This window comes from Sporosarcina sp. P3, from assembly GCF_002743415.1.
GTDB lineage: Bacteria > Bacillota > Bacilli > Bacillales_A > Planococcaceae > Sporosarcina > Sporosarcina ureae_A.
In genome coordinates this window covers 114079-202272 of the sequence record NZ_PDZE01000007.1, presented here as the reverse complement: position 1 = coordinate 202272, position 88194 = coordinate 114079, and the positions used below count along the sequence as shown (strand labels likewise).

Here is an 88194-nt window from a genome sequence, read left to right as displayed (position 1 = left end):
GCTTTACTCAAAGAGTCTAGTAACGATGGCGAAGAGGTCACACCCGTTCCCATACCGAACACGGAAGTTAAGCTCTTCAGCGCCGATGGTAGTTGGGGGTTTCCCCCTGTGAGAGTAGGACGTTGCTAGGCACGCGAAGCCATTCCCTATGGGGAGTGGCTTTTTTGTGTTTTGTATTTGCATTTAATAATAGAAGGAATTGATTGGAACATGATGTGTTCATACTTTACTCGCTCATAGAGTTGGGTTATTCGCTCTATTGTGCTACTTAACCGCTCAATATTTCAGGGGGAGTGCTCTTCGTCATTCCACAAAATCGCTCAATGAATCACGGCAAGCGCTCAATCGCACGGCTTAACCGCTCAATGAATTACAGTAACCGTTCAATCCCCTCGTATATCCGCTCAAAGTGTCACAGTAGCCGCTCAATAAGTCATGGCAATCGCTCTATGCCCCTACGTATCCGCTCAAAAAGTCATAACAACCCGTACTACGGCCCACTACTCTACCTAAAAAGAACACTAAACTTTTATATAAAAGTTTATTTACCCTAATAGTCTATAGTTTGTTGGGGTATATTGGTAGTATGACACGTACGATAGCAGAGGAGGGGATTCTATGATCATGATGATAATTAAACGCTTCTTTAAAGAACGCTTTTTTGACCAAGCAGCGCAGAATGCTTATTACTTGTTACTTTCCATATTGCCTTTTTTACTAGTAGTATTGTCGATTGTGCAATTTCTTCCTTTGGAAGAGGCTAGTATTTTAGCGTTACTGCGGCCATTCGTGCCGGATGAATCTTTTCAGCTAATTGAGCAAAGTGTTCAGTCCGTACTCTATAAAAGTCACGGCAAGTTGCTTGCGCTCAGTGTGCTAGCTGCATTGTGGACGACATCCGTTGCGGTACAATCATTTGCACGGTCATTGGACATGGCAAATCGAAAGCTTCACCAGCAAGCTCTATGGATTAGTATAATCCGTAATCTTGGTGTAACCATTCTTTTCATGCTGATCGTTCCGATGTCATTATTTTTACCGTTGATTGAAAAGCTTATACATACTGTCATTGCATATTATGATGTGCTAGATGCATGGGAAGGCTGGTTGTATATATGGCCTAATATAAAGTGGGGTCTTGGCACGTTCTTTCTATTTTTGTTCTTTCTGTTATTTTATCAACTTATGCCAACAGGAAAGATGAAGTGGAAAGAAGCGTTACCGGGTGCCTTGCTTTCAGCATTTGGTTGGCAGTTCGTTTCATTACTATTCGGAGAGTATGTATCACGGGTGGATTATTCTAGGCTATATGGACAATTGGCAGGGATTATCATGCTTGTGTTATGGTTTTATCTAACGGCAGTGATTATTATTCTTTCGGGGTTATTGAATGCAGAGTGGAAAAAGAGGAGGCGGTCTAAATGAAAATCTTAGTAGTGGATGATGATATACATATTTTAGAGTTGGTTAGTATTCATTTGCGACAGGCGGGGTATACCGTTGTGAAAGCGATGAATGGATTAGAGGCGCTTGAGGTAGTCGAAAAAGAATGGCCAGACTTAGCGGTCGTGGATGTGATGATGCCAGGCATGGACGGTTATATGCTGACGAAAAAGCTTCGGGAAGATACGGAAATTCCGGTGTTGTTGTTGACGGCTAAAGGTGAGATGGAAGATAAGGAGCGCGGTTTTTTGGCTGGATCGGATGATTATTTGGTGAAGCCGTTTGAACCGAAAGAGTTATTGTTCCGGATACATGCAATTTTGCGGCGTTATGATAAAGCGGTGGACCGGATGATTCAAGTCGGTCCGATAGTGATTAATAGACAGAGTTATGAAGTATTGTTTGGTAAGAAGTCATTACTGCTGCCATTAAAGGAGTTTGAATTGTTGTCAGTGTTAGCTTCTCGTCATAATCAAGTGTTTACGCGAGAAGTGTTAGTGGAGCGTGTATGGGGTTTTGATTATGAAGGGGATGAACAGACGTTGAGTGTACATATCAAACGTTTACGCGACAAACTTGGAAAGCTTACGAATCAAGTGAAAATTGTAACGATACGTGGTGTTGGTTACAAGCTTGAGGTTTTGGAATGAAGTCGCTGTACGGAAAGTTTCTCGTCTTAACAGTTGGAATTATGCTAGCGAGTGCGATAGTAGCGTTTCTTTCCGTCAATACATATTATCATCGATACTTGAAAGAAGAGAACGATGCAAAGAATGTTCAAGTTGCTGAGCAAATAGCGTTGTTCATTGAAGCGAATAAGGGGATGGATTTGCCTGCATATTTCGACATGCTTGCTAGTACGGGGTATAAGTTACTCGTCAAATCACCTTCAGGGGCTTCAGCTATTTATGGGGAAGCATTTCGCGAAGATAACCTCGAGGACGAAGCAGTTCAGAAGGTCTATAGTGGGAAGGTTTATCACGGTATGCGAGATCTAAAGGCAGAGACGTTCGTGACGGGTTATTTCTCTAATGAGTCAGCTAATACTGTAGGCGTACCGTTTATGTATGGTGGTCAGACATATGCGCTGTTTTTGCGACCAGATATTAAAATGCTATTCACGGAAATTCATTATTTGCTTGGTGGCATGGTAATTGTCATGGCGATTATCAGTATTTTTGCGATGCTCGTCGTTGCGCACAAACTGATTGCACCGATTGTTGTGTTGACAAGAGCGACAAAGAAGGTAGGCGAAGAGCAGTTTACGAGTGAGTTGTCGATTGATCGACGTGATGAGATTGGGCAACTTGCAAAGAGCTTTCAACAGATGGTTGATCGGTTGAGTGAGAACGACCAGATTCGAAAGGCATTTGTCAGTGATGTGTCGCATGATTTCCAGTCACCTTTATTGAATATTAAAGGTTATGCAGACTTATTATCAGATGAAGAGCTACCCGCTAATGAACGGATACGTTATGCAGGAATCATTCAATCGGAAACAGAACGACTTTCGACATTGACGCAGCAATTGTTATTGCTGACGTCACTCGATCAATTAATCTCTCCATTGCAGAAGAAAATATTCCGTATTGACCAGCAAGTAAAGGAAACAGTACGGAAATTTCAATGGTTATTGCAAGAAAAGGAGATGTCCGTTATGCTCGAAATTGATGACGTCACGTATGAAGGGGATCCTGCTTTTCTGGAGAAAGTATGGGAGAATTTATTATCAAATGCATTAAAGTATTCACCAGATGGAGAAACGATAGATATTCGGTTGACCGAGTACGAAAATGAAATCTGTTTCTCAATTGAAGATACAGGAATCGGTCTTTCACCTGATACTAAGAATCGAATATTTGACCGTTTTTATCGTGCAGATCACTCAAGAACACGTGAAGTAGAAGGGACAGGTCTTGGATTATCTATTGTTGAGCAAGTTGTACGGCTTCATGATGGTCGTATAGATGTAATCAGTGAGTTAGGTAGGGGTACGACATTCACCGTGTATTTACCTAAATTGTAACAGGCAGTTCATCTTCCGTTCATCTTGGGGTGTTATGATTAATGTAATAGAAAGTCGACAGGAGGAAATATCATATGCAAGAAAAATGGAGTTTACGATTGATTCGCGTTGCGGCAATTTTTGGTCTAATTGGGACAGTACTTGGTTCCCACATGGCCGGTGCAGGTTCCTATGCGTTCCGTCCAATTCATGCGCATATCTTACTAGTAGGTTGGTTGTCAGTATTTTCATGGGGTGTGTTCTACAAGATTTATCGAGTTCGTGCTAGAAAGCTATTAACATTGCAAGGCTGGACAGGGATTATCGGTGCGATAGGTTTAACGGCGGGTATGTGGTTACAGTTCATGCAACCCTTCAATGTCAACGAAGTATTCGCACTTATATTTTATATCGTAGGTGGTACGGTGCTATTAGTAAGTTTTGCTTTATTCGTAGTCGTAACATTTATGATTGAAAAAACACCTACTGCACGTCAATAAATAGTTGTCCAAGAATCCGGATCATACCAGGTTCTTGGGCTTTTTATTGTCGAATTATAGAGGAAAGTTTTTACTGATAATCAGTAGTTTCAACAAATATTTCACAACCCATATGGCATACTAGAGCAACCTAACAGATGAAGGAGCGAATGACTATGACTGCTCGCAATCGGTTTCACCTCATTATGATTTGTTTTACTGTCTTGATTGCTGGGACGTTGTTGATTAAACAAACGGCGAGTTCGGAACAACAAAAGATTGAAACGATAGGAATAGATTACGCCCAGATGAATCAATCCGTGGAAAAAGTGCTGAAAGATATGCCTGAAATTAAAGAAGAGCTGAAATCTATCCAAACGGGAATACATAGTAATCAGCTAGATCAATCATTTTCCATAAATAAGACAGAATTTCGTTTGCGTGTGAAAAATAATTTGACAGAGGAAGAGCACTCATCCCCATTCCTTAGAGGAATAGCGGAGAAGCAAACCGATCATTATCAGGATGCTTTAGACATTGCAGAGGAAGCTTATGGGATTACGGTAACGGAAGATGAAATAGATGCATATATTAAAGAGAACGTCTCGACGATTTGGGATGCAGAAAAACGAAAATATGCGAAATCGCTACAATTAACGCTAAATGAATTGGACTATCAATTTGATCGAGATATTTATGTGATGAATGTTCTGTGGGAAAGAGTACTGCCAATTGTAATGCAAGAGTTTCCGAGGCAGCGCGGTGAAAGTGGACAAGCGTATGGAAAGCGATTGAAAGAAGAATTTTTCAATAGTACAGAGGATTCTGCATAGAAGATTAGTAGTTACATCGGTTATAGGAGTAATTTGAGATGGATTTTTGGTATCTGTCCATCTCTATTTCGAATGAAGATGGTTAGGTATTGCTATATTATTTCTCGGGAAATATGTACGTTATTCAAATACTGTATCTCTCTACCCTTAGCGTTATGTGTGAAAAGGACGAATAAATCTTACTTTTACCGGTCTCCATTTTATAAAGTATTATTGCGTTATACGCTGAGTTGTCGCCTGAATGAAATTCATAGATATAACAGCGAAAATTCGTGCTATATGCTATATTAGAGACTACTTTCTAATGAAATGGAGCGGGGAAAATGATAGAACTTCAAGAGATGTTGCTTGGTATGAAATTCGGTAATATCCTTGCACTGCTCTTATCTATCGTCACAATCCTTAATATTCTACTATTAGCATGGGTTTTATTTATCGAAAGAAGGGATGTAGGAAATACGTGGGCATGGATTATGGTCCTAGTATTCCTTCCTATTTTCGGCTTCTTTATTTACCTGTTCTTTGGACGAAGTTTAAAACAAAAAAATTTCTATAACCTTTCCGTTGCAGAAAGAAAAGCTGAAAAAACGGAAGTGGACAAACAACTGCGACCAGAAAACTTGGCCAGACTAGAAAGCAATCCGTTATTAAAAGAACATACCGAATTAATCCACATGAATCTGAAATCTTCTCATGCACTGCTCTCCAAGGATAATCATATTGAAATCTTTGATGACGGACATAAAAAGTTTGCTACATTGTTTGAAGATATTAGCTCTGCAACGAAAGAGATCAATATTCAGTATTACATTATTCAGTCCGATTCCCTCGGCATTAGATTGCGTGATCTGTTGATTCAAAAAGCGAAAGAGGGAGTAAAAGTACGGCTCTTGTATGATGAGGTAGGCTCGAAGAAAACACCGCCCAGGTTCTATAATGAATTACGTGCAGTGGGTGGAGGAGTGGAAGTATTTTTTCCATCCATGTTCCGACTAATAAATTTCCGTGTAAATAATCGAAATCACCGAAAGCTGTGTATCATCGATGGTGAAATTGCGTATATTGGCGGTTTCAATGTCGGAGACGAGTATCTAGGGCTTGATAAGAAGTTTGGCTATTGGCGCGATACCCACCTCAGAATTAGGGGTGGTGCGGTCAATCATATTCAAGGGAAATTCATTCTAGATTGGCATCAAGCGAGTAAAAAAGAGCTGGGAGATTTGAGAGAATACTTGTTCCAGACTGAAAAACAGAACGGCACAAGCCCAGTGCAGATCGTTTCAAGTGGGCCGAATTCCGAGACGGAACACTTAAAGAATATGTACATCAAATTATTACTATCTGCTAAAAAAACTGTCTATATACAGACACCGTACTTTATTCCTGATACAAGTTTTATGGATGCCTGCAAGATTGCATTGTTATCAGGGATTGATGTGCAGATTATGATTCCATGTAAGCCAGATCATCCTTTTGTCTACTGGGCGACTTGGTCGTATGTCGGTGATTTGCTGGATTACGGTGCGAAAATATTGTTATATGAGAACGGCTTTTTGCACGCGAAGACGATTGTAGTGGATGAGGAAGTGTCGGTAGTAGGGACTATGAATATCGATTCACGGAGCTTCCGATTAAATTTTGAAGTGACTGCGATTGTCTATGATGAGAAGGTAGCAAAACAACTGACAGACTTATTTAGTCAAGACACGAAACTTAGTTCTGAGCTAACGAAAGAACGTTATGAAGAGCAATCATTACTGATTAAGTTTAAGCAATCAATTTCTCGGTTATTGTCACCAGTACTGTAAAGGGGTAAAGAATATACTATACTAGTTTACATAATAACAAGATTATATAAAAAAAGAAGCAGCCTTGTGCTGCTTCTTTTTGTATCAGTAATTCATTTACATAAAGACTAAGTTTAGTTTACCGTCTTTTAGCTCCAAAGAAGCATCAAACTTTTTCCCATCGGCTGAAGTGAAGCCTTTAATGACATTCGTTTGCCCTTTAGTACAGAGTAATTTTACTTGGGGCACCGTTAGTTTCTTTTTCAAGAAGAGCCCTGGGAACGTTTGCTTACAACCATTTTTATAGTTACTACAGCCATAGAATTTTGGATGTTCAATAATGTTTCCTTTACCGCATCGTGGACAGGGGGCTACTTCAGTTCGTGTATAGGAACCTTTGCCCGATGAGGGACGTGGAGGTAGCACGATATCGATCGTCTGTTTTTCGAGCTGAACAGGTACATCTTCAATCAGTTTTTGGATAAACTTCGATACGCTACCTAAAAAGTGCTGGCCTGTACCTTCACCATTTCCTATTTTCTTTAAATACGTTTCCCACTTCGCTGTCATAGAAGGACTGGCAAGAAGGCTACCTTCAATGGTCTGGCATAGTACACGTCCTTTATCGGTAATAGAAACAATGTTTTTGGATACAGAAATATAGCCGTGCTTTTTAATCGTCTCGATAATCCCACTTCGTGTAGCTTCGGTTCCAAGACCTTCTATTTCTTTTAAGATATTCGTCTCACTTTGATCTTCCACCAATTTCCCACATGTTTTCATCATCGCAATCAGCTGGCCTTCAGTGTAAGGTTTGGGTGGCTGAGTTGCACCTTCTTTTATGCTGATTTCACTTTGTACGGCCTCTTCGGGCTCAAGTGGAGGTAAGGCGGGTTCTTCGGAATCCTTTGTTCTCTTTGGTGCAACGAAAAGCTCTTTCCAACCTTTATCACGTTCAGTCTTACCTGTCGTAAAGAACGGCAATCCGTTGACGTCAGTAGTGACCTTTGTTTCGGTATACAAATAATCACGGTGGAACATAGCTAGCGTCGTTCGAATGACTTCTTCATACAGATTACGTTCGAGAGGTGACAACTTTGTCAGTGCTGCGGTTGTAGGTAGTTTTTTCGTTGGAATGATTGCGTAGTGCTCTTGAACTTTTGAGCTGTCTACATAGCGTTTTTTCGGTGTACGTGATGCCACCTCAAATGGCTGGTCAATCAACTTCTGATAGTCTTCTATTGCCGCTTCCAAATATGTGAATTCGCTCGGTGTAATATGCCTTGTATCTGTTCTTGGATACGAGACGAGCTTTTTTTCATATAGAGTTTGCATCGTTTTTAATACAGTCGCAGGACTCGCTTTCCACCGTCTATTGGCAGTCGCCTGTAAGGTAGAAAGGGAGTGCAATTGTGGCGGTGGTGTTCGTTTATCTGTGTTCGTTAACTCGGTAATGACGCCAGGAGTCCGCTTGGTGATATTACGACTGTTTAAGGCTTCTGCAATTAATTCACGCTTCGGTTCTTTTAATTTAGCTTTTCCTTTATATATTCCTTCTTCTGCAGTAAATATAGCTTCAGCTTCAAAAAATGGTTCTGACACGAATGTCTCAATCTCACGCTGGCGTTGATAGATTAAATAAACGGTGGGTGATTGAACACGACCGATAGGGAACACTTCCTGAACTCCTTTGGCTTTCAACAGCAATGTATAGAGCCTAGAACCATTCATGCCTACGAGCCAGTCGCTGATTTGCCGTGCTTTTGCTTCTTCATAGAGTTGTAGATCTTGTCGATTATCCCGTAGATTCTCAAAGCCTTTACGTACTTCATCCGATTCTAGCGAGTTAATCCATAGTCGCTCAATCTTCTGATTGCGAGCCCCGGTCATGTAGTAGATGGAGTAAAAGATATTGGATCCTTCACGATCCACGTCACATGCATTAATGACATGATCTGTTGCACGAATGAGCTTCTTAACGACCTGAAATTGCTTATACTTTCCCGGGGCAACTTGAAACTCGTATCGCTCCGGCAAAATAGGCAGGTTGCCAAGCGACCAGCGCTTCCATGCAGGGTTGTATGTATGTGGTTCTTTTAACTCTACTAGATGACCGACGCCCCACGTAATGAAGGCACCTTGTGGAAATGTTTGGCATGGTTGTATTTCTGTATAGCCGTCATGTTTGCGAGTAGTGAATGCATCCGCGTAGGCTTTGGCCTGGGATGGTTTTTCTGCTAGGATGACTGGTTTCATAATAACACCTCTTTCAATGATCAGATGGAAATGTTAGTTCTTATATTATCGCATAAGAAGTGAACAAAGACACTCAGATTTAATTGGAATTCTTAAACTGTAAAGGTTTAGTGTTCACCTTGAAAGTGCTGAAGAGAATGCTGTTTTCAATAGAAAACTTATGTGTAATGTATTGTTAATTAATGATTTAATTAAGAATAGAAATAAGTTTGAGGAAACTGTTGGGAGTAATAAAAAATGTCAGCGTTGAATATCCGGTAGTTTCTATGGAAGTATTAGAATACCGGTAATTAGAAGAGTTATATTAAAATAAAAATGAATTATAGTTGTAAAATTTGAAAAATAAAATATTGACATGGATGCAATCGTCAGTTACAATTTTCGTATTAGTAAGTGAATTCCGCAAATGAAAAAGATGAGGTGAATACATTGAATTCAAAAGCGTTGTCCTTAATTTTGTTAGTAGCAACTGGTTCGATAGGTGTCATATATTATCTTTCAACTAATAGTCTTAGAAGATTGACAGGTTCAAGCTCTAATGAAATAGGAGCAGATTACTTTCCAAGACTATTGGCAATAATTCTTGTTGCTTTAACAGTCTTAAGCATAATACAAACACTTTTAGAAAAAGAAAGTGAGAAGATAGATTTAGGAAACTGGAAAATGGTTGTAGCCACTTTAATTCTTACACCTATATACATTTCTTTATGGGTGTTTGTCGGTTACTTCTATATTATAACATTTGTATTTTTATTCGGTCTGATATATATATATCAAGCAGATAGAAAGTCAAAGAGAATGTTGATTATAAATACTATTACTACATCTTCTGTTCTTGTCATGATATATGTGTTTTTCGGTTTACTTTTAGACGTAACATTTTAGGGAGGGGGGGATATTTTGAGTTTTTTAGACTTTGATTTCACAACTTTGTTAACGCTTTCAAATTTAATAGCAATATTTGTTGGAACTATCGTAGGATTAATTATTGGAGCATTACCAGGGCTAGGTGCAACAATGGCAGTAATTTTTTTACTACCATTTACTTATACAATGGAACCAGTAGCTGCCGTTTTGTTATTGCTAGCAGCTTTCCAAGCAGCTGAATATGGTGGGTCTATATCTGCAATTACATTAGGTATACCGGGAACTCCGGCAGCAGTAGCAACTGCTCAAGATGGTATACCTTTAGCAAGAAATGAATCTCCAGGTAAAGCTTTGGGAATCTCACTAAATGCAAGTGTAATCGGAGGAATTGTAGGCGCGCTGTGTTTAATATTTTTTACAGAACCATTTGCAAATTTTGCGTTAAGACTATCAGATCCGGAATTTTTCTTGTTAGGCTTGATGGGATTGATTGCAGTAGCGTCAATCAGTACGAAAGGTGAAATGACAAAAAGTCTCATCTCGGTTGTTCTTGGATTAATGGTAGGCACAATCGGTATGGACATGTTTACCGGTCAACCTCGTTTTATTATGGGGCAATTGGAACTAATGGAAGGTTTAGGAATTGTCGCTTTGCTAATTGGAATATTTGCGATTCCTGAAATTTTGAGAGTGGTAAAGGACGATTTACACACTCAATTTGCATCTCAAGCGAGTAATCTCTCGACAAAGTTAACAGGGAAAGATATGAAGACGATTGCTAAACCAGCTGGAATAGGTTCAACAATCGGGACAATTTCAGGTTTATTACCGGGATTAGGAACTGTAGCGGCTGCATGGTTCTCATATATTGCCGCTAAAAAGTTATCCAAAAGTCCTGAAACGTTTGGAAAGGGAAACCCGGAAGGTATTGCTGCACCTGAATCGGCAAATAACGCGTCAGTTGGCGGAGCGCTTATCCCTTTATTTGCACTAGGGATTCCAGGTTCAGTAGGAATAGCAGTAGTTATGAGTGCATTTATCGTCCACGGTATCCAACCAGGTCCACGCATCTTTACAAAAGATCCTACATTAACATATGGCATACTATATGGTTTCTTACTAACAACACTTGCATTATACATAATTGGAAGACTTCTTACTCCTTTATTTGCAAGAGTGTTAGTAGTACCAAATTCATTTCTTATGCCGATTGTTTATGTAATTGCTATAATTGGTGGGTTTTCAGCGACTAGCAGATATTTTGATATATGGTTATCGCTAATTCTAGGGCTTATTTCACTTCTTTTTGTTCTATCCCGCTTCTCAATTGCTGCATTTGTTATGGCTTTTGTATTGAGTCCGGTCATTGAAGTTGGATTAAGGCGATCTTTATTAATTTCGGGAGGTAGCTACTCTATTTTCTTTACAAGACCTATTTCATTAATATTATTAATCATCATTATTTTAATGTTAATGACACCGGTGTTTCGAAAGCTTGGTGAACGACGAAAACGAAATAAATTAGACAGTAATTAAAAAGAGCATTAAAAGATTAGAAAACAAAACTACTAAATAATAAGGGGGATACATCATTGAAAAAACTCACAGGAATTATTTTGTCAGCAATATTGGTGTTAATAGTCGCGGGGTGCTCAGGTAAAGCTGAATCCAATTCAAAAGATGCAGGCTCAGGAGAGGGAAGTTTTCCGGAAAAATCAATAACAGTGCTAGTTCCTTATGCTCCAGGATCGTTTCCCGATAATAGTGCGCGTAAACTAACGCAACTAGCTGAAAGTAACTTGCCGAATGGTCAGTCCTTTAATATTGAAAACGTTGAAGGCGGAGGCGGAATTATCGCTATGACTCAATTAATGAATGCTAAGCCAGACGGTTATACGATAGCTTATGGTTCAGTATCTCATGTTAGTGTGCTACCACATATGGGAGATGCATCATTTACTCATGATAGTTTTCAACCGATCATGAAAGATTTCGCACCCATCCCTTTACTGATGGTACGGACTGATGCTCCATATGATAACTTCGATGAATGGAAAGAATATGTAGAAGCTAATCCCGGAAAATTCTCCTATGCAACGACTGGACCAGGTAGTATTTCCAACTTGAACATGGTTGCTGTAGCAAAAGAACTTAATCTTGATGTTAAAAACATCACATATGAAGGTGGTTCACAAGGGATTACAGCGTTATTAGGTAAGAATATCGATGGCGCAGTTGTTATGCCAAGCGATGCATTAGAACATATTGAGGCTGGAACGTTAAAACCTATATTTGAATTTGGCCCAGATACAGAATATGAAGATGCGAAATCGCTCGGAGACTTAGATCTGCCAGAAGGTGTACAGGCCTTCAGTATGTTGTTTGCGCCGAAGGAAATTCCAGAAACAGAGCTAGAAGTATTACATGATGCTTTTAAGAAAGCACACGAAAGTGATGAATACAAAGAATACACAGAAAATATAAATGCGAAACAGTTTTATTTAAATCCTGAAGACTCGCAAAAAAATGTTACAGAAACGCATGAGTTAGTTGGTAAACTCTTAAAGGAACTCGGGGTCATTGAATAAATAGACCGAAATATAGTTGTAACTATTTAAGTAGATGTTGGGAGGAATTTAATTCTTACCGGCATCTACTTAAATTTTATGTCGTTGTAACTTAAATGAAACGCATTATTGTACTCAATTTGGATCAGATAAGGAGGAGTCCAGTCATGGCGAAATATATGAAGTTCGAAGAAGACGCACGAAAACTTATGTTACAAGGAGTTGAAAAAGTAGCGAATGTAGTAAAAGTAACACTTGGCCCCAAAGGTAGAAATGTCGTTCTACAACAAGAAGTAGGCCCACCTTTAATCGTAAATGATGGAGCAACCATTACTAAGGAGCTGAAATTCGAAAATCCTTTTGAAAATATAGGTGCACAGTTACTGATCCAAGTGGCGTCACAAACGAATGTCGTCGCGGGTGATGGAACAACGACATCTACTGTATTGGCTGAGGCAATGATCAAAGAAGGATTGAAAAATATTATTGCAGGGGCCAATCCTGTATATGTCCGAAGGGGAATTGAAAAAGCATTGACTGTTGCGACTACAGAGTTACAAAAGCTATCAAAAGAAGTGGGGGGTAAGGACTCGATAGCCCAGATTGCCACGGTATCTTCGGGTGACAGTAAGATTGGCGATATTATTGCCAAAGCGATGGAACATGTGGGTAAGGACGGAGTTATTACTCTCGAAAAGTCAAGAGGATTTACTATTGATCTTAAAGTGACGGATGGAACACAGTTAAATCAAGGTTATAGTTCTGCACGTATGGTAACTGACGAGAGAAAAATGGAAGCAGTTTTAAAAGATCCATATATCCTAATTACTGACTACAGTATTAACAAGATACAAGACGTATTACCAGTGATTGAATTTACTATTGAAAAAAACAGGCCGCTTTTAATTATTGCTGAAAACATTTCAGAAGAAGCTATTGGAAGTATTATCTTTAATAGAATTAAAGGAATTTTCGACGTTACAACAATTAAAGCTCCAGGCTTTGGCCAGAGACAAAAAGCTATGTTAGAAGATTTAGCTATCTTAACTGGAGGTCAGGTTATTACGAAAGATTTAGGGCTAGATATACAATCAATGACTATGGAGGATCTAGGCTATGCAGAGAAAGTCGTAGTTTCAAAGAGTAATACAATAATTATTGGCAGTGGCGGCAAACAAAGTGACATTGAATCACATGTGAATTCTATTTATGAACTACACAATAACTCATCTATGAATCCTGAAGATCAAAAGTTCTTAAGAGAACGTTTAGGCAAATTGGCTAACGGCATTGCAACTATTCAAGTCGGGGCATATACAGACGCAGCACTACAGGATCAAATGCTTCGTATTCGTGATGCATTAAGTTCTACTCACGCTGCCGTAGAAGAAGGAATTGTACCTGGCGGTGGCGTCGCATATTTAAATATTTACAAAAAAGTAATTAAGCTCTTAGACACAACAACTGAAGATGAGCACGTCGGAGTGAAGCTTTTTTTACGAGCGCTAGAAGAACCAGTCCGCCAAATCGCTTTAAATGCAGGTTATCTAAATTCGTCAGTACTTGTAGAACGTTTGAAAACGGAAAGTGATGGGGTTGGATTTGATGCACTTAGTGGCGAATGGGTAGATATGTGGGAACAAGGAATTGTTGATCCTACTAAGGTGACACGTACTGCACTTCAAAATGCTGCATCTGTTGCAGCGATGTTTATTACAACGGAGGCTAGTATTGTAATTAAGCCGGGTGATGAGGATATGTACTCTGATGACATGAGTGATATGGTTCATCATCATCATTAAAATCTATATATTTCTTAAAGACTAATCGAAAATTAACTAATTTGCTATCTTATCAGACTATTTAGGTTTTTGTATTGACTAAACAATAGAATAAGTTTACAATTTAATTAACACAAAAGATATTTATTTCCGTATAGGGAATTGTTATGAAAGCGTAACCATTAAATGAAGAAGAATTTTGCAAACGGTTTATTATAATCAATTCCAATATAGAAAGGGAGATCAACATGATTAAAGTTGAAAATGAAGTCAAGTTAACAATTGCCGAGGATGAAACAAATCCATTTTTACTTGAACACTTCGAATCCGTTGGGAAAGAGTACACTGCGACAACTGAAAGCTTAGAAGTAATTGGAGAGATTCCGAAAGACTTAAATGGGATTTACGTTCGTAACGGACATAACCAAGTACATGCGCCGATGGGTATTTATCATCCCTTCGATGGAGATGGCATGATTCACGCAGTACATTTTGAAGATGGAAAAGCTACTTATCGTAACCGCTTCGTTCGTACCACTGGATTTTTAGCGGAGGAAGCTGCTCAGAAGTCACTTTGGTCTGGTATTTTAGAACCCCATTTAACTACACGTCAAGGTTGGGGAAGCATGGGGACAATGAAAGATAATGCGGGTACAGACGTTATTGCGCATGGCGGTAAATTATTAGCGTCGATGTCACAGTGTAGTGAAATCAATCGTATGGATCCAGTCACGTTAGAAATGCTTGAACCAGATGCATGGAATAACACGGTTGCACCACAAGGTATTTGTTCACACTTTAAAGTAGATAACGATACTGGAGAATTAATGTTCTTTAACTTCAGCGAAACATATCCCTATATGAATTATGGCGTTGTAGGACCTGATAGTGAATTGAAGCATTATGTTCCAATCGATTTACCAGGTATACGTTGGCCGCATGATCTTGGAGTCACAAAAAATTATTCGATTCTTCATGACTTACCATTTATATTTGATCCGAAGTTATTGGAAAAAGGAGAACGTAAAGTAACATTCTTCGATGATATGCCTGCTAGATTTGGTATTATCCCACGTCATGGAACAAACGAAGACATTAAATGGTTTGAAGCAAAATCTTGTTTCATTTTACATTTATCGAACTGTTACGAAGATGGCGATAACGTTATAATGGAAGGTTGCGTAACATTTAATCCAGGAAAACCTGAAGTAGGTAAACAGGGCAACAATGCAACGGATAAAATTAAACAAGCTATGAATAAGACAGCCACAGAATACAGAATGTATCGTTGGACATTCAATTTAAAGACAGGGAAAACGAAAGAAGAGTTCCTAGACGAGGAAGCAACGGAATTCCCTGTGGTTAGTAATGATTATGTCGGTAAAAAGTATCGTTATAGTTATAATTCAACGTTGAACTCAGATATAAATAAACCTTGGTATCTAACTGGGCTTATAAAATATGACTTACAAGAGGGTACAAGTCAAAAGTATGAATATGGTGAAGATCGTTTAGGAAGTGAACCACATATCGCACGACGTACAAATGCAGTGGAAGAAGACGATGGCTACTTAATCACACTAGTAACAGATTTGAAGAAAAATCAATCTGAATGTCTAATTCTTAATGCAAGCGATTTAACACAAGGACCAGTAGCGAGAATTATTTTACCGCACAGAATTCCAACTGGTGCACATGGAGCTTGGGTCGAAGAGGCGCGAATTAAAGGGGAATTAGTTATATAAAAACAGCAACCCTCACTTTTTTATAAAAGTGGGGGTCAACTATAAATTAGCATGATGAAATTAGTTTTAATAGAGAAGGGGTAAGAAGATGCCTGAATATGCGGAAAATCTAGTTTTAATTCCTGGTTTAAATAACACAAAACAAACGTGGGATGGGGTATTGGAGGCACTACCAAAGTCAATTAATGCTTTCCCGGTAGACGTCCCTGCCATCCCTAACATAGATGAAATAGCTAAAGAATTGTTGCAAGACTTACCAGAAAGATTTCACTTAATCGGTCATTCATTTGGCGGTTTTGTGGCTTTATCCATTCTTGCCAACGCTCCAGAAAGAGTATCAGCACTTTCGTTAGTGGGGACCAATGCACAAGCAGATAGTGAAGCGGGAAAAGAGCTTAGAAAAAAAGCGATTGCAAGAGTGGAAGCCGGTGAATATGAAGAAATGGTAAATGCTTCAGCCCATCGTACATTCCACCCCGATAATTTAGATAATACTAAACTACAAGAAATCCGTGAACAAATGCTAAAAGATTATGGTCCGGAGCGCTATATTGCACATGCAAAAGCAATAATGGAAAAACCAGATCGAAGTTCTTTGCTGGCTAATACAGATATTCCATACTTATTCATAGCAAGTAAGGATGATGTAGTCGTTCCGTTAGAAAGTACAAAAGCCATGTTGAAGGATGCTCCTAACGCGGAGTTTAAAACAATTGAAGGAACAGGACACTTAGCACCACTTGAACAACCAGAAGCCCTTGCAGAATTGCTGTTACCTTGGTTAGAGAAATAGACAGTGTATATTTTATAAAGAAATATGAGGATTAGCGCGTAATAATATGTCAGTAATTTAATTAGTTATATGATTTCATTGGAGACTAATTCCATGATTTGCTTATTGCAAACTATCCAACCCATATAAAAGAGATGAGTCATTCATTGTTAAAATACTAAATCATCATAGTAGGAAATGATGACTCTAACCAAGAAAGTTTTACATCGCTTGTTTGTACGTAGTAAGAAAGTAAATGAATATAATTATTTAGGAGTTGTCTATAATGGAAAAACTAATTATTACCGTTGCACCTACAGGAACTGGCACGACAAGAGAAGACACACCGTATCTTCCCCTTACACCAAAAGAAATCGCAGATGAGGTACATCTAGCTTATGAAGCAGGCGCGGCAATTGCGCACATGCATGTCCGTGATGAAGAAGGTAAACCCTCGATGGACAAGGAAATCTATCGCGACTTAGTAGAACGTGTGAAAGAAAAATGTGGTAATGAACTTATTATTAGTTTAACTTCTGCAGGTAAGCATGGAATTTCAGATGAAGAGCGTTTAGAGTTTTGTGATCTCTCACCTGATTTTGGTTCATTAGATGCAGGTTCACTTAACTTGAAGAATTTCGTGTTTATGAACTCTCCTCAATTTTTAGAAAAGCTTGCTAAAAAGATGCAAGAAAATAATGTGAAGCCAGAAATTGAAGTATTTCACCCTGGAATGATTCCTAATGCTCAAAAATTAATTGATGCAGGTTTAATTACGGGTTCATTACATTACTCAATCGTATTAGGCGCTGATGGTGGAATGCCTGCAACACCTAAAAGTTTACTTTACTTTTTAGATTCACTACCTGAAGGTGCAAGTTGGGGAGTGGTTGCTTTTAAAAATCAATTAGCTATGAATACGCTAGCAATAAGCCTTGGAGGGCATGTCCGTGTAGGTATGGAAGATTATGCTTATATTAGACCGGGCGTATTAGCGAAGACAAATGCTGAGTTTGTTGAACAAATCAAAAAAATTGCTCATGAATTTGGACGAGAAATTGCTACACCTGCAGAGGCAAGAGAAATGTTACTGGGAAGCAATAACTAAAGAGACATTCGAATAGAGTAAGAATTCATAATAGGAGTGACACAATGTATATAAATGGAAAATGGTTGAGAACAGAGTCTGAATTAGAAATAAAAAATCCTGCAACAGGTGAAGTGGTTGATACTGTTTACTTAGTAGGTGAAGAAGAAACTAAACAGGCTATTGACGCAGCCACAGATGCTTTTCCTTTATGGTCAGGACTGACGTCAGAAGATCGTAGCAAGCATATCCATAACGTTGTTGCAAAGTTGGAAGAAAAGAAAGAACATCTTGCTCAAGTAATTACGAAAGAAATGGGTAAATCCATTCACAATGCGAGATATGAAGTGGGCAGTACAATATCATTCTTCAAATGGTATGCAGAAGAAGCTCGTCGTGTCTACGGCGAAGTCATGCCTATATCTGCAAAAAATAAACGTGCTCATGTTATTAAACAACCGGTGGGTGTAGTTGCAGCCATTACTCCTTGGAACTTCCCTTTATCTATGGGTGCAAGAAAGCTGGGTCCAGCGCTAGCAGTTGGTTGTACAGTAGTATTAAAACCATCTTCCGAGGCACCGCTATCATCACTTGAGTTATTTAAAATATTTGATGAGGCAGGATTACCAAAAGGTGTCGTTAACTTAGTGATTGGAAAGTCGGAAGAAATTGCTAAAGTAATTATGGAAAGTAAAGATGTGCGGAAATTAACATTCACAGGATCAACTAATGTCGGAAAACAACTAATCCGTCAATCGGCTGATACTGTGAAACAAGTATCCATGGAATTAGGTGGCCATGCACCCTTCATAGTTTTTGACGATGCAGATCTTGACTTAGCCGTTCAAGGTGTCATGGGAAGTAAGTTTGCTTCTAGCGGTCAACAATGTGTATGTACAAACCGTGTATATGTTCAAGAGGGAGTATATGAAGAGTTCTCAGAGAAATTCAAAACCGCTGTCAGTAATATGAAAGTCGGCAACGGATTAGATGAGGCAAATCAAATGGGCTCACTTGTTAATGAAAAGGCAGTACATAGTGTACATAGTCAAGTAGTTGACGCAGTGGAAAAAGGAGCAAAAGTACTTGTTGGCGGTAAAAGACTCGAAGAAGATGAATATTCAAATGGATATTTTTATGCACCCACAGTTTTAGGAAATGTAACTGAGGATATGGATATTACTAAAATAGAAACATTTGGGCCTGTAGCTCCATTAATTTCATTTACTTCAGAAGCAGAAGCTATTCAAAAAGCAAATGATATTGAATATGGCTTAGCATCTTATTTTTATACAAATGACTTGTCACGTACACACCGTGTTTCCGAGAAACTAGAGTATGGCATGGTCGGAGTGAATGATCCAGCACCATTCTCCATGCAAGCGCCATTTGGTGGGATAAAGGAAAGTGGACTAGGACGCGAAAGTGGTAAGTATGGATTAGAAGATTATTTAACAACCAAAGCCGTATCTGTCATGTTTAATACAGAAGAGCAGTAATTACTTATTGGAAGGTTGGATTTATCAATGTTTGATGTTCATTCGCATTTTATTCCGGAAAAGGTCCTTCAATGGGTAGAGCTAAATCAAGACAAAGTGAATGCGCGTTGGGTTAGCAAGGGAGAAAATCAACCTGACTTGATGATTATTAATGATAAGTGGGCATTTACTTTATCAGAAGCCTTTATTAATGAAGATTTACATCGTTCTGAGCAAATAAAGGCTGGTATTCAACATACACTCGTGTCACCATTGCCACAACTGTTCTTATATGACTTTCCACCAGAAATCACAGCAGAACTATCATCTCTATATAACAGAGAAATTATGCATTTAGTAGAACGAAATAAAGATGTATATTCTGGATTGGCAACTATTCCACTTAATGATCCCGAACTTGCTGCAAAAGAATTAAAATGTGCAATGGAAGCGGGTTTAAAGGGAGCAATCATCGGTACAGGAGTATCGGAATTACTATTAACTGATAGCTCGTTTTTGCCGGTATGGGAAGAAGCGGATCGTTTAGGTGCTATTCTCTTTATTCATCCATTGCTCAGTGAAGATCGTCGTCTTGAAAAAAGAAGGATGTCTACGCTAAGTGGTGTACTTTGGGAAACGACAGTCTGTAGTACGGATATTTTACTAAGTGGTTACTTAGACAGATTTAGAAATGTGAAAATTATTTTAGCGCATGGCGGTGGCTTCTTGCCTTACCAGATAGGACGTTTGAACAGAGGGTATGAACAATGGGATGACGTTTCTCAGGTTTTGAAAGCACCACCAATTGATTATCTAAAACGATTTTGGTTTGATTCAGTTTTATGGAATAAGGAAGCACATGATTATCTACTATCTATCGTGGGTGTAGATCGGGTATTACCGGGATCTGACTTTCCTTTTGAAATTAGTGAGTTTCCGCCAAATCACTCAGATCAAACAGCATGGAAAAAACTGTTTTTGTAAGATTCTAAGTGAATGAATATTCTTGTTGTCATAAAAACCACAGAGTGCTAGACGAAAATGAGGATTTAATGTGTTATTACTATTAAATCCTCATTTTAATTACTTCTTATTTAATTCAATACAGCCTGTCTATCTTATAATCATGTTTATATATTGGTGTAAATAAGAAATAATTCAACATAATTAGTATTTTGTTAATCCTTCTTATACCTGTCATGGATAAAAATTGTTATTGAATAGTGGTTCAGAATAGTGAGGATATATGATACACTAACTACTAATAAAATATTAAAGTTGGAGGATACAAACTTGAAAATTTTGGAAAGCGAGAGCAAGCCAAGTCAAGTACCTGCGCTAGATTCTTCAATAAAGATACTTGAATTATTGGCAACACAGGGTTATCAGCACGCAAAGTTAACTGAGATATCAGAAGCGACTGGTATCAACGTCAGTACATGTTTAAGAATTTTGAGAACACTTGAAAAAAAGAGTTACGTTGTGTTTTCCAGTAATTCAAAAGAATATTCATTAGGTACACCGTTAATCGCATTAGGTAACCGCGCTCGAGAAGTTAATGATTATATAGAAGTAGCTAGTGGATATTTGAAAGAATTAGCTAAAACAGGCTCAACTTTTGTTTTAGTAAAAAGAGTTCGTAAATCACATCTTATGTATGTAGCAAAAGAAGAGCCTGATCTGAAAGTACGGCTAACCGTTTCAGCGGGTGATTCATTCCCGATTACGGCTGGTGCACTCGGTAAATGTTTTTACTCATATTTAGACGAAGAAGATGCTAAAAACGTTTTAAATGATGTCATGTTGAATGAGCACTTAAAGAAGTACACGGAGAAATCGGTTATTACAAAGCAAGAATTGAATGCGCAAAAATCAAAAATCCTCGAAGAAGGTATAGCTGAAAGCCATGAAGAGTATTCATTAGGTATATCAGCATATGCATGTCCAATATTTGATAGCAAAGGAAATATCATATTGGGATTGGGCACATATATTCCCACTTCATTAATTAATCAAATTGGGATAGATGATATTAAAGAAACAATGAAGTCATCTGCAGAAGAAATTACAAAAGCGATCAATACTCTAGTTTAATATAGAATCTATAAGTTATAGTATAAATGAGAACAGTAAAATACACCCTCGAGTTTAACATTAAGTTAGATTCGAGGGTGTATTTTGATGGAAATTTAATAGGTTAGTTCATTAGTATTTGACGTTTCGTCTATTGTGCTCAAATGTTCTTTAAACCACGTAATCGCTTCATTACTGTACACCTCAAATTTTTCCAAGTAAGGCGTAAAATGATGTCCGTCAATTATCTTTAGTCTTTTAGGCTCTTTTGCATCTTCAAAAGCGTTAACTGCTAAATCAGTCGGTGTAATCGTATCATCACCTGCAACTAGCAGCAAAAGTGGTGTAGGTGAAATCAAAGAAATAAAATTACCAGGATTATATGAACGCGACAGTTCGATCGAACGAATTGTCACTTCATTTTTCCAATTAGGTGAAAGTGCACCACTTGATAAATACCAATCAACAGAATCTTTGTCTGTATATATACCTTCATCTTCCTCAAATTCAGGGACGATCTTACGGTATGTCGGCTCTCCGCCTTGCATACGTGCTTTCCGATCCTCATAAAAACTATTTAATAATGCTGGTACATCATTAGGTAAGACTCTTCTTGCAGAAGATTGAGAACCACTTATAGTAGGTACCTGAGAGACAATACAACGCACTCGTTTATCCATAGCTCCTACCATTAATACGTGTCCGCCACTATAACTAGACCCCCATATACCGATTCTGGTACTATCGACTTCCTCTAATGAACTCATAAAAGTAATAGCGTGTTGGTAATCAAGGACTTGTTCATACGGGTTAATTTCTTGTCGCGGATATCCATCACTATCCCCAAAGTTCCGGTGATCATATAAAAGAACCGCAAATCCATTACTTGCAAACTTTTCAGCGAACTGATCTACGTACATTTCTTTTAATGATCCATAGCCGTGCGTCATTATAATACCCGGAAGACTTACGTCAATATTTTGTGGTGAGTAAAACCAGCCTCTTAATGTAATTCCTTCCGCATTAAACTCTACAAATTTTTTATTAAATGAATGAACGTGCTGACTCAAATTAATTCCCCCAATACCTAATAAAATAAAGTTATCGTTAATTATACTTATACACTATATTTCCGTGTCTGTAAACTGTTTTCATATATAAACCATAATAATCAAAAATATTATATCTCCATAAGACTATTCGAAGTGTATTAAATTTACTATAGAGATGGTGTAAGTAATCGTGTAGAAAAACAAAATACGCATTTAAGAAATCATGCTTATTGTAACCTTTCCTAATCCCATACAAATAACTATTTAGAACCTACAGTAAGGAGCGGATTTATTTATGAAATTGTATAATATTGTGCCATTTGTGATGTCGGTATTGCTTGTTGCTGGGGTGGCGGTACCTGAAGCGGTGGGTGCGAAAGAGGAAGTGACGTCAGATGAAAAAGCATTTATTAAAGTAGAAGGAACTATAGACGAGATGGAGAAAAGTGATGCGTTAACTCTCTATACAATTAAAGGGGGAGACGATTCTCCTGTTTTGGCTATTACCGAAGAAACAATAATTTTCGATAGTTCCGGTAAAAAGACAGAATTAAAAATAGGAGACACAGTGTTTGCCTATACCCATGCAGATAAACCGATGATTCTAATTTACCCACCTCAGTACACTCCAGATGTCGTTATTGTTGAAGAACATGAGACAACCACAGCAGTAGTTGGAATATTTAATGATGAACTGGTGGATCGGTATTTGAAACTGCAGTTGAAGGTGGATGACAGTACAGACATTTCCAGTGCGTCCGGTAATAAAGTGAAGGCTGGGGACTTAGAAGATAAAAACTTATTAGTGTTCTATAGAGAAACCACTCGAAGTATTCCGGCCCAGACAACGCCAGAGAAAATAGTGGTGCTAGACGTAAATACAGTAGATGAAGATGCCACTGTAGAACAGATTATAGAAGATGATCATTATATGGTTGATGGTGTGAAAATGGTACCGCTTCGTTTGCTTGCTGAGAAGCTTGGATATGTCGTCGATTCGACGGGCATTGGTGCGATTGTATCAAAAGGCGCTCCAACCTACACGATTACTCGAGGACAGAAGGAATATGGATACAATAAATCATTGATGAAGTTTGAAGTGACACCCGAGCTACTCGAACCGAGGAAGACCTATGTACCAGTAGAGCTAATTGAAGAAATGATGAAGTAATCGAATCATATAAAAATAAGGCAGGAGTCAGCGGACTTCTGCCTTTTCTGCTATTTACATCAAGGTTTCTTTTTCTTTTCCATCGGATAGAGGTTTGTAAAGTAATCATTCGTAATATCCCGTACTTGTCCGCTTAAGAAAAGTACCGCAATCACGTTAGGAATTACTACGATTGCGAGTAATAGATCAAGGAACTTCCAGACGAACTGCAATCCACCAAGTGCTCCAATTATAATAGCTACGATATATGCGACACGTATGACGATAGAGAAATTAGGTCCGAATAAGAACTCTGCTTGTTTCTCTCCGTAATAAATGATGACTACAATCGTTGTAATAACGAACAAGAATAATACAATGGATATAATAATCCCGCCAAGAGAAGCTCCAAATACCGTACTATACGCTTCTGTCACCATGTTTGCCGCATTGTCTGCGTCAATGACTTCCCACACGCCTGTTGTCAGTATGACGAGCGCAGTTATGGTACAAACAATCAATGTATCCACAACGACTTCAAAAACGCCCCAGAAACCTTGTTTGGCGGGGTGACTATTCACCGCGGCTGCGTGGGCAATCGGTGCGGTACCGATTCCAGCTTCGTTAGAATATAATCCACGGGCGAGTCCCCAACGAATGGCCGCAGCTACACCGGCACCTGCGAATCCGCCTGCTGCTGAAATTGGCTGGAATGCATGTGTGAAAATCAAACCAAATGCTGCAGGTACTGCATCGACATGAAAACCGATAATTAGGAGGGCAGTTAAAATATAGATGACGACCATTGACGGAATTAGACGTTCCGTTACGCGCCCGATTGCTTTAATTCCACCAAACGAAATGAGTCCAACGAATAAGGCAACGAATAGGCCCGTTATAATTGGAGATAAACCGAAAGAACCTTCAAGGGTTGTAGCGATCGAGTTAGATTGCACCATAGTGCTCGCCATAACTTCTAACATGAGGGCAAATGCAAAGATATACGCAATCTTTTTCCAGCCGAGTCCTTTTTTTATGTAATACATCGGACCGCCGACATAATCACCGGCAGCGTTTTTTTCACGATACTTGATGCCGAGCACGACTTCAGAATATTTCGTGCCAATTCCAATTAGTGCGACCACCCACATCCAGAAGATCGCGCCAGGTCCACCGAGTGCAATGGCTACAGGTACTCCAACAATATTTGCTGCTCCCATTGTGGAAGCAAGTGCTGAGGTTGTTGCTTGGAAAGGGGTTAGCGTACCATCCCCAGATCCTTTCGACATGATTTTTCCAAAGGTTTGACGAAAAATGTGAGGCATATAACGGAATTGGAAGAACTTCAAACGGATTGTCAGGAACAGTCCGCCTCCTATTAGTAAAATGATGATGGGGAATCCCCATAAAAAATCCGAGGAAGCTTCTACCCATTTCGTAAACACATTCATTAGCACCGACTCCTTTTGTAGTTTGAGATTACTCAACCAACTAGTTAATTTTGTTTCGGTTTACGAATTAGTTGTCTACTATACTAGTAAATGAATGGGAGGCGTGTCAAATAAAAATAGAAATGTATAGCTTTTTGGTACTTGAGTCATTGTTAATAAATATATATCGGATAACATATTTGGCAAAAAGATTTGTAAATATACTTTCTGCAATCAATGGATAGAATACATAGAATTATTTGAAATTGTTTGACAAGCTGCCCAACACAATGTAGTATTACGTTTAATAGTACATTGCAGACTAGGAATGGAACCAGTAAAAATGTTAAGCGTCTTTATAGAGAGCTGGTGGTTGGTGAAAATCAGCAAGCGCACATTTTGAACTCATCCATGAGTCACTCCCTGAAAGTCCTACAGTAAGGGATGTCGGTTTCCTCCGTTAACGGGATAGACAGTGATAGCTGTCGATAAGTGGATTGGCCAAGTATGGCGAATCAATTAGAGTGGTACCGCGAGTTGAACCTCGTCTCTATATTTCAATATAGAGACGAGGTTTTTTGTATTTATTTTTATAAAAAGGAGTGCAAAGAGATGAGCAGAAAAATTTGGGTTTTTGATACGACTTTACGTGACGGAGAACAGGTACCTGGTGCTAAATTGAATCTTTATGAAAAAGTAGAGATTGCACAGCAATTAAAGAAGCTTGGCGTCGATATAATCGAAGCTGGTTTTCCTGCTTCATCCCAAGGTGATTTTGAAGCGGTCAAGGCTGTCGCGCAGAGAGTAGGCAATACAAATGACATGATGATCACAGCTTTGGCACGCGCAGTGCAGGCAGATATTGACTCAGTATATAACGCAGTAAAGTACGCGGAAAATCCGATGATTCATATGGTGCTAGGTACTTCTGATATTCACGTAGAGAAAAAGTTCAATAAATCAAAGGACCAGATCCTTCAAATAGGTGTAGATGCCGTGAAATATGCAAAGACATTAATGCCTGAAGTACAGTATTCAACGGAAGATGCTTCACGCTCGGAGTTCGAATATTTATGGCATACAATCGAAGCCGTTATGAAGGCGGGTGCGACCATGATTAATGTGCCCGACACGGTAGGTTTTGCAGAGCCTGAGGAATTCGGCGCGATGATTTATAAATTAAATGACCGCATGAAGAACCTGAACCCAGACGTCTTATTAAGTGTTCACTGTCATAATGATTTAGGAATGGCGACTGCAAACACATTAGCAGCAGTCAAGAATGGTGCGGATAAAGTAGAATGTACAATTAATGGCATCGGGGAACGAGCAGGCAATGCAGCGCTTGAAGAAGTGGTCATGGCATTGAAAACAAGAAGCTCCATTTACAATGTGAATACACAAATCAATACAAAAGAAATTATGAATACATCTCGTCTTGTATCTAGCTTCATGGGATTGGATGTGCAAGTGAACAAGGCGATTACGGGAGATAATGCTTTTGCTCATTCGTCTGGTATACACCAAGACGGCTTATTGAAATCCCGTGATGCATATGAAATCGTTCATCCCGAAGACGTTGGACTGGATGATATGGAATTGATTTTGACAGCGCGGTCAGGTCGCCATGCGGTGAAAAACGCACTTGAAAAGCTTGGTTTTACGTATATGCAGCCTGAAGAATTTGAAGGGGTATTTGAAGGATTCTTAAAGCTGGCAGACCTTAAAAAAGAAGTATATGATCACGATTTGTATGTAATAGTTGAGAATTATTATGAAAAACATGATAAAGAAAATGTTACGAATTACAGTGATCATTTCTTTGAATTTGAAGATCTGCAAGTTGTCAGCAATTCTAATTTCCCATCCGCTAGCGTCAAGATTCGAAAAGGCGAAGAAATTTTCAAATCAAGTGCAGTTGGAACGGGGCCAATCGATGCGCTGTATTCAGCAATTGCTGAAATCACGAAGATTCAAGTGAAATTAATTGGCTATGATATTAGCAGTGTTTCTCGGGGCAAAGATGCGTTAGGAAAAGTGAAAATTACTATCGCGCATGAAGGGGAAAATTATATCGCGAAGGCCGCAGACACAGATATTTTAAAAGCAAGTGCACTGGCCTATATGAATGCGATTAATAGCGTAATCGTATCTGGTCTCAAAGATGCAACTGTGGAACACGCAGTTGCCAATGGGTAACGGATCTCAATGAGTGTAATACAGGACGATAATCAATATATACTTGTGATCTCTTCCAGCCGTGTAGAATGGCTGGGAGTTTTTTTGTTGCAGATCAGTTGCATAACTCGTTATTTTGCTCTGGGGTTAACTCACGATAAGTGCGGTAACGTATGCTTTACCAATGTATGTTCTAACCGGAGGGACTTCCCAAGCTATAAACAGTTTTCATTATGGGATCTATGTATAACAAATGTTTAAAAAAAGAAAAGGGATTTATAGAAAATACAGACCCCTTAATATAAAAACTACGTCTGAATTTCAGAAAGTATTTACAAGAAAGTTGGAAAACCAATTTCACAAGGAATTTGTGTGCTCTACTACATAGAAACCTTGCAAGTATACATCGGAAGAGCGATTGTTGAATTTATGGAGGATAAGTTATAAATGTTGGAGTCACCAAAAAATATGATGGACTACCATTTGAACAATATTATATCGTCACAAATGGTAGTGTTTTAATTATTATCAGAAACGTTTCTTGTTTCCGTTACTCCTCACTCAGACAATGTTCTCGGATTAGTCTGGATGCTTTGGATTGGCTGATTTGTAGATCAGCGGCCACCCCTCTTGAAGAGCGAAACTTCTGGTACGACCTTCTGACCATCGTTCCTGTCACATTATCCAAAGCGCTTTCCAAAGAATTTGAATAGAGCAATTCTGGAACTTCCTTCACTTTGTCCAAAATTACTTCGGGTAGATCTTCCAATCCAATGACCGCTTCACTCGTAATGACTAAACGTTCCATCAGATTTTCCAACTGACGTACATTGCCCGGCCATGAATAATGATAAAGAACCGTTAGGCAGTCTTCGGAGATTATTTTAGTGAAATTGTACTTATCATTAAACTTACTTAGGAAGCTGTAAACTAAAGGAATAATATCTTCTTTGCGTTCGGCTAATGTCGGTAAATGGATATCGATAACATTGAGTCGATAAAATAAATCCTCACGAAATGTTTTATTATCCACCATTTTTAGTAAGTCTTGGTTCGTGGCAGCGATAATACGGACGTTCACTGTCTTACTAACATTACTGCCGATCGGGATAAACTTCTTATCCTGAATGACTTGAAGTACTTTAGCTTGCAAAGGTAATGCCAACTCCCCGATTTCATCCAAGAATATAGTCCCATTATCCGCCGCTTCAAACATTCCAATTTTCCCTTCCTTTTTAGCACCTGTAAAAGAACCGGCGATATAACCAAAAAGTGCTGATTCTAACAAGTCTTCGGGGATAGCTGCACAATTAACATTTAGGAAAGGTTCATTTCTTCTCGCACTCAATTTGTGCAAATGATAGGCGATGACACCTTTACCAGTTCCGGATTGACCGTGCACCAACACAGTGGAGTCTGTTGGTGCAACCTTTTCACAGAAGCGTAAGATTTTACGCATCTTTTCATTATTCATAATCACCGTATCTGCGAAGTCTTTGTCTACTTCGTTGGATGAGGGTTGTTCTTCAGTTTTTGTTAGTCGTGTGAAATCTTTTATTTCAGTTGCCGTAATCACAATATATTCGATCTCATTATGGTTATTTAGTATAGGGAAAGCCCTAGTCAACAATTCAGCTCCGATATTTGTTTGCTGTCTCATCGACACCGGCATTTTCTTTTCTAATACACGTGGAACGACGGAGGGCGTCCAGTATCCTTCATTAAAAAAGTCATCATTATATCTTCCTACGACATCAGACTTTTTTACTCCGTAATGTTTTTCGCAATTACGATTGACATATACAATTTTGGTTTCTCCATCCAATACATAAATTTCATCTGATGAATAATCCAGTATTTTAAGTAGTGACTCCAAAGATAAATCCATTTTTTCTTGTTTGTTTTCATGAGTCATGCATGATCACCTTCCTACAATTGGTCTGAGTCAATTTTGGGAATATTTTAATATATTTGAATCAAACTTGACTCAATTCTAGCAGGTATTTTATAAAAATACGATAAGAATCTAACTTTCATGCAAGTTTCAAAGATTGGCACGATACTTGCAATAGTATTTACTAACGCGGCAATAGTGAGGGAGTGCCCTAATCGCCCCGTAACTATATTCGTATATATAAAATAACAACAAGGAGGCACAACATGATTAGAACAGCTGAAGTTAGCGACGTAACAATTATTGGGGGTGGACCAGTCGGCCTATTTACAGCATTTTACGCGGGGCTTCGACAAATGTCTGTAAAAGTTATTGAAAGTTTGCCACAACTGGGTGGCCAACTATCGGCACTGTATCCTGAAAAGTATATTTATGATATCGCTGGTTTTCCTAAAGTAAGAGCACAGGAGCTGGTAGATAATCTGATTGAACAAATGAATCAATTTCCGACTACTGTCTGCTTGGATGAAGCGGTAATGCAAGTTGAAAAAGAAGATGATGGCGTTTTCAAACTGACAACAAATAGTGGAGTACATTATTCAAGAACAATTATTGTCACTGCAGGTAACGGAGCTTTCCAAGCAAGGAAGATGGAGATCGAGAGCGAAGAGAAGTTCCAGGGACAGAATATTCATTATTTCGTTCAGAATATGAATCAGTTCCAGGATAAAAAAGTGGCTTTATTCGGCGGGGGAGATTCCGCAGTGGATTGGGCATTGATGCTGGAACCGATTGCTGATAAAGCATCCATCATTCACCGCAGAGATAAGTTCCGTGCACATGAACATAGCGTGGAATTATTAAAACAATCCAAAGTAGATCGATTGACACCTTATGTTCCGGTCGAATTGTTAGGTGATGAAAGAATTGAGAAAGTAATTCTAAAGCATTCTAAAACAGAAGAGTTTTTAGAGCTTGAAGTCGATGATGTACTAGTCAATTACGGTTTCGTTTCATCATTAGGGCCTATCAAGGACTGGAATCTTGAAATAGAGAAAAACTCCATCGTGGTCAATTCAAAAATGGAAACGAATATCGAAGGGCTCTACGCAGTAGGGGATATTTGCACATATGAAGGAAAAGTAAAGTTAATTGCATCTGGTTTTGGTGAAGCACCTGTCGCAGTGAGCAGCGCAAAAGTATATATCGATCCGACAGCAAAAACTCAGCCGCTGCATAGTACCAGCATCATGGGAGAATCGGAAGAAGCTCCAAAGAAATTGACTGCCGGAGTCAACTGAATATTTTAGATAGGAGGCTAGGAAATGGCACAATATACAATGGTGGAGCGAAGCACGTGCATCGCTTGCGGGGCGTGTAACCCGGTTGCCCCTGAATTGTTTGACTATACTGCCGACGGATTTGCTTTTGCATTATTGGATGACAATGAAGGCATTACCGAAGTGCCAGAAGATTTGATCGAGGATTTGGAAGACGCATTCGAAGGTTGCCCGACAAATTCCATCAAAATGGCAGACGTACCATTCTCTTGCCAGAGAATTGAAGCTAGTTAATTGATTAATGAACTATAAAATATAACTCTAAGGAGAATGAGAAATGGCTTATAATAAAGTACAGAACGCAACGGAAAGAACATTCGAAAAAACGATGCCTTACAATCTATTTACGGATCCAGAGGTATTGAAAAAAGAAAAAGAAATGATTTTCGCGAAGAGTTGGCAATTAGTCGGCCATGTAAGCCAAGTTGAAAAAAAAGGCGCGTTTTTTACTGCTGAGATTGGCGATGACCCACTTATTATTATCCGGGGAACAGATGAAGTTCTTCGCGCGTTTTATAATGTTTGTCCTCACAGAGCGACGAAATTGGAGAAAAGTGATTCGGGCAAAAAGAAAATTCTACAGTGCTCGTATCATGGCTGGACATTCAAAACGGATGGGGCTTTAAACAAAGCGCCGAACTTTCGGAGCGAAGAAGATGCTGCTTGCGTTCAGGATGCATGCTTGCGTTCCGTTAGAATGGAAGTAATCGAATCCTTAATTTTTGTTAACTTGGATGACAATGCAAAACCATTGGCTGAATCCTATGGTGATTTCTTCGATCGTCTAGGGAAATTTGAATTCTTGAAGAATCTGCAATTTACTCACAAGAAATCCCGTCATATTAAAGCAAATTGGAAAGCATTTATTGAAAACTATCTTGAATGTGATCATTGTCACGTAGCGCATCCAAGTTTTATTGACACATTAGACATGGATGATTATCAGATCATTACGTGTGAGAACTATTCAATACAAGGTTCTATGGTGAAGCCTGATAAGCAGTATGGAGAAGTAAATTTAGAAGAAGCAGAAATGCAAGGTGGGTCATTCTTCTGGCTATGGCCGAACTTGATGCTTACAATTTATCCGGGACCTGCGAATATGGCAACTATTCAGTTAGTCCCAATCGATGAAGAAAATACTGAAATCGTTTATACGTACTACTTTAGCGAAGACAGCTTGGAAAAACTGACCCAGGAAGAGAAAGACCTGATGACGTTTGCGGAGCAAGTTCGCTTTGAAGATATCGAATTGGTTGAATTAGAGCAACTCGGCTTCAAATCACGTGCATTCGAGAAAGGCCGTTACTCACAATCTGAACAAGCAATCGTACAATTCCATGAAATGGTTCTGGAGGCGCTCAATGAATAAACTACTTGATAGAACAACTAATAAACAATTAATGATCAACGGGGAATATGTAGAAACACCAAGCTATGCTCCACTATATTCTCCATACTCAAATGAAAAAATTGCTGAAATTGCTATGGCGGATCAAGCACTGACGGAACAAGCAATTGAAGCTGCACATAATGCAAGAAAAGTTATTGGAAACATGCCTGCATTTCAACGTGCCGAAATATTGGAAAACGTCGCGAGAATACTAGCTGAGAGAACGGAAGAAGCAGCGACGGTCATTTCAAGCGAATCTGCAAAGCCTATTATGTTTGCAAGAGCCGAGGTTTTAAGAACGATCGAGACATATAAATTCGCTGCAGAAGAAGCAAAACGCATCCATGGAGAAACGATTCCATTTGATGCTGCTTCTGGCGGTGTGGGACGAATAGGATATACACTGCGTGAACCGATCGGTGTAATCGCTGCCATTACGCCATTTAACTTCCCAATGAATTTAGTGGCGCATAAAGTTGGGCCCGCAATTGCTGCGGGAAACCCAATAGTCTTGAAACCGGCATCTCAAACGCCTCTATCTGCCTTATTCATCGCAGAAGTATTTAAAGATGCAGGTCTTCCGCCGGGTGTACTAAATGTTATAATGGGACCAGGGGGTGTCATCGGTGACGTTCTTGTCATGGATGAGCGAGTTAAAATGGTCACGTTTACCGGAAGTCCAAGTGTCGGAATCGGAATCAGCAATAAATCCGGATTGAAGAAGACCACATTGGAATTGGGATCTAACTCTGCGTTGATTATAGATAAGGGCATTGATGTTGACTCTATTATCGATCGCTGTATTATGGGTGCCTTCTCGAATCAAGGTCAAGTGTGTATTTCAACACAACGAATCTACGTCCATGAAGGACTTTACGAAGAATTCACGAGTAAATTTGCAGCTGCTGCTAAACAGTTAAAGTTAGGCGATCCTCTTGCGGAAGATACGTATATCTCATCATTGATTTCAAAGGTAGAATTGGAACGCACACTTAGCTGGATTGAAGAAGCAAAGAAGAGTGATGCAGAGATTCTTGCAGGTGGCATTGCACAAAACGGTGTCTTGGAACCTACAATCATTGCAAATGTAGATCATGCGCTAAAAGTATCTTGTCAGGAAGTGTTTGCACCAATTGTCGTGGTGAATAAAGTAGATTCCGTGCAAACGGCTGTTGAGTTAGTCAACGACTCTCGTTTCGGTTTACAAGCAGGAATCTATACAAATAATGTACAACATGCTCTATATGTTTCGAAAAATTTGGAAGTGGGCGGCGTAATCATTAATGACGTACCTACTTACCGTGTAGACCAAATGCCATACGGCGGCGTGAAAGAAAGCGGTACAGGACGTGAAGGCCTAAAATATGCAATTGAAGAAATGACAGAAATGAAGCTCGTTGTTTGGAATCAAGGATGAAAGTGGTGAATGCTGGAATGAAGACTTATAAGATTGCTGTAATTGCCGGAGACGGTATCGGTCCTGAAGTCATTGATGAAGGGATCAAAGTACTGAAAAAGGTTGCTGAGCTCGACGGTGGTTTCATATTTGATTTTACCTACTTCCCTTGGGGCTGTGAATATTACACCCATGAAGGGCGCATGATGGCTGAAGATGGAATTGAACAACTAAAGGGGTTCGACGCAATCTATTTAGGGGCTGTCGGCTTCCCGGGTGTTCCGGACCATATCTCATTATGGGATCTTCTGTTGATAATCCGTAAAAGTTTCGATCAATATGTCAATATCCGTCCAGTGACTTTGCTGGACGGTGCCCATTGTCCTCTGCAAAATGTCGATCGTAATGATATTGATATGCTGTTTATCCGTGAAAACACGGAAGGTGAATATTCAGGAGCCGGAGATTGGCTGTTTAAAGGCCAGGAGCATGAAGTAGTCCTGCAAAATGGTGTATTCTCCCGCAAAGGTACAGAAAGAATCATTCGCTATGCTTTCGAGACTGCTAAAAAACAAGGCCGCAGCCTGACAAGTATCAGTAAAGCAAATGCATTAAACTATTCAATGGTCTTCTGGGATCAAGTATTCGATGAAGTAAGTGCAGACTACCCGGAAGTAAAAACAGCTTCTTATTTAGTAGATGCCGCCGCCATGCTGATGATCACAGATCCAAAACGTTTTGAAGTAGTGGTTACTTCGAATTTATTCGGCGATATTTTAACTGATGTTGGCGCGTCAATCGCAGGTGGAATTGGTCTAGCTGCGGGAGCAAACATTAATCCGGAGGGTACATTCCCTTCAATGTTCGAACCTGTACATGGCTCGGCGCCCGATATTGCAGGAAAAGGAATTGGTAATCCTTTAGCCGCTATCTGGTCTGCGAGTCAGATGCTTGATCATTTCGGTTACGAAAAATACGGCAAAATGGTAGTGGATTCCATTGAGCGGTTATTGGTCGAGGATGAAGTGCTAACACCCGATATGCAAGGAAGCGCTTCTACTTTAGAAGTAGGAGACCGGATTGTAGACATCATAGGAAACTTGCAGTCAGTAAAAGCTTAATATCGATTTAATCGGTGTTATGCAAATAACACCGATTAAAATTTAACAAATGCCTGCTCGTTTGGCTGTGTTGGGGTTTTCGACACATCGACACAAGTAGGTCTTTGAAATGGGAGCGGTAATATGAGAGATAAAAAAACTGTGTTTTATTCTTCATTGGCTGTTAGCTTAGTTTTAATAAGTATCGGTATTTTTGCGCCGAAGCAGCTAGAGAACTTCTCCAATTCCTCACTTAGTTTTATCTATAATAATCTAGGTTGGTTCATTTTGGGAAGCGTTTTCATTTTCTTCGTTTTTTGTATTTATATCGGGATGTCCAAATTCGGTCATATTCGGTTGGGAGATGATGACGATCGGCCGGAATATAAGACGGCCACTTGGATTGGTATGCTATTTAGTGCTTCTATAGGAATCAGCCTTGTCTTCTGGGGAGTTGCAGAACCAGTTTCCTACTACATCGATCCTCCCTTTGGAACCGGTTATTCGGAAGAAGCTGCAAAAACAGCAATGCAATTCGTTTTCCTGCATTGGGGTGTTTCGGCATGGGCCTGTTATGCAGTGATCGGCGTATCATTAGCATTTTTCCAGTTCCGGAAAAAGCTGCCTGCCTCTTTAAGTTCCGTCTTTTACCCGTTGGTCGGCGATAAAATCCGAGGAACTTTCGGTAAAACCATCGACGTCATTGTCATTCTATCCATCGTCATTGGGATTGCGACTTCGCTCGGCTTCGGAACATTGCAAGTCAATAGCGGCATGAATTACCTCTGGGATGTGCCGATTGGCATTTCCACACAAGCGATCATCATCATAGCCGTTAGTATGATTTATGTGGTATCAACTGTTTCCGGTCTTCAAGGGGCGATGAAGCATCTATCAAACTTGAATATGTTACTGGCGTTCGTTTTATTGGGGTTGGTGCTTATCTTTGGTCCGACACAGATGATTATGAAAATATTCTTCCAAGGAATAGGTGATTATGCCCAGAACTTCATCAGCATGTCTTTCCGTACGGAGCCATATGGAGACGGTTCGTGGATTTCCAGTTGGACGTTGTTCTATTTTGGCTGGTGGATTGCATGGGCTCCGTTGGTCGGCAGCTTTGTAGCCAGGATTTCGAAAGGCAGAACGATAAAGGAATTCATGTTCGGTGCGATTTTCATCCCAGTATTGGGATCTTTCACTTGGTTTTCGGTCATGGGCGGCTCGGCGATTGCGTTCATCCAGAATGCGGGCGAGACTGCAATTGCAACTGCGGTGGAATCCGACATTACATCGGCACTGTTTATATTTTTTGAATACTTTCCGATGAGTGTATTTTTGAGTATTTTAGCCATGGTGCTAGTCATTGTTTTCTTTATCACTTCCGCAAACTCAGCGGTATTTGTACTTGGAATGATTAGTGAAAATGGCAATCCGAATCCATCACATCTGACAAAGATCGTATGGGGAGTGATCATCGCAGCTATCTCTGTCGTGTTGATCATGACAGGCGGCTTAGCTGGACTACAATCGGCTCTCGTTGCCACAGCAATTCCAATCGCAGTCTTGATGCTTTTCATGTGCTACTCAACATTTATCGGGTTAAAAGAAGAGGCTGCAATCATTTCTGGGGGAGAAGCGAAGGAGAAGGTGGAACTATCTAAAACGAAAAAGCCGGAAAGGCTGGAAAAGCTGGAAAAGCTGAAAAAGCCGGAAGAGATGAAGAAAGAACCGGTTATCTTAGCAGAAGTGGAAGAGACGCGGGAAGAGAAAACGTTAGTCACGAACAAGTGATTTCTCTAAAAAAGCCGTAGGTGAGTCATAGCAATTGTAAGCGTTAACACTCATTGGTAAAGTAAAAGATTAAATGAAAAGGGTTGTTCCGAGAGTTCATAATAAGGAACAGCCCTATTTCTGTCGCTTAGGAATTAGGGATAGTTATCGGACGCAACAGCCGTTATTACTGCATTGTGGCTTGCCTTCAACATTTTATCATTGATGGCTTGGTTTATGAAATGGATGTGTTGGGGTGTAAAAGATGGAATCTATGTTTACGAAGGGACACCTTATGACAAACTGGAAGAACTGAGGGTGGAGATTACAATTGAGCAGGGAGGGAGATCCCGTCAAAGTCGTTGGAAAAGAAAGTATAATTTAATTTTAGGAAATGAAAAGGCAGTATCCACTGGGGACGCTGCCTTTCCTCATGCGTAAATATGAAATACATATTCCTGACCGTTCTTTACTGGATCTTGCGCAAACTTGTAACCGTGAGCAATTGCTTCTTCTGGTACATTGCGGAAAGAGCCGGGACAATCGGTGATGACTTGTAGCATGTCACCTTTATTCATACCTTCAAGTGTTTCCAATGTGTAAATAACAGGATAAGGGCAGGACTCACCTCGAAGGTCAAGTGTGAAGTCCGCCTCTACTTTAGTTTGCATGTATATTCATTCCTCTCTTGATTGCTAATTTACAATGGTAACGTTTTTCTCCGTAAACCGTTAACGCATAAAGTCCACCAAGCATGAGGAGCGTGACAGAAATTGCACCAATCGGTCCAATAGTATCTAGTAAATTAATTTTTGAACCGCCCTTGACCAGTACATCATAGACACCAAGATGGTCCCATGCATAGGCAAGGAACGTAGCGCCGATAATATTACCTGCAAATACCGGTAAAAATAGCAATTGACCTTCCATCAATCGATACATCATACCCGTTTCGCAACCTGACGCCATCACGATACCGAGCCCAAATAACGTTCCACCGATAAATGTACTAAGCGTTGCAATTTGTGTGATGGGTGTTAAATCATAGATCCAAATGACAACGACCGTCAAAATAGAACTGACGGCCATCCCGGCAATGATTGCTTTTGCCATCACGCTGCGTCCAATGAGAAATAAATCACGGAATGCAGAAGTGAAACAGATTTGTCCACGCTCAATTAGAATACCGAACGCCAGACCGAACAGCGCACCTAAGCCAAGCAGTGTTTGTCCTGACGTAAAGAAGTATATAATGAGCCCGATGTAAAATATGGCGATCACTGTGCCAATGTACGGTTGGATTATACGTTTTTTTACTTGCGTCGGCTTCGCATTCCCTCGGATCAATGAAGGTTTGCCTTTCCACCAGCGGGTCTTTGTCAGTTTGGCACCAAAGAAGGTACCAATGCCTGTCGCCACAATAAAAATCCAAGAGTGAAAAGAAAATTGTGGAACACCTGTAAAAAATGCAGCCAAGTTACAGCCCAGCGCCAAACGCGCACCGAACCCTGCGATGACTCCGCCAATTAATCCCTGTACATAGCGCCGCTTTTGCTGCGGCAGACGGATTTTGAAGCTATTGCTAAGCAACACCATAATGAGTGCGCCTGCGAACATTCCCCAGACAATCCAGCCGTCTGGACGGTTCCACGTAGCTCCTTGTAGATGCACCATATCAAAGTACTGCCAGCCCGAGATATCGACTCCGAAGAGCATCAGCAGGTCGCCTCCGAGTCTTGTGAACTCACCAGTTACTGCCCAGACGGTAGAGGTTAGTCCGAAATACAAAGCACTGAGAATACCAGCTAGTAATAAGACAAGATAGGGGTTCCAATAGTGTTGAAAAACAGGTTGAATGATTCTTTTCATATGTAGTTGCCCCTTATAAAAGTTCTTTTTCTAGTGTATTCCTAATTGTACAGAAATCAAGTAAGCAAATGCGTAAATTAATATTTTTCATATTATAAATTTAATTGCCGAAGGGATATGTATCTATTGGTAGTATGAGATAATTAGGTGCGGATTAATGCGATTAGTAAATTGAAAAAATTAGTGTAACAGTATTATTTTAATTTATATATTTAGAGACTGGTCTATGAATTTTTTTATAATAAATACAATTATAAATTATTATATCGCTACGAAGTAAAATAATTAATATAACGTATTTTATACGGCGGTGAATTTAGTGTGATTAATAAAAATGTTAAGTTTATATAATTGAGATTATGTTTAAATATCCTTGTCCATTTATTATTTTTTCCACTAAGTTACAACTTTACATAGTTTATTTTAAAGGGAATATTCAGAAATTAGTATTGACTAAATGAAAATGATGCATTAATGTATTGTTAAGTATAACGAATATAAGAAATGCCGTTTCGGAAATGTTATATTCCTTTGAAATAATAATAGAGAAAAGGGAGGATTTATCTATGTACAATCCAGAAATTGAAAGCGCATCCATCTCACAGAAGCGGGAAATGCAACTTGAGGGATTAAAAAAGACAGTAAAGAATGTATACGAAAATGTCGAATTCTATAAACAAAAATTTGATGAACTACAAGTTAAGCCTGAAGATATTCAATCATTAGAGGATATTAAGAAGTTGCCTTTCACAAAGAAAAAGGATTTCCGTGATCAGTACCCGTACGGGCTATTCGCTATACCTGTTGATGATGTCGCAAGGATTCATGGCTCATCCGGAACAAGCGGAAAACCAACTATTGTCGGCTACTCAGAGCAAGATCTTAAAAACTGGGGGGTTCTAGTGGCACGTGCTATCGTCGCGGCTGGCGGAAAGAAATCCGATGTATTCCATAATGCTTACGGTTATGGCTTGTTTACAGGAGGGCTTGGTCTTCATCAAGGGGCAGATGAATTAGGTGTAGCTACTATACCGATTTCTGGAGGAAACACTGAACGTCAAATTACGGTCATCAATGACCTTAAGCCACGCGGAATTTGCGGCACCCCATCTTACGTCTTGAGTATTATTGAGAAAATGGAAGACTTAGGTATGGATCCTCGTGATACAAACTTGGATTATGGAATCTTTGGAGCTGAAGCTTGGTCTGAAGAAGTACGCCAAAAGTTAGAACGAAAACTAGGTATCAAAGCTGTAGATATTTATGGTTTAAGTGAAATTATGGGGCCAGGTGTTGCGTCTGAATGTCATGAAGCGCAAGATGGACTGCATATTGCAGACGATCATTTCTTCGTTGAAGTCATTAACCCCGATACCCTTGAACCCGTTGCTGAAGGTGAACTTGGTGAATTAGTATTTACTAGCTTACAAAAGGAAGCGCTTCCAGTTATCCGTTATCGCACTGGAGATATTGCATCAATTACTCATGAGAAATGTAAGTGTGGAAGAACAACGACGCGTATGTCTCGCGTTAAAGGCAGAACAGACGACATGATCATCGTACGTGGAGTAAATGTTTTCCCATCTGAGATTGAACGGGAACTACTTCAAGTAGAAGGATTGTCACCTGTTTATCAGATTCAATTAATTCGTAAAGGAGTTATGGATGCTATTGAATTACATATCGAGATCGAGGTTTCTCTATATGAAGAAGTTGGGTGTGACTTACTTCATGAATCCATCATGAATATGAAGCGGAAGATCCAGCACAAATTGAAGAATTCGTGTTTAATCTCAGTAGATGTTGTATGCAATGAACCAAAAGCGCTTCCAAGATCTGAAGGGAAGGCAACTCGTGTTATAGATAAGCGTGATTGTTCGCCTGTAAGTGTATGACAATAACAACTTGATAAGGGCGTGAAGTGAGTGCAAGATTTTTTACAGTTCACATTAACGGGAATTACGATTGGAAGTATTTATGCAATTGTCGCCCTTGGCTTCGTAACTATTTATAGTGTGACAAAAGTAATTAACTTAGCTCAAGGAGAATTCGTCATGCTTGGCGGATTGACTATGTTTTCACTTGTATCGGTGGGTGTACCATATTGGCTTTCCTTTATTGCTACGATTCTCTTTGTAACACTCATCGGTTGGCTAATGGAATTCCTCTTGATACGAAGAGCTAAAGGTGCTGATGCAATCAGCTTAATCATTTTAACGATTGGAACATCGATCTTTATCCGGGGAATCAGTAGCATGGTATGGGGGAAAGACCAGCATACAGTTGCACCTTTCACTGAGAATACTCCTGTAACTATTGGAGGCGCTTCCATTACACCTCAATCAATTTGGGTTGTCTTGATTATGCTGTTGGTTGTCGGTCTTATGTACATGTTTATCGATAAAACAATGCTTGGAAAAGCATTCCAAGCATCTTCTGTTAATCCGATGGCTGCAAGATTAATGGGAATAAGTCCAAAAAGAATGTCTTCTTTCTCCTTTGTGTTGAGTGCTGCGCTTGGAGCCATCGCAGGCCTTGCGATCGCGCCAATTATCTTCCCGGCATATGATATGGGCGCTATGTTGGGTATTAAAGGTTTCTCAGCAGCCATTCTAGGAGGACTAGGTAGTGCCCCTGGAGCTGTTATAGGTGGTTTGCTAATTGGACTATTCGAATCCATGGGAGCTGGCTATATTAGTTCAGGAATGAAAGAAGTTATTACTTTTTCAGTATTCTTACTTATACTGATCATAAGACCCAATGGTATTTTGGGTGAGAAAACTATCGGAAAGGGAGGTTTGTAATGAAATTACAAGGCGTTCAACAGACGAAGTGGTGGGGCGTAGTTGTATTCATTGCCGCCATCCTTATATTCCCATTGGTAGTCACTCAATCGTTTTTCATTACACAGGCCACTTTTGCAGGTATATACGCGATTATAGCTATTGGTTTAGGTCTATTAATGGGCTATGCGGGGCAAATATCCTTAGGGCAAGCGGCATTTTATGGAGTGGGAGCATATACTACATCTATTTTGACAGCTACGTGGGGATGGAGTCCTTGGGTTAGCTTGCCTATAGCTTTATTTGTTCCAGCTCTTCTAGCTTTCTTCATGGGATATACGATGTCTCGATTAAGTGGATATTACTTAGCTATGGCAACATTGGCTCTCGGTATTATCGTTCATGGTCTGCTGGTTGAAGGTAAGGGAATTACAATGGGAGCATCAGGGTTTTATGGTATCCCACAGCTGTCATTGTTCGGCATGACAATCAACCAAGGAGTTCCATATTACTTTCTCGTATGGTTTTTCGTTTTACTAGTTTTAATACTATCACTAAACATTGTTCATTCTCGGGTTGGACGTGCCCTGCGTTCTATACATGATAGTGAAATTGCTTCTAGCTCAATGGGAGTGAATACAGGCAGGTATAAAATGCAGGTATTTATCTTAAGTGCTGCATTTGCTGGACTTGCCGGTTGGTTGTTTGCCCATATGAGCTATAGTATATCTCCTTCAGCATTCACATTTGATGCATCCATTCTTTTCTTGGCAATGGTCGTCCTAGGCGGAAGTGGAAGTGTATGGGGTGCTTTGATAGGAGCTTTATTAATACGTATGATCGGCATTACTGTTCATACACTTGGTGAGCGATTCACTTTCATCACTAGTGATTCGGAACACGTGATTTATGGATTAATCTTGATATTAGTTGTTATCTTCATGCCAAAAGGTCTATTCCCAACAGTAGTAGACTTGTTAAAAAGTGCAGCTATCAAGAGAGGGGAAAAGAAATCGTCTGTATCCGTCGCACCGATAAAACCAAGTGTTTCAGAATGAGGAGATGAGGACATTGTTGCAAGTAGAGTCAATTACTAAAAGATTTGGTGGAGTTGTAGCAAATAGCGAAGTCAGCTTCTCTGTCGATGAAGGACAAATCGTTGGGTTGATAGGCCCCAATGGAGCAGGGAAAAGCACAATGTTCAACATGATATCTTCTATATTTCCACCGACTGAAGGTAGTATTGTATTTTGCGGGAAGAAGATTGATCTACTTCCTTCATATAAAGTTGCTCCTTTAGGTATTTCACGAACGTTTCAAAATTTACAAGTGTTTAAAAATATGACAGTGATCGAAAATGTCATGGTAGGCCAGCATATGAAAACGAAGCAAAACCTTTCAGGAGTTGCCTCTATGTTACTTGGCATAACTAGAAAAGAGCGCAAGGTGTATGAAGAAGCAATGGACATTTTACGTTTCTTCAATCTAGAAACACTTTACGATCAGAAAGCATCTAGTTTGTCATTAGGAAAATTGCGACTACTGGAATTTGCTCGTGCCTATGCTACAGAACCTAAACTTCTTCTATTGGATGAGATTGCAGCAGGATTAAATCACAGTGAGACATCTGAAATGAGCCAGTTAATTAAAAGAGTTAGAGAAACTGGAGTAACCATTCTAGTCGTTGAGCATGACATGGATCTAGTCATGAGCATTTGCGATAAACTTGTTGTTTTGGATCAAGGCATGAAGATTGCAGAGGGAACTCCAAAAGAAATTCAAGCGAATGAAGCTGTAATTTCGGCTTACTTAGGCGCAGAAATCGAGGAGGAAGTCGTATGAGTGAACAAAACCTACTGAATATACTCGACTGTTCTGTCAGCTACGGGCCGATTCAAGCATTAAATCGCGCATCATTGTCTGTTAATCAAGGTGAAATTGTTGCTTTGTTAGGAGCAAATGGAGCGGGTAAGACAACTCTTTTACAAACCGTTTCTGGATTGCTTCGACCGACAAGTGGGCAAATTATTTATCAAGGTACTGATATTACAGGAATGGAAGCTGAAAAAATTGTAGGAAAACATTTAATTCATGTACCTGAACATCGTCAAATTTTTTCTACAATGACTGTTTTGGATAATTTATATTTAGGCGCTTACCACCACCGTAAAACCACTAACAAGCAGGCAGTAGAAGAAAACATCAAAAAGGTTTTCGAACTGTTTCCGATACTAAGAGATCGAAAAGATCAAATGGGTGGAACGATGTCTGGCGGTCAGCAACAAATGCTTGCAATTGCGCGGGGAATGATGGCGGAGCCCGATCTGTTGTTACTAGATGAACCTACATTAGGACTCGCCCCTCTCGTAGCGAAAGATGTATTGGAGCTCGTTGGTGATTTACGTAAGCAGTTTGGGACAACAATTTTATTAATAGAACAAAATTTACATGCATCCCTTAGGATAGCTGATAGAGGGTATGTCATTTCTCATGGTGAAATCATTAAAAGTGGTAGTTCAAGGGAATTACTGAATGATCCAGAAGTGAAAGAAGCTTACTTAGGGCACACAGTACATTGATGATGGAGGATGAGAAGATGTTCAGAAAATTACCTATGTTAATCCTAGCAGTTATGATGTCAATAGTGCTAGCTGCGTGTAGTGACGCAGACGCGAAGACTGAAAGTGGAGAACTGACAGAGTATAAAATTGGTGCAATTTATTCTAAAACAGGTCCTAATAGTCCATTGGGTGAACCTGAGTGGAATGCAGCGAAACTATTAGAAGAAAAAATTAATGCAGAAGGTGGAATTGATGGTATTCCATTAAAAATAATTTTAGCTGATGACGAATCTAGTCAGGAAAAAGCAACACAAGAAGCTAATCGATTAGTGAATGATGAAAATGTATTAGCGCTACTTGGTTCATCAGGAAGTGGTGAAAGCCTTGCAATGAAAGGAATCGCCATGCAACAAAAAGTTGCGATGATTTCTGCTGCAGCAAGTACGCATATCGTCGAACCTGTTGAAGATGCAGAATGGGTGTTTAAAACACCGCAATCGGATAGACAAGCAGTTGAACGTATTTATATGTATTTAAACGAACAAGGAATTAATAAAATCGGCACGATCAGTGATTCCAATGCATTTGGTTCGAGTGGCTTAGAGCAATTGGAAGCTTTGGCAGATGAATATGACATTAAAATTGTAGCGAAGGAAAGCTATAATACACAAGATCCTGATATGAGTACACAAGTAACAAAAATTAATAGTGCAAAAGCAGAAGCGATTGTCGTCTGGGGAACGAATCCCGGACCTGCTGTAATCGCAAAAAATGCTCATGATCTAGGGGTTAAATTACCTGTATTTGGAAGTCATGGCATTGCAAATCAAAACTTTATCTCTTTGGCGGGTGAAGCTGCAGAAGGCGTAGTAATTCCGACTGGAAAACTACTATTCCCAAATCAGATTCCTGAAGATGATATACAGTACGATGTAGTATCAAAATTTTACAATGAGTATACGGAGAAATATGACAGTGAGCCGACTAACTTTGGTTCTTACGGTTATGACAATGTGATGTTGGCAGTAGAGGCATTAAAGAACGGAGCTACTGATCGTCAAGCCATCCGTGATTATTTAGAAGCGAACATTAAAGACTGGGTCGGTACGACAGGTGTTTATAATTACACAGCTGATGATCATAATGGGCTTGGACCAGAGAGCTTTGTAATGGCGACTGTTAAGGACGGGAAATGGACGTATATTGAATGAGATAGAAAAGCACTGCGCCGTAGCAGTGCTTTTTATATGAAAATTTCTTTAAGAGTAGTTTATCTATCAAGTAATGCATGGCAAGAGCACAAGATTATCCGATTTTAAAATAGAAATAAATTATTCTGAATATATTCTTGACAACGCTTACACATTGATTTAAGATACTAAGTATAACAAAAAATAAGAGATACGTTAATTATCCGTTATACTTTGAAGAAATTAATTTCCTACTGAAAGAGAGGAGAATACGGCATATGAGTACTGAACAGAAAGTTTATGATTTAACGATAATCGGTGGCGGCCCTGTGGGATTGTTTACTTCCTTTTATGCAGGTATGCGCCAAATGTCGGTAAACTTAATTGAAAGCCTTCCGCAACTTGGTGGTCAATTAACGGCTTTATATCCTGAAAAGTATATATACGATATTGCAGGATTCCCTAAGATCACGGGACAAAATCTTATTGATAATCTGGTTGAGCAAATGTCTCAGTTCGAACCGAATATCACCCTTGAACAAGAGGTACGTGAAGTGATTAAGCAAGAGGATGGGAACTTCAAAATCAAAACGAATAAAGAAACTCATTACTCTAAGGCAATTATCATTACAGCTGGAAATGGCGCGTTTCAACCTAGAAAGCTTGATGTGGAAAATGCAGAACGATATGAAGATAAAAACTTACACTACTTCATTAAAGATCTACAATACTTTGCGGGAAAGAATGTACAAATTTTTGGTGGCGGGGACTCTGCTGTAGACTGGTCTCTGATGCTTGAACCAATTGCGAATAAAGTAACACTCGTTCACCGCCGTGATAAGTTCCGAGCACATGAAGCTAGCGTAGAAAACTTAATGAATTCTAAAGTAGAAATTAAAACACCGTATACACCATCATTGTTTATTGGTGAAGATAGAATCGAGAAAATCGTTCTAAGTAAGATGAAATCAGAAGAGGTAGAAGAAGTAACAATTGACGAAGTGATAGTTAACTATGGTTTCGTGTCTTCTCTCGGTCCTATTAAGGATTGGGAATTAGAAATAGAAAAGAATAGTATTGTCGTCAACTCTAAAATGGAAACGAACATTGAAGGTATTTACGCTGTAGGCGACATTTGCACGTATCCAGGAAAAGTTAAACTTATAGCTAGTGGATTTGGAGAAGCGCCAACAGCTGTTAGTAACGCAAAGGTCTACATTGATCCAACAGCTAAAGTTCAAGCCACTCATAGTACGACATTGATGGAGAAAAAGGAAAAGCAAGAACAGAAAAAAGTCCCGGTCAACTCGTGAACACTTGACTAAATTAGAATAAAGGAGGACACCTTTTATGGCTACACATACTATTGTTGATCAATCGACTTGCATAGCATGCGGTGCATGCGGAGCAAGCGCACCTGATATTTTTGATTACAATGATGAAGGCTTTGCATTTGTGCACCTAGATAACAATGAAGGTTCAGCGGAAGTCGATGAAGATTTACTAGATGATCTAGATGATGCTCTCGAGGGCTGCCCAACCGACTCTATCAAAGTTTCGGAACATCCTATTGTTTTAGAAGAAGTTTAGTATTTTTTTGAAATGAAGTATAACAAAATTTAACTAATTTCTATAAACCTGTTATACCAATCCTTTGTCAAGAAATACTACAAGGTATTAACTGTTCACAATCTAAAGGAGGAATTAGATAAATGGTAACGATGACGACTATGACCACAGATGAAAAAATGGAGTATTTCATGAAACGCATAGAGAGTGGCGATAAGATCCAAGCAGACGATTGGATGCCAGAAGAGTATCGCCAAACATTAATTAAACTTATCTCTATGCACGGGATCAGTGAAATTATGGGGGCACTTCCTGAGAAAGAATGGGTACCTAAAGCACCTTCGCTATACCGAAAACTTGGAATCATGGCGAAAGTACAAGATGAAATGGGCCATGGACAATTATTGTTACGCGTAGCAGAAGATTTGATGAAGCCATATGGTAAAACTCGCGGAGATATCATGCAAGATCTATTTAATGAGGATTTGAAATTTCATAATGTGTTTCATATGGAAACAAAAACTTGGGCAGATGCAGGATTGATCGGTTGGTTAGTAGATGGGGCTGCGATCATTACACAAACGAATATGTTAGACGCATCTTACGGGCCATATGCTAAGGCACTACAACGTATTTGCGCAGAAGAGGTATTCCATGCGCAGCACGGAGAATCGATTATCATGGCACTTGCAGAAGGAACAGAAGAACAGCGAGCAATGGTGCAAGATGCACTTAACCGCTGGTGGCCAGCACTTCTTATGTTCTTTGGACCTCCAAGTAAAGCTACGACAGGTGCATCGAAGCAAGAAGCAACTATCAAATATCGTATTCGGAAGAACACGAATGAAGAATTACGTCAAAGTTTCCTAGATAAATACATTCCGAGAATTCTATCACTAAGTTTAACAATTCCGGACGATACATTGTATTTTGATCAAGAGAAAGAACATTGGGTATACCAGCAACCTGACTGGACAGAATTTAAAAAGATTATTAAAAATAATGGACCAAAATCACAAGCGCGTCTTAATCTTCGCCGTTCATCATACGAGAACAATGCGTGGGTACGTGAAGCGTTAAGTGCAGTTGTTGAATAAAGGAGCGATGGAGAATATGTCAGAGAAAACATTTTATCAAGAGTTTGAAGTATTCAGTAAGCGTACCCATGCCGCATCATTCCAACATCAATTTGATTTACTAGCGCCAAATGAAGACATGGCACTTATGATGGCACAAGAAAATTTTATGCGTCGAGAGCCTGTCGTTGATATATGGGTCGTAAATAAAAAGAATATCCGCAGTATGGATGAAGAAGAACGCCTATCCTTGAACCGTTTGGATAACAAAGAGTACCGTACTACAAAAGGGTATGGATACTTGCGTAAAAAATGGCGTCAATACGAACAAGAAATGCTTGATGAGAAAGAAATCTTATCTTGGGCAGGAGGTAAAGAAAAATGAGTAACGTAGAAAGAATGATGAGTGCAGAAGAGAAAAAGGCTATAGAAGCGCTTATATTCCAATTAGCGGATGATGATTTTCTGTTTTCATATCGTGGCTCTGAATGGTTAGGGCTGGCTCCACATATAGAAGAAGATGTTGCATCATCCTCCATCACGCAAGATTCGATGGGTCATGCAGCCATGTATTATAAGTTGCTAGAGGACCTGGGGTTAGGGAAAGCAGACGATCTCGCTCACTTACGTCCTGCACAAGAACGAAAGAATAGTGTGTTGACCGAACGTGTCAACGGTGACGGATATTATATGGATACACCACAATACGATTGGGCTTATACAGTAGTTAGAAGTTACTTCTATACACAAGCGAAAAGAGCAAAAATCAATTCACTAAGAGAAAGCTCATATGAACCACTTCGCGAAATTGCTGTAAAAGTAAGCATGGAACTCTATTACCATGTCATGCATTGGAAGTTGTGGTTCGAACAACTACTAAGCTCAACAGAAGAGGCAAAAAGTAAAATGGCTAGCGCGATTGACTTAGTTGTAGAAGACATGGGAGACCTATTCTCTTACGGAGAACAAAAAGAATTGATTGAACGATTTGACTTGATAGATTCGGAAGAAAAGATACAAAACAATTGGCTTGAAGCATTGCGTCCGACTTTTGAACAACTACAGTTGGACTTACCTACAATCCCTGAACCGAAGTTGAATGGCCGTAATGGACAACATACAGATGAATTACAAACAGCAATCGATACACTTTCTGAAGTGTACAGACTCGATACAGCCACTAACTGGTAATAGAAAGAAAGAGGTGTTTTGGAAATGGTAGCTCTAGTAAAAAACTCACAAAACTTAGAAGTATGGAAGGTGCTTGAAAGCGTCAAGGACCCTGAAATTGATACAGTCAGTATAGTGGATCTTGGAATGGTGGAGAAAGTGGAAGTTGAAGCCGAACAGATCAAGGTAACTTTATTACCTACGTTTTTAGGTTGCCCGGCACTTGAAATCATCCGAACGAATACTAAGAATGCTGTGATGGGGCTATCTGGATCCAAAAACGTCGAAGTAGAATTTATTTTCAGTCCTCCTTGGACGTCTGATCGTGTAACAGAGAATGGACAAAAAGGATTGAAAGAGTTTGGAATCGCTGCTCCACCACGTCACCTAGAAGAGGATGGATCTTGGCATGTGGATTGTCCGTATTGCGATTCAACGTACGTAACGATGGAGAATATATTTGGACCAACGGCTTGTAGAAGTATTTTATATTGCAAGAGTTGTAAAACTCCGTTTGAAGCAATGAAACCTGTATCAACAATAATGTAACTGGAGGAATTTAAATGGCTAAATTAATCGCATTATACAAACACCCTGAAAACAAAGAGGAATTTGACGAGCATTACTTCAACGTTCATTCACCAATCACAGCGAAGATTCCTGGCTTGCGTGAGATGAAAGTAACAAAGTTCACTGGCAGCCCAATGGGTGGAGAACCACCGTATTACTTGATGTGTGAAATGATCTATGATGATGCAGCATCATTAAAAGCAGGCTTGAGCTCTGATGAAGGAAAGGCTTCTGGAAAAGACTTGATGGGCTTCGCTGGAAAGCTAGTCACTTTGATGATTGGTGAAGACAGCGAATGACTGCTTACAAATTCATAGAAACATCGGTGGATCAACAAGTCGGCATGATTGAATTAAACAGACCTAAGCAATTGAATTCTTTGAATCGCAATATGGTTAGTGAAATTCTCGAGGCGCTGCAATCGTTTGATCGAAATGACGAAATACGTGTAATTTTACTAGTAGGTAAGGGAAAAGCTTTCTCTGCTGGTGCAGATATAGATGAGATGGCTGGAGCAGATTCAATGAGTCTTGAATTATTGAACCAGTTTGCTGACTGGGATCAGATTCCTCTCATCAAAAAACCCGTCATCGGTGCAGTTCATGGATTTGTTTTTGGTGGAGGTTTTGAACTTGCTCTTTGCTGCGATGTTCTTTTGGCTGCGGATGGAACAGAGTTTTCATTCCCTGAAGTGACTTTAGGTGTCATGCCTGGAGCTGGCGGGACGCAACGCTTAACTAAGTTAGTTGGACGTGCGAAAGCGATAGAGTGGTTATGGACAGGTGAGCGAATCAAAGCTACTGAACTACAAAAACATGGAGTGATTAACCGAATTGTTTCTCAAGAGCTATTGCGTGAAGAGGCTTTACGGTTTTCAAATAAGGTCGCTAGCATGCCGCCACTTGCTATCCGAATGATTAAAGACTCAGTAAACAAGGCGGTTGACTATCCATTGTATGAAGGTATGCAGTATGAGCGAAAGAACTTCTATCTTCTATTTTCATCCGAGGATCAAAAAGAAGGAATGCAAGCTTTCGTTGAAAAGAGAAAGCCGATATATAAAGGAAAATGAGGAGACGATTTTCTATGTTTGAAACAATTCAATACGAATTGAAAGATGGTATTGCTTGGCTTACATTGAATCGTCCTGATAAATTAAATGCATTCGTAGCGCAGATGAACCGTGAAATTAAAGAAGCGCTACGTATGGCATCAAAGGATGACAATGCAAGATGCATCGTCGTAACAGGTGAAGGTCGAGCATTCTGTTCAGGCCAGGATCTATCAGAAGTTGATGAACAAATGGATCATGGGCAAGTACTAAGAGACCACTACGGTCCAATGATTCTGGAAATAAAGAAAACAGAAAAGCCCATCATAGCAGCAGTCAATGGAGTAGCCGCTGGGGCTGGTTTTAGTCTAGCTCTAGCATGTGACTTCCGTTTGATGTCTGAGAAAGCCAGCTACATAAATGCATTCATACATGTAGGACTCATTCCCGACTCTGGCAATCTGTATTATCTATCACAATTAGTTGGTGCAGCAAAAGCAGCAGAAATTTCAATTCTAGGCGAGAAAATCACTGCGGCCCAGGCATTGGATTTAGGGCTAGCAACGAAAGTATTCTCACAAGAAGACTTCGAAGTAGAAGTGGAAGCGTTTGCAAAGACGATTGCAACGAAGCCAACTAAAGCAATTGGACTAATTAAAAGAGGATTAAATGATGTTCAGACGCTACCGTTTGAAGAGTATCTTCAACGTGAAGCGGAAAGTCAGCGAATTGCTGGATTGACTGAAGATCATGCGGAAGGTATTGAAGCATTTAAAAACAAAAGAAGTCCTGAGTTTATTGGAAAATAAGAGGAGGAAATACCATGACAAAAATTCAAGAGCAAGAAGTAGCACAAACTATGAAGCGTGATTTCTATAAATTATTTATCAACGGAGAGCAAGTAGAAAGCAGCAATGGCGCTCGTACAAAAGTGTATAATCCGGCAACAGGGGAATTCTTAGCGGAAGTCGCTAAAGCAACTCAAGAAGATGCACAGCGCGCAATTGAAGCGGCGCGTAATGCATTTGATAATGGGAAGTGGAAGATCACACCTACAGGAAAACGCGCTCGTGTCCTTAATAAGATTGCGGCGATTATGAGAAGTCGTTTTAGCGAATTAGTAGAACTAGAAGTACTAAATACAGGGAAAACGATTGCGGCAGCACAAGCTCAGATTAATCAGGCGGTAGAGGATTTTGAATTTTATGCAGGTGCATTAGTTTCACACCGCGGCTCCGTAAATAACGTACCTGGCCAGTTCCACAACTACACGGAAAAAGAGCCAGTTGGTGTATGTGCTCAAATCATTCCATGGAACTACCCACTAATGATGGCGGCTTGGAAAGTTGCACCGGCACTTGCGGCAGGTTGTTCTGTAATTATTAAACCGGCATCCCTTACACCCCTAACAGCAATTGTATTAGGTGAAATTTGCCACGAAGCAGGAGTTCCAGAAGGTGTAGTAAACATCTTACCAGGATCAGGTGCTGAAATTGGAAACTATCTAGTTGAACATGATTTAGTAAATAAGGTAGCTTTCACAGGATCTACTCCGATTGGTAAAGATATTATGGCACGTGCTTCTGGCACATTGAAGCGTGTCACATTAGAGTTAGGCGGTAAATCACCAAGCCTAATCTTTGAAGATGCGGATATTGATCAAGCGGTAGATTGCTCAATCTATGGTATTTATAATAATACTGGACAGTCATGTGATGCACGTTCACGTATTTATATTCATGAAGACGTGTATGATGAGTTCGTTGAGAAATTCATTGAAAAGACGAACCGTATCGTTCTTGGCGATCCGTTCAGCAAAGAAACACATGTTGGAGCAGTAATTGACCAAGGACAGTTAGATACTGTAAAGGAATATGTACAATCAGCAATTGACGAAGGAGCAGAAATTTTAGCTGGCGGTGAGCAAATACATCCTGAAGGCTTTGAAAAAGGTTTCTGGTATGCGCCTACAGTCATCGGTAACGTGACGCAGGAAATGCGTGTAGTACAAGAAGAGATCTTTGGTCCTGTCGTTGTACTATCCAAGTTCTCGAATGAAAAAGAAGCGATCACACTAGCGAATGACTCGGAATTTGGACTTGCATCATCTGTTTGGTCTAAAGATGGCGCACGTGCAACACGTGTAGCAAATAAAATTCAAGCAGGTATCGTCATGATCAACTCGCCATTCTCTGCTTTCCCTGGAACACCATTTGGTGGATACAAGCAATCTGGTTTCGGACGCGAGTTAGCTATTGAAACATTAGATCTTTATTCCGAGACAAAGAGTATTATGTCTTATTATGGTTCTCGCCCATTAAACCCATTCGGACTGTAAAAAACATTACGTTAAAAAGGAACAGGGGCTAGTTCGCATGCCTCTGTTCTTTCTTACTATAAATAGGAAATAGCCATTTAAAGGGGGAAATAAAATGATTGAAAAAATTGTAGTTGTTGGTTCTGGTGTGATGGGTAGAGGTATTGCCTATGTAAGTGCACTAGGTGGATATTCTGTCACCATCGTAGATATTAATGAACAAGCATTGGAAAATGCAGAGAAGGAAATTGAATTAATCATCACGAAAGGTTTGGAGCGACAAAAAATTACGCAACAAGTGGCAAATGATATTCGTAGTCATCTTCATTTTGAAACAGAATTAGCAATAGCAGCAAAAACAGCGGATCTTGTAATTGAAGCAGTGCCTGAAGTAGCAGATATTAAGAAGCAAGTCTTCCAAACGATTGAAGAAAATGCACCTGCTTCATGTTATTTTGCAACGAATACGTCGACTATGAGTCCTACTGAAATTGCATCATTTGGTCAGCGTCCTGAACGCACTATTGCCATGCACTTTTTCAATCCCGTACATAAAATGCCACTTGTAGAAATTATACGCGGGCTAGAAACGAGTGATGAAACAGCAGAGGTCATTAGAAATGTAGCCGTTAAAATGGGGAAGGAAACGGTTGTCATCAATGAATTCCCTGGGTTCGTCACAAGCCGAATTAGCGCCTTAGTCGGAAACGAAGCGTTCTATATGTTGCAAGAAGGCCTAGGTTCACCCGAAGAAATCGATAAAGCAATTAAACTAGGCCTCAACTATCCTATGGGACCGTTTGAATTAGTAGATTTAGTTGGACTAGACGCACGCTTGAATAACTTGAAATATCTCCATGAGAAACTGGGTGAAAAATATCGTCCTGCCCCTTTGCTAGAACAATACGTTAAAGCTGGACGTCTTGGTAGAAAAAGCGGAAAAGGGATCTATGATTATTCGGATAACAAGGAGATGGTGAAATCATGAGGGAAGTAGTAATCGTTGATGCAGTACGTACACCATTTGGAAGATATAAGGGAGCGTTAAAAGCAGTTCGCCCCGACGACTTGGGTGCTACAGTAATCAAAGCCTTAATTGAAAGAAATCCAAGTCTTCCTACTGAAGAAATTGAAGAAGTGATTTTTGGCAACGCGAATCAAGCAGGTGAAGACAATCGTAACGTGGCTCGTATGTCTGCATTACTTGCCGGCTTACCTATAGAAGTGGGCGGAACGACAATTAACCGCCTATGTGGATCAGGTATCGACGCAGTGATGTATGCAGCAAGAGCGATCATGGCCGGCGAAGGGGATGTCTTCATCGCAGGCGGTACGGAAAGCATGACACGCGCACCATTTGTAATGGGTAAACCTGAAGTGGAGTACCCGCGCGGAGATATGAAAATGTATGATACGACGATTGGATGGCGCTTTACGAATAAGGAATTAGAAGAAATGTACGGATCTGACACTATGCCGAAAACAGCGGAAAATGTAGCAGAACGTTATAACATTTCACGTGAAGAGCAAGATGCTTTTGCGTATGAAAGTCAACGTCGAGCGAAAAAGGCTATAGAGGAAGATGCATTCAGCAAAGAAATTGTCCCAGTTGTATATAAAGATCGTAAAGGCAATGAAATCATTGTAGAGCGAGATGAACATCCACGTCCAGAATCATCTGTTGAGGCATTAGCGAAACTACGACCAATATTTGAAGGTGGGTCAGTTACAGCAGGAAATGCGTCAGGTGTAAACGATGGAGCTGCAGCACTTTTAGTAATGAGTGCAGAGAAAGCGAAAGAGCTTGGCCTGAAACCACTTGCAAAGTATGTGACAGGCGCAGTAGCAGGTCTTGAGCCAGCGGTGATGGGTCTAGGACCAATTTATGCCTCACGCAAAGCTTTAAAACGCGCGGATTTAACAGCGGATGATATGGGCTTGGTAGAATTAAATGAAGCATTTGCTTCCCAGTCGCTTGAATGTATTCGCCAATTAGAACTGGATACAGACAAAGTAAATGTCAACGGTGGAGCCATTGCATACGGACATCCACTCGGAGCAAGCGGTGCACGTATTTTGATGACGTTAATATATGAAATGAATAAGCGTAATACGCAATACGGTCTGGCCACTATGTGTATAGGTGTTGGACAAGGTATAGCCATGATCGTAGAAAAGCCAGAACTATAAAACTACTTACGATTGACGCATAAAGGAGCTTATATAATGAAACCAGTTTTATTGAAAGTTGAAAATCGTATTGCTTATGTAACAATCAATCGGCCTGAATCTTTAAATTGCTTTAATTACCCTGCCTTAAAAGAACTACAAGAAATAGTAGAGACTCTCCACATTGCACCTGATATCAGAGCTGTGATTTTTAAAGGAGAAGGAGAAAAGGCATTCAGTGCGGGTGCGGATTTAAAAGAACGTAAGACTCTTAACGAATCGGAAGTGCGTCGCAACGTAAAAGCTATTCGTGACGTATTCAATAGTATAGCAGAATTACCTCAGCCTACAATCGCCGCTGTGAATGGTCATGCACTTGGCGGTGGTTTTGAATTGATGCTGGCTTGCGATTTCTCGATCGCCGTTAGTCATGCTACGTTAGGCTTGACTGAAACAAGTTGGGCTATCATTCCAGGAGCAGGAGGCACACAACGGCTACCTCGATTAGTTGGCGTGATGAAAGCAAAAGAGCTTATATTCACTGCTAAACGCTTGACTGCAGCGGAAGCATTAGAGCTAGGCATTGTATTAAAAGTAGTAGAATCAAGTAATTTACTAGCTACTTGCGAAGAATTAGCGGAAGCTATTATGAAAAATGGTCCTGTTGCAATTAAACAAGCTAAATATGCAATTGATGAAGGTCTAAATACGGACCTTCGTACAGGACTTGCAATTGAAACGAAAGCATACGAATTAGTCATCCCGACCGAAGATCGCGTTGAGGCTTTAACGGCATTCAATGAAAAACGTGAACCGGAATTCCAAGGCACATAAGCTTGTCATCAATATTGGCCAACGGTTATAATGGAGAGAAGGAACCAAATAATTTAATTGAAAGAGTGGTTTTTTCTATCTCTAATACACAATCGATGATATTTACAATTTTTGGTGATTACGTGCGCCATTATGGAAATAAAATTTGGATTGGTAGCTTGATCCGGTTGATGAAAGAATTTGGCCATAATGAACAAGCCGTACGCGTTGTTCTATCTCGTATGATGAAACAAGGCTGGTTTGAAACAGAACGTGAAGGAAGAAAAAGTTATTATTACTTAACAGACCGTGGAGTTTCTCGTATCGAGGAAGCTGCATCGCGTATTTTTAAATTAGAGCCTCATGAATGGGATGGGCAATGGCGTATGTTGATGTACAACATACCTGAAGATAAACGACAACTTCGTGATGAATTGCGGAAAGAGCTTTTATGGAGTGGGTTCGGTACTTTTACGAATGGTTGTTGGATTACGCCGAATGATTTGGCAAAAGAAGTACGTTTATTAATAGCAAAATATGAAATTGAAGAACATGCTGACTTATTTCTCTCAAAGTACACGGGACCAAGGTCAAACCAAGAGTTGGTTGCCAAGAGTTGGCCTCTTGAAGAGATAGAGAAAAAGTATGGAGAATTTATTTCGATATACAGTCAAAAGTTCGTCGTGGCAACGAGTGAAATGGAAAGTGGTTTGTTGTCGGACGCTCAGTGTTTTGTAGAACGTACTAATCTAGTGCATGAATATCGAAAGTTCTTGTTCATTGATCCTGGTTTGCCAAAAGAACTTCTTCCTGAGATGTGGAGCGGAACACACTCAGCTCATTTATTTGCACAATATTATAAACTACTTGCTGAACCTGCGAATCGTTTTTTTGAACACATATTTGAAAAAGATAATGATATAAGTAGAAAAGATGCATCGTATGATGCTGAAGATAACCCGATGATTATAAAATGATTCAGAAAAGCCGTGAGCATATTTTACGCTCACGGCTTTTCTAAATCACAGTATATTAAACGTTTAGTTCATTTTGTAAAATAATATTGAAATCTTTTCCTTTTTGAACATACGTATCAATAGACAGCTGAATCATTTCAAGGTCTTGGTCGTTTAATTGTCGAACGACTTTTCCAGGGGAACCGATTACTAATGAACGTGGCGGAATAACCTTTCCAGAAGGAATTAACGTGTTCGCACCAATAATACACTCTTCTCCAATATCGGCGTGATCAAGAATCGTTGAGCCCATACCAATAATGGAACGTCTTTGAATTTTGCAACCATGCAATACTACATTATGTCCGACGGTTACTTCGTCTTCAATTTCAACAGGTGCATCTTCATATAGATGGATTGTAGAATTGTCTTGTATACTACAGCGCTTGCCAATTACAATCGCGCCCTCGTCTGCGCGTAGTACAGAGTTAAACCATATTGTAGATTCTTCACCAACTGTCACATCGCCAATCAAATAAGCACCTGGAGCAACGAAAGCGGATGCATCAACTACTGGGCTTTTCTTATTATAAGGTATAATCATGAGTTTCCTCCTCCAATATAATGAAATATATGATAAAGTATAACATAAAAGGGAGTGTATTGTATGAATTCGTTATGTAACGTATTATCTATCCAATATCCAATCATTCAAGGAGGTATGGGTGATATTAGTAGTCCTAAATTGGCGGCAGCTATTTCAGAAGCTGGTGGCTTAGGCACAATCGGTTGTGGAACCTCCACTATAGAAGAGGTTGATCGTAAAATTACTGATTTGAAATCTATAACTTCGCGTCCTTTTGCGGTAAATATTGCGATTAATGTAACTCCTTACGTCGAAGAATTACTAGAGTTGGTTATTAAACACCAAGTACCGGTTATATCTTTATCAGCAGGGAATCCGTCACCATACATTCAACGTTTACACAACCATGGAATCAAGGTTATAGCTATCATAGCATCTGTTAAACATGCTGTAAAAGCGGAAGAAGCTGGGGCAGATATACTTGTGGCAGAGGGGTTTGAAGCTGCTGGAATTAACTCACCGCTTGAATTAACTACCATGACATTGATCCCGCAAATCACTGCAAATGTTCAGATTCCTGTCGTAGCAGCAGGTGGAGTAGGCGATGGGAAAGGTTTGGCTGCAGCACTTGTTTTAGGTGCCGAAGGTGTTCAGATGGGCACGCGCTTTATAGCCACAAAGGAAATGCAGGCACACGAACATTATAAGCAACGTCTAGTAGACGCATCAGACGTAGAAACGAGAATTATTGGCCGTAAAGTGGGACGAGTAAGAAGAGTGTTAACAAACGAGTATGTAGCAACTTTAGAGAAGCGTGAAAAAGAAGGAATGACGCTAGAAGAATTTAATGAAGCAACAACTGAAGAACAGCATAAGTTGGGTGCTATTAAAGGAGACATGCAAAACGGATATATCAATAGCGGTCAGGTGGCTGGATTGATAGACGACGTTCCAACCGTTCAAGAGCTTATTGAGCGTATGATGGAAGAAGCGAAGGAAGCGTGCAAGCGTACTGGAAATTTATTGGGGACGAATACTAATTGATATAAAAGTAGCTTGCTCTCAGTTTTGAGGGCAAGTTACTTTTATATTTAAAGCCATAATATGAATATACATATAACTGTTATAGTAGTTCATTCATCGATAATAGTCAGCACAGTACGAATATCCTTACGTTCCTCAGGCTTAGGCACATGTTGCGGATAGCCGATCATTAGTGTTCCGACAATCTTTTCGTCTGACTTCACACCGATCGCATCTTTAAATACCGGGTCATGTGTCCAGTCATTCGTGCGCCAGATCATGCCGATTCCACGTTCCCATGCAGCCAACTGAAAGTTCTGGATCATCGCAGAAATTGCAGCATAGTCCTCATCCCAACGCTTTTTACGTGAATCTTCCGGCATGACGACGACTAAATGCAAAGGGATATCGCGGAAATATGCGGCTTTATTTTGTGCTTTTTCCGGTATATTCCCATCCTTTTCTTGGGATGCTAAAAACGCTTCTACAAATTTATCTTTGCCTTCATCCACATATAACTGAAAGCGCCACGGCTCGGTTAACTTATGATTCGGAGCCCATTTTGCGACGTTGAGTAGTTCTATTATTTCATCTATATCGACCGGGTCTTTTTTAAATTTCTTGATGGAGCGTCTGCCCATAATCGATTTCTCCACAGCATTTTTTCCTTCATAAACCATAGCTAAAAACTCCTTTTGATAGATAGAATCATTCTAAATGAAAACCATTATCAACTACTATGTTATCATAAAAAACCCCGTAAGAGCAAAGAATGCACTTACGAGGCAATGGTCATCTTATTTCAAGTAATAAATAGGGGAGCCAGGTCCAAGATCAATTCCTAGCAACATCCAAACAATTAACGTTATGCTCCAGAACAGCAAGAAGAACATGGAGTAGGGGAACATAACGGAAACGAGCGTCCCGATTCCCATCTTCTTATCGTATTTCTGGGCAAAGGCAATGATGATCGCGAAATAAGTCATGAGCGGTGAAATGATATTAGTCGAAGAATCCGCCACGCGATATGCCATTTGCGTCAGTTCAGGAGAATAGCCAAGTTGCATCATAATCGGTACGAAAACTGGAGCCATCATGGCCCATTTCGCAGATGCACTACCGATAAACAAGTTGATGAACGCTGCAATGACAATGAACATCAGTAACAAAGGAATCCCTGTTAAATTAATACTGTCAAGGAAGTTTGCGCCGTAAACACCTAACACTAAGCCCATATTAGACTCAGAGAAGAATGCGACGAACTGACTTGCTGTGAATGAAAGCACGATAAACATTCCCATTGCAGACATTGTCGTCGACATCATAGCGGCTACGTCTTTGTCATTACGGATCAATTTCGTTACTCTACCGTAGACGAGGCCTGGCACAAAGAACATAAATGCAATGATCGGCACGAGCGATTTCATAAATGGCGATTTGATGATCGGCATATCTGCTTCATCCCCGCGCAACGGAGCGCCTGGGAATATAACGAGAAGCGCAACCAATGCTCCTGCAATAACGACAGAAACACCTGCCAAAATCAAACCTTTCTTTTCCAGACGAGTTAGCTTTTCAACTTTCTCGCGGAATTCACCGTTATATTCTCCTAGACGAGGTTCTACAATCTTTTCTGTAACCCACGCACCAACGAATGTAAGAACGATAACGGAAAATGCGATGAAGTAGTAGTTCATGGCAATGTTCATACCTTCAGCATATTCGGGATTGATGATCGCTGCGGACATGATCGTCAATTCGCCAAGTAATGCATCAGTACCTGAAAGTAGCAAGTTTGCACTGAATCCACCGGAAACCCCGGCAAAGGCAGCTGCTAGACCCGCAAGAGGGTGTCTTCCAAGTGCTGCGAACAACACCGCACCAAGTGGCGGCAGGACAACGTAACCCGCATCAGACGCTACACTCGACATAACACCTGCAAATACTAATCCAAGCGTGATCATTCGTTTAGGAACAGACATCACAAAGCCGCGAAGTAAAGCACTGATCAATCCTGAACCTTCTGCGACCCCAATACCAAGCATCGTGATCAGCACGACACCAAGCGGAGCAAAACCGATAAAGTTATCGGTCATATTCGTAATGATGTAATGAATCCCTTCACTACTCAGTAAATTATTTACTTCAATCATTTCGCCTTCTTTACCCGGGTGTTCTGCGCTAACTCCGAAGTAAGAGACTACTGCTGAGATGACGATTACCAATAAAGCCAAAACAGCAAATAATGTAACCGGATGTGGTAATCGGTTACCGGTTTTCTCAATCATATCCAAAAACTTCTGGAAAAATCCTTTTTTCTGTTTATCCATGATAATCTCCTCTCACTTGAAAAATACTATTCAATCCATCATGAAAAGGTATAAATTTTTCAGATATTATCAAGTATATAGAAGAACGCTGTCGAGTGAAATGCTTTATTGAAATAATTAAATTGGAAGATAGTTGCGACTCTTGCGGGGAGTGTGAATAGTATAATAACGAAAGAAAAACCCACCAAATAGTAGGTGGGGAGACATGTACTAACCATATATTCTTATTTCACGAAGCACAAGTTTCATGCTAATTGAAACGCTTCAGCCAGTAGATAGAATGACTGCTCTCTCGCTTGTATATCGGGAATCATATTTAAAATCATGATTTCATCGACCATCGCTTGTTCTGCAAGAGAATCGAGCTGTTTTTTGACTTGAGAAGGGGTGCCGATGACAAAGCGTCCTTCATTCTCTTTCGTGACGGATTCTTCTGCAGGTGAGAATGAATGCGAAATTGCCTCCTCCAATGACGGCGGTGGCAATTTATAATTTCCCGTTCCCCAACGTGCCCATTGTAACTGTGCAGGAAGTGCAAGTTGATGTGCTCGTTCTTCTGTCTCCGCACATACTACGATCAAAGCAAGGATCCCTTTTGGTTCACTTAAGAATGGCGATGGTTTGAACCGTTCGCGATACGTTTGCAACATAGGAATTGCTAATCTCGGGTTAATATGTGCTGCGAACGCAAAGCCGAGTCCATATTCAGCAGCAAACTGCATACCCCCGTCACTTGACCCGAGCATAAACAAATTAGGTATGGACTCTTCTGCTGTGGCACTGATTTTGCTGAACGGATGCTCGTCTGGGAAGTCATTCGTGAAAAACGCCAGTAATTCTGCAAACTGTTCAGGGAAGTCATATGTGGTCACAGCTTCCCGTGACCGTCTTAATGCCAATGCAGTTATACCGTCAGTACCGGGTGCACGCCCAATACCAAGATCGATGCGCCCTGGATGCAACGATTCCAACAATGAAAAGTTCTCAACGACTTTCAATGGACTATGGTTCGGTAGCATGATCCCGCCTGAACCAACACGAATTCGTTGCGTGTGAGCCGCGGCATGTGTTGCCAGCAAGTCAGGAGAAGAACTTACTTGAAACCTCGTATTGTGATGTTCCGCAAACCAATAGCGTGTATAACCGAGTCGATCTGCCAGTTGAACTAGATTAGTAGAATGTTGCAATGTTTGGCTAGCTGTATCGTTATTATAAATCGTTGCTAAATCGAGAATAGATAATTGGATAGGTGGTTGTTTGCTCATAGCTTTTGACACAGTAATTCCTCCCTTTACATGTAATGGTATAGGAAGGAGTTACGGATGTTAAGAGAAATGACTGTCAAGAATCACCTTTTATTTGGGTCGTCTTTCTTTAAAACCGTGCTTGAAAATTTCTTGTACATTGTTGATGGTGACGTATGCATCTTCGTCTACTCGCTCCAAAATACGTCGCAACTGTACAATTTCTGTCTGGTTAATAATAATATATAAAATCGCTTGTTTCTCGAGTGTATAGCCGCCGCGGCCGTCAAGAATCGTCACGCCTCTACCCATTGTTGTGAGTAATTCATGTCGAATATCTTCTTGGTGTTTCGAAATGATCATCACGGCTTTTCGGTCATCTGCCCCGTCTACGATTCTATCAATTACTTTTGCACCCACATACACAGCAACGAGTGTAAACATGGCTTTTTCTTTACCAATAACAAAGGCTGACAATAAAATGACGGAAATATCAATGACTAGCATTGCCTTCCCGACACTCCAGCCAAGCCATTGCTGAAGCATTCGGGCAACCGTAGTCGCGCCGCCGGAAGTGCCGCCCACACGAAAGATCAGGCCGAGCCCCCCACCAACAAATAAACCGGCAAACAACGCAGCTAGTAATGTATCGCTGCCCAGCTGTTCTCCCCAATTCTTCGTTAACTCTAGGAAAATGGACGAGAATATAATGGTGACGACAGTATAGATAATCGTCCGCTTACTGAAGAACCTATACCCGATGGCAACGAGTGCTAAGTTGATCACGAAACTGACAAGTCCAGGTGACCATTCAAATAAATAGTATGTAATAATGGTAATCCCGATGACGCCGCCTTCAGATAGCATATTCGGAATCGCGAAGTAGTTGATCCCCATTGCGAATATGAACGACCCTAAGATTAATGCGGCATAATCAAGTAGTGTTCGTTGCATATAATCCCTTCTTTCCGAAAAGACAACATACTATAGTATGCCGCTTCTATGCTTTCCATGAAGTATCTACTGTAAATGCACTATACCTGTTGGTCGTTCTATCAAAACATATAAATCAACTAGTGATAGTTGATCCCTTCAGTTTTCAGTCCATGTCAATAAAAATCCCTTTTATAACAGGCACGTCTTCATCATCTTTCCCTTCATACGTACCGTATACGGACACATCAAAGTCTTCCAAAATATCGCTACGCTCCCCGAGTCGGATGTCTTTCACGTACACAATTTCACTTGAAGACTCATCTGTTTTGCTTTGCACAGTTAGCGTTCCTTCGTTAACAGCTGTCACGGTCCCTAGAAACTTCACTTTGGAATTGACGGGTACTTGATCATCAGCAAATGCAGCATACTCATGTTCTACTGTATCTGCTTTTAAACCCTCTTCTACTTCGTTACCTGCTTGTTCTACTGGTGCTGTCTCTTCTACTGGCTCCGTTGATTCAATCGATTCTTTCGGTTCGTCATTGTTACAAGCTGCTAATAGAGCAGCAGTTATCATTATTGCGAATAATTTTTTCATGTAAGATCGCCTCCAATAGTAATCATAAGGAACTTTTGCAAAAAAGAAAACCTTTGTCTTGGATTAGAGGCATAAAAAAGATTGTGGGAATAGACTAGATGTAAAGGATCAACCCAATTAGAAAGGATGGAGGAGTGAACAAGCTATTTACGAAATCTACCGTCGCGTTGGCAATTTTAGTCATGACTTGGGGTATTAGTTGGCCGATTTACAAACTATCGATCGTGTATGCACCGCCACTATTATTCTCGGGAATGCGTGCGTTGCTGGGCGGTTGTTTGATTGTATTGCTGATTATAAAACTGTATGACAGATTGCAATGGCGTCAGCATTGGCGGAAGTATTGTATTTCAGCTTTGTTCAACACCGTCCTATTTTTCGGATTGCATACGATTGGACTACACTACTTGCCAGGTGGGCTATTCTCCGTACTTGTATATTTCCAGCCGGTCCTTCTCGGATTATTTGCTTGGATGTGGTTAGGTGAAAATATGACTGCGATTAAAGTAATCGGTCTGTTGATTGGATTCATTGGAATTATTGTAGTGAGCGTTGAACACTTTACTACCCAGGTTTCCATACTCGGTGTGATATTGGGTGTGATGACGGCTTTCTTTTGGGCAATTGGTGTTGCCTATGTGAAGAAAGTAAGTGAGGAAATAGATGCGTATTGGATGGTAGCGATGCAATTTACTATAGGCGGTGTGGTGCTGCTGATACTCAGTGCCATTACAGAGAACTGGTCTGCGATAGAATGGCATCCAATGTATGTATTCGGACTGGGATTTGGTGCAACGATGGGCATTCCGGTTGCCTATATCATCTATTACTCGCTCATTCGTGCAGGAGAGGCAAGTAAGGTAGCTGTCTTTACCTTTTTAGTCCCTGTAATTTCCGTGTTTATTAGTACTGTATTTGTTGGCGAGCCGATGACGCATACGTTGTGGGTGGGTTTGTTGTTAGTCGTGGTCAGTATTTGCTTTGTTAACTATCGCAAAAAAGTTCCTGTTACACTGACGGATACAAGTAATTAGGAGTGATGGATTCATTACTTAAAAATGAAGGTATTCTGAACGGGCAAACTCTAAGTAGGCGCATCATTCGGATTTCACTATAGACTACCATGTCCTAAATTCTAATACTTTCAAAGAGGGCGTTTCATGACCGTACATACGACTGTACCTAAGAGAATGTATAAAGGGGTGTGTAAATATAGGATAGTGCGCGGTTTTGCAGTTTATTGTCTGAAAAAGCGATCAGAAGAGTTAGACTTCTGATCGCTTTTTTTAGTGACTTGAATTCGCGGTAATTATAGCTTTTCAACTGCTTCTTTAATCGGTGTAGAGCCTCCAATTACTTGGAACTCTTTACCGATCGTTGAATCGTTTTCCAAACAAGCAAAAATGACTTCTGCGATATCATTCCGTGGAACTTCCTTTGGTTCGACAGTAGTTGCAGCTTCTACTTTGCCTGTTCCTTTGTCGTTTGTTAAAGCGCCTGGGTGAATCATCGTATAGTCTAGATCGGTCGAGCGTAACCACTCGTCTGCGTAGTGTTTTGCTACAACGTACGGTGCAAATGATTCCGACGCTTCCTGGATTGCTTTGCGTGTCGTGTCGTACGAGCTAATCATGATGAAGCGTTTAACGTCAGCTTTCTCCGCTGCTTGTATAGTTTTGATCGCACCGTCGAGGTCAATGAGCATAGTTTTATCTGGACCTGTTTTGGGGCCAGAGCCGGCTGTGAAGACGATAGCATCCACACCGTTTGCTGCTTTGACGATATCGTCCACTTCGCCTTCAAGATCTACAAGTACAGTTTCAGCACCAATCTTCTTGAAATGTTCCGCTTGTTCTTGCTTACGGATCATTGCTTTCGCTTCAAGTGTGTCGCTATCTTGAATCAATGATACTAGCTGTTTACCGACTTGACCGTTTGCACCTACAACTAAAACTTTCATTTTATTTTCATCCTTTCGATATATAAATATAATAAATACACCTTCTTACTGTACCCGGTCTATTCAATTCCAAAACTGTACATTAGTTTTCAGGTTGCTATAATACGTGTACGATTACTAATTTTATTAGGAGCGGAATTATGAATGTAAAACTAATATGGCGCCATTTGTATCAATCGGAGGCGGCAAGAATTGCATTTATTGCAATCTTGACAGCTCTTACCGGTGAATTGAAAGTGATGCCGTTTGACGGAGAAATGTTTCGTTTTGCGTTGGGCGGTATATTGTTCTTTTTACTGATTCTTATTTATCCACCGGTCTCCATTTTACGCACAGGATTTGTAACAGCAATTACTGTGGTAGCATTTCGTGTGCTGAAAGAGCTGTGGCTTGGCGCTGCTTTGCTTGAGAGTTTACAGATGCATGTACCGGTCTTTTTATTTTACTTTATCGTGGCGGTTGGCTGGCATTTTGTAGGTCTTGAAAAGTATAAGTCTTTACCGCTTCGACTGGGAGCATTGGCTTTCTTATTTGAAGTAATGAGCAACACGTCTGAGCATGCACTGCGTAATTGGTGGCAACATGGTTCTCTGCTTAATGGTAAAGAGTGGGGGATCCTAGTCGGGGTCGCATTATTACGCAGTTTCTTCACGGTTGGATTGTATAGTTCGGTGGCATTATCAAAAGAGAAGCAGCGTGTAGAGGAAATGCTAGAGGTAGGTTCAGAGTTATATGCGGAAGCACTGTATTTGCAAAAATCCATGAACCACATAGAACAAATTACTGCGTCAAGTCATGACTTGTACCGCAAGCTCAAAAAAGAGAATCAACGGGAACTGAGCACCCAGGCGTTGCACATCGCACAGGAAATCCACGAAGTGAAAAAAGATTCCGAGCGAATTTTAGCGGGGCTGTCAAAGTGGACAACACGGCAACAGGTAGAGGCATTTTATCTATCTGATTTACTTGGCATGGTCGTCACTGCGAATGAAAAGTACAGTGAAATGATTGGTAAAGAATGTACAGTGGAAACAGTCATTGATGAGGACTTCCAAACAGGCCAGCATGTACCTTTACTTGCAGTGTTGAACAATTTGACAGCGAACGCAGTAGAAGCCCTTGAAGAAAAAGGTCATGTACTCATTACGGTTGAGCATGATGAAGAATGGATGCGTTTTAGTGTACGTGATTCAGGAAAAGGAATACCTGTTGAACATGAAGATATAATATTTGAACCAGGATACACGACGAAATTTACGGATCAAGGAACAGCGGCAACGGGTATTGGGTTGTCACATGTAAGCGCAATTATCGATGCAATGCAAGGTACAATTGTTGTAGAGCGTCTGAATCAAGGACTGAAAGTACTAGTGGAAATCCCTATGGAGTCCATCATGAAGGAGATAGAAGGATGAGATATTTTATCGTAGATGATGACAAAGCAAGTCGCGTGATGCTGAAAAATATACTAGCTGAGCAAGAAGGGAATGTGATTGGTGAGGCGGATAGTGGAGTGAAAGCTATTCCTCAAATTTTATCCTTGGTACCAGACGTCGTGTTAATCGATTTATTGATGCCTGACCTTGATGGAATCGAAACGATTCAGCAACTGAAAACACAGGGCTTTAGCGGACAATTCATTATGCTGAGTCAAGTAGTTAATAAAGAAATGGTCGGTGAAGCCTATCAAGTCGGTGTCGAGTTTTTCATACATAAGCCGATCAATCAAATAGAGGTACAGAGCATAGTACGTCGTACAGCGGAACAGTTACGTCTAAAAAGCTCGTTATTGACGATTCGAGAATCACTGGCACAATTCGGTTCTGTTGAACAGCCTAAAGTACACCAATCGGTGAAGGATATTGTTCTGAAGAAGCTACATGATATGGGGATATTTAGTGATAGTGCAAGTCGCGACATCGTAGCGATCATGGAAGTCTTGATTGAGCAACGAGCCGTTCAACTACCGCCTTTAAAGGGTTTGTATGAAGCCGCGCTAACGAAACTAGGTGTACAAGAACGAAATATTTCAAAAGAAAGCAAGGCGATGGAGCAAAGAATCCGTCGATCGATTCTAACGGCAATGGAACACTTGGCATCACTTGGCGCAGTGGATTATACCATCGATGAATTTGAATACTATGCACCGCGCTTCTTTGATTTCCAAGAAATTAGTATGAGAATGAAACAGATTCAGGAAGAACATTTCGATAGTAAGCCTATCAAAGTGAACAGTAAGAAGTTTCTACATGTGTTGTATATGGAGACAGTAGAAGAACGAAAATAGTTTTGTAGGATGCTGTAGAATTTTGTAGGCCCCCTGTAAGATATGATTAAGTTACTGAAAGAAAGCGTTTTCAGAGAACGTCTAAGGGGGATTATCGATGAAAAAGATATTTAAATTGTCTTTGGCTTACCAAATATTGATTGGATTGGTTTTAGGTATTGCAGTCGGTGCAATCTTCTATGGTAATCCTAATGTAGAGAGATACTTACAGCCAATCGGCACGATGTTCATCAATATGATTAAAATGATTGTAGTGCCTATTATTATTTCGACGCTCGTAATCGGAGTAGCAGGTACAGGTGATATAAAGAAATTAGGAAAGCTTGGCGGTAAAACGCTTTTATATTTTGAAATTGTGACAACGATTGCGATTATTGTGGGACTTATGTCTGCTAATATCTTCAAGCCGGGTGAAGGCATTGATATGTCTTCTCTAGAAAAAGGCGACATTTCGCAATATGTAGAAACGACAGAAGAAGTGCAGAATGGCGGCTTCATGGATGTGTTAGTCGGCATCGTGCCAAGTAATATTGTAGACTCGATGGCGAATGGCGATATGTTGCCCATCATTTTCTTCTCTGTACTATTTGGATTAGGTGTAGCCGCAATCGGAGAGCGCGGCAAACCGGTTCTGGAAGTTTTCCAAGGAGTCGCAGATGCGATGTTCTGGGTCACGAATATGATTATGAAGTTCGCACCGTTTGGTGTATTTGCGTTAATTGGTGTAACCGTGTCTAAATTTGGTTTGGAATCACTCATTCCGATGGGTAAATTAATGGTTCTTGTATATGCAACGATGATCTTCTTCATCATCGTCGTGTTAGGTGGAATCGCGAAGATGGTCGGTGTGAACATCTTCCACTTCATGAAGATCTTGAAAGACGAATTAATTTTAGCGTTTTCTACGTCCAGTTCGGAAACAGTATTACCGAAAGTGATGGAGAAAATGGAGAAGTTCGGAAGTCCAAAAGACATCGTATCTTTCGTGGTACCGACTGGTTATTCATTTAACTTAGATGGATCTACGCTGTACCAAGCATTGGCAGCCATGTTCATTGCGCAAATGTATGGAATTCAGTTGAGTATTACGGAACAAATCACATTGGTGTTAGTGCTGATGATTACGTCCAAGGGAATTGCAGGCGTACCTGGCGTTTCATTCGTCGTATTACTTGCGACACTAGGAACAGTAGGTATTCCGCTTGAAGGCTTGGCGTTCATCGCCGGTATCGACCGTTTGCTGGATATGGCCCGTACGGTAGTGAACGTAGTCGGAAACGCACTTGCAACGGTAGTTATGTCGAAGTGGGAAGGTCGCTTCGGTGAGGAAACAGTGAAGACTGAAAGCGAACCGCAATATGTCTTTGCAGAAGAGAAATTAGTTTAATCGAACGCTGTCCTCTTAATGGAGGACAGTTTTTTTATGGAGTTTATGGAGATAGACAGGCATAGTGACGACATTCAATTGTAGGAATGCTTGATTTGTTATATGATTAGCAGTATGGAATAACAAGAGTGCGGTTTTTACTAAGGAGGAAATGAAGTAATGAGCAATCAGCAAAATGATTTTACAAAGTGGTATATCGATACAATTCAGAAAGCAGATTTGATGGATTATACACCAGTGCGTGGATGTATCGCGTTTAAACCAGACGGCTACGAAATCTGGGAGCATATTCAGGATGAAATGAATCGTCGATTTAAAGAGACGGGTCACCGTAACGCCTATTTCCCAATGCTAATTCCAGAGTCGTTTTTCGAAAAAGAAAAAGATCATATCGAAGGATTTTCTCCAGAATTGCCATGGGTAACGGAGGCAGCAGGTGAGAAATTGGAAGAGCGTTTGGCGCTACGTCCGACGTCTGAAACGATGATAGGACATCTGTATGCTGACTGGATCAAGAGCTATCGCGATCTTCCGGTACTGATCAACCAGTGGGCAAACGTATTCCGCTGGGAGAAAAAGACGCTACCATTCATTCGGACATCTGAATTCTTATGGCAAGAAGGACATACTGCACATGTAGACGAAGAAGAAGCGCGCCATGAAACGATGCAGATGTTAGATATCTACAAAGAAGTTGTAGAAGACTTACTTGCAATTCCTGTATACGACGGTCAGAAAACACCTTCTGAGCGCTTTGCGGGTGCGGTGGATACATTCTCGATTGAGGCAATGATGAAAGACGGTAAAGCGGTACAAGCTGGAACTTCACATTATCTTGGGACAAAGTTTGCGGAAGCATTCGATATTAAATATTTAACTAAGGAAAATAAGCACCAGTTCGTGCATACAACATCTTGGGGAACGTCTACACGCTTAATCGGTTCCGTCATTATGGTGCATGGCGACGAGCAAGGTCTTGTATTGCCACCGCGTGTTGCACCGACACAAGTCGTGCTAATCCCAGTAGGCCCTTGGAAGAAGAACCCGGCCATTATGGAAAAGTTGGATGAAATCTACGCTGAATTGAAATCTAAAGGCATTCGTGTCCGTTTAGATGATTCGGATCAGTCTCCAGGATTCAAGTTTAACGAGTATGAATTAAAAGGTGTTCCGGTACGTCTAGAACTTGGACCACGTGATCTTGACAACAATCAAGCATTGATGAAAGCGCGTGACGGCGGTGAGAAAGTAGCAGTCGAGTTGAATGAAGCCGTTGCTAGCATTGAACAAGAACTACAGACGATGCAAAAGCGTTTGCTTGAAAATGCTCGCACGTTCCGTGACGAAAATTCCCATACGAATATCGATACGTTAGACGAGTTGAAGAAGCATATTGAAGATAGTGCGACTAACGAAGTAACTCCAGGTTGGATCCTTGCGGGCTGGTGTGGCGATGACGCATGTGAAGAACATGTCAAAGACGAAACGAAGTTTACGACACGAAATATTCCATTCAACCCACCGACGGAGAAATCGACTTGTATTAATTGTGGTAATAAGTCGAAGCATACAGTTTGGTTTGCGAGAGCGTACTAATAAAAAACAAAAGCTGTTCCACGAATTTTTCGTGGAACAGCTTTTTTAGTGATTGTAGGTTCAAATACTGTAGAGCATGAAGTGGTGTTGTATTGGAGATTGAGGCTCCAGTTTATTAATCAGTCGTCCAATTTCAAACCTTTCAACGCATCCGCAAATGGATTGTTAATAGGCTCATCGTCATTATTCTTTTTCAAATATTTCTGTACATCACGCTTGTTGACCTTACCTTTTGAATTTTTCTCGCGACGTGCCTTAAATGTAGAGAGCTTTTCGCGATAGCCACACTTACACGTAAAGATTTGTCCTTCACCTTCACCGCGCAGCTCCATCTTCTTCTTACACTGCGGACAACGTGCATTTGTGACGCGGGAGACGTTTTTACGGTGACCACATTCGCGATCCTGACAAACGAGCATCTTGCCATGTTTGCCGTTTACTTCAAGCATCGGCTTCCCGCAGTCTGGACATGTTTTTGTTGAAATATTATCATGCTTAAACTTTGCATCACTCGCTTTAATCTCTGACACAATTTCTTTCGTATAGCGCTTCATTTCATTAATAAACGCTTCTTTTTTTAACTGTCCTTTGGCGATTTTCTCTAATTTCAGTTCCCACTCAGCTGTTAGCAAAGGGGATTTCAATTCGTCTGGTACTAATTCGAGCAACTGTTTTCCTTTGTTCGTGACGTGGATGTCTTTGCCACGTTTTTCGATCAAGAAGGAGTTGAAGAGTTTGTCGATAATATCAGCGCGTGTTGCGACGGTCCCGAGTCCGCCTGTGGACTTCAAAGTGTCTGCGAGTTTCTTATCCTGTAAACCCATATACCTCGTTGGGTTTTCCATGGCGGATAGTAGTGTCGCTTCGTTGAAACGAGCTGGGGGCTTTGTTTGCCCAGATGTTTCTTTGATGAGTTTGATGTCGAGCCGATCACCTGCTACGAGCTTAGGTAATAATTGTTCTTTTGTGTCTTGTTCCGCTTCTTCTTCGTCAAATTGGTTGTTATATACTTCTTTCCAACCAGCAGTCAAAATGGTTTTACCACGTGCTGTGAATCTTTCATCTGCTATTTTTGCATGAACTGTTAATTGTTCGTATTCATGTGCTGGGAACAAAACAGCTAAGAATCGCTTGACGACTAGATCATAAATTTTCCGCTCGCGATCGGACAGTTTATCAAGAAATACGATTTCTTCTGTCGGAATGATTGCGTGATGATCGGATACTTTGCTGTCGTCAACGAAAGATTTACTCGTTTTAATTGGTTTCTTCAATATTTTATTCGCAAGAGAGCGATATTCGCCTATGCCGACTGTTTTCAAGCGCTCGGGGAGTGTGGCAACGAGATCATTTGAAAGGAAACGAGAGTCGGTACGTGGATAGGTGAGTATTTTATGCTGTTCATATAACTTTTGCATAATGTTGAGTGTATCTTTTGCTGAGTAGCCAAACATTTTATTGGCATCGCGTTGTAATTCAGTCAAATCGTAAAGGCCTGGTGAGAAAGTTTTTTTCGCTTTCTTCTCGACACTTTCAATGATCGCCGGTTTTCCATCGACTTTTTTGACGATTGCGGATAGTTTGTCTCGATCAAATGAACGTGTGTCGCCGGTTTTGGCATCTTGCCAAGTCAGTTTCAGTTTAGTGTCAGACTGTGCTTCGACGCCATAAAATGTTTTGGGACGGAAGGTGTTAATTTCTTCTTCGCGTTGTGCAATGATTGCGACGACAGGCGTCTGCACGCGTCCGCAGTTAAGTTGTGCGTTAAATTTGGTTGTCAGGGCACGCGTAGCATTAAGACCGATATACCAATCGGCTTCAGAACGTGCGACGGCTGCCTCGAATAAATTTTCATACGCTTTACCTGGCTTTAACTGGGCGAAACCATCTTTAATTGCTTTGTCCGTTACGGATGAAATCCACAGACGCTTGATCGGCTTCTTCACCTTTGCTTTTTCAATGATCCAACGAGCAACTAACTCGCCTTCACGTCCCGCGTCAGTACTGATAATGATATCTGAAACGTCTGTACGAAGAAGTTGCGCTTTTACGGCATTGTATTGTCTGTTCGTTTGTTTGATGACCGTTAGTTTCAAATCCTCGGGCATCATCGGCAGATCATCCAATTTCCACGTCTTGAATTTCGTATCGTAATTTTCAGGGTCAGCGAGCGTTACTAAGTGTCCGAGTGCCCACGTCACGATATATTTATCGCCTTCTAAATAGCCGTTACCTTTTTTATTGCAATTCAGCACACGGGCAATATCCCGCGCTACAGAAGGTTTCTCCGCCAGTACTACACTTTTTTTCATATAATGAACTCCTTTTTATATACATGTCGAAAAACTCCTCCAACAGATAAGGTTTTTGGCCTTATGCTATATGAAGGAGTTACTTACTAAAAAGTGTAAACTAGTCCGGAAGTTTCGTCAATTAAGGGAGACGTATACGTTTTGTGAGATCATCACTAGACATATAGGAGTTGTAAAGTGGAAAGTGAAAATGAATACAGAATAGGGCTCGATATGCAGGATGGAGTGAAAATACAAGACTGAACACATAATCTTTTTGTATACTGTATATAACACTATAGAAACGAGGGATTTCCATGTCAGAATTAAAAGATCGTTTAATGGCCGATATAAAGACAGCGATGAAAGAAAAAGACACAATGAAAAAAGGTGTCATCAATTTATTGCGTGCAGGTCTACAGAATGAATCACTTGAATTAAAGCGTGAACTGACGAAAGAAGAAGAAATCAAAATCGTTCAGCGTGAACTTAAGCAAACAAAACAATCGCTCGAAGAAGGTCAAAAAGCCAATCGCGAAGATATCGTGGAAGCGGAAAAAGCAAAAATAGCGATTGTCGAGTCCTATTTGCCGAAACAGATGAATGTGGAAGAAGTAAAAGAGCTAATTGCTTCATTAGGTATTTCAAAAGACGCCTCAATGGGTCAGACCATAGGCGTTGTAATGAAGGAAGTTGCTGGTCGTGCGGAAGGAAAGACGGTTTCGCAGGCAGTTAAAGAGTATTTGCAGAATTGATCTACGAATAAAGAACTGGACGACAAGTAGTGTACTTGCCATCTAGTTCTTTTATTTTTCAAATGAAGCCCGTAATACATAGACCACGTCGTATTCTTTTAATTCGTCTAAATAACCTTCTTTTTGTTCATAGAAATCGGAAGATAATGCACTTGTCGGTGAACCTTCTGTTGTAGAAGTGTAGATAATACCTGCCAATAACATGTTGTCCGAAAGAAGTAAACCTTCTTGAGGATTGGCGTTAAATAAAGTTGCCATGTCTTTCAAAGTTTTCAGTTCTTCTTGGTTACTAACACTTGCTGCACCCTTAGCGTCACTTACGCTTGCGGAGAATAATAGTTGTTCTTCGAGCGTTTGTGTAACTGAGAAAACGATGCTCCCTTTCGTTGATTCTCCAGGCATTGGAGTAGATAGTTCGCTGATTGGTTCTGCAACTTTCTTGCCATCTTCATACTTTTCTACCCAAAGCGTTACCTTTTTATAGTTTTGATCAGCAGTATAATCAAAGACCAATGCAGTATTGGCAGCTGTTTCAAGTATTTGATTTTCACGATCTGTAAGTTCAGGCATCGTCAATTTATTTGTATCGGTTGCTGCACATGCAGTGAGAAATAATAGGCAGCTTAAAATCGTAATACTCATCCATTTTTTCATCGCATACGCCTCCTTCTCCATATATTTTATTATAGCATTTTACGTTACTGTCTGACATAATTCAGTATTTTTATAAGTTTTAATAGAAATGTTCATATTTGTATTGAATAAATAATGTTTAGACAAAAAAGTAGTAATTAGTCAAGCTGATGCAAAAGAATAAAAGTTATTGCCGAATCTTACGTATCAAAGGAATTTTGCTGTTTCATGTATGTGATTTTTAAGAAAAAGTTATGACTTTTCATAGTGATTTAAATGAATTTACTAGGAATTTTATTATAAATAAAAATGATAAATAACATTTACTTTATGATTTAATCTTTACTATTTAATAAAACGTGATAAAGTTAATAGAGAACAGCCTGCTTGCTAGCTAATGAAAAGGTAGGTAAATGATAAAATGGAGTGGTAATTTTGGTAAAAAGTGCTATTATGGAAAAACAAAAACAACAAGAAGGAATTATGCAAATTCCCGAATGGTGGACTTGTCCAGAAGGGCATGAAGAATTACAAAAAGCTGCACATGCGTTAGGCGAGAAAGAACTGCTGCCGCGTGCACTTATTTCTGATCAACAGAGAAGTTATCCGCGTGAAAGTTTACGTGAAGTTGCGAAGTCTGGTTATTCGGCTGTAACCATCCCGGTTGAAGCGGGTGGTCTGAAAGACGGATTCACAGCATTTGCAGTACTTTCCGAAAGCTTTGCACATTATTGCCCGTCTACGACGATGTGCTGGGTTATGCATATGACAACAGCGCATACGATCTATGAAGCGGGGACAGAAGAACAGCGTCAACGTTTACTGCCACGCTTGCGTGACGGACAAATTGGTGGTCTAGCATTTAGTGAACGAGCAACGGGAGGTCACTTCTGGAATATCGGTAGTAAAGCGATCCGAAATGCAAATGGGTATTTATTGGACGCGGAAAAGTCATTCGTTACAAGCGGTGGAGAGGCAGACTTTTATTTAGTCGCCACAACGTCACCTGAAACAGATGACCCTGATAACTTGATGTTCTTATTGGTCGAAAATGATCAGCCAGGTGTTGAAGCATTCCCGTTCGATGCAATGGGACTACGTGGAAACGCAAGTGGTCCAATGAACTTTAAAAATGTGCAAGTAGCTCTTGAAAATCGTATCGGTGGCGAAGGTGGCATGGGCTATTTCAACGACAACACGATCGATCCTCTATTTTTACTAGGTTCAGCAGCTTGCTGGGTCGGTATTGCCCAAGGTGCTCTGAATATGGCGACAAATGGCGCTAAACGCAGAGTACACGCAGATACAGGATCATCTGTAACGGACTACCAAGTCATTCGTCATGAGTTAGCGAAGGCACAGATCAAAGTAGATAGCGCACGCAGTATGTTATATCGCACAGCGGAAGCGATGGATCGTTGCACTAAAGAAGGCAAAGAATTGTCGGAGTGTTTGTATCCATTATGGCAGCTAAAGACACATGCGGCAGATATGGTAATTGATGTTACCAACTCGGCGTTGCAAGTATCTGGTGGCCGTGGTTATATGACAGGTCAGGTAGAAAAGTTTGTGCGCGACGGGCGTGCTGGTGCTATTATGGGACCAACAAATGAAGTCTTGCGCGAGTGGATCGGCCGTACAATGATTGAAGTTCCTTGGATGGATTAATTAAATCAAAACAGTCACCTGTAGAGTGTATCTACCGGTGACTGTTTTTTATATGGATATATCCTAGTGAGTGGGAGAGCGTTGTACAGTTTCGCTCATTAATTCGTATAAAGCGATCATCTTGTCCGTTCAATCGCTCTAAGATCGTGTCTGAGCGCTCTATCAGCGCACACAACCGCTCTACTTCGCTCGATAAGCGATCATACTAGCCGTCTAACCGCTCAATGCATGCAGTAGTCAGTCACGTCATCCGCACTACTACTCCAATAAACCTTGTTCTTTCAAAAATGCCTCTGCAACATCTTTCGCTTTGGCACCTTCTGCGTTCACTTGATAATTCATTTCACGCATCTCATCATCTGTCACGATTCCAGCAAGGCTATTTAATGCTTCCTCAAGCTCTGGATACTTCTCCAGCGTTTCCTTACGAAGCAATGGTGCACCTTGATATGGAGGGAACAGTTCTTTGTCGTCTTCGAGAACTGTCAATTCATATTCGCGTAGCTCGCTATCTGTCGAATAAGCATCCATTAAGTTGATTTCACCAGCTTCGATTGCCTGGTAGCGTAGCTTCGGTTCCATCGTTTGGATAGAAGGGAACGTAATCCCGTAAAGTTTCTGAATACCTAGGTATCCATCTTCACGGTCATTAAATTCGAGAGTGAAACCTGCCTTCACAGCTTTCTCGACCGCGGCCAGATCAGATATCGTTTTCAGTCCGTACTCTTTTTGGAATGCTTTGGAGACGGCGAGTGTATACGTATTGTTGAAGGACATCGGTTTTAGAAACGCCATGTCAAATTGTTCGTCTAGTCCTTTTCGCGCTTGCTCATACACTTCGTCGCGGTCGTTACTAACAGCTTCTTCCTTTAAGAACTCGGATATAGCGGTGCCTGTAAACTCGGGATACAAATCGATACTTCCTGATTTCAGTGCGTTGAAGACGAATGACGTTTTACCGAGTCCAGGTTTTAATTCGACGGAAAGGTCGGTTTGGTCTTCGATTAATGATTTATACATATTGATGAGGATCTCAGGTTCTGCTCCAAGCTTGGCTCCGATGACTATTTCATTTTTGGAGTTACCTCCTATGAATGGTGCAGCAATCATTAAGACAGCCGCAAACATGAATAGGGTAAATGCGGTAACCGCTTTTTTGAATGAAAGACCTTCGAAAATTTTTAATAAATAATCGAAGAATAATGCAAGTAACGCTGCAGGTATAGCACCTAGTACGATTAATGATGGATTATTACGATCAATCCCAAGTAAAATCAAATCACCTAGACCACCCGCGCCAATCAAAGCAGCTAATGTTGCAGTGCCGACGATCAGTACCATCGATGTGCGAATGCCTGCCATAATAATCGGCATGGCAAGTGGTAATTCAACTTTCATCAGCCGCTTTCGTGTATTCATTCCCATTGCAGTGGCTGCTTCTCGCAGGGAAGGATCAACTTCTTTAATGCCTGTGTATGTATTGCGTAAAATGGGTAACAATGCATAGACTACTAGCGCAATAATAGCGGGTATTTTTCCAATACCGAATAAGGGAATTAATAGGCCGAGTAGTGCGAGAGAAGGAACCGTCTGCAGTACGGCACTGACTCCAATGACAGATTCCGCTATTTTTCGCCGATTTGTCAAATAGATACCTAGTGGAACCGCGATTAGCACTGCAATTAATAAGGAAATTAATGAAATCTGTATATGTTCGATCAGTGCTTCCAGTAATTGACCACGTCTGTTTTGGAAAACATTTAAAAAGTTATTCATTAGACGTTCCTCCTTTCAGCGACTGCTCTGCTAGAAATTGTAGAATACCTTTTCGGGTAACCATTCCAACGATTTGTTCATCTTGTTTAATCGCTACTTGATCTTCAGAAGCTAAGAATTGCAAGAGCGACTCCCATTCGGTATCAATAGGGATGGCAAAAGCTAGTGACAGATCTGTCGGAATTTCTTCTATATGATCCGCAATAGAAAATGTGCGTGCTACAGCTGATGCGGTAAACTCGCGCACGAACGGTGAAGCAGGTTTCGTGAGGATCTCTTGTGGTGTTGCAATTTGCTCAATCTTACCCTGATTCATAATACAGACACGATCGCCTAACTTAAATGCTTCCTGTAAATCATGTGTGACAAATACAATCGTTTTTTGGATCCGATTTTGTAAATCTAACAAATCATCTTGTAATTTTGAGCGGCTGATTGGGTCTAGTGCACTGAATGGCTCATCCATTAATAGAATGTCTGGGTCTGCAGCAAGTGCGCGCACGACACCGATTCTTTGTTGCTGGCCACCTGATAATTCATGTGGTTTACGCTTGCGGTATACTTCGGGATCCAATCCGACCATTTCAAGTAATTCCGTCACGCGTGCGCGGATGTCTTTCTTTTTCCAACCGACCAGTTCGGGGACAACTGCAATATTTTCCTCAATCGTCATATGTGGAAACAGTGCGATTTGCTGCAATACATAACCGATTTGCCAACGAAGCTCATGGATCGGATAATCACTGATCCGCTTACGATCAAGCCAAATCGTCCCTTTGGTCAGTGGGATCAGTCGGTTAATCATCTTAAGCGTTGTCGTCTTCCCACAACCACTCGGTCCGACTACCACGAGAAACTCCCCTCGCTTAATTTCTAAACTTACTGAATCCACGGCTAAGCGAGACATATCATAACTCTTTGATACTTCGTCGAAACGAATCATAAAAAATCCCTCCCTCATAATTATAATTTTCACATAGTAATAGAAAAATAGGAAGTCATATACTTTTTAAATGTGATAAAAAGAAGTGCGATGTAATACGCTGTTCATTCTCCGTTCATCTTCGCAAGATACGATAGGGGTATAAAGAACACATACGGAGGCAATCGAAATGAAAATCGCATGGAAAGAAATGAAGAAAAACAAAACTAGATTCTTGATTCTCGGGTCTATTATATTCCTCGTCAGCTTTTTGACATTCATTATTTCGGGGCTAGCAAATGGATTATCACAGGATAATGCAGCGCTTATTAAAGATTTACCACAAGGGCAATTTTATTTAAATAAAGATGCAGACAAGACGTATAATCTTTCGAAAATAGATGAGGGGGTTCAACAACAAATTCTCATAGACAATCCTAAGGCCACTGCATTTTCTGTTCAGATGGGATTTGTCAATGACGCGGAAGATCAACAGCACAGTCTGGCATTCGTTACTTCTACCCATTCAGAGCTATTCGTAAACGTCAAAGAAGGTGAGATTATTCTTGATCGTTCTTTGCAAGAAGATGGGATCCAAGTGGGTGATGTCTTAACGAATAATCAATTTAGTGGAGAATTCATCGTGAAAGGATTTGTTGACCAACAAAAATATAGTCACGCACCCGTTGCTTTCATTGACATGACGAACTATCAAGAAATCTATCGGGTGATGGAGATGCAGACGATTTTCATCCCAGGTAAAGATGCACCGACACTTAGTGCGTTAGATTCTTTTTCAAATAAAGAATTCTTACATGCCATTCCGAGTTATAGTGCAGAGCAAATGTCATTGAATATGATCGTCTGGTTTTTAGTCATTATTAGCGGCATGTTGTTTGCTATTTTCTTCTATATGATGAATGTCCAGAAAATAGGGCTGTACGGCATATTGAAAGCGATTGGTATGAAGACGATTTCATTATTCAAGATGATTTGGTATCAGATGTTAATCATCACCGCTATTTCACTCGCGCTGTCCATTGCACTCAGCCAAGCATTTAGCTTGGTTGCACCTGACGGCATGCCGTTCCACTTAACAATGGATACCGTATTGATGCTATCAGCGGTGTTTATGGTGGTTGGTTTTATCGGTGCTACCATTTCAGGATTCCAAGTGAAAAATATTGAACCGCTTCAAGCGATTCAACAAGGAGAGATGTAATATGTCTACCTTTATTATTGATGAAGTGAAAAAAACATTTTCTAATGGAGAAATTGAAGAAGAGATATTAAAAGGTGTAAATTTATCCTTAAAAGAAGGAGAAATTACAGCATTAATTGGACCTTCAGGATCTGGTAAATCGACGATTCTAACCATCGCGGCAGGATTACAACAAGCATCAACTGGTGAAATTATGTTTAAAGGGAAAGACATGACGAAGATGAGTCAGGAAGAAGTTCGCCATATTCGAGCGACTGACTTCGGATTTGTTTTTCAGTCTTCTCACTTAGTCCCTTTTTTGACGGTGGGGGAGCAGCTACAGTTGATGCTTGACGTGTCAGAAACGAAAGTGAGTAAAAAGGAACAGGCTAACGCAATAGATGAGATGCTGAAGCTAGTTGAAATGGAGCACCGCAAAGAGGCGTATCCTTCTTCTTTATCAGGAGGAGAGCGTCAACGCGTGGCGATTGCCCGCGCAATTATCCATCGTCCGAAAATCTTGTTTGCGGATGAACCAACTGCAAGTCTTGATACAAAACGCTCAAAAGGTGTGATGGAATTATTGCAGGAGCTCACACGTACATTACATTTGACGACATTGATGGTGACGCATGACGAAGAGATGCTACCGTATGTGGATCGGATCATTACAATGCGTGATGGGTATATAGTGGAGTAAGTAGTTGTTTGACCTGAAAATAGCACAATCAACTGGGGCGAAGTATTAGCGAAGCCCGAAAAGAAATAAGTTGTCCCGCACGTCTGTCGCATAAAGTGGCAGGCGCTTTTTTCTGTGGTAAACTAGTGGCATAAAGAAGCGAAAAGGGGAGAATGACTATGAAATCACCATTTACATTTACGCATACAAAGCCAGCGAATACAGAAGAAAAACAACCTGCACTATTTTTACTTCATGGAATGGGGAGTCATGAAGGAGACCTTCCACAACTAGTTCAAGAATTTAAAGAAACTCATCATATTTTCAGCTTGCGAGGTCCTGTCGTTCACGAGCCAGGCTATGCATTTTTCACGATTGAAGAGGAAGGGAAACCGGTTCGTGAAGTATTTGATAAAGTGCTTGTTTACATCCAATCATTCATTCGCGAAGCTATTCAGGAGTACAATCTAGATCCTGAACGTTTAACAGTCGTAGGGTTTAGCCAGGGAGCCGTACTTGCACAAGCTCTAGGTGTAACATTGATCCCTTCCCTTCATGGAGTGGTGGCGCTTAGCGGGTACGTACCTGATTTCGTCAAGAGTGAATACGCCATCCAGTCCGTGGAAAATCAACACGTATTCATTTCCCATGGAGACTATGATTATGTAATACCATCCCAATCAGGAGTGGAGAGCAAAGAGTATTTCGAATCGCTCGGTGCAAATGTCACGTTCAAGACATATACTGATGGGCATGGAGTAACGCCGGAGAATCAACAAGACTTGGTGAAGTTTATTCGTTCGCTATAATGGTTTGCCGAAATATACACCAAACGAGACTTCACTTGATGAGTGAAGTCTCGTTTGGTGTATTCATTTTTCCGCTTACTCTACCCGTCGTAACCGTAACTTCCTCTTCACCGCAAAACGTTGCAACATGGCGGGCCAAGTCATGCCGAATAACACTAGGAAAATACCAAGAAACTGCAATATTGTTAACCTTTCGCCAAGCAACAGCATCGAAGCGATAATCGCGACAGGTAACTCAACAGCACTTAAAATAGAAGACATGCCCGCGCCGACTTTCGGCACTCCGATTGAAAACAAGAAAATGGGCAGAACGATGCCGAACACGCCTAAAATGGCACCATACATCCACAACCCATCACCTAACATCCCGTTCCATAAAATTTCAGGAGACTGGAAAAATGTAATAACAATTGCGGCGTAAAATGACATTAAGAACAATCGCGTCACTACATCCATACCAGGCACTGGCTTCTGATTCGCTGTAACAAACGCCGCGAAACTAAACGCTGCAGCAAGTCCCCACGCCCAACCTTGCCATGGAATCCTGCTCACATCTACGTCGATCAATCCGGCAGCTAAAATCGTTCCGCCAAACAGAAATACAAGCGACACCACTTCAGATTGTTTAGGCAAACGCTTCGCCCCTATACATTCATAAAGCATGCCAATCCATGTAAATTGAAAAAGTAATACGACTGCCAATGAAGCGGGCATATATTCAATGGCTTTTCCATACACTGTTCCAGTAATCGCTGTGAATAATCCTGCGATTAAGACGGGGAAGCTTCCGCGGAGTGTCGGTATGCCACGTTTAATTAGGATAAAAATAATAAGTGCTAATAGAAATCCGGTATAATATTGGCTCGTCACTGCTTCCGAAGCGGTGAAGCCATCTTGAATAGCCAATTTAATAATCGTTGATAAAATTCCGTAACATGCAGCTCCTAACACAACGAGCAGCGGATACATCCACAGTTTCATCCGCATAACCTCCATTTCCATCGGATCATAGTATATCATGGAAATAATATTTCGGACTGCATAATAGTTTCTGCATTTCCCGGGAAATATCGACAGCTACTGCGGATACACGGGGAAAAGCCGTACAGTGAAATTTTCACTGTACAGCTTTTATCGGTAAATCAGCGCGGTGCGCCATAGTCATTCGACGAGCTACCGCCACTGAAACGAGGGGAGTGGTTGATTTTTTCTTTCATAAGATCTTTGCGCTGGTCGGGTAAAGAAATGGAGTCGACTGTTTGCATATCTTCATGCAAATCGAATAAACTAACTGTGTTACTCTGTAAGTTCTCAGGGTGTGTCTGGATCAAACGGTACGTATTTGGATGATATCTCGGGCTAGGGTTTTCTGTTGGAGCCACGCCTTATCGCCTCCTATTATGCTTGACGAACCATTTTCAAAAGCATATGTGCCAAAGAGTGTTGTTCTTCTTTAGAACCTGAATCCCATAATTCCTGTAATAAATATTGCTCACGGTTTCGAGGTTCTTCATGACGTGACAAATAATCAGCGATGAATGTAGTTGTTTTCGCTAACTGTTCATCACTCAATCCCAGATTTTCACCTTTTTCCACTTTATCGGCTAGATAGCCTTTAAAATGATTGAAGTTCTGCAAGATCTGATCTTTCTTTTCACTGCCCATATTTGAAACCTCAGACTCCAACTTATTTTTCATATCCACCGATTAACCACTCCTTTTCATTGTGATACAACTAGCTTGTGCAATAAGTGTAGAACTATGCAGCGGAAGAAATGTGCAAAGTGTTTTAATCATGTGTGAAAATGATCTTCAGTGGGTAGAAGTATAGCATAGTGAAAGGGAGGTGCAATAATGGCTGATAAACAATATGAGGGCACGTTTCATTCAGTGGACAATGTCCTTTATAAAATAACTGAACTTGAAGCTAAGGGTTTTAAAAAACGTCATATGTCTGCAGTCTCTAATGTGCGGGATGATTTAAAAGTTTTGGAAAGCGATTCCGACATTGAGGTAATCGGCATTCAAGAAGGGTCTCTTTGGGATCACACACGTCGTCTGTTCAACAGTAAAGATGAAATGTTGACGATTTTCATTAAAATGGGTTTTACGAAACAAGAAGCCAAAACCTTCTACAATGATTTAAAAGAAGGGGGAGTCGCTTTGTTTGTTGATCAATTAACAGATGAAGAACGAGCGCAATCTGTGGATCCGCATGATAGTGCCCAACAACAAACAGACAGTGGTGAAAACCTGAGTGGGAGTTCGAATGAAGAAGTAGCTAACCCTATTCCCAATAGTCCGCGAATAGGTACAGATCAATTGTGAAAAAGGAGGATCTCCCATCGTAATGGAAGATCCTTCTTTTTCATAGCAATTAAAAACCAGTCTGCTGATTGAGCAGCAGACTGATGATTGTACATATTATTTTTCAGGATGTGCTTCGTCATCACTGAAATGTTCTTTTGTTTCACCAATCTTCTCTTGTGTAGCGCCTTTTGCTTTGTCCCATTTACCTTCAGCTTGCATTTTAGCGTCATCAGTTAAATCGCCTACAGTATCTTTTACGCCACCTTTAATTTTGTTGCCAATACCTTTTAATTTATCTTCTGCGCCGTGATCTTTGTTACTCATATTATCTCCTCCGTTTCGTTTGTTAGTATATAAATACCCCAATATAAAAAGAGAAAACATCCAAAATATAATCGGAAGATACTGAAAAGATACAACACAGACTTATAAAGGAAATGAAAAACCGGAAACCTTCTAAAGGCTCCGGTCTTTCGGGTGTATGCAAATGATTGGCATTACGGATTACTGTTCATTCCTGAAAGGTTGCTAATTTGCTCCATAAGTTTTTCCCGTGACTGCTTATTTCGCATAAGGTATAGTGCACCAAGTCCGACAGCTGTCATCGCCATTTTGTTCATTTGTCTAACACCTCCAAATGGTAGGATGGCTCTTTATACAGATACTATACAGAGGAATTCCTTATGGGCTTTACTATTTCCTGTTAAACTTTTAGTGTAGTGATATAATTTCATTATTCACATTTTAGGGACTGGAAGTGTCATCATGAATGTACAAGCAAAATCAACGATTCGCGAGCTTCGATTTTGGCGTATTGTCATCGGGCTAGGCATTGCTTCAGTGCTAATTTTTGCCGCGATGTATGCCCTACAGCCTTTGCTACCTATTTTAACAAAGCAATTTAATGTCTCGGTATCCACTGCCAGCTTAGCTATGTCTGTCAATACAGTAGGTCTAATTTTCGGATTGGTGATACTGGGGTTTTATTCAGACCGACTGGGCAGGTCCATTTTTGTAAAAGTCTCCGTATTACTAACGGCGCTTTTATTTATTCCTATGTTTTTGACACATTCTTTTACAGTCATCCTTGTGTTGCGATTTATACAGGGCTTTGCGATGGCTGGTGTATTAGCTGCCGCTCTTGCGTATATCAATGAAGAGATCAGCGAGCGGGTAGTGAGTGTGGCGACTGCGCTCTATATTTCATTTAACGGCACAGGTGGTATGCTGGGACGTTTTGTAACGGGCTATTTAGCGGAACGTTGGTCATGGGAGCTGTCACTTCAACTTCTGACAATTATAGGTGTGGCCGTATTTATCTTCTTACTAGTTGTTTTGCCAAAATCCGTTCACTTCGTACCGAGTGCTGAGTCAATGAAGAAAGATCTGGAAGGTTTCGGTATACATTTAAAGAATCCGGCATTGCTAATTGTCTTTGGACTTGGTATCGTATTGCAGCTGAGTTTTACCGGTATGTGGACGTTTCTGCCGTTCCATTTGACGGCTTTGCCATTTTCGATGACGTTGGATGAGGTTTCTTATATTTATTTCGCGTATGCATTTGGAATTATGGGTGCACCGTTGGCTGGCTCCATTGCGAGTAAAGTAGGAATGAATGCGGTTCGCTTTATGGGTGTTTTACTACTGGCAGTCGGCTGTCTTCTTACCATTCCCACCAAATTACCGCTAATTATTACCGGTTATTGCGTGATCTGTCTCGGCTTTTTCTCTGCCCACTCCTTAACTGCAGCTTCTGTAAGTAAAGAGGCAACGCATCACAAAGGGAGTGCATCAAGCTTGTATCTCGTTTCGTATTATATGGGTATGGCGGCAGGAAGTACGCTAGTAGCACCGCTGTGGCAGTTCGCAGGGTGGACGGGTCTTGCTATATTTTCAGCGGTTGTGCCTGTAGTCTATGTTTTGTTAATCCGATTACGACGTAGCGCGTTGAGTAAAGCATAGTAAATGAAAAACCAGATGCTCGGAAAGAATCCCTGCACCTGGTTTGTTTTAGTCTTTAAATACTTTTGGTATAGTTTGGAAGTCGATGCCCCACAATAATGGAAGCAAGAAGTAAATACAAAGTGTTACGAGCACGACTCCGAGTATATTGAGCGCGAAGCCTGCTTTTGCCATATCAGGAATCCGTAGATAACCAGATCCGAAAACGACCGCATTCGGTGGAGTGGCAACTGGTAGCATGAACGCACATGATGCTGCTACGCCCGCAGCAATCATTAATGCGTATGGATGGAAACCAAGTGCTACGGCCAATGAAGCCATGATTGGATACATCATGGAAGCTGTTGCTGTATTGGATGTGATTTCAGTTAAGAAAATAACCAATGTCGCAACGATCAGAATAATGACGATAAGTGGAACGCCTTTCAAACCAATCAGCTGAGCACCGATCCATTCAGACAGACCACTGCTGACAAAGCCGGCTGCAATAGCTAATCCGCCACCGAATAGAAGTAAGATACCCCATGGCAACTTCACTGCCGTATTCCAATCCAGCAAGTGATCGCCTTTTTTATTGACAGACGGGATGATGAACAAAATCATAGCAAAAACAATCGCAATGACCCCGTCACTTAAGCCGTCAATAAATTTTGATAAGAAGAACGAGCGCGTAATCCATGAAAAAGCAGCTAGAGCAAAGACGATGAAGACTAAAACTTCTTCAATTGACGGGCGTCCAAGCAATTTCTTTTCTTTATCGATGACTTCACGTCCACCAGGTAATGTTTTGACTGGCGATTTATAGATTATCTTCACTAAATACCACCAAGTTAGTAAGATGAATACCCACGCGAAAGGTACACCGAATAACATCCATTTACCAAATGATAATTCGATGCCGTAAATTTTATTAATAGCTCCTGCAAGCAGTGTGTTTGGAGGAGTACCAATCAAAGTCGCGACTCCGCCTAATGAAGCAGAGTAGGCAATACCAAGCATCAACGCTTTACCGAAACCAAAGTTTTCTTTAGATGTGTCGATCGATGTATCGTCTTTCAAAGCGATCGTTACTTGTGTGATAATTGCTAAACCGATTGGCACCATCATCATCGCTGTTGCGGTATTAGATATCCACATAGACAGAAATCCGGTAGCTACCATGAAACCTAGAACAATTTTGTCCATATTTGTCCCGATGGCAGAAATAATTGTGAGTGCAATTCGTCGATGTAAGTTCCATTTTTCAAGTGCGAGTGCAATCATAAATCCGCCCATAAATAAGAAAATGGTTTCATCTCCATAGGAAGATGCCGTGTCTTTCATTTCCAGTCCGCCTGTCATCGGAAACAGTACGAGTGGTAACAAGGAAGCGACTGGAATTGGAATGGCTTCCGTAATCCACCACACTGCAATCCATACAGTACTGGCTAAAATAGCGATACCGGCTGCAGATAAATCAGCAGGTTTGAAGAACAATAAAATAAGGGAAAAGAGTAAAGGACCTAGTATTAATCCAATGAGCTGTGTAGCTGAATAACTGCGGGAGTCTCTGCCTCCTCCTTCGTGATTGACACCAATCTTTTTTCCACCCTGTCCGCCTTTTACCATTTCAGAAGAGTCAGGTGCAGTGAAAAAGCGGAAGACATCTTTCACTTGATCATGTAGCGACCAAAGACGATTCCAAGTCTGTTGTAACATTAAGATCCCTTCGTTTCTATGTTGTATTTCTTGAAGAGTTGCAATCTTCCAAGACAGAACCATTTTACCGAGTAAATGCGACTTGGACAAGAGGAATTAAGACTTTTTCGCATAGTTAGACAATTATTGTTACAATACAGTGTAAAAATCAAGTTTTATTGTATAGCAAAAGGTGAAGAAGATTTTCGACATGGAGGATGCAACCGCGTATAATAAAGCTAACTATATAAATTAAACTAGAAAGGAAGTGAGCATTTGACGAAAAAGGTTTGGTTCCAGGTTGGTGTCGGTATATTATTGGCATTGTTAATCACAAAATTCTTTTTAGAAGTAAACTATATATTTAGACCGGTTGGAGTCATTTTACAAACGATTATCATGCCTTTAATCTTTGGGGGACTGCTTTATTACATAACGGTACCGATCCAGCAATACTTGGAAAAGAAGAATATGCCAAGATGGGGAAGTATTATAACGATTATGCTCATACTTGTAGCCGTTATTTGGATATTGGTCGCAATCATTGGACCGATGGTGACGAAACAAGTGAATAATTTGGTGGACAATGGGCCAGCTCTCACCCATCAACTCGAGCAACTGAAAGATAAAGCGATCAATCAAAAGGATAATCTACCAGAAGGATTGCAGGATTCCTTGAATTCAGCAGTCGATTCCGTCCAACAGTTTGCGGTAACATTTGGTAAATGGTTCGTGCAATTTGTACAAACATTCGTCCAAGCGGTAGCTTTATTGTTACTTGTACCGTTCTTCTTCTTCTTCATGTTGAAGGATCATGAAAAACTTGCTCCGAAAATTTATAATATTTTTTCTGGTAAGCGACGTATTTGGATCAAGAAGACGTTGGAAGATATTGACCAAGTTTTACGTTCTTATATTCAAGGACAGTTATTAATTAGTGCTATTTTAGCGGTAATTATTTTTATTGGTTACTCTATCATCGGACTTCAGTATGCTTTACTACTAGCCATTCTCGCATTATTCATGAATATCATTCCATTTATCGGACCGTGGATTGCGGTGGCTCCAGCTTTAATCATTGCCTATTTACAGGAACCTAAATTAGTGATTTGGGTCGGAGTCGTTACGCTAGTTGCGCAGCAAATCGATAGTAATCTAATTACACCGAACGTTATGGGGAAATCACTCGATGTTCATCCACTTACGATCATAACCGTATTATTAGTGGCCGGAAGTCTTGCAGGATTCCTTGGGATTTTGGTAGCTGTGCCTGCTTATGCAGTTGGCAAAGTGATTGTGCAAAATATCTATGAAATGCGTAATGAAATAAGTGAAGCCGCCACGAAGAATGTATAGCGATAGAACTGATCTCCTAGTTTTGTAACTAGGAGGTTTTACGATGGATGAATAAAGCAAAACTACACATCCTAACGAAAACGAAAGGGTGTTAGTCAATGCTGACGGAATTTCCGGTTATTCACACCAATGTATGGGACGCCATGTGGGGTGTTCCAGTTGTTTTGGTCGTGGTATTGATCGTCAAATGGATTTTTAAATTGCCACCTAGTTGGCTTTCAACAATAGCCACTGT

At 40.4% G+C, this 88194-nt stretch carries 83 protein-coding genes, 1 rRNA gene and 1 other annotated feature (1 of these 85 only partly in view); of the genes, 61 read left to right on the top strand and 23 right to left on the bottom strand.

Features of this window, described 5'->3' with window-relative positions:
• Positions 1–15 precede the first annotated feature (15 nt).
• The 7 genes from rrf (at position 16) to cls (ending at position 6568) form a co-directional block, all read left to right on the top strand.
• Positions 16–131, top strand: a 5S ribosomal RNA gene (gene rrf / locus CSV61_RS10960).
• Positions 132–618: 487 nt separating this feature from the next.
• Positions 619–1425: a YihY/virulence factor BrkB family protein gene (locus CSV61_RS10955; RefSeq protein WP_083034547.1), complete on the top strand. Its 807-nt coding sequence runs from the start codon at positions 619–621 to the stop codon at positions 1423–1425.
• A complete protein-coding gene (locus CSV61_RS10950; protein WP_099639238.1) occupies positions 1422–2093 on the top strand; it encodes a response regulator transcription factor in 672 nt (223 codons plus the stop codon). Before CSV61_RS10955 ends, CSV61_RS10950 begins: the two co-directional genes overlap by 4 nt.
• Positions 2090–3469, top strand: coding sequence for a sensor histidine kinase (locus CSV61_RS10945; protein ID WP_099639237.1), 1380 nt, complete (start codon positions 2090–2092; stop codon positions 3467–3469). Before CSV61_RS10950 ends, CSV61_RS10945 begins: the two co-directional genes overlap by 4 nt.
• A 74-nt stretch (positions 3470–3543) precedes the next feature.
• On the top strand, positions 3544–3948 hold the full coding sequence (locus CSV61_RS10940; RefSeq protein ID WP_083034550.1) for a hypothetical protein: 405 nt from the start codon (positions 3544–3546) through the stop codon (positions 3946–3948).
• A gap of 155 nt (positions 3949–4103) precedes the next feature.
• Positions 4104–4760: a hypothetical protein gene (locus CSV61_RS10935; protein ID WP_099639236.1), complete on the top strand. Its 657-nt coding sequence runs from the start codon at positions 4104–4106 to the stop codon at positions 4758–4760.
• A 353-nt stretch (positions 4761–5113) separates the two neighbouring features.
• Positions 5114–6568 carry a cardiolipin synthase gene (cls, locus tag CSV61_RS10930; protein WP_099639251.1) on the top strand — a complete coding sequence of 485 codons (1455 nt, stop codon included), beginning with the start codon at positions 5114–5116 and terminating at the stop codon, positions 6566–6568.
• 96 nt (positions 6569–6664) lie between these two features.
• Here the strand turns inward: cls and CSV61_RS10925 are convergent, their stop codons facing one another.
• Entirely contained in the window at positions 6665–8803 is a 2139-nt protein-coding gene (locus tag CSV61_RS10925) for a type IA DNA topoisomerase (RefSeq protein WP_099639235.1), read from the bottom strand.
• Between the two features lie 429 nt (positions 8804–9232).
• Here CSV61_RS10925 and CSV61_RS10920 point away from each other — a divergent pair, with 429 nt between their 5' ends.
• The 10 genes from CSV61_RS10920 to CSV61_RS10875 all read left to right on the top strand — a co-directional run bounded on the left by CSV61_RS10920 (position 9233) and on the right by CSV61_RS10875 (position 21194).
• Positions 9233–9688: a tripartite tricarboxylate transporter TctB family protein gene (locus CSV61_RS10920; protein ID WP_158233841.1), complete on the top strand. Its 456-nt coding sequence runs from the start codon at positions 9233–9235 to the stop codon at positions 9686–9688.
• A 15-nt stretch (positions 9689–9703) separates the two neighbouring features.
• Positions 9704–11206, top strand: a complete 1503-nt coding sequence (locus CSV61_RS10915; RefSeq protein WP_158233840.1) for a tripartite tricarboxylate transporter permease — start codon at positions 9704–9706, stop codon at positions 11204–11206.
• A 56-nt stretch (positions 11207–11262) separates the two neighbouring features.
• Complete coding sequence (locus CSV61_RS10910) at positions 11263–12258, top strand: Bug family tripartite tricarboxylate transporter substrate binding protein (RefSeq protein WP_099639233.1); 996 nt, start codon at positions 11263–11265, stop codon at positions 12256–12258.
• A 146-nt stretch (positions 12259–12404) separates the two neighbouring features.
• Positions 12405–14039: a chaperonin GroEL gene (gene groL, locus CSV61_RS10905; RefSeq protein WP_099639232.1), complete on the top strand. Its 1635-nt coding sequence runs from the start codon at positions 12405–12407 to the stop codon at positions 14037–14039.
• Positions 14040–14266: 227 nt separating this feature from the next.
• Positions 14267–15763, top strand: coding sequence for a carotenoid oxygenase family protein (locus tag CSV61_RS10900; protein WP_083034562.1), 1497 nt, complete (start codon positions 14267–14269; stop codon positions 15761–15763).
• 88 nt (positions 15764–15851) lie between these two features.
• On the top strand, positions 15852–16556 hold the full coding sequence (locus tag CSV61_RS10895; RefSeq protein WP_099639231.1) for an alpha/beta fold hydrolase: 705 nt from the start codon (positions 15852–15854) through the stop codon (positions 16554–16556).
• 265 nt (positions 16557–16821) lie between these two features.
• Entirely contained in the window at positions 16822–17643 is an 822-nt protein-coding gene (locus CSV61_RS10890; protein WP_099639230.1) for a beta-keto acid cleavage family enzyme, read from the top strand.
• Between the two features lie 44 nt (positions 17644–17687).
• Positions 17688–19121, top strand: a complete 1434-nt coding sequence (locus CSV61_RS10885; RefSeq protein WP_099639229.1) for an NAD-dependent succinate-semialdehyde dehydrogenase — start codon at positions 17688–17690, stop codon at positions 19119–19121.
• A 27-nt stretch (positions 19122–19148) separates the two neighbouring features.
• The gene (locus tag CSV61_RS10880) at positions 19149–20084 is read left to right on the top strand and encodes an amidohydrolase family protein (RefSeq protein ID WP_099639228.1); all 936 of its coding nucleotides are present in this window, start codon (positions 19149–19151) and stop codon (positions 20082–20084) included.
• Positions 20085–20393: 309 nt separating this feature from the next.
• Positions 20394–21194, top strand: coding sequence for an IclR family transcriptional regulator (locus tag CSV61_RS10875; RefSeq protein ID WP_143561091.1), 801 nt, complete (start codon positions 20394–20396; stop codon positions 21192–21194).
• Between the two features lie 95 nt (positions 21195–21289).
• On the opposite strand, the gene CSV61_RS10870 is transcribed toward CSV61_RS10875, so the two are convergent.
• A complete protein-coding gene (locus CSV61_RS10870) occupies positions 21290–22243 on the bottom strand; it encodes an alpha/beta hydrolase (protein ID WP_099639227.1) in 954 nt (317 codons plus the stop codon).
• A 277-nt stretch (positions 22244–22520) separates the two neighbouring features.
• Between CSV61_RS10870 and CSV61_RS10865 the strand changes: the two genes are divergently transcribed.
• Positions 22521–23396 (top strand): stalk domain-containing protein, encoded by an 876-nt coding sequence (locus CSV61_RS10865; RefSeq protein ID WP_099639226.1) that lies wholly within the window; start codon positions 22521–22523, stop codon positions 23394–23396.
• Positions 23397–23455: 59 nt separating this feature from the next.
• Here the strand turns inward: CSV61_RS10865 and CSV61_RS10860 are convergent, their stop codons facing one another.
• Positions 23456–24826, bottom strand: coding sequence for an alanine/glycine:cation symporter family protein (locus CSV61_RS10860; RefSeq protein ID WP_099639225.1), 1371 nt, complete (start codon positions 24824–24826; stop codon positions 23456–23458).
• Positions 24827–25120: 294 nt separating this feature from the next.
• Positions 25121–25360 (top strand) — a binding site (T-box leader).
• Positions 25361–25417: 57 nt separating this feature from the next.
• Here CSV61_RS10860 and CSV61_RS10855 point away from each other — a divergent pair.
• A complete protein-coding gene (locus CSV61_RS10855; RefSeq protein WP_099639224.1) occupies positions 25418–27004 on the top strand; it encodes a 2-isopropylmalate synthase in 1587 nt (528 codons plus the stop codon).
• 529 nt (positions 27005–27533) lie between these two features.
• Here the strand turns inward: CSV61_RS10855 and CSV61_RS10850 are convergent.
• The gene (locus CSV61_RS10850) at positions 27534–28898 is read right to left on the bottom strand and encodes a sigma-54 interaction domain-containing protein (protein ID WP_083034572.1); all 1365 of its coding nucleotides are present in this window, start codon (positions 28896–28898) and stop codon (positions 27534–27536) included.
• 245 nt (positions 28899–29143) lie between these two features.
• On the opposite strand from CSV61_RS10850, the gene CSV61_RS10845 reads away from it, so the two are divergent.
• The 7 genes from CSV61_RS10845 to CSV61_RS16830 all read left to right on the top strand — a co-directional run bounded on the left by CSV61_RS10845 (position 29144) and on the right by CSV61_RS16830 (position 36320).
• Positions 29144–30178 (top strand): NAD(P)/FAD-dependent oxidoreductase, encoded by a 1035-nt coding sequence (locus CSV61_RS10845; protein WP_099639223.1) that lies wholly within the window; start codon positions 29144–29146, stop codon positions 30176–30178.
• Positions 30179–30202: 24 nt separating this feature from the next.
• The gene (locus tag CSV61_RS10840; protein ID WP_083034574.1) at positions 30203–30451 is read left to right on the top strand and encodes a ferredoxin; all 249 of its coding nucleotides are present in this window, start codon (positions 30203–30205) and stop codon (positions 30449–30451) included.
• A 43-nt stretch (positions 30452–30494) separates the two neighbouring features.
• Complete coding sequence (locus tag CSV61_RS10835; protein WP_099639222.1) at positions 30495–31589, top strand: aromatic ring-hydroxylating oxygenase subunit alpha; 1095 nt, start codon at positions 30495–30497, stop codon at positions 31587–31589.
• Positions 31582–33027: an aldehyde dehydrogenase family protein gene (locus CSV61_RS10830; protein WP_099639221.1), complete on the top strand. Its 1446-nt coding sequence runs from the start codon at positions 31582–31584 to the stop codon at positions 33025–33027. Before CSV61_RS10835 ends, CSV61_RS10830 begins: the two co-directional genes overlap by 8 nt.
• Before the next feature lie 17 nt (positions 33028–33044).
• The gene (locus CSV61_RS10825; protein WP_099639250.1) at positions 33045–34127 is read left to right on the top strand and encodes a tartrate dehydrogenase; all 1083 of its coding nucleotides are present in this window, start codon (positions 33045–33047) and stop codon (positions 34125–34127) included.
• 123 nt (positions 34128–34250) lie between these two features.
• A complete protein-coding gene (locus CSV61_RS10820; RefSeq protein ID WP_099639220.1) occupies positions 34251–35900 on the top strand; it encodes a BCCT family transporter in 1650 nt (549 codons plus the stop codon).
• Positions 35901–36116: 216 nt separating this feature from the next.
• Positions 36117–36320, top strand: a complete 204-nt coding sequence (locus CSV61_RS16830; RefSeq protein WP_158233839.1) for a hypothetical protein — start codon at positions 36117–36119, stop codon at positions 36318–36320.
• Here CSV61_RS16830 and yedF read toward each other — a convergent pair.
• Together yedF and yedE are read right to left on the bottom strand one after the other, a co-directional pair.
• Positions 36311–36550, bottom strand: a complete 240-nt coding sequence (yedF, locus tag CSV61_RS10810) for a sulfurtransferase-like selenium metabolism protein YedF (protein WP_083034579.1) — start codon at positions 36548–36550, stop codon at positions 36311–36313. The two genes, CSV61_RS16830 and yedF, sit on opposite strands and share 10 nt — an antisense overlap.
• Positions 36540–37748 carry a selenium metabolism membrane protein YedE/FdhT gene (yedE, locus tag CSV61_RS10805; RefSeq protein WP_083034580.1) on the bottom strand — a complete coding sequence of 403 codons (1209 nt, stop codon included), beginning with the start codon at positions 37746–37748 and terminating at the stop codon, positions 36540–36542. The genes yedF and yedE overlap by 11 nt, the downstream gene beginning before the upstream one ends.
• A gap of 566 nt (positions 37749–38314) precedes the next feature.
• Here yedE and CSV61_RS10800 point away from each other — a divergent pair.
• The 20 genes from CSV61_RS10800 (at position 38315) to paaX (ending at position 55994) form a co-directional block, all read left to right on the top strand.
• The gene (locus tag CSV61_RS10800; RefSeq protein ID WP_083034581.1) at positions 38315–39643 is read left to right on the top strand and encodes a phenylacetate--CoA ligase family protein; all 1329 of its coding nucleotides are present in this window, start codon (positions 38315–38317) and stop codon (positions 39641–39643) included.
• A gap of 30 nt (positions 39644–39673) precedes the next feature.
• Positions 39674–40552, top strand: coding sequence for a branched-chain amino acid ABC transporter permease (locus CSV61_RS10795; protein WP_099639218.1), 879 nt, complete (start codon positions 39674–39676; stop codon positions 40550–40552).
• Positions 40552–41589, top strand: coding sequence for a branched-chain amino acid ABC transporter permease (locus CSV61_RS10790; RefSeq protein ID WP_083034583.1), 1038 nt, complete (start codon positions 40552–40554; stop codon positions 41587–41589). Before CSV61_RS10795 ends, CSV61_RS10790 begins: the two co-directional genes overlap by 1 nt.
• Before the next feature lie 4 nt (positions 41590–41593).
• Entirely contained in the window at positions 41594–42373 is a 780-nt protein-coding gene (locus CSV61_RS10785) for an ABC transporter ATP-binding protein (RefSeq protein ID WP_099639217.1), read from the top strand.
• Positions 42370–43110 (top strand): ABC transporter ATP-binding protein, encoded by a 741-nt coding sequence (locus CSV61_RS10780; protein WP_083034585.1) that lies wholly within the window; start codon positions 42370–42372, stop codon positions 43108–43110. The genes CSV61_RS10785 and CSV61_RS10780 overlap by 4 nt, the downstream gene beginning before the upstream one ends.
• A gap of 17 nt (positions 43111–43127) precedes the next feature.
• The gene (locus CSV61_RS10775; RefSeq protein ID WP_099639216.1) at positions 43128–44303 is read left to right on the top strand and encodes an ABC transporter substrate-binding protein; all 1176 of its coding nucleotides are present in this window, start codon (positions 43128–43130) and stop codon (positions 44301–44303) included.
• A 257-nt stretch (positions 44304–44560) separates the two neighbouring features.
• Positions 44561–45595 carry an NAD(P)/FAD-dependent oxidoreductase gene (locus CSV61_RS10770; protein WP_083034587.1) on the top strand — a complete coding sequence of 345 codons (1035 nt, stop codon included), beginning with the start codon at positions 44561–44563 and terminating at the stop codon, positions 45593–45595.
• 37 nt (positions 45596–45632) lie between these two features.
• Complete coding sequence (locus CSV61_RS10765; RefSeq protein WP_083034588.1) at positions 45633–45872, top strand: ferredoxin; 240 nt, start codon at positions 45633–45635, stop codon at positions 45870–45872.
• Between the two features lie 122 nt (positions 45873–45994).
• On the top strand, positions 45995–46948 hold the full coding sequence (gene paaA / locus CSV61_RS10760; protein ID WP_083034589.1) for a 1,2-phenylacetyl-CoA epoxidase subunit PaaA: 954 nt from the start codon (positions 45995–45997) through the stop codon (positions 46946–46948).
• Between the two features lie 16 nt (positions 46949–46964).
• Positions 46965–47312 carry a 1,2-phenylacetyl-CoA epoxidase subunit PaaB gene (gene paaB, locus CSV61_RS10755; protein ID WP_083034590.1) on the top strand — a complete coding sequence of 116 codons (348 nt, stop codon included), beginning with the start codon at positions 46965–46967 and terminating at the stop codon, positions 47310–47312.
• Positions 47309–48118 (top strand): 1,2-phenylacetyl-CoA epoxidase subunit PaaC, encoded by an 810-nt coding sequence (gene paaC / locus CSV61_RS10750; protein WP_199173615.1) that lies wholly within the window; start codon positions 47309–47311, stop codon positions 48116–48118. Before paaB ends, paaC begins: the two co-directional genes overlap by 4 nt.
• Positions 48119–48142: 24 nt before the next feature.
• Positions 48143–48646 (top strand): 1,2-phenylacetyl-CoA epoxidase subunit PaaD, encoded by a 504-nt coding sequence (gene paaD / locus CSV61_RS10745; RefSeq protein ID WP_083034591.1) that lies wholly within the window; start codon positions 48143–48145, stop codon positions 48644–48646.
• Between the two features lie 14 nt (positions 48647–48660).
• Complete coding sequence (locus CSV61_RS10740; protein ID WP_029054019.1) at positions 48661–48966, top strand: EthD family reductase; 306 nt, start codon at positions 48661–48663, stop codon at positions 48964–48966.
• Positions 48963–49739, top strand: a complete 777-nt coding sequence (locus CSV61_RS10735) for an enoyl-CoA hydratase/isomerase family protein (protein WP_083034592.1) — start codon at positions 48963–48965, stop codon at positions 49737–49739. Before CSV61_RS10740 ends, CSV61_RS10735 begins: the two co-directional genes overlap by 4 nt.
• A gap of 14 nt (positions 49740–49753) precedes the next feature.
• Positions 49754–50527 carry an enoyl-CoA hydratase-related protein gene (locus CSV61_RS10730; protein ID WP_083034593.1) on the top strand — a complete coding sequence of 258 codons (774 nt, stop codon included), beginning with the start codon at positions 49754–49756 and terminating at the stop codon, positions 50525–50527.
• Positions 50528–50541: 14 nt separating this feature from the next.
• Entirely contained in the window at positions 50542–52056 is a 1515-nt protein-coding gene (locus CSV61_RS10725; RefSeq protein ID WP_083034594.1) for an aldehyde dehydrogenase family protein, read from the top strand.
• Positions 52057–52150: 94 nt separating this feature from the next.
• Positions 52151–53023, top strand: coding sequence for a 3-hydroxyacyl-CoA dehydrogenase (locus CSV61_RS10720; protein WP_083034595.1), 873 nt, complete (start codon positions 52151–52153; stop codon positions 53021–53023).
• Positions 53020–54225 (top strand): thiolase family protein, encoded by a 1206-nt coding sequence (locus CSV61_RS10715; RefSeq protein ID WP_083034596.1) that lies wholly within the window; start codon positions 53020–53022, stop codon positions 54223–54225. Before CSV61_RS10720 ends, CSV61_RS10715 begins: the two co-directional genes overlap by 4 nt.
• 36 nt (positions 54226–54261) lie before the next feature.
• On the top strand, positions 54262–55038 hold the full coding sequence (locus CSV61_RS10710) for an enoyl-CoA hydratase-related protein (RefSeq protein WP_099639215.1): 777 nt from the start codon (positions 54262–54264) through the stop codon (positions 55036–55038).
• Between the two features lie 95 nt (positions 55039–55133).
• A complete protein-coding gene (paaX, locus tag CSV61_RS10705) occupies positions 55134–55994 on the top strand; it encodes a phenylacetic acid degradation operon negative regulatory protein PaaX (protein WP_083034598.1) in 861 nt (286 codons plus the stop codon).
• Between the two features lie 55 nt (positions 55995–56049).
• Here the strand turns inward: paaX and CSV61_RS10700 are convergent, their stop codons facing one another.
• The gene (locus CSV61_RS10700) at positions 56050–56577 is read right to left on the bottom strand and encodes a gamma carbonic anhydrase family protein (protein WP_083034599.1); all 528 of its coding nucleotides are present in this window, start codon (positions 56575–56577) and stop codon (positions 56050–56052) included.
• A gap of 63 nt (positions 56578–56640) precedes the next feature.
• Between CSV61_RS10700 and CSV61_RS10695 the strand changes: the two genes are divergently transcribed.
• On the top strand, positions 56641–57603 hold the full coding sequence (locus CSV61_RS10695; protein WP_083034600.1) for an NAD(P)H-dependent flavin oxidoreductase: 963 nt from the start codon (positions 56641–56643) through the stop codon (positions 57601–57603).
• 89 nt (positions 57604–57692) lie between these two features.
• Here the strand turns inward: CSV61_RS10695 and CSV61_RS10690 are convergent, their stop codons facing one another.
• The 5 genes from CSV61_RS10690 to CSV61_RS10670 all read right to left on the bottom strand — a co-directional run bounded on the left by CSV61_RS10690 (position 57693) and on the right by CSV61_RS10670 (position 62690).
• Positions 57693–58262, bottom strand: coding sequence for a nitroreductase family protein (locus CSV61_RS10690; protein WP_099639214.1), 570 nt, complete (start codon positions 58260–58262; stop codon positions 57693–57695).
• Positions 58263–58379: 117 nt separating this feature from the next.
• A complete protein-coding gene (locus tag CSV61_RS10685; protein WP_099639213.1) occupies positions 58380–59912 on the bottom strand; it encodes an AbgT family transporter in 1533 nt (510 codons plus the stop codon).
• Positions 59913–60157: 245 nt separating this feature from the next.
• The gene (locus CSV61_RS10680) at positions 60158–61189 is read right to left on the bottom strand and encodes an LLM class flavin-dependent oxidoreductase (protein WP_233193582.1); all 1032 of its coding nucleotides are present in this window, start codon (positions 61187–61189) and stop codon (positions 60158–60160) included.
• 78 nt (positions 61190–61267) lie between these two features.
• Positions 61268–62110, bottom strand: a complete 843-nt coding sequence (locus tag CSV61_RS10675; protein ID WP_083034603.1) for a YitT family protein — start codon at positions 62108–62110, stop codon at positions 61268–61270.
• Between the two features lie 145 nt (positions 62111–62255).
• Positions 62256–62690 carry a hypothetical protein gene (locus tag CSV61_RS10670; protein ID WP_083034604.1) on the bottom strand — a complete coding sequence of 145 codons (435 nt, stop codon included), beginning with the start codon at positions 62688–62690 and terminating at the stop codon, positions 62256–62258.
• A 134-nt stretch (positions 62691–62824) separates the two neighbouring features.
• Here CSV61_RS10670 and CSV61_RS10665 point away from each other — a divergent pair, with 134 nt between their 5' ends.
• Positions 62825–63724: a DMT family transporter gene (locus tag CSV61_RS10665; RefSeq protein WP_099639212.1), complete on the top strand. Its 900-nt coding sequence runs from the start codon at positions 62825–62827 to the stop codon at positions 63722–63724.
• A gap of 275 nt (positions 63725–63999) precedes the next feature.
• Here CSV61_RS10665 and CSV61_RS10660 read toward each other — a convergent pair whose 3' ends face one another.
• The gene (locus CSV61_RS10660) at positions 64000–64650 is read right to left on the bottom strand and encodes an SDR family oxidoreductase (RefSeq protein WP_099639211.1); all 651 of its coding nucleotides are present in this window, start codon (positions 64648–64650) and stop codon (positions 64000–64002) included.
• Between the two features lie 140 nt (positions 64651–64790).
• Between CSV61_RS10660 and CSV61_RS10655 the strand changes: the two genes are divergently transcribed.
• From CSV61_RS10655 to proS, 4 genes are all read left to right on the top strand, one after another.
• Entirely contained in the window at positions 64791–66065 is a 1275-nt protein-coding gene (locus CSV61_RS10655) for a sensor histidine kinase (RefSeq protein WP_099639210.1), read from the top strand.
• The gene (locus tag CSV61_RS10650; RefSeq protein WP_099639209.1) at positions 66062–66937 is read left to right on the top strand and encodes a response regulator; all 876 of its coding nucleotides are present in this window, start codon (positions 66062–66064) and stop codon (positions 66935–66937) included. Before CSV61_RS10655 ends, CSV61_RS10650 begins: the two co-directional genes overlap by 4 nt.
• Positions 66938–67034: 97 nt before the next feature.
• A complete protein-coding gene (locus tag CSV61_RS10645) occupies positions 67035–68324 on the top strand; it encodes a cation:dicarboxylate symporter family transporter (protein ID WP_099639208.1) in 1290 nt (429 codons plus the stop codon).
• Positions 68325–68483: 159 nt separating this feature from the next.
• The gene (gene proS, locus CSV61_RS10640) at positions 68484–69920 is read left to right on the top strand and encodes a proline--tRNA ligase (RefSeq protein WP_099639207.1); all 1437 of its coding nucleotides are present in this window, start codon (positions 68484–68486) and stop codon (positions 69918–69920) included.
• A 119-nt stretch (positions 69921–70039) separates the two neighbouring features.
• Here proS and CSV61_RS10635 read toward each other — a convergent pair whose 3' ends face one another.
• Positions 70040–72232 (bottom strand): DNA topoisomerase III, encoded by a 2193-nt coding sequence (locus tag CSV61_RS10635; protein ID WP_099639206.1) that lies wholly within the window; start codon positions 72230–72232, stop codon positions 70040–70042.
• Positions 72233–72528: 296 nt separating this feature from the next.
• Between CSV61_RS10635 and CSV61_RS10630 the strand changes: the two genes are divergently transcribed.
• Positions 72529–72966, top strand: coding sequence for a GatB/YqeY domain-containing protein (locus CSV61_RS10630; protein WP_099639205.1), 438 nt, complete (start codon positions 72529–72531; stop codon positions 72964–72966).
• A 51-nt stretch (positions 72967–73017) separates the two neighbouring features.
• On the opposite strand, the gene CSV61_RS10625 is transcribed toward CSV61_RS10630, so the two are convergent.
• Entirely contained in the window at positions 73018–73620 is a 603-nt protein-coding gene (locus CSV61_RS10625) for a hypothetical protein (RefSeq protein WP_099639204.1), read from the bottom strand.
• Between the two features lie 405 nt (positions 73621–74025).
• On the opposite strand from CSV61_RS10625, the gene CSV61_RS10620 reads away from it, so the two are divergent.
• The gene (locus tag CSV61_RS10620; RefSeq protein ID WP_369824358.1) at positions 74026–75267 is read left to right on the top strand and encodes an acyl-CoA dehydrogenase family protein; all 1242 of its coding nucleotides are present in this window, start codon (positions 74026–74028) and stop codon (positions 75265–75267) included.
• 258 nt (positions 75268–75525) lie between these two features.
• On the opposite strand, the gene opuFB is transcribed toward CSV61_RS10620, so the two are convergent.
• Both opuFB and CSV61_RS10610 read right to left on the bottom strand, forming a co-directional pair.
• Entirely contained in the window at positions 75526–77043 is a 1518-nt protein-coding gene (gene opuFB, locus CSV61_RS10615) for an osmoprotectant update ABC transporter permease/substrate-binding subunit OpuFB (protein WP_099639203.1), read from the bottom strand.
• Entirely contained in the window at positions 77036–77986 is a 951-nt protein-coding gene (locus tag CSV61_RS10610) for an ABC transporter ATP-binding protein (RefSeq protein WP_099639202.1), read from the bottom strand. The genes opuFB and CSV61_RS10610 overlap by 8 nt, the downstream gene beginning before the upstream one ends.
• A gap of 169 nt (positions 77987–78155) precedes the next feature.
• Here CSV61_RS10610 and CSV61_RS10605 point away from each other — a divergent pair, with 169 nt between their 5' ends.
• From CSV61_RS10605 to CSV61_RS10595, 3 genes are all read left to right on the top strand, one after another.
• Complete coding sequence (locus CSV61_RS10605; protein ID WP_099639201.1) at positions 78156–79187, top strand: ABC transporter permease; 1032 nt, start codon at positions 78156–78158, stop codon at positions 79185–79187.
• A gap of 1 nt (position 79188) precedes the next feature.
• Positions 79189–79866 (top strand): ABC transporter ATP-binding protein, encoded by a 678-nt coding sequence (locus CSV61_RS10600; protein ID WP_099639200.1) that lies wholly within the window; start codon positions 79189–79191, stop codon positions 79864–79866.
• Between the two features lie 158 nt (positions 79867–80024).
• Entirely contained in the window at positions 80025–80654 is a 630-nt protein-coding gene (locus CSV61_RS10595; protein WP_099639199.1) for an alpha/beta hydrolase, read from the top strand.
• A 75-nt stretch (positions 80655–80729) separates the two neighbouring features.
• On the opposite strand, the gene CSV61_RS10590 is transcribed toward CSV61_RS10595, so the two are convergent.
• From CSV61_RS10590 to CSV61_RS10580, 3 genes are all read right to left on the bottom strand, one after another.
• Positions 80730–81641 carry an EamA family transporter gene (locus CSV61_RS10590; protein ID WP_369824356.1) on the bottom strand — a complete coding sequence of 304 codons (912 nt, stop codon included), beginning with the start codon at positions 81639–81641 and terminating at the stop codon, positions 80730–80732.
• 155 nt (positions 81642–81796) lie between these two features.
• Positions 81797–82036 (bottom strand): hypothetical protein, encoded by a 240-nt coding sequence (locus tag CSV61_RS10585; RefSeq protein WP_083034630.1) that lies wholly within the window; start codon positions 82034–82036, stop codon positions 81797–81799.
• 16 nt (positions 82037–82052) lie between these two features.
• Positions 82053–82352, bottom strand: coding sequence for a DUF3243 domain-containing protein (locus tag CSV61_RS10580; protein WP_099639246.1), 300 nt, complete (start codon positions 82350–82352; stop codon positions 82053–82055).
• A 156-nt stretch (positions 82353–82508) separates the two neighbouring features.
• Here CSV61_RS10580 and CSV61_RS10575 point away from each other — a divergent pair, with 156 nt between their 5' ends.
• Entirely contained in the window at positions 82509–82982 is a 474-nt protein-coding gene (locus CSV61_RS10575) for a YflT domain-containing protein (protein ID WP_099639197.1), read from the top strand.
• 96 nt (positions 82983–83078) lie between these two features.
• Here CSV61_RS10575 and CSV61_RS10570 read toward each other — a convergent pair whose 3' ends face one another.
• Entirely contained in the window at positions 83079–83288 is a 210-nt protein-coding gene (locus CSV61_RS10570; protein WP_083034632.1) for a CsbD family protein, read from the bottom strand.
• A 173-nt stretch (positions 83289–83461) separates the two neighbouring features.
• Entirely contained in the window at positions 83462–83584 is a 123-nt protein-coding gene (locus tag CSV61_RS17215) for a hypothetical protein (RefSeq protein WP_255397532.1), read from the bottom strand.
• A gap of 145 nt (positions 83585–83729) precedes the next feature.
• Here CSV61_RS17215 and CSV61_RS10565 point away from each other — a divergent pair, with 145 nt between their 5' ends.
• Positions 83730–84926, top strand: a complete 1197-nt coding sequence (locus tag CSV61_RS10565; protein ID WP_099639196.1) for an MFS transporter — start codon at positions 83730–83732, stop codon at positions 84924–84926.
• Positions 84927–84974: 48 nt separating this feature from the next.
• Here CSV61_RS10565 and CSV61_RS10560 read toward each other — a convergent pair whose 3' ends face one another.
• Entirely contained in the window at positions 84975–86624 is a 1650-nt protein-coding gene (locus tag CSV61_RS10560) for an SLC13 family permease (RefSeq protein WP_099639195.1), read from the bottom strand.
• 255 nt (positions 86625–86879) lie between these two features.
• Between CSV61_RS10560 and CSV61_RS10555 the strand changes: the two genes are divergently transcribed.
• Together CSV61_RS10555 and CSV61_RS10550 are read left to right on the top strand one after the other, a co-directional pair.
• The gene (locus CSV61_RS10555) at positions 86880–87959 is read left to right on the top strand and encodes an AI-2E family transporter (RefSeq protein ID WP_083034635.1); all 1080 of its coding nucleotides are present in this window, start codon (positions 86880–86882) and stop codon (positions 87957–87959) included.
• Between the two features lie 98 nt (positions 87960–88057).
• On the top strand, positions 88058–88194 hold the 5' portion of the coding sequence (locus CSV61_RS10550; protein ID WP_099639194.1) for a hypothetical protein. 142 nt of this gene lie beyond the right edge of the window; the window shows 137 of its 279 coding nt (coding positions 1–137); the start codon lies at positions 88058–88060; its stop codon lies beyond the right edge, outside the window.

Excerpts from the sequence above, each read along its gene's own strand:
- CSV61_RS10955 (WP_083034547.1), top strand. The coding sequence starts at position 619 with ATGATCATGATGATAATTAAACGCTTCTTTAAAGAACGCTTTTTTGAC.
- CSV61_RS10950 (WP_099639238.1), top strand. The coding sequence starts at position 1,422 with ATGAAAATCTTAGTAGTGGATGATGATATACATATTTTAGAGTTGGTT.
- CSV61_RS10945 (WP_099639237.1), top strand. The coding sequence starts at position 2,090 with ATGAAGTCGCTGTACGGAAAGTTTCTCGTCTTAACAGTTGGAATTATG.
- CSV61_RS10940 (WP_083034550.1), top strand. The coding sequence starts at position 3,544 with ATGCAAGAAAAATGGAGTTTACGATTGATTCGCGTTGCGGCAATTTTT.
- CSV61_RS10935 (WP_099639236.1), top strand. The coding sequence starts at position 4,104 with ATGACTGCTCGCAATCGGTTTCACCTCATTATGATTTGTTTTACTGTC.
- cls (WP_099639251.1), top strand. The coding sequence starts at position 5,114 with ATGAAATTCGGTAATATCCTTGCACTGCTCTTATCTATCGTCACAATC.
- CSV61_RS10925 (WP_099639235.1), bottom strand. The coding sequence starts at position 8,803 with ATGAAACCAGTCATCCTAGCAGAAAAACCATCCCAGGCCAAAGCCTAC.
- groL (WP_099639232.1), top strand. The coding sequence starts at position 12,405 with ATGGCGAAATATATGAAGTTCGAAGAAGACGCACGAAAACTTATGTTA.
- CSV61_RS10900 (WP_083034562.1), top strand. The coding sequence starts at position 14,267 with ATGATTAAAGTTGAAAATGAAGTCAAGTTAACAATTGCCGAGGATGAA.
- CSV61_RS10895 (WP_099639231.1), top strand. The coding sequence starts at position 15,852 with ATGCCTGAATATGCGGAAAATCTAGTTTTAATTCCTGGTTTAAATAAC.
- CSV61_RS10890 (WP_099639230.1), top strand. The coding sequence starts at position 16,822 with ATGGAAAAACTAATTATTACCGTTGCACCTACAGGAACTGGCACGACA.
- CSV61_RS10885 (WP_099639229.1), top strand. The coding sequence starts at position 17,688 with ATGTATATAAATGGAAAATGGTTGAGAACAGAGTCTGAATTAGAAATA.
- CSV61_RS10880 (WP_099639228.1), top strand. The coding sequence starts at position 19,149 with ATGTTTGATGTTCATTCGCATTTTATTCCGGAAAAGGTCCTTCAATGG.
- CSV61_RS10865 (WP_099639226.1), top strand. The coding sequence starts at position 22,521 with ATGAAATTGTATAATATTGTGCCATTTGTGATGTCGGTATTGCTTGTT.
- CSV61_RS10860 (WP_099639225.1), bottom strand. The coding sequence starts at position 24,826 with ATGAATGTGTTTACGAAATGGGTAGAAGCTTCCTCGGATTTTTTATGG.
- CSV61_RS10855 (WP_099639224.1), top strand. The coding sequence starts at position 25,418 with ATGAGCAGAAAAATTTGGGTTTTTGATACGACTTTACGTGACGGAGAA.
- CSV61_RS10850 (WP_083034572.1), bottom strand. The coding sequence starts at position 28,898 with ATGACTCATGAAAACAAACAAGAAAAAATGGATTTATCTTTGGAGTCA.
- CSV61_RS10845 (WP_099639223.1), top strand. The coding sequence starts at position 29,144 with ATGATTAGAACAGCTGAAGTTAGCGACGTAACAATTATTGGGGGTGGA.
- CSV61_RS10840 (WP_083034574.1), top strand. The coding sequence starts at position 30,203 with ATGGCACAATATACAATGGTGGAGCGAAGCACGTGCATCGCTTGCGGG.
- CSV61_RS10835 (WP_099639222.1), top strand. The coding sequence starts at position 30,495 with ATGGCTTATAATAAAGTACAGAACGCAACGGAAAGAACATTCGAAAAA.
- CSV61_RS10830 (WP_099639221.1), top strand. The coding sequence starts at position 31,582 with ATGAATAAACTACTTGATAGAACAACTAATAAACAATTAATGATCAAC.
- CSV61_RS10825 (WP_099639250.1), top strand. The coding sequence starts at position 33,045 with ATGAAGACTTATAAGATTGCTGTAATTGCCGGAGACGGTATCGGTCCT.
- CSV61_RS10820 (WP_099639220.1), top strand. The coding sequence starts at position 34,251 with ATGAGAGATAAAAAAACTGTGTTTTATTCTTCATTGGCTGTTAGCTTA.
- CSV61_RS16830 (WP_158233839.1), top strand. The coding sequence starts at position 36,117 with ATGAAATGGATGTGTTGGGGTGTAAAAGATGGAATCTATGTTTACGAA.
- yedF (WP_083034579.1), bottom strand. The coding sequence starts at position 36,550 with ATGCAAACTAAAGTAGAGGCGGACTTCACACTTGACCTTCGAGGTGAG.
- yedE (WP_083034580.1), bottom strand. The coding sequence starts at position 37,748 with ATGAAAAGAATCATTCAACCTGTTTTTCAACACTATTGGAACCCCTAT.
- CSV61_RS10800 (WP_083034581.1), top strand. The coding sequence starts at position 38,315 with ATGTACAATCCAGAAATTGAAAGCGCATCCATCTCACAGAAGCGGGAA.
- CSV61_RS10790 (WP_083034583.1), top strand. The coding sequence starts at position 40,552 with ATGAAATTACAAGGCGTTCAACAGACGAAGTGGTGGGGCGTAGTTGTA.
- CSV61_RS10785 (WP_099639217.1), top strand. The coding sequence starts at position 41,594 with ATGAGGACATTGTTGCAAGTAGAGTCAATTACTAAAAGATTTGGTGGA.
- CSV61_RS10780 (WP_083034585.1), top strand. The coding sequence starts at position 42,370 with ATGAGTGAACAAAACCTACTGAATATACTCGACTGTTCTGTCAGCTAC.
- CSV61_RS10775 (WP_099639216.1), top strand. The coding sequence starts at position 43,128 with ATGTTCAGAAAATTACCTATGTTAATCCTAGCAGTTATGATGTCAATA.
- CSV61_RS10770 (WP_083034587.1), top strand. The coding sequence starts at position 44,561 with ATGAGTACTGAACAGAAAGTTTATGATTTAACGATAATCGGTGGCGGC.
- CSV61_RS10765 (WP_083034588.1), top strand. The coding sequence starts at position 45,633 with ATGGCTACACATACTATTGTTGATCAATCGACTTGCATAGCATGCGGT.
- paaA (WP_083034589.1), top strand. The coding sequence starts at position 45,995 with ATGGTAACGATGACGACTATGACCACAGATGAAAAAATGGAGTATTTC.
- paaB (WP_083034590.1), top strand. The coding sequence starts at position 46,965 with ATGTCAGAGAAAACATTTTATCAAGAGTTTGAAGTATTCAGTAAGCGT.
- paaC (WP_199173615.1), top strand. The coding sequence starts at position 47,309 with ATGAGTAACGTAGAAAGAATGATGAGTGCAGAAGAGAAAAAGGCTATA.
- paaD (WP_083034591.1), top strand. The coding sequence starts at position 48,143 with ATGGTAGCTCTAGTAAAAAACTCACAAAACTTAGAAGTATGGAAGGTG.
- CSV61_RS10740 (WP_029054019.1), top strand. The coding sequence starts at position 48,661 with ATGGCTAAATTAATCGCATTATACAAACACCCTGAAAACAAAGAGGAA.
- CSV61_RS10735 (WP_083034592.1), top strand. The coding sequence starts at position 48,963 with ATGACTGCTTACAAATTCATAGAAACATCGGTGGATCAACAAGTCGGC.
- CSV61_RS10730 (WP_083034593.1), top strand. The coding sequence starts at position 49,754 with ATGTTTGAAACAATTCAATACGAATTGAAAGATGGTATTGCTTGGCTT.
- CSV61_RS10725 (WP_083034594.1), top strand. The coding sequence starts at position 50,542 with ATGACAAAAATTCAAGAGCAAGAAGTAGCACAAACTATGAAGCGTGAT.
- CSV61_RS10720 (WP_083034595.1), top strand. The coding sequence starts at position 52,151 with ATGATTGAAAAAATTGTAGTTGTTGGTTCTGGTGTGATGGGTAGAGGT.
- CSV61_RS10715 (WP_083034596.1), top strand. The coding sequence starts at position 53,020 with ATGAGGGAAGTAGTAATCGTTGATGCAGTACGTACACCATTTGGAAGA.
- CSV61_RS10710 (WP_099639215.1), top strand. The coding sequence starts at position 54,262 with ATGAAACCAGTTTTATTGAAAGTTGAAAATCGTATTGCTTATGTAACA.
- paaX (WP_083034598.1), top strand. The coding sequence starts at position 55,134 with ATGATATTTACAATTTTTGGTGATTACGTGCGCCATTATGGAAATAAA.
- CSV61_RS10700 (WP_083034599.1), bottom strand. The coding sequence starts at position 56,577 with ATGATTATACCTTATAATAAGAAAAGCCCAGTAGTTGATGCATCCGCT.
- CSV61_RS10695 (WP_083034600.1), top strand. The coding sequence starts at position 56,641 with ATGAATTCGTTATGTAACGTATTATCTATCCAATATCCAATCATTCAA.
- CSV61_RS10690 (WP_099639214.1), bottom strand. The coding sequence starts at position 58,262 with ATGGTTTATGAAGGAAAAAATGCTGTGGAGAAATCGATTATGGGCAGA.
- CSV61_RS10685 (WP_099639213.1), bottom strand. The coding sequence starts at position 59,912 with ATGGATAAACAGAAAAAAGGATTTTTCCAGAAGTTTTTGGATATGATT.
- CSV61_RS10675 (WP_083034603.1), bottom strand. The coding sequence starts at position 62,110 with ATGCAACGAACACTACTTGATTATGCCGCATTAATCTTAGGGTCGTTC.
- CSV61_RS10670 (WP_083034604.1), bottom strand. The coding sequence starts at position 62,690 with ATGAAAAAATTATTCGCAATAATGATAACTGCTGCTCTATTAGCAGCT.
- CSV61_RS10660 (WP_099639211.1), bottom strand. The coding sequence starts at position 64,650 with ATGAAAGTTTTAGTTGTAGGTGCAAACGGTCAAGTCGGTAAACAGCTA.
- CSV61_RS10655 (WP_099639210.1), top strand. The coding sequence starts at position 64,791 with ATGAATGTAAAACTAATATGGCGCCATTTGTATCAATCGGAGGCGGCA.
- CSV61_RS10650 (WP_099639209.1), top strand. The coding sequence starts at position 66,062 with ATGAGATATTTTATCGTAGATGATGACAAAGCAAGTCGCGTGATGCTG.
- CSV61_RS10645 (WP_099639208.1), top strand. The coding sequence starts at position 67,035 with ATGAAAAAGATATTTAAATTGTCTTTGGCTTACCAAATATTGATTGGA.
- proS (WP_099639207.1), top strand. The coding sequence starts at position 68,484 with ATGAGCAATCAGCAAAATGATTTTACAAAGTGGTATATCGATACAATT.
- CSV61_RS10635 (WP_099639206.1), bottom strand. The coding sequence starts at position 72,232 with ATGAAAAAAAGTGTAGTACTGGCGGAGAAACCTTCTGTAGCGCGGGAT.
- CSV61_RS10630 (WP_099639205.1), top strand. The coding sequence starts at position 72,529 with ATGTCAGAATTAAAAGATCGTTTAATGGCCGATATAAAGACAGCGATG.
- CSV61_RS10625 (WP_099639204.1), bottom strand. The coding sequence starts at position 73,620 with ATGAAAAAATGGATGAGTATTACGATTTTAAGCTGCCTATTATTTCTC.
- opuFB (WP_099639203.1), bottom strand. The coding sequence starts at position 77,043 with ATGAATAACTTTTTAAATGTTTTCCAAAACAGACGTGGTCAATTACTG.
- CSV61_RS10610 (WP_099639202.1), bottom strand. The coding sequence starts at position 77,986 with ATGATTCGTTTCGACGAAGTATCAAAGAGTTATGATATGTCTCGCTTA.
- CSV61_RS10605 (WP_099639201.1), top strand. The coding sequence starts at position 78,156 with ATGAAAATCGCATGGAAAGAAATGAAGAAAAACAAAACTAGATTCTTG.
- CSV61_RS10600 (WP_099639200.1), top strand. The coding sequence starts at position 79,189 with ATGTCTACCTTTATTATTGATGAAGTGAAAAAAACATTTTCTAATGGA.
- CSV61_RS10595 (WP_099639199.1), top strand. The coding sequence starts at position 80,025 with ATGAAATCACCATTTACATTTACGCATACAAAGCCAGCGAATACAGAA.
- CSV61_RS10590 (WP_369824356.1), bottom strand. The coding sequence starts at position 81,641 with ATGCGGATGAAACTGTGGATGTATCCGCTGCTCGTTGTGTTAGGAGCT.
- CSV61_RS10580 (WP_099639246.1), bottom strand. The coding sequence starts at position 82,352 with ATGAAAAATAAGTTGGAGTCTGAGGTTTCAAATATGGGCAGTGAAAAG.
- CSV61_RS10575 (WP_099639197.1), top strand. The coding sequence starts at position 82,509 with ATGGCTGATAAACAATATGAGGGCACGTTTCATTCAGTGGACAATGTC.
- CSV61_RS10570 (WP_083034632.1), bottom strand. The coding sequence starts at position 83,288 with ATGAGTAACAAAGATCACGGCGCAGAAGATAAATTAAAAGGTATTGGC.
- CSV61_RS17215 (WP_255397532.1), bottom strand. The coding sequence starts at position 83,584 with ATGAACAAAATGGCGATGACAGCTGTCGGACTTGGTGCACTATACCTT.
- CSV61_RS10565 (WP_099639196.1), top strand. The coding sequence starts at position 83,730 with ATGAATGTACAAGCAAAATCAACGATTCGCGAGCTTCGATTTTGGCGT.
- CSV61_RS10560 (WP_099639195.1), bottom strand. The coding sequence starts at position 86,624 with ATGTTACAACAGACTTGGAATCGTCTTTGGTCGCTACATGATCAAGTG.